This is a genomic window from Bacteroides sp. HMSC067B03 (assembly GCF_001811315.1).
GTDB lineage: Bacteria > Bacteroidota > Bacteroidia > Bacteroidales > Bacteroidaceae > Bacteroides > Bacteroides faecis.
This window is the reverse complement of record NZ_KV804283.1, coordinates 1-83,862: the sequence shown is the minus strand read 5'-3', so window position 1 is coordinate 83,862 and position 83,862 is coordinate 1. Positions and strand designations below refer to the sequence as shown.

The following is an 83,862-nucleotide window of genomic DNA, read 5'->3' as shown; positions in this document are numbered from 1 at the left end:
CCTGTTTCAAAATCATTAACTGATAATTAAAATTACGCAGTGCCAGCTGATATTCTTTATAGGCTGCTTCTGTCCCTTCTCCACTGGTAATCAGTGAAAAAAGATAAGGAGAAGCCGGATCGGTGTTCATATACCGCTTTATCAGCTTCATGGCTTCCGGCACCAGAGTTACGGTCAATAATCTACCGGTCTTTCTACGACGGTAAGTGATTGTGTTTCCATCCATATCGTGCTTTTTCAGATAGGCAAGGTCCACAAACGGAATTCCACGAAGTAAAAACATCAAAAAGAATAGCGCACGCGTACGCTGCAACTCTTTATTTTCCTGACACAATCGTTTCGGAAGTTCTTTCATCAAACGTTCCATATCTTCCTTATCGAGTGCACGTTTCCTGTCCGCGCGCGTTCCTGTATAAACATACCGGAAGTGATGGGGCACATAAGGCGCAATATGGCGGTCGACCGCCCGGTTATACACTGCCCGCAATGTACGCATGTAGGTAGAAACGGTATTCCAACTACAATTTCTTCCCCGCAAATACGATTCGAAACTTTTAAGAAACTCCTGAGTAACTTTCCTGAAAGGAAGTTTATCACTTCCATGGAATGAAATGACAGCACTCATGCTACTTCTGTAAATGTGGGCAGTCCCATAATTCCCACTTTCCCGCAGCCCATTGGCTACTTCTTTCATAAATGAAATTAAATTCCCCATTTTTCTACTAGTTAAGATAATACTAAAGACCATTTTTGAAGAAGTTAATTCCCTTTCCCGCAACTTCTCCAACGGTACCTTTACTTTCTATTCTCCAAATATTAATAAGACAAAGATAGAGATAAATTTGTTCGGTATCAGATCAGCTACATCAAAAGGTGCATTTACTAGCAAAGTACTGACACTTCGCATTCAGCCCTTTCAGCTTCATTCGCAAATGCCTTCATAGAAGGGGATAGCGGCTGAATGCAGAAAATAGCTGTATAATAGCACGGAGTAAAAGTAGTACATCTTTCATGCAAATGTTGTACATCTCCGACTCAAACGTAGTACTAGCACCAGGCAACTTAAGTACTTCTCACAAGTAAGTCTTGTACTTATCCGGAAGTACTCTTATAGGAGTTTCCAAGTTGTAATTCACCTGTTCATCAAACATTGGGTATTTCTGCAAAAAAAGAGACGAATAAAGAATGAAATACGGAGTATCTCAAACTAAAAACGCTGATTTTCTTTTTAAATCCGTACTTTTGCAGACAGGTTTGTTTCCTGCAAACTTACTGAAACGCATCTTTTAGAATCTGATTAATTAAATGAAGGTAGTATTATGGCAGAGCAGAATCACATTATCCTGATTAAAAACATGGTTTGCAACCGTTGTGTACTGGTTGTAACGGAAATGCTCAAAGGACTGCACCTCACTCCTCTCAATGTGGAACTGGGCAAGGCTGTCGTACAAGAGGAGCTAAAACCCGATGATTGGAAAAACATCAAAGAAGCGCTCGAAAAATACGGATTCGAATGGATTGACGATAAACGTATGCGCATCATCGAACAGATTCGGACTGCAATCATCGAATTGGTACATTACGAAGATAATGCCTCCAAACTTAAATTGTCCGAATACTTAAAAGAGAAATGCCACTACGACTATAGTTTTCTGAGCAAATTGTTTTCCGAAGTCAACGGAGTCAGCATAGAGAAGTACTATATTGCCCAGAAAGTGGAACGAATCAAAGAGTTGCTTATCTACGATGAACTCTCCATCAGTGAAATAGCCGACCTGCTGCAATACTCAAGCGTTGCACATCTAAGTACCCAATTTCGTAATATGACCGGTATGACACCCAGCCAGTTCAAGCAGCTCAAGGAACATAAACGGGAACCGTTGGATGAAATATAAGATATAAATCATATCCATAATTCTGTAACAACCCTCCGCATCTTACGCCTTACCTTTGCAAAGAATAAAAAAAGGGAAAGCGTATGAAAACTAAAAAAACATATCAGATCACAGGAATGAGCTGCGCGTCATGTGCAGCCAGAATAGATAAGGTACTAAATGCCCAGCCGGGCGTATGCGAAGCAACTATCAATTATGCAACAGCCAGCGCACAGGTGGTTTATGATTCTGACGAATGTTCGGATCAGTCATTGAAAACAGCGGTACAGAATGCCGGATACGATTTGCTGACAGATACAGGCAATGACACCAACGAAGAGGCGGAACAAGCACATGCGAAAAGGTACCAGTCACTGAAAACCCAAACAATCGGAGCGGTAGCATTGGCAGTGCCTGTTATGGTAATCAGCATGTGGTTTTCCGAGCTCACACTGATGAAATATATAGTGTGGATTCTATCTACAATCGTGGTTCTGGGCTTCGGACGCAGTTTCTACGTCCATGCGTGGAAACAATTAAAACATGGATCTTCAAACATGGATACACTGGTAGCCATCAGCACCGGAATAGCTTATCTGTTCAGTGTATTCAACCTGCTTTTTCCCGATTTCTGGTTATCGCGAGGCGTATCTCCGCATCTTTACTTTGAGGCGGCAAGTATGATTATCGCCTTCATCCTGCTAGGCAGATTACTGGAAGAACGGGCTAAACAAAACACATCGACCGCCATCAAAAAGCTGATAGGGCTACAGCCTAAAACCGTCACTATCATCACCGAATCGGGCGAACGGACTGTTCCGATTGAGAAAGCCCGTATCGGCGATATCATTGCCGTCAAACCGGGAGAACGCATAGCAGTAGACGGAACAGTGACAATCGGCGAATCGTACGTAGATGAAAGTATGCTGAGCGGTGAACCGGTAGCGGTACACAAGCAGACCGGCGAAAAGGTATATGCAGGTACTATCAATCAGAAAGGAGCTTTTCGTTTCAGGACGGATAAGACAGGATCGGACACGATGCTGGCACAGATTATCCGCATGGTACAGGATGCGCAGGGAAGTAAAGCGCCGGTCCAGAAGCTGGTAGATAAAATCGCAGGAATCTTTGTACCTGTCATTATAGGAATAGCGGTTCTGTCGTTTATCATCTGGATATTGTTTGCACCTACGGAAGGCTTCACACACGGACTGCTGGCAATGGTTACCGTACTCATAATTGCCTGTCCCTGCGCATTGGGACTGGCCACTCCGACGGCACTGATTGTAGGAATAGGCAAGGGAGCGGAACAGGGAATCCTGATAAAAGACGCCACCAGCCTGGAAGTCGCACGGAAGATAGATGCAGTGGTGCTCGATAAAACCGGGACCATCACCGAAGGTCATCCCATTGTTGTAAACAGCTTATGGAGCAAAGGAACGGAAGAGACCGGAAATATATTATATAGTCTGGAACGTTTGTCCGAACATCCGCTTGCGGAAGCTGTTGTAAATGAATGGAAGAATGAGACAGCCATCCCCGTCACAGGTTTTGAGAATATCCCGGGAAAAGGTATAAAAGGAACGGTCGATAATGAAACCTATTATGTGGGAAACTCTGATTTACTGATTGCCAACGGAGTTTATCCGGATGAAGAATTACAGCAACAGGCAGACATCTGGCATAAAGAGGCAAAAACGGTTATCTGGTTTGGTCATTCTACGAAAGCAATAGCGGTGATCGCTATAACAGATCAGATGAAATCGACTTCAAAAGAAGCCATCCGCAGATTACGGAAAATGGGAATTACAGTCTACATGCTGACAGGAGACAATGAAGACACCGCCAGAGAAATAGCGCAGAAGGCAGCTATCGGACATTATAAGTCAAGTGTACTTCCACAGGACAAGGCTCTCTTTATAAAGCAATTGCAACAGGAGGGCAAGAAGGTGGCGATGGTAGGCGATGGTATTAATGACAGCGCAGCTCTGGCACAGGCAGACCTGAGTATCGCCATGGGAAAAGGAAGTGACATAGCAATGGATACCGCAATGATTACTATCCTGTCGTCCGATCTGATGAAAATCCCGGAAACGATTCGCTTATCCCAGCTCACGGTGAGAACCATTCATCAGAACCTATTCTGGGCATTTATATATAATCTGATTGGAGTGCCCATTGCGGCAGGTATCCTCTACCCGCTTAACGGATTCCTTCTGAATCCGATGATTGGAGGTGCTGCCATGGCATTCAGCAGCGTAAGTGTGGTGGCCAACAGCCTGCGTCTGAAAGGGAAGAAAATCCAGAGAAAGACAGAGGTGCCACCAGCAGAAAAAGAAGTGGTACCCATCAATGAAGTTGAACCAATAAATAAAGAAAACATGAAGAAGAATTTTAAAGTAGAAGGAATGATGTGCAACAACTGTCGCACACATGTCGAAAAAGCACTTAACAGCATCGATGGAGTAAAAGCCGTCGTAACACTGAACCCTCCGGTAGCTACTGTTGAGTTCGATAAAGACGAAATGCCGCTTGAAGAGTTGCAACAAGTCGTATCAGATAAAGCCGGAGATTATCAGTTACATGAATAACCGGATGATCATAAAAAGGCGTGCGCTGTTAATAACAGGCACGCCTTTTCTCTAATACACAAACATTGAATTTATCAGTATTCAGGTGCCCGTCAATATAACGAATACCATCCACTTAAAAAAGTCCTCGTAAAAGCGCATACATGCCTCTTTACATTCTACCGCCGCCCAAAGCCTGATACAAAGTAATCACACCCTGGATTTCGGTGAAGCGATTCGCTACTTTAGAAAGTTTTGCATTCAACAGCGTCTGTTGGGCTGTCAACACTTCCAGATAAGTGGTGTCTCCATGTTTCATCAGAAGGCTGGTACTCTTGGCTGCCGTCTGCAAAGAAGTAACCTGCTTGTCGTAGAAAGCGGCCTTGTCCCGCGCTGTCTGATATTGCACCAGTGCTTCGTTGACTTCCACTCCCGCATTCAGCAGTGTCTGTTCGAAGCTGAGGCGGGCTTCTTCCTGTTGTGCTTTCGCTATTTTCAGCTGGGCAATGTTAGCCCCTTTATTAAATAAAGGTTGTGTCAGAGAAGCCACGGCAGAAGCGAGAAACTTACCCGGATTGATAATCATGCTTCCGGCGCTGTTAGTCCATCCGGCACTGCCACTCAACGTGATAGAAGGATAGAAAGCGGCACGGGCAGCATTCGTTGTATAGAAAGCCTGTGCTAGTGAGAACTCCGCACTACGCACATCCGGACGATTGGAAAGCATCTGCAGAGGAATACCTACGGAGAAGTCTTCCGGCAACTGCTGGTTTTCCAGTTTTCCACGCTGTATGCCGTGAGGTGTTTCCGCCAACAGCAAAGCCATTGAGTTTTCCGCCTGGTTGATTTGTTCTTTCAAATCGAGCACCGTCGTACAGATATTATAATAGGTAGCCTCTGTCTGTGCCAGTCCTGCCTCGTTCATCATACCGGCATTCTTCATGGCACGGGCCACTCTCACGCTCTCTTTCCAGGCCGATTCGGTAGCAGCTGCAATCTCGTATTGAGAATCAAGCATCAGCAAAGTATAATAAGTATTTGCCACGGAAGATACCAGTTGTGTCTTCACTGCCTGTTCATACTCCTTGCTCTGTTCGTAAGCGGCTTTTGCACGGCGTTTGGCTGTAGTCACTTTTCCAAAGATATCCAGTTCCCACGAAGCAGTCACCGGCAACGAATAAGTCTGCGTAGCCTTTCCACGGTCGAAGCTGCTCACAGCCCCTTCCGGAGCCAGAAACAACGAAGGCAGATAAGATAACTTGGATGTCATCAGCGATGCCTCCGCTTCCTTCACACGCAGATGAGCAGTCTGCATATCGGTGTTGCGTACCAAAGCCGAATCAATGAGATTCTGTAAATATGGATCGGTAAACACCTCTTTCCACGAGAGGTTTCCGAAGTTTGTCGTATCGGTGGCAGCGACTGTCTCGCTGCCGTAGAGTCCCTCGGGAACTTCCGATACCGGTTTGTATTTATTGTATATACCGCAACTGCTTAGTACCAGCGTTGCTGCGGATAAGATGATTATTTTCTTCATTGTCAATTATTCCTTTCCTGCTTTAGACTTCTCTTCTTCACTTACTTTGATTTCTGTCTCAATCTGCCAGTCTTCCGTAGGGGCACTCTGCATAGGGCGCAAACGTTCCTGCAACCACTGGAAGGCGATAAACAAGGTAGGCACGATGAATAGCAATGCCAATGTACCGATAGTCATACCACCGACTACACCTGTACCCAACGAACGGTTACCGTTTGCTCCTACCCCACTGGACATCATCAGAGGGAACAGACCGAAAATCATCGTCAACGCTGTCATCAGAATCGGACGGAGACGGGCTTTAGCCGCACTGACAGCAGAAGCAATCAGTCCCATACCTGCCTTACGGCGTTCCGCCGCATATTCCGTCAGCAGGATAGCTGTCTTAGCCAGCAGACCGATCAGCATAATCAAACCTGTCTGCAAGTAAATGTTATTCTCCAGTCCGAACATCCATGCGAAGAGAAAGCTTCCCATCAATCCGCAAGGTACGCTCAGAAGAACAGCGAACGGAATAATAAAGCTCTCATACAACGCACTCAGGATGAGGTAGATCATCAGGAAGCAAATTCCGAAGATGATCACCGTCGTACCACTCTGCTGGTTCTCTTCACGGGTGATGCCTCCATAATCATAGCCATACCCCTTCGGAAGAGCCTGTACCGCCGTTTCCTGTACGGCTTTGATAGCATCACCGGTACTGTATCCGTCTGCCGGCATCGCATTCACCGCAATAGAGTTGTACATATTGAAGCGGCTCAGCGACTCTGCACCGTAACTGCGTGTCAACGTTACAAACTGGCTCAGCGGTGCCATCTCACCATTCGACATACGTACAAAAGCATTATCCAGTGAAGATTCATCCAGACGGAATTGAGGGTCAGCCTGAATCATCACTCTATATACTTTAGAAAAACGATTGAAGTTGGACACATACTGACCACCATAATAGCCCGACAATGTGCTCAGCACAGCATCCGGTGTAATACCTGCCCGTTTACACTTGGCAGCATCCACCTCTACCGTCCATTGCGGATAGCGTACGTCGAACGTAGAATATGCCATCGCAATCTCCGGACGCTGGTTCAATGCACCCAGATATTGCTGGGTAGTGGTAAAGAACTCGTTGATATCACCGCCCATCTTATCCTGCATGTGAAGTTCCAGCGCATTACCCATACCATAACCCGGAATCATACCCGGAGAAATAGCGAAGACACTGGCATCCTTGATATCCGCCGTACGACCATATACCTGGCCGATGACTGCCTGCACGTTATCCTCATCATTCGGACGCTCGTCCCACGGTTTCAGTTTCAGAATCAACATACCAAACGAGCTTCCCTGCCCTGCCAACAATCCGTAACCGGCCACTTTCTGCACGTGTGCTATCTGCGGAATATCCATCAGGCGCTTTTCGATGCGTTCCATCACCTCATCGGTCGTGGTCAGCGAGCTACCTGCCGCTGTACTTACATTGACGAATACCACACCCTGGTCTTCGTCCGGCACCAGACTCGTCTTTGTCGTATTCATCAGGAATACAAGCAACACTACGGAGCAAGCCAGCAACGACCATGCCAACCATCTGCGTTTGATAAAGATCAACACGACATTCTTATATTTCTCTACCATGATATCGAAAGCCGAGTTGAAAGCCTTACGGAAACGTGCCGCAAAATTATTCTTCTGCGTACCGTCTTCGTTAATATAAGGCCTCAGCAGCAATGCGCACAATGCCGGACTCAGCGTCAACGCATTGACAGCGGAAATACCAACGGCAACCGCCATCGTCAGACCAAACTGGGTATAGAACGTACCGGAAGTACCTCCCATAAAAGATACCGGAATAAATACCGCCATAAACACCAGTGAAGAGGTGATAACAGCATTACTGATACCTTTCATGGCATCGATACTTGCCATGTAGGACGACCTGTACCCTACGTCGAACCGTGCCTGCACCGCCTCGACGACAATAATCGCATCATCCACCACCGTACCGATCACCAGCACAAGCGCGAACAGCGTAAGCAGATTGATACTGAAACCTACCATAGCCATGAAAGCAAACGTACCAATCAGCGAAACAATCACTCCCACCAGAGGAATCAAGGTAGAACGGAAGTCCTGCAAGAAGACATATACCACAAGAATAACTAGAATGATAGCCTCGATCAAGGTCTTCACCACCTCATGAATAGAAGCGAAAAGGAAGTCATTCGAACTCATGATCTGTGTCAGTTCCACTCCCTTCGGAAGGTCTTTGCGGGCTTCTTCGAGCAGTTTGTCAATATTCTGATTGACTTCGGTCGCATTGGAACCTGCCGTCTGGAATATCATACACGAAACACCCGGATGACCGTCGAGACCACCATGATAGGCATAACTATCCTGTCCCAGTTGTATATCGGCAATGTCTTTCAGCTTCAATACTTCGCCGTTGTCCGTAGAACGGATGACAATATCTCCAAACTCTTCCGGAGTGATCAGACGTCCTTTATATTTCATCGTATATTGATAGGTTTCGTTTGAGTTCTCACCAAACGAACCGGTAGCCGATTCGATATTCTGTTCGGCAAGTACGGTGGTGATATCAGACGGAATCAGTTTATACTGTGCCATCACGTCCGGTTTCATCCACACACGCATACTGTACTCACCTCCCATCACCATCAGGTCGCCTACACCCGAGACACGAAGAATCTCCGGTTTCAGGTTGATACTGATATAGTTGGAAAGGAAGTTTTCATCGTAACTGTCGTCCGGGCTGAACAGAGAGAACATCTGCAAGATACTCGTCTGACGCTTGGAAGTCGTTACACCGACCTGCGTCACTTCCGCCGGAAGCTGTCCTGTGGCTCTCGATACACGGTTCTGCACGTTGACAGCCGCCATATCCGGGTCTGTCCCCTGCTTAAAGTAAACGGTAATACTTACCGTACCGGAATTCGTTGCTGTAGAAGTCATATAGGTCATGTCTTCCACCCCATTGATGGCTTCTTCCAAAGGTGCAATAACACTCTTCTGTAACGTTTCCGCACTTGCACCATAATAGGTGGTACTCACCATAATGGTAGGCGGAGCTATATCGGGATATTGTTCAACGGGCAGACTGAACAACCCGATGATGCCCACAACGACAATCGTTATAGAAATGACTGCCGATAATACCGGACGTTCAATAAAGGTTCTTAAATTCATGGATAATTCCTCCTTTGTTTAATTTTCAGTAGTTGTCGTAGCGGCCTGAGCTGTCTTTGCCTTGATTGGCGTACCCTCGCGAAGCAATCCTACACCTTCCGTTACAATCACATCTCCCGAAACCAGTCCTTCATCTACAATAAATTCCCGACCGCCATTGACGCGGGTCACCTGCACCTGATTGGATTGTGCCTTGCCATCTACTACTTTGTATACATATCTCTTGTCCTGGATTTCGAACGTAGCTCCTTGCGGTATCACGATAGCTCCGGTTTTCTGCACGGGAAATATGACATTACCGGCACCACCGCTATGCAGCAATCCCTCTTTATTGGGGAATACGGCACGCAGGCTGACAGTACCCGTCGAACGGTCGATGACGCCACTGATAGACTCGATCTGGCCCTGCTGCGGATAATCGGACTTATCATTCAGCTGCAAACTGATAGTCGGCATATTCTTCAATGCTTCTTCTTTAGAACCATACTGGCGGATCAATCCCAGCAGTTGGTTTTCCGTCATCGAGAAGTAAACGTACATATCCGAATTGTCGGAAACGGTGGTCAAAGGTTCGGCGATATTGGAACTAACCAATGCGCCTACCCGATAAGGCAATGTACCTATCACACCGTCCGCCGGACTTTTCACTACCGTATAAGACAGATTATTACGGGCACTCACTTCTTGTGCTTTCGCCTGCGCCAGTTGCGCTTTGGCAGCCAGCAGAGAGTTTTTTGCCGTACTCAGATCGAATGAGGAAACTACATTCTCCTTATACAGTTCCTCTTTGCTTTCATAAGTCAGTTGTGCCGTAGCCAGAGAAGCCTTAGCGGACTCTACGTTTGCCACTGCCGTCTGCAATGCAGCTTCATACGGCACCTGGTCAATTATAAACAACGTTTGTCCGTTTTTTACGCGCTGACCTTCCGTCACGCACACTTTCGTCAGCGTACCTCCTACCTGCGGATAAATATCAATATCCTGACGTCCACGGATAGCCGCCGAATAAGCGCTCGAAATCATCCGGTCTGCCGGAGCAACAGTCATCACTTCATATTCTGTTTCCATTTGTGTGGGTGATGCCTGCTTACAACCTGTAGCGGCAACCAGACAGCAGAGCAACAATAGCCCTTGCTTGACATTACATACCTTTTTACTCATTTTATTATTACCTATTAAGATTTTTGATCGCGGCAAAGGTAGACTGTTTCCACCATAGAAAACTGGTCTTAGTGTTTCCAGTTTTGTTCATTTTCAGAACAACATGAGCGATATTTAGTGAAAAAGTCCTATTTTTACCGACAAAAAGAGAAGAAGATATGAAACAGAGAGACTCTATCCTTGCTATCATGCGCGAACCGTTCGCTGCCGGACTTGATGAAAATTTATCTCCAATCATGCACCATCTATGGAAGCTGGAAGGAGGAGCCATTTATTTTTGCCATAACGGCTGGGCTCATGTCACGATTGATCTGAAAGATTATGAAATAGTACCCAATACCCAGCTGGTACTCCTGCCCGGAACCATTATCCGTATCAATGGCAGTAGCAGTGACTTCACCGCTTCTTTCTTCGGATTTCCTAAAGAAATGTTCCGGGAAGCCTGCCTCCGCTTCGAGCCTATCTTCTTCCGGTTTATAAAAGAGCATCCCTGCTACGTGCTCCCCGAAGAAAATACCGGAGCTATCCGTGGATTGATACGCGCAACGACTGCTATCTACAACGACCGCGAAAATCGTTTCAGAAACCAAATCGCGAAAAATCATCTTCAATCTTTCATGCTCGATATTTACGACAAATATTATCGCTACTTCGATAAACACGAAATAGAAGGAGGAAGCCGCCAAGATGAAATATTCAAGAACTTCGTCGCATTAGTGCACGAAAACTGTATTTCGCAACGGGAAGTTACGTTCTATGCCAATAAACTCTGTATCTCCACCAAGTATCTGACAGGCATCTGCCGTAGCGTGACGGGAGATTCGGCGAAGAAGATCATTGATGATTTTGCTATTCTGGAGATAAAGGTATTGCTCCAGTCAACCGATCTGACCATGCAGGATATAGCCGACCAGCTCGGTTTTCCGGACCAGTCGTATCTGGGAAGATACTTCAAGCGGCATGAGGGAATATCACCCAGAGAATATCAAAATAAATATGCCATGTAGGATGGATTAAGTACGGCATACCGCAACCTTCAACGCTGTTCGTTTCACTGCCCACAATGCACACAGCAGTGAACAAACAGCACAAACCACAAAAGTTACTCCGGTAGACAGGAGGATATCTCCCAGTCCGACCAATGGAGAAACGATGCCTCCGGATGCGAAACAGAGTGCACCCAGCAAAGCGGAAGCAGCTCCTGCATATCTGCGTTCGCAATCCATCGCCAGAGTGGTAGAGGCTGTGAAAGTCAGTCCCATCATAAAGAGCAATGCAAACATAAGCAGTTCGTACGTCCAAAAGCCACAGCCGCTATAGAGTGCCGCCATCTGAAGGATCGCAAACACCAGCATACCAATGCATCCGGTCAGTGTTCCATTCTCGGTCCGGCGGAATTTCACTGATATGGCGGCAGCCACTCCGATAGCCACAGCATTCACGGCAAAGCAGATGCTGAAGGCAAAAGGAGAAAACCCGTAATGTTGCTGGATGATAAAAGGAGAAGAGGCGATATAGGCAAACAGGATGCCCTGCGCAAAAGCCAGCTGAAGTACATAGAGCATATAACGACGGTTATGAACAATGATGCCGAAACTCCGGAAAGTAGCAAAGACACCCGTCTTGGAACGTTTCTCAGTGGGCAAGGACTCCTTAAAGCGGATACATCCGATACCCAGCAAAATCCCGATGAACAGCAGAATCATAAAAATACCCTGCCAGCCTACGCTTCCTGTCAACAATCCTCCGATGACCGGAGCAGCCACAGGAGCCACTCCATTGATCGCTCCGATCACAGCCAGCATTTTAGCCAGTTCCTTTCCCGAAAACTTATCGGTGGCTACCGAACGGGAAATCACAATTCCCCCCGCCCCTGCTACACCTTGTATCAGCCGTAAAGTGACAAACGAATAAATATCCGGTGCAAAAAGACAAAGCAGCGTGGACACAATAAACAGCACCATCGAAACTAATAATAACGGGCGCCTGCCATATTTATCACTCAGCGGACCAAAAAAGATTTGTCCCAGTGCCAGCCCGATCATACTGGTTGTCAGTCCCATCTGAACCATCGGCAAACTGGCAGAAAAATAGTCTGCCATGGCCGGCAGACTAGGTAAATACATATCCGTCACAAAAGGACCGAATGCCGATAACATGCCCAACAGTGTCAGCAAAAACACTTTTGAGTTCTCTTTATTTATTGCAGTCATAATCTATTGTTTTTTATTCCGGGGGCAAAGGTAGATGATTCCCGGTATCTTTCTACAAACATAATGCGAACAAAACCGGACCTTTTCAGAACACTTTTATGTTTTTCGTCCGTCTCTTCCCCCAATCATATCTTTCCGCACAATCGTTAAAAAACATTATATTTACATATATACAGCGTTACAACTTACCTGATATTTTTCATAATTTTGCAAAACGAAAAACAGAAAACAGGTATCAAGATGAAACTAAGATATTATCAAATAGCCATTCGTTATAAGAATAAAATGCATGATTTCCACGGTTGGGGTGTATCTGCACAGATTTGATAATTCTCATAAAACTACTCGCCACGACGCGAAACGATAATTCCTTCTCAGGGAGTCACGTGATATAGGAGCGTATATTTACCATTATCAACTAAATTTCTTTTTCACTTTATGAGCAAAAAAAGATGGCTCATAGTGCCGCTATGCGCAGCACTGTGCAGCCAGGGAGTGTTTGCCCAAACGTCTGGCAGGAAAGTTTTGGGCACTAATGAAATGTTCCGTCTGGCAGACGAGAACAGTCAGAGTATTCAAACGTATAAAACGGGAAAAGAAACGGCGGATGAAGCATTGAAAGCCGCCAAGTCCCAACGACTGCCGGACATCGGAGCTTCGCTCTCGTTCAGCTATCTGGGCGACGGATATCTGTGGGACCGTGACTTTAAAAACGGACAGAACATTCCCATGCCTCACTTCGGCAACAACTTTGCCTTGGAAGCCCAACAGGTCATTTACGCGGGCGGAGCTATCAACAGCAGCATCACTCTGGCGGAACTCGGACAACAGATGGCTACATTGGACTGGCAGAAAAATCGTCAGGAGATACGTTTTCTTCTGACCGGTTACTATCTGGATTTATACAAGCTGAACAATCAGATTCAAGTATTACAGAAAAACCTTGATCTGACGGAGCAAGTGATTCACAACATGGAAGCCAGACGTACGCAAGGAACGGCTCTAAAAAATGATATCACCCGCTATGAACTCCAGAAAGAAACGCTGAAGCTACAACTCGCCAAAGTGCAGGATGCCTGCAAGATTATAAACCACCAATTGGTGACTACCCTCCACCTGCCAGCCGGCACAGAAATAGTCCCCGACTCTACATTGCTGGACGAAGAAGTCAAGGCACTGGCGGAAAATGACTGGCAACTGCTGGCTACCCAAAGCAATGTAGGTTTGCAACAGGCACAACTGGCCATTCAGATGAACAAGCAGAAAGTGAAGCTGGAACGCTCGGAGCTTCTTCCTAAAATAGCGCTCGTAGCCGGAGAACATCTGGACGGACCCATTACTATCGAAGTTCCCGTACTGGACAATAACTTCAACTACTGGTATGTGGGAGTCGGGATAAAATACAACCTTTCTTCGTTGTTCAAAAACAATAAAAAGGTGCGTCAGGCAAAACTGAATATGCGAAAAGCACAGGAAGAGTATTCATTGGCACAAGAGCAGATAGAAAACAGCGTGCAGGCTAATTACGTCAATTTCCTGACCTCATTCACCGACCTCCGCACTCAGGAAAAAAGTGTGGAACTGGCCAATCAGAACTACAACGTGACCAGCAACCGCTACAAAAATGACCTGGCCCTGCTCACCGATATGCTCGATGCAAGCAACATGAAGTTGAGTGCCGACCTGGGACTGGTCAACGCGCGTATCAACGTAGTCTACAGTTACTACAAGATGAAATACATTACTCATACACTTTAAAGAAACATCTCGTCAGAGAATAATTCAGTCAAATTCAACCCCTTAAAAACAGACTCATCATGATTGCAAGAAAAGCTCAAAAGCTGATATACAATATTCTTATTCTTTGCTTCCTCACCGGAGGTATCATTTATGTTTGTTCCCGATTCATCCATCTGGGAAATATCGAATATACCGACAATGCACAGGTGAAACAACACATCACCCCGATCAACACCCGTGTACCGGGATTCATCAAGAAGATATGTTTCGCAGAGTATCAGCAGGTACGCAAAGGCGATACGCTCGTCATCATCGAAGATACCGAATTCCGCCTCCGGGTGGCTCAGGCGGAAGCAGACCTTGCCAATGCAACCGCAGGACGGCAAGCCACCACCATAGGAATCGCCACCACCCAGAACAATCTGAGTGTGAACGACGCAAGTATCGAAGAGGTACGCGTACAAATGGAGAACGCCAGACGAGAACTGAACCGTTTCGAGAAGTTGCTACAAGAAGATGCAGTGACCAAACAACAATATGACAACGTACACACCGCTTACGAAGCCGCCAAAGCACGCTACGAGCAAGTATCCCGTGCCAAGCAGTCAACGTCTCTGGTCAAGAGCGAGCAGACTCATCGACTGGGACAGAATGAAGCAGGTGTCCGTGTGGCGGAAGCGGCATTAGAACTTGCCCGCCTGAATCTTTCGTATACCGTAATCACCGCTCCATGTGACGGTACCACCGGAAAGAAAGCGATTCTGGAAGGACAACTGGTTCAGCCCGGACAAACAATGGTCGACATTGTAGACAGCCGCGACCTGTGGGTGATAGCCAACTACCGCGAAACACAACTCTCCAACATCAGAGAAGGTGCCGAAGTGGAGATGACGGCAGATGCAGTGCCCGACGTCACTTTTCGGGGGAGTGTAGAATCTATTTCCGACGCGACAGGGGCAGCCTTCTCTATGATACCGCAAGACAATGCTACCGGCAACTTTGTCAAAGTGGAACAGCGTATTCCGGTCCGTATCAGTCTGAAAGGAAACAAACCGGAAGACTTGAAACGCTTGCGTGCCGGTTTTAACATAGAATGTGAGGTAAAATATTAACGTATGGGAGCACCTGTTTTAAATGGTCCTTTCGTGATGCCGATGTTCCGCAGCTTTGTGCCGCGGAAGATGCAACCGTGGATCTATCTCTTCATCGCCGTCACCTTCCAGCTTTCGGGAGGAGTATATTTGGGGGCATTGAACCATATGATCGGCGGCATGGCAGTGATGCGCGAGGATATCCTGATGTGTATGTACGCCAATCTGGCAGGAATGGCAATCTACTTCCCTCTGTTGTTCCGTATGAAGTTCCGTTTTACCAACAAGACACTGCTTACGTCCGCTGCACTGGGAGTGCTACTCTGCAACCTGATAGCGCCGCACATCACTTTCCTTCCGCTGTTGTGGCTGATATGCTTCATCGAAGGAATGTGCAAGATTCAGGGAACTTTCGAATGTATGTCCAACATTCAGTTATGGATGACGCCCAAGCGTGATTTCACAGTTTTCTTTCCGTGGCTTCATATCGTCATTCTCGGCAGTATCCAGTTGTCCGACCTGATCACGACCTATCTAATGTTTCATTATCACTGGACTTACATGAACCTGTTCATCGCAGGACTGATGCTGATCGTTCTACTGATACAAACCACTTGTATCAAGCATTTCCGGTTCATGCGCAAGTTTCCGCTGTTCGGCATCGACTGGCTGGGCGGAGCACTTTGGGCCGCCTTACTTGCCGAAATCGCTTTTCTCTTTAATTACGGCGACTGGTACGACTGGTGGAACAGTCCGGTGATCCGTCAACTGACGATAGCTATCCTGATCACTCTGGGATTCTGCATCTGGCGGATGATGACCATCCGCCATCCCTTTCTCGAACCTAAAATGTGGACTTATCGCCATTACTGGCCTTTGCTGGGACTGGTCACGCTGGTGGAAGCGTTTCTGGCAACCGAGCATGTGCTGGAAGAGGTCTTCTACGAAGAAGTAATGAAGTATGAAGAACTGGTAAGCGTACAGCTAAATTGGTTCGCCATCATCGGGATCGTAGCCGGTTGCGTATTCTCCTATTGGTGGATGCATATCAAACGGTATAACTATGTACGTCTCGTCATCGTCGGATTCATCGGACTGACCGGTTATCTGGTAGGATTTTATCTGACGCTTTCCACCGACATACATATTTCACAACTCTACCTGCCGACCATCTGCCGTGGCTTCGCTTATGCCGTATTGAGCGCCACCTTTATGGTGTGCCTGGAAGAGATCATGACTTTCCAGCATTTCTTTCAGGGGTTAGGTGTGTTCAACATGCTCCACATGGTAATCGGAGGCGTACTGGGCGGCGCAGTCTATGCACAAGGACTGGCTTACTACGTCCCGGATAATCTGGCACGTTACGGATCGGCAATCGATCACGTGTCGTTCAGCAGCAATCCGTTCAATCTCGGTCATTACATGGAAGAATTTATCAGTCAGATGATGGAAGTCAGTATCAAACAGATTTATGGATGGGTGGCTTATGCCTGCATCTTCCTGTTTCTGCTGTTGCTACTTTATGATTTCCCGGTCCGCCGTTCGCTGAAGAGCATGCCGAGCTGGAAAGACGTGGCGCGTGAAGTGAAAAACACATTCTGGCGCACCACACATACACCGCCCGGAAAAAAGGAATAACTATTATTACCTTCTCAAAATAACGATCATATATATAAGGAGTACAGATGGGCGGATAGCATCTTGTACTCCTTTATATTATAGCAGAAAATAACCTGCGGCTTATAGCACTTCCCTCCCGCCATCCGCCGGAAAACAAACTATTTCCGTAACGTTTGTTTGTGCAGAATCAGTCATTTTGCTATAAAATTAATAGAATTTATCATCTAAAGACTACAATGTATAACTTTTATTCCTACATTTGCAGCCAAATGATAACTTATTAATAAAAATACCAATACCATGGCTAAAATAACCAAAGAAGCCGCTTTGCTCTACCATTCACAGGGCAAACCCGGTAAGATCGAGGTAGTTCCTACCAAACCTTACAGTACACAAACCGATTTATCACTTGCATACTCTCCCGGTGTGGCAGAGCCTTGCCTCGAAATAGAGAAAAACCCGCAAGACGCTTATAAATACACGGCAAAAGGCAATCTGGTAGCTGTCATTTCGAACGGTACAGCCGTACTCGGACTGGGTGATATAGGCGCACTGAGCGGCAAACCGGTGATGGAAGGCAAAGGACTGCTTTTCAAAATCTACGCAGGTATCGACGTATTCGACATCGAAGTGGACGAAAAAGACCCTGAGAAATTCATCGCTGCCGTAAAAGCAATCGCCCCTACTTTCGGTGGAATCAATCTGGAAGACATCAAGGCTCCCGAATGTTTTGAAATCGAACGCCGGCTGAAAGAAGAACTCGACATCCCTGTGATGCACGATGACCAGCACGGAACCGCTATCATCTCCAGTGCCGGACTGGTAAATGCCCTGCAAGTAGCCGGAAAGAAAATCGAAGATGTAAAAATCGTTGTTAACGGTGCCGGAGCATCTGCCGTATCTTGTACTAAATTATATGTATCGCTGGGGGCACGTCTCGAAAACATCGTCATGCTGGACAGCAAAGGCGTTATCAGCAAGACACGTACCGACCTCAACGAACAGAAGAGATATTTTGCCACAGACCGCACGGATATCCACACGCTGGAAGAAGCAATCAAAGGCGCAGACGTATTCCTCGGCCTGTCCAAAGGCAACGTACTGAGCCAGGATATGGTGCGCAGCATGGCTCCGATGCCGATCGTCTTCGCACTGGCAAACCCCGATCCGGAAATTACTTACGAAAAAGCAATGAACGCCCGCCCCGACGTACTGATGGCCACCGGACGTTCCGACTATCCCAACCAGATCAACAACGTGATCGGATTCCCGTACATCTTCCGTGGCGCACTCGACACGCACGCGAAAGCAATCAACGAAGAAATGAAAATCGCAGCAGTACACGCCATCGCCAACCTGGCCAAACAGCCTGTACCCGATGTAGTAAACGCAGCATATCATGTGAATAACCTCTCTTTCGGTCCGGAATACTTCATCCCGAAACCGGTAGACCCGCGCCTCATCACCGAAGTTTCCTGTGCCGTAGCGAGAGCAGCCATGGAAAGCGGAGTGGCACGCACGGAAATCAAAGACTGGGACGCTTACTGCGTACACTTGCGCGAACTGATGGGATACGAATCCAAACTGACCCGCCAGCTTTATGACACTGCCCGCCGCAGCCCGCAACGTGTCGTATTTGCCGAAGGTATCCACCCCAACATGCTGAAAGCTGCCGTCGAAGCGAAAGCCGAAGGCATCTGCCACCCTATCTTGTTAGGAAACGACGAAGCAATCGGTAAACTTGCCGAAGAACTCGACCTGAGTCTGGAAGGCATCGAAATCGTCAACCTCCGTCATCCGGACGAATCGGAACGCCGCGAACGCTACTCACGTATCCTTGCGGAAAAACGTGCCCGCGAAGGCTTTACTTACGAAGAAGCCAACGACAAGATGTTCGAACGCAACTACTTCGGTATGATGATGGTAGAAACCGGAGACGCAGACGCATTTATCACCGGACTTTATACAAGATACAGCAATACCATCAAAGTGGCCAAAGAAGTAATCGGCATCCAGCCCGGATTCAACCACTTCGGAACGATGCACATTCTTAACTCCAAGAAAGGTACTTACTTCTTGGCAGATACCTTAATCAATCGTCACCCGGATACGGAAACCCTGATCGACATCGCCAAGCTGGCTGACAAGACGGTACGTTTCTTCAACCATACACCGGTCATCTCGATGCTGTCGTACTCCAACTTCGGCGCCGATACTTCCGGCAGTCCTGTCAAAGTGCACGGAGCAGTAAGCTACATGCAGAAGGAATATCCCGAACTGGCCATCGACGGTGAAATGCAGGTGAACTTTGCCATGAACCGCGAACTCCGCGACGCCAAGTATCCGTTCACCCGCCTGAAAGGTAAAGACGTGAATACGCTGATCTTCCCGAACCTGAGCTCCGCCAATGCCGGATACAAACTGCTACAGGCCATGGACCCCGATACAGAATTTATCGGCCCTATCCAGATGGGACTGAACAAGCCTATTCATTTCACTGACTTTGAAAGCTCAGTCCGCGACATCGTGAACATCACAGCCGTAGCCGTGATTGACGCTATCGTTGACAAGAAGAAAAAGGAAAGCAAATGAGAAGACCGCTATCAAAATCACAAATAGTTTGCGTCAGCCTGCTTTGGCTGGCGCTTTGCTATTTAGTTCTGACAAAAGCCGAACGTATTGACGGTATGACGATAGTAATGCTTGTCATTTCGGCAGCATTAGTCTTTATTCCCGTCTATAAGTCGATAAAAAAGAATAAATAAATATCTTTTTTCCGAGTTTTAATGCAATAAAATATCAAATTTGATGTTTTATTGCATTTTTCTTTATAAAATGTTTGCTAGTTCAATTTTTATCTTTACTTTTGCAACCGCATAAAAGAAATAGATAATCGAAATTTAATCAACCAATAAAAGAAAAAAAGATTATGAATGCAGCAAAGGTATTAGACGATCTGAAAAGAAGGTTCCCCAATGAACCAGAGTATCATCAGGCAGTAGAGGAAGTACTTTCTACTATTGAAGAAGAATACAACAAACACCCGGAATTTGATAAAGTAAACTTAATCGAACGCCTGTGTATCCCTGATAGAGTATTTCAGTTCCGTGTAACTTGGATGGACGACAAAGGTAATATTCAGACCAACATGGGCTACCGTGTTCAGCACAACAACGCTATCGGCCCGTACAAAGGCGGTATCCGTTTCCACGCATCTGTAAACCTTTCAATCCTGAAATTCCTTGCCTTTGAGCAGACATTCAAAAACTCACTGACTACACTGCCGATGGGTGGTGGTAAAGGTGGTTCCGACTTCTCTCCACGTGGTAAGTCAAACGCTGAAGTAATGCGCTTCGTACAGGCATTCATGCTGGAACTGTGGCGTCACATCGGTCCCGAAACTGACGTACCTGCCGGTGACATCGGTGTTGGTGGCCGCGAAGTAGGATTCATGTTCGGTATGTACAAGAAGCTGGCTCACGAATTTACCGGAACATTCACTGGTAAAGGCCGTGAATTCGGTGGTTCACTGATTCGTCCGGAAGCTACCGGCTACGGTAACATCTACTTCCTGATGGAAATGCTGAAAACCAAAGGTACTGACCTGAAAGGTAAAGTATGTCTCGTTTCCGGTTCGGGTAACGTAGCTCAATATACCATCGAAAAAGTGATCGAACTGGGCGGTAAAGTAGTAACTTGCTCCGACTCTGACGGTTACATCTACGATCCGGACGGTATCGACCGCGAAAAACTGGATTACATCATGGAACTGAAGAATCTGTACCGTGGACGTATCCGTGAATACGCAGAGAAATACGGCTGCAAATATGTAGAAGGAGCTAAACCTTGGGGTGAAAAATGCGATATCGCACTGCCTTCTGCCACTCAGAACGAATTGAACGGCGACCACGCCCGTCAGTTGGTAGCAAACGGCTGTATGGCTGTATCTGAAGGTGCAAACATGCCTTCTACTCCGGAAGCTATCAAAGTATTCCAGGACGCTAAGATTCTGTACGCTCCGGGTAAAGCTGCTAACGCTGGTGGTGTATCTGTATCAGGTCTTGAAATGACTCAGAACTCTATCAAACTGAGCTGGAGCGCTGAAGAAGTAGACGAAAAGCTGAAGAGCATCATGAAGAATATCCACGAAGCCTGCGTTCAGTATGGTACTGAAGCCGACGGATATGTAAACTATGTGAAAGGTGCTAACGTAGCCGGATTCATGAAGGTGGCGAAAGCTATGATGGCTCAAGGTATCGTATAATCAGCAAAATATAAGAAAGCTATAGTCATTTTTTAAGATAAAGGCTCCCGCCTTCCGAAAGGAAGAGCGGGAGTTTTTTCATACCCCAATGCAGACAGTGGAAAAACAAGTAGAAGAGTGCAGGAAAGCATGTAGAAGAGTGCGGGAAAGCATATAGAAGAGCAGACGGCAGGAAGTACTTCATCTCTATGGATGATGTAGAAGAAAGAAGTGAATGAAGTACTCGGTCCGGGTGAAAGATGTACTTGAAAAAAAATATCGGAGACTTTAAAGATTATTCATAGTTATTTTCTATCTTTATATAGAAAATATCAGTTTGACAAGCAAGCAAAATCGATCTATCTTTGTTACATATTATAAACCCGGATAAAAGAATAAAGAGACTTCGGTTTATTTAAACTTTTCCTCCGACTAACATCTATTTTATGGAAGAAAAAAAACTAACTGCCGCGAATGGTCGTCCCATTGCCGACAATCAGAATTCGCAAACCGCAGGTCAACGCGGACCTGTCATGTTACAAGATCCATGGCTTATCGAAAAGCTTGCTCATTTTGATCGTGAAGTAATTCCGGAAAGACGTATGCATGCCAAAGGCTCGGGAGCTTTCGGAACATTTACCGTTACGCATGACATCACGAAGTACACCCGTGCAGCTATCTTTAGCGAAGTCGGAAAGCAAACAGAATGTTTCGTCCGTTTTTCTACCGTAGCCGGAGAGCGCGGAGCAGCAGATGCCGAACGCGATATCCGTGGTTTTGCAATGAAATTCTACACCGAAGAAGGTAACTGGGATTTAGTCGGTAACAATACCCCCGTGTTTTTCTTACGTGACCCCCTCAAATTCCCCGATTTGAATCATGCCATCAAACGCGACCCTAAAACAAACATGCGCAGTCCCAACAGCAACTGGGATTTCTGGACGCTTCTACCCGAAGCCTTACATCAGGTAACTATCACCATGAGTCCTCGCGGTATCCCTTATTCTTACCGCCACATGCACGGATTCGGAAGTCATACATACAGCTTTATCAATGCGGACAACCAACGTATCTGGGTAAAATTCCACCTGCGTACAATGCAGGGAATCAAAAATCTGACCGATCAGGAAGCGGAAGCTATCATTGCCAAAGACCGTGAATCTCATCAACGCGACCTTTTTGAAAGCATCGAAAAGGGAGACTATCCGAAATGGCTGTTCCAGATTCAGCTGATGACGGAAGAGGAAGCGGACAATTACCGCATCAATCCGTTCGACCTGACCAAAGTATGGCCACACAAAGACTTCCCGCTACAAGACGTGGGTATTCTGGAACTGAACCGTAATCCGGAAAACTATTTCGCAGATGTAGAGCAAGCCGCTTTCAACCCTATCAATACCGTAGATGGCATCGGATTCTCACCAGACAAGATGTTACAGGGACGTCTGTTCTCTTACGGTGACGCGCAGCGTTACCGCCTCGGAGTAAATTCGGAACAGATCCCGGTGAATAAACCCCGCTGTCCTTTCCACGCTTACCACCGCGACGGAGCGATGCGTGTAGACGGCAACTACGGCGCAGCCAAAGGCTACGAACCCAACAGCTACGGAGAATGGAAAGACTCTCCTCATATGAAAGAACCGCCTCTCAAAGTAACAGGCGAGATTTACAATTACAATGAACGCGAATATGATGATGACTATTATAGCCAGCCGGGTGACCTGTTCCGACTGATGCCGGCAGACGAACAGCAACTGTTGTTTGAAAACACAGCCCGTGCCATGGGTGATTCGGAACTATTCATCAAACAACGCCACACACGCAACTGCTACAAGGCAGATCCGGCATACGGTGCCGGAGTTGCCAAAGCATTAGGCATTAATCTGCAAGAAGCCTTGAAAGAATAAAAGAACAGTATATCGTTTGTAAAAGAAAGAGCATGTTTCCATGAGGATTCATGCTCTTTTTTTCGGAAAGACAGTAACCAGTTGAATATCAACAGAATAATTTCCATTTTTATTTCTTTTAAAGAATCAGTCAATCCCCGGCATCAGAACAACGCCGAGCTTCTTCTTACCATCCATCTTGACTACCATCGGCTTTTCAAAACGGACGTGACGCAGGAATTTCGTTTCTTCTACGGCAGGCTGTGCATTGAGGAAGTCCTGATTGTAAACTCCGTCATTCATAAAGGCATTGATTGTGAAATACCCCACCCCGAACGAAGTAAGATTCTGGAAGAAGTGAGTTCCCTGACTCGGGTCTACCCGATAATTGGTCAAACCGGCTTCCACTATCACGCGGGCTGCAGAGATATGCGGCCACTTCACCGGAATGCCCAGCCATGTGTCGCTACTGCCCCAGCGTCCCGGACCTACAAGCACGTAGTTCCTTCCTGCATTGAGAAATTGCAGGTTCATCTTCTCTATTTCCCAAGCGATAGCCTGGTTATTCGAAGCACTGTATCCGTCCGTCTTGACGTAGACAATATCGTAAATATCGTTCATGACACCATGCCCCAATGAATTGTTGGAGCGAAGAATCGTATCTTCATCCGGTATCAGCGTCAAATCTTCGTCCAGCATTTCTTTGCTGTCTACAATCGGACGAATCTGTAACAGGTAGAACGTTCCCGTCTTATCCTGTTCGCGGCTCAGAGTAGCGGCAAACTCAATCTCTACCGGACGCCTCATTTCCTGTTCACCGTACTTCAAAACCAGTTGCAGGATACGTGCCAACGGGAAGACATCGTGTTGCAGGATATTGGCAAACGTTATCACCTTGCGTCCACCGGGATACAAACCATCACGAATAACCTGGTCATACGGGTCGTAGGTAGAAGCGATGTAACGTAACGAGCCGTCATTTTCCGCTTCCTTCACGTGAAGTTTCAACAGATTAAAGCCGTCGTCGATAGAGAAATCATGCCCTGCATTTTTCAAGTCCAAAGCGTAGAAACGGGTCTGCGTTTCCTTCAGAGCGATTTCCATTTCACTGGTCTGCAGCACCTGATTCGGGTGATAAGGAGAGAAACGAAGTGTCATCCCCCCGTCTACAATATATTTTCCTAGTCCAAGAGCCAGATTCACTGTACCTTCTTCCGCTTTTTCATCTCCTAACGGATAATAATTGAGCGAACGTGCCACGCCCGACATCGATGGATAGTAACGGTCTCCATATTGATTCCCCACGACCTCCTGCAAGATGACTGCCATCTTTTCCTGGTCTATCACATTCGACGTAGCCTGCATATAGGCTTTACTGTCTCTGAAATAAACCGACGCATAAACCCCTTTGATCGCATCGGAAAGCATACGGAGCATTTCATACCGATCGTCCAGATAAGGAATCATATACGTATTGTAAATTCCGGCAAACGGTTGATAATGCGAATCTTCCAGCAAAGAAGAAGAACGAATGGCAATCGGTGATTTCACCACATCGAAGAAGGTGAAGAAGTCCTCTACCAGCCGGTCAGGCAATTTCGCTTTCAGGAAATATCTTAGGATCGTATCATCGTCGGCATCCGAAAGAGCAATCTGATAGAGATTGTTAGTCTCCATAAACTCGTCAAAAACGTCGGTACACAGTACCACCGTCTTAGGAATGGCTACTCTCGCATTTTCAAACTCCTCAAATTCGGGATACCGCTTCACCATGTTATCAATGAAAGCAAGACCACGCCCTTTTCCTCCCAGCGAACCATCACCGATACGGGCAAAGTTGGAGTAACGGTCGAAACGGTCACGTTTGAAGACGGCAACCACTCCTTGATTTTTCATCTTCCGGTATTTCACAATGGCCTCAAAGATAATCCGGCGGTGTGCATCTACATCTTGAAGACTGGTCCATGTGATCGGCTTCAGAAACTCGGCTACCGGGAACATAGCACGCGAATAGAGCCAGCGCGACACGTGATTCCGGCTGATATGATACAAGAAGGACTCGGCAGGCACGGCAAACAGGATATTCTGCAGCTCTTTCAGATTCCGCACCCGGGCGATCTCCTCTCCTGTCTCCGGATTGCGGAACACAAAGTCACCGAAACCGAAGTTATCGGAAACGATACGCCGCAGGTCAACGTCCATCTTTTTAGAGTTCTTGTCGATAAAGCTGGCACCGTATTTAGCGGCATACGAGGAGTTCTCCGATTCGGAAGACTGGATAATCAACGGCACGAACGGATCGTTCTTACGAATGGCGGCGCAAAGCTTGATACCTGCCAGACCGTCTTTCTCGCCCCGTTCCACTTTCGGGAAACGGACGTCGGTAATGACTCCTAATATATTATTCTGATATTTGCCATAGATTTCCATCGCCTCCTGATACGTACGGGCGAGAACGATTTTAGGACGTCCCCGCATACGAAGCGTGCGCTGATGCGCATTCAGGGCTTCGGTAGAAAACTCCTGACTCTGCTTCAACACGAATTTATAAAGGTTCGGAAGAATGGAAGAATAGAACCGGATGCCGTCTTCCACTAAAAGAATCATCTGCACACCCACTTCCTGCACATCGTGTTCGAGGTTCATCTTATCCTCCATCAGTTTGATAATAGAAACCAGCAGGTCCGTATTGCCCAGCCAGCAGAACACGTATTCAAATGCACTCAGATCTTCGTTGATAATCCGCTTTGTGATACCATGACTGAAAGGGGTCAGGATAACGATAGGAATATGTTCATATTTCTCTTTGATATGCCGCCCGATATCAAAACTGTCATTATCTCCCGTACTCGGCATACAGATCACCAGATCGAAAGACATATTTTCCAGTTGCGCCAATGCCTCCTCCTCCGTTGATACCTGCGAGAAACGGGGCGGATAACGAAGTGATAAAGAAGTATATTCATTGAATATCTTTTCGTCAATGCGTCCGTCATCTTCCAGCATGAAAGCATCATACGGGTTAGCAATCAGAAGAACATTGAAAATTCGCCGTGTCATCAGATTAGCGAATTGCGTATCTTTGAAGTAAAGCTGGTTTAATTTATATTTGCTGAGCATAGTTACTTTCCTTTTTTATTCCATCATGAAATTATTCACAGTACTATCTACTTGATATTTACTTTGCAAAGTTAATTTTTTAAATCTCATTTTCTACCATCTTCTTTATAAAGTTTATTGGTTTATCGCTTATTATTTTGTAGATTTGTAAGTCTCCATTTTACTTTAAAGCGACTTTATTCACGTGAATAAGTAACTTTAAAGTGGATAAGACAGATATGTTGTTCGACAGAAAAACTATCATTTTATCATTATTTAATCAAAATATAGACAAGAAATCATTCACATTTGAAAAGTTTTCCTATATTTGCAATGCAACAAGCTTACATTTTATCAGAATAACCTTTTAAACTATAATATCATGAACATCCAGAAAATCATGTCCTCTTTGGAGGCAAAGCACCCCGGTGAATTAGAGTATCTTCAGGCAGTGAAAGAAGTTCTTCTTTCAATCGAAGATATATACAATCAGCATCCCGAATTTGAAAAAGCCAAGATCATCGAAAGACTGGTAGAGCCTGATCGTATCTTCACTTTCCGTGTCACTTGGGTAGACGACAGAGGGGAAGTTCAGACCAATCTCGGTTATCGTGTACAATTCAACAACGCTATCGGTCCGTACAAAGGCGGTATCCGTTTCCATGCTTCCGTCAACCTTTCTATTTTGAAATTCCTCGGCTTCGAGCAGACATTCAAGAATGCACTGACTACGCTTCCTATGGGTGGCGGTAAAGGCGGTTCGGACTTCTCCCCCCGTGGCAAAAGCAATGCGGAAATCATGCGTTTCTGCCAGGCATTTATGTTGGAATTGTGGCGCCACTTGGGTCCGGATATGGATGTACCTGCCGGTGATATCGGTGTAGGCGGTCGCGAAGTAGGTTATATGTTCGGTATGTACAAGAAGCTGACCCGTGAGTTTACGGGAACATTCACCGGAAAAGGACTTGAATTCGGCGGTTCGCTGATTCGTCCGGAAGCCACCGGTTTCGGCGGTTTGTACTTCGTTCACCAAATGTTGCAGGCAAAAAATATCGATATTAAAGGCAAGACAGTGGCGATCTCCGGTTTCGGTAACGTAGCTTGGGGTGCTGCTACCAAAGCAACCGAATTGGGTGCCAAAGTAATCACCATCTCCGGACCGGACGGATACATTTACGACCCGGACGGCATCAGCGGAGAAAAGATAGATTACATGCTCGAACTTCGCGCTTCGGGCAATGACATTGTTGCTCCTTACGCTGAAAAGTATCCGGGTGCGACCTTCGTAGAAGGCAAACGTCCATGGGAAGTAAAGGCAGATATAGCACTTCCTTGCGCTACTCAGAACGAATTAAATGGAGAAGATGCACAAAATCTCATAAAAAATAACGTTCTTTGCATTGGAGAAATTTCCAACATGGGATGTACGCCGGAAGCGATCGACTTGTTTATCGAAAAGAAAGTAATGTATGCTCCGGGTAAAGCAGTCAACGCCGGTGGTGTTGCTACTTCCGGTCTGGAAATGTCTCAGAATGCCATGCACCTGAGTTGGAGTGCTGCCGAAGTGGACGAAAAACTTCACGCTATCATGCACGGTATCCATGCACAATGCGTGAAATACGGCACAGAATCCGATGGATATATCAATTATGTGAAGGGAGCTAACATTGCCGGCTTCATGAAAGTAGCTCACGCAATGATGGGACAAGGCGTTATTTAAAAGAGACTTTGTTTAGTTGTATTTGTATTTGTGGTTTGCGCTGCTCGCCTCCTGTGACAGGACGCGGGTAGCGCTATTTTTTTGAGATTAACATTATTTTCAATGGAATTAATTATCTTTGTAGCATCATACAGTAAATAATTACTCGTGAGTTTGTTCTTGAAAATAAATAACTCGTAATGAATGAGTTATCATTCATGATTTTGTAATTAATAATTCGTAAACAATAAAAAATGCTACAACCCGAATTAAAACTCCGCCGTGACAAGATTCGCAGTCTGATGGTGTCACAAGGCATTGATGCCGCCCTCATTACTTGTAATGCAAATTTAATTTACACGTATGGCTGTGTAGTCAGCGGCTATCTTTATCTCCCTCTTCATTCACCGGCACTGCTGTTTTTCAAGCGGCCTAACAATATCACCGGAGAACACTCGTTCTCCATCCGCAAACCGGAACAGATTGTCGATATTCTGAAAGAAAAAGGTTTGCCTTTGCCCACTAAACTGATGCTGGAAGGTGACGAACTTCCTTACACGGAATATGTCCGGCTGGCAGGTTTGTTTCCCGAAGCCGAAGTCGTGAACGGGACACCGCTGATCCGTCAGGCACGCAGCGTAAAGACAGCTATTGAAATTGAAATGTTCCGTCGTTCGGGAATGGCGCATGCAAAGGCATATGAGCTGATTCCGAGCGTTTATCGTCCCGGAATGACAGACATTGAGTTCTCGATAGAAATTGAGCGCCTGATGCGTCTTCAAGGCTGTCTTGGCATCTTCCGTGTGTTTGGCCGCAGCATGGAAATCTTTATGGGAAGTGTACTGACCGGGGATAATGCCGGCTATCCGTCTCCTTACGATTTCGCTTTAGGTGGCCGGGGACTCGATCCCGCCCTGCCCGGAGGTGCTGACAAGACTCCGCTAAAAGAAGGACAAAGCGTTATGGTCGATCTGGGAGGTAACTTTAACGGATATATGGGCGATATGAGCCGTGTATTCTCTATCGGCAAACTGTCGGAAGAGGCCTACACCGCTCATCAGGTGTGCCTTGACATTCAAGAAAAGATTGCTTCAATCGCCAGACCGGGTGTTCCTTGCGAAACGCTTTATAACACAGCTATCGAAATGGCTGCTCAGGCAGGATTTGCCGATAGATTCATGGGAACGGGACAACAGGCCAAGTTCATCGGTCACGGCATCGGACTGGAAATCAATGAAGCGCCTGTACTTGCTCCACGCATCAAGCAGGAACTGGAACCGGGCATGGTCTTTGCCCTCGAACCAAAGATTGTTCTTCCGGGCATAGGTCCCGTAGGTATCGAAAACTCTTGGGTAGTGACCAACGATGGGATAGAGAAACTGACCAACTGTAACGAAGAAATCGTAGAACTGTCATAAAGTTAAGGAGTTGTCTCAAAGCCAGAAACGGCATATCATGATACTGTCAATGATAAAATAGTCTGCTGACTTTATTAAGTTGTTTCATTTATCTTAAGTGATGCTGACTACCAATGATAAGCCTATCAACATTTTGAGATAGTTTCTGCATGATTTTGAGGCAGTATCCAAACATACAGATATTCAAGATTATAATAGGCACGGATTCCACAGATTTCACGGTTCTTTTATTAACTAAAACCGTGAAATCCGTGGAATCCGTGCCTAAATCTTAATTTACAATTATATTGAAGCTGATCTTTACGCTAAGAAAGAACTCATTTCACAGGTTTCAATCCCATCTTTGCCGCCCTTTCCAGCATAAAAGCGTGAGCTGCTTCATACTCGTTAGGGATAACTCCGTCCAGAATTGCATCCTTTATCGCACTCTTCAGAGAGCCGACTTCCCGGCAAGGCTGCAAGCCGAAAGTTTCCATTATCTCTTCCCCGCTCACCGGAGGCTGGAAATTACGGACCCGATCCTTTTCTTCGAGATCTTTCAACTTCTGGCGAACCAGTTGGAAGTTATTCAGAAAACGCTGTTTGCGCTCCATATTTTTGGAAGTGATATCCGCTTCGCAAAGAGTCATCAGGTCGTCGATATCATCGCCCGCCTCAAAGAGCAGACGACGAACGGCGGAATCCGTTACCACATCATCCGCTATCACAATGGGGCGCATGTGCAAACTGACCATTTTCTGCACATACTTCATCTTCTCATTCATCGGCAGTTTCATCTTCCGGAAGATATTCGGAACCATCTTCTCACCGATAAAATTATGATTATGGAACGTCCATCCCGCTCTAGGCTCCCAGCGCTTCGTTGCAGGCTTGGCTATATCGTGCAATAACGCTGCCCAGCGCAACCAGAGATTATCCGTCTTTTTGCTGATATTGTCCAGCACTTCCAGTGTGTGATAAAAGTTGTCTTTGTGCGATCTGCCGTTCCGTGTTTCTACACCTTGCAGGGCAGCCAGTTCCGGAAAAATCAACGGCAACAGTCCGCTTCGTTCCAGTTCTACAAAACCTTTTGAAGGGATGGGCGAAAGAATTATCTTGTTCAGTTCATCCGCAATGCGTTCACGGGAGATTATTTCAATCCGTTCTTTATTACGGCAGAGCGATTCGAAAGTGTCGTCGTCGATATAGAATCCCAGTTGCGTGGCAAAACGGATGCAGCGCATCATACGCAGCGGGTCATCGCTGAACGTGATATCCGGGTCGAGCGGTGTGCGGATGGTCTTTTCCTTCATGTCCTCCATGCCGCCAAACGGGTCTACCAACTCACCGAAGCGCGCTTTATTCAGGCAGACAGCCATCGCGTTAATCGTAAAATCACGGCGGTTCTGGTCGTCTTCCAGCGTTCCGTCCTCTACAATAGGTTTCCGTGAGTCCCGTTGATAAGACTCTTTGCGGGCGCCTACAAATTCCACTTCCGTGCCTTTATATTTCACTTGTGCCGTACCGAAATTCTTGAAAACAGAGACATGCGCACCACGTCCCAATCGCTTTCCAAGTGCTTCCGCCATCGCAATTCCACTGCCTACTACTACTACATCTATATCTTTAGAGGGACGTTGCAGAAAAATATCACGAACGTAACCGCCTACTACATAGCACTCCAATTCGAGTGCATCGGCTGTTTCGGCTATCTGTCCGAAAATCGGTTCGCTAAAATGCTGCTTCAATTCCTCTTGAGTCAACTCTATCATCTTTTTTTAGTGCTTAACGATCAGTGATAAACAATCGATGCGCAACGGCAAAGCCGGTTAGCAACCGCCAATGACCGGGCACTTATCACTAATACAAGTTTTGAGGGGGCAAAATTACAAAAATAAGGGATATAATTTGTATTTTTGCCGCTATAAAGTAAACGATGGGCGATGAACTGACAAGTAACAACAAACGTCGAATCGTAAATTGTGCAAGGTAAGCGATCAAACGATGAATGCTATTCAATCGCCGGTCATCTAATAGTAAAATGTAAACGGTATGATGAAAAAACTGATTATCTTCTTTTGCGGCACGCTGGCACTGACAGCCTGCGGAAACGGCATCGAAAAGAAAGCCAATGAAAAACTGACAGTTGCCCGCGCTGCCTACGAACGTGGCGACTACGAAGAAGCAAAGACACAAATCGACAGTATCAAGATTTTGTATCCCAAAGCATTCGAAGCCCGCAAAGCCGGTCAGGAATTGATGCTGGACGTGGAACTCAAGGCACAACAAAAGATTCTTGCTTATCTGGACAGTGCCCTTCAGTCTAAACAAGAAGCGTTCGACGCCATCAAAGACAAGTACACGCTGGAAAAAGATGCCGAATATCAACAAGTGGGCAACTATATCTGGCCTACTCAAGCCATCGAAAAGAACCTACACCGCTCCTTCCTCCGCTTTCAAGTGAACGAACAGGGCATTATGAGCATGACTTCCATCTATTGCGGAGCCAGCAATATCCACCACGTAGGCGTCAAAGTAACGACTCCCGACGGCAGTTTTGCTGAAACTCCGACTTCGAAGGACAGCTACGAGACAACGGACATGAACGAGAAAATAGAGAAAGCCGATTACAAACTGGGAGAAGACGGTAGTGTGATCGAATTTCTGAACCTCAACAAAGACAAGAATATCCGTGTGGAATTTGTCGGCGACCGTAAATACACCACGACTATGACCCCGGCTGACCGTCAGGCAGTAGCAGGCGTTTACGAACTGACACAAATTCTTTCCGCTATGCAGCAAATCAAGAAAGAACAGGAGGACGCCAACCTGAAAATCGGATTTATCAATAAGAAGAAAGAGCGGAAAGCACTGGAAGAAGCAACCGAGAAATAATTGCTTTTTCTGAGTCACAGCTTTCCGAAAGAATAAAAAGGTCCGGAGAATGACAAATAGCCGACCGATTTGAAAAGAAAGATATAAAGTCGGGAAGAAATAAGTAAAGTCGGGAAAAGAACCAATAAAACCCGGAAAAATAAATTAAAACGGTAAGCGATGAATGACTGTGTTCATTAGAGGTAACACATTCGTCTTTCCATCGCTTACCGTTTTTTATTTCAATACGAGATACGGTTTTCAATCTTGCTATAACAAGCAATCTGTAACCATATTTCCTTCTGTTTTTAAAGGAGCATACCCACATTCCCTTGTTCGTATCCTCTTGCTTCAGAGAAACGGAATAGCCTGGTATCTGGAAAAGGCACAACCTAGCTACATAAAACGACGCAGCCTGACAGGTAGAAAGGGCGTAGCCTCCCAAGCCTTATTTCACCCTCCTATTCAACTGATTATTAGCCTTTTCTACCTTAGACTTACCGATTCGCTTCCCCGACACCTTCTTCTTTCCGGCAGCAGGCTTTGCCTTTCCGGCAAACGGGTTGTTACTTTTTTTGATTGGCATAACTCAATAGACGATCATTCTCCTTCGTAATACTCGCCCAAAAACCAGCGAGCCACAAAGTCCCAGTTATCGTGCAGCAGTTCTTTTCCGTTCTCAAAAGGGAATTGCGCTTCGGGCAGCAGTTCGTGTTCCATGCCGTACTTCAGCAAGTCGAACGGGCACAGTCCTTCCTCACAGAAGAGTTCGTATGCTTCTTCCTCAGCCACTTCCGCATTGTACAGCGGGTTCCGTTTATCGGCAAAATAAGGAGCCACATCCGGACCTATCAGCAATCCCTTCGGATTGGCATACATCACAAAATCCGAAAACTCCTTCAAGTCAGGCAACAGAGAATCTTCCTCATCCTCCCATTGCAGTGCCTGCACAAAGAACAGTTTCAAAGCCTCATAAGAATCGAAGAACATCAACGGCTCGCCACCACTCGCTTTCAGGAAGCGCTCCACATTCACAGGCAACTGATCACCCGGAGCAGCAACAGGCAAAGCAGTCCGCTTCTTCTCCATCAGTTCCGATTCCATCAACCAGTCGCCGGCAAGCCCGTCGCTGATAGGCGCTGTCTCGAAAACCGCTTCCAGCTGCGCATAAATCACATCCGCAAACTCCAGCAAGTCCGTATCCAGCGGATTCTCCACCCCGTCGAAATCATCGCCCACAGGCGAGTTGATTCCCCATAGCAAGAAAGCGATGTCCTCCTTATTGATCTCATCAGCCAGATAATCTTCCGACAATTCGTAAAAAGGCAGGTAACGTCCGTAATTTCGTTTATGCCAGCGGATAAACTGCCGCCAGTTGCCTCCGTCCGTCACACAATCTTCCAGATAAAGAGTCAGCATCAAAGTCACCTGATTCTGGCTCTCCTGTGTCTCCGATTTATATAAATAAGATTCGCTGACGACAGGTAATAAAAGATTAGCAAATTCGAGATACCAGTGATCCGTCGCCAACACCTTCGCACGACCATGAAGATCCAGCCATGCTTTCATGTAAATTTTCCCTTGTTTCATTATTTTTCTGTTGCTTGTTTAGTTTTTCCCGCACTATTACAGTCTTTTCAAAGCCAATTTAATAACTTTCTCTACCGGAGCATCCGGTTCTTCCTTCAATATAGCCAGTACCACTTTCTGCGAAGGCGCGGCGGCAAAGCCGAGCATCGTCAGGGCAGCTACCGCTTCCTCCTGCACTTCCACGCTGGCAGTCTGCAGTAACATTCCGGCAGAAGCACTTCCGCCGGCAACAGTCGCTCCCATCGTCTTAATCTTGTCTTTCAGATCGACAATCACACGCTGCGCTGTCTTCAGTCCGATTCCCTTCACCGTTTTCAGCAAGTTCGCATTTTCGGTGCTGATCACGTTCACCAGTTCTGCAGGCGAGAGGGCGGAAAGAATCATACGCGCCGTATTGCCTCCGATGCCCGACACGGAAATGAGCAGCAAGAAAATCTCCCTCTCCTGCTTGTCGGCAAATCCGTAGAGCACATAAGCATCCTCGCGAATAGCCTCATAGATATATAACTTACAGTTTTTCTTCCCCTGAATAGCCGAATAAGTATTCAGGGATATATTGGCGGCATAGCCTACCCCGTTACAGTCGATCACTGCGGTTGCCGGACTAAGTTCGGCAAGTTCGCCTCTTACATATTCTATCATAGTGTGAGCAAAGATAAGATAAATTCACCACAGATGAAAAGACTTTCGTAACATTTCCTCCTTGCAGGCAGAGGTGAAAAAATTAAAAATAATGCAGGCGGTAAACAAAACTTCCTAGTAATTTGTTTACTTTTGTGGCAGAATTAAAGAAAAATGTTCATATAAAACCAATAAAAGAATGAAAAAAGTAAGAGCAGCTATTGTCGGTTACGGCAATATCGGACACTATGTACTTGAAGCGCTGCAGGCAGCGCCTGATTTCGAAATCGCCGGAGTCGTTCGTCGTGCAGGAGCAGAGAACAAACCGGAAGAGTTGGCAAACTATGCAGTAGTGAAAGATATCAAGGAACTGGAAGGAGTAGAAGTAGCCATCCTCTGCACGCCGACCCGCAGCGTTGAGAAATACGCCAAAGAATACCTGGCAATGGGAATTAATACGGTAGACAGCTTCGATATCCACACAGGCATCGTCGACCTGCGCCGCACGCTGGATGCAGCCGCCAAGGAGCACAAAGCCGTATCTATCATCTCCGCAGGATGGGACCCGGGAAGCGACTCTATCGTACGCACCATGCTCGAAGCAATCGCTCCGAAAGGAATCACTTACACCAACTTCGGCCCAGGCATGAGCATGGGACACACAGTTGCCGTTAAAGCAATCGACGGAGTGAAAGCCGCCCTCTCCATGACCATTCCTACCGGAACGGGAATCCACCGCCGCATGGTGTACATCGAGCTGAAAGACGGATACAAATTTGAAGAAGTAGCCGCAGCCATCAAAGCAGACCCTTACTTCGTGAACGACGAGACACATGTAAAACTTGTGCCGAGCGTAGACGCGCTGCTCGATATGGGGCACGGTGTAAATCTGACTCGCAAGGGAGTTTCCGGTAAAACACAGAACCAGTTGTTCGAGTTCAACATGCGCATCAACAATCCTGCGCTCACCGCACAGGTACTTGTATGCGTGGCACGCGCTTCCATGAAGCAGCAACCGGGATGCTACACGATGGTGGAAGTTCCGGTGATCGACCTCCTTCCGGGCGACCGTGAAGAGTGGATCGGACACTTGGTATAATATTTTATCCGCCTATTGAAATAAAAATGGAGAAAGGGAGTACACCTTTCTCTATTTTTTTTATCTTTGTCGGAGATGAAAAACACACTCCATATGAAAAGACTATTCATATTCTCCACATTTCTGTTATTATTGCTATCGACTACCTTCCCACAGCAGTCCGGTAACACCATCAAACCGAATCTGAAGTACGGAAAACCTTCAAAGGAAGAGCTCTCTCTGAACAGCTATGCCCCCGATACCACCGCCACCGCCATCTACCTGTTTCGCATGGGCGAAAGCAAATTCGTATATAAAGACGGCTTCCAGTTAGTGACCGAGCATTGGGTGCGCATCAAAGTACTGAAGCCCCAGGGCGTATCCTACGCCGATGTGACTATCCCCTACTACTCCCCTTCCGACAAAGACAGAGGGCAGGAAAGAGCCAGCGAAATAAACGGCTGTTCCTACCATCTGGAGAACGGACAGTGCATCGAAACACCGCTGAAACGGGACCATATCTCCGACGAACGGGTAAACCAGCACATCCGCCTGCTGAAATTCTCGATCCCCTCCGTCAAAGTCGGCAGCGTCATTGAATACCATTACAAACTCTATTCCGACTACTTCGCCCACATCGACAACTGGATGATGCAGGACGAACTTCCGATGATATACAACCAGTATAAAATCACCATCCCCCACGCCTACATCTACAACATCGAACTGCGCGGCAAAGACTGGATAACCAGCAAAGCAAAAGAGACCTCCATACACGGAACGACCACCCAACAAAGCGGCATAGCAAAGATAGCGGAAGACTTCTCCATCCCGTCGCGCGAAATGACCTTCACCTCGCAGAACCTCCCCGCCATCCGGCAGGACGAGTCATACTGCTGGTGTCCCGAAGATTATAAAATACAGGTCAGCTTCGACCTGCAAGGCACCCATTTCCCCGGCAGAGAATACGAACCCTTCAGCGAGGAGTGGAAAGACGTGGACAAGCAACTGACCAAGCCCGAAGACGAGCTTTTCGGCAAGCACTTGTCTTTCAACAATCCTTTTAAAGAAGAAGCCATAGCCGCCTTTACCAGCGAAATGACATTCGAGCAGAAAGTCATCACCGCCTTCCGGGTATTGAAGCAAAAGCTCTCCTGGAACGGCAGATACGAGCTTTACAGCAGAGACCTCAACAAAGTGATCAAAGCAGGAAACGGCAGCAATGCCGATCTGAACTTTATCCTCATGGGGATTCTCAAAGACTACGGCATCCGCTCCTATCCTGTCGTGCTGAGCCGCCGCTCGACGGGAGTGCTGCCTTTCAACTTCCCTTCGCTCCAAAAGCTGAACACCTTCCTTGTCGCCGCCTACAACAATGACACCCAAGGCTACGTTTACCTCGACAGTTCCATGGAGCTGCCGGCTCTCAATGTGCTACCGCTCGATTTGTGTGTCAACAAAGCACGCATCCTCTCTCCCGACGAACCGGAAGAGAAGAAATGGGTAGACCTGATCAACCTCAGCAGCAATGTAGCTTTCATGCAAATCAATGCCACCGTACAGGACGGACAGATCAGAGGACACCGCATGACGCAACTGCAGGGACAGGAAGCGGTAGAATACCAGAAGAAACAGCTCCGCCAGAAGAAAGACTCACTGATTTTCACTCCGTTAGATGCCGGTAAGGAAAAGTTCGCTTTCAAGAACTTAAAGCAGGAGAACGATGCCTATGACCCCACGCAGATCAAAGAAGAGTTCGACTTCCTGATGGATACCGAAACCACAGGCGGACGGCTTTACGTCAATCCGATGGTCTTCCCGCAACTGGAGCGGAATCCGTTTATCCAGACGGAGCGCATACTCCCTGTCGAATTTCAGTACCCGTACAAATACAACCTGATATGCACGCTTATGCTTCCCGACGGATACGAGGTAGAGGAGATACCCGAGTCGTATTCCGTCAGAACCGATGACGGAAAGTTGCAATGCAGGTACATGATTCAGAGGACTGACAACAAAGTCGTCCTCAACTATGTATTCCAGTTGCGGACACACATTCTCCTTCCCGACCAGTACAGCCAGCTACAGGATATATGGACCAAAGTAATCGAGAAGAATCAGGCACTGATCGTTCTCAAAAAGATATAGATTTTCTTCACCACAAACAACTGAATGACGATGAAAACAGCACTGATTTGGATTCTTTTACTGCTAGGGTGCCAAGGGTTCGCCCAGCAGACAGCGACAGACAGTTTCAAGCCCAGCATGAAATACGGCAAACCTTCGGAAGAAGAACTCGCCATGACCACCTACGCGCCGGACACCTCCGCGACAGCGGTCGTGCTCTATTCGAAGTGCGAAGTCCGCTATGACCTGTTAGCCAACAATTTCCGCATCCTCTACAACTATGAGGTCAAAATCAAAGTACTTAAATCCGAAGGAGCGTCCTATGCCGACATCCGGATTCCCTACTACTCCAACGAAAGCAATGCCGTCATCACACTGAAAGAAAGCATCAGCCAACTTGACGCTTCGGCCTACAATATGGAAGGCGGAGAGATGGTACGCACCAAGATGAAGCGCGACCTGGTCTTCACGGAACGCATCAACAAACAATACATGCAGCTCAAATTCTCGATACCTGCCGTCAGGGAAGGAACCGTATTCGAATACAAATACCAGCTGAGTTCCGACCTCTACTACAGCATCAACCTGTGGGAGGCGCAAAGAGACATCCCGGTGATCTTCACCCAATATGACATCACCATACCGGAATATTTCAAGTTCAACCTCGACATGCGGGGCCCTCACCCGATGGCGTCCAAAGACGAAACCTCTTCTCTTACGTTTCTCCTCAGCCTCCCGGGCGGACAGACAGAAATGCTCAGCTGCAACGGCCGCCACATGATATTCACCGGAGAACACCTCCCCGCCCTGCGTCCGGACAACTATGTGTGGTGTGCCAACGACTATATGAGCAGCGTATATTTCGAACTCCGGGGAGTGGACTTTCCGGGATCGTTCTACCGGTCTTTCACCCACACCTGGGAGGAGATCGACCAAATGCTGCTACAGGACGAAGACTTCGGCGCCATGCTCAAGATGCGCAACCCTTACCGGGACGAGATGGCTTCGCTGTCACTGGACCAACTGCCCGACCGTCAGAACCGGATCGCTGCCATCTACACCTTCCTCAAACAGAAAATATCGTGGAACGGCCAATACGGGCTATACGGCAACGAAGTGAAAAAAGCGGTCAAGAACGGGACAGGCAGCAACGCAGACATCAATTTCATCCTGATGAGCATGCTGCGTGACGCGCAGATTCCCTGCTATCCGGCAGTGATGAGCCGCAAAGACAGGGGCATCCTCCCTTACAGCTATCCTTCGATACAAAAGCTGAACACCTTCATTGTCGGCATCGCCGATACGGACAGCACACTGGTATTCCTCGACGGCTCGGTGATCAACGGCTACATGAATACCCTGCCGCCCGTACTGATGGTAAACCGCGCACGCCTCATCAGCGAAACAGCCGGAGGCAGATGGATGAACCTAAGCAAACTCGGCAAAAACCAGATACGCGCCACCGTCAGAGCGCAGATTCATCCGGACGGACAGATCACGGGCGACCGCAACGCAGTGTATATGGGGCAGTATGCAGCCAACCTCCGCAGACGTTATTACGCAGCAAAAGACAGCACGGAATATATCAATCAGCTGGAAACGGAAGAAAACATCAAAGTCAAAAAGTTCGAGACCAGAGAACTGAACGTCTTCTCGCCCAGAATAACGGAATTCCTCGATTTTGAAAAACAGGCGACGGTGAATGACGACCTTATCTATGTCAATCCCATGATTTTCCTGCACGTCAGCAAGTGTCCGTTCATTCAGACAGAGAGGCAGTTGCCGCTCGAAATGCCATATACCGAACATATCCTGCAGGCAACGATGCTGACCATCCCGGAAGGCTATGCGGTAGAAGAACTTCCCAAACCGCTCAATCTCAAAACGGAAGACGGACAAGACATCGTCCGGTACAACATCAGCCAGTCGGGGAACACAATCAACGTGACATATACATTCATTGCCAACAAGTTACTCCATCTCGCTACCGAATACCCAACGGTCAAAATGTTCTGGGAAAACGTCGCCGAGAAGAATAACGAATTGATAGTGCTTAAGAAACAATGATAATAACATGAAGCTGATGACCCATTATTCGCGAACCAAACTATACGGACTGCTCTGCACTTGGCTCTGCTTTTGCCTCCTGCCTGTCCGTGCCCAGGACATAGCCTCCAATTCCAACTCCCTCATCGTAGACGCGCGGACGGAAGTGATCTGCAAGTCGATGACCCAGTCCGTCGAGAGAGAAACCCGCACCGTCACCATCCTTAATAAGAAGGGACTCGATGCGGCACATTTCTTCTGCAGCTGCGATATGTTCCGTTCGTTGCAGAAGTTCTCCGGAGAGCTTATCAACGCTTCGGGAGAAAGCGTGCGGAAGATCAAAAAATCGGAACTGGTGAAAAGCGAATACAGTTCCTCGCTCACCACGGACGATTATCTTTACTATTACGAATGCAACTATCCCTCCTTCCCTTTCACCGTGAAATATGTGTGGGAAGTGAAATGCAATAACGGACTGATAGGTTATTCTACCTTCATGCCGCAAATGGATTTCAGCCAGGGAGTAGAGAAGGCTTCCTACCGCATCGAACTGCCTGCCGGACAGCAATGCAGATACCGGACACTGAACACTGACGGGAAAAATATCCAAGTGAAGGAATCCACCGGTCCCGAAGGACAGCAGATTCTGGAAGTGTCCGCCGCCCAGTTGCCGCCTATCGTGAGCGAACCGTTCGGACCCAGCTTTGCCGAACTATTCCCGCGCGTATATTTCGCCCCTTCCGCTTTCAGTTTCGACAAGAAGCAGGGCGACATGAGCACATGGCAAAAGTACGGAGAGTGGCAGTACAGCCTTCTCAAAGACCGCGACCTGCTCACCGAACCGTTCAAAAGCAAGCTGCACGAACTGACAGCAAACTGCACAACCGACCGCGAAAAAGTGAAAGCCGTCTACGATTATCTGGCAAAGACCACCCGCTACGTCAGCATCCAACTGGGTATCGGAGGATTGCAGCCCATTACCGCCACCGACGTCTGCCGCACCGGATTCGGCGACTGCAAGGGACTTTCCAACTACGCCCGTGCCATGCTGAACGAGCTGGGCATCCCGTCCACCTATACGGTAATCAGCACCACCAACGAACGGCTGCTGCCCGACTTCTCCAGTGCCAACCAGATGAACCACGTCATTCTGCAAGTGCCTCTCCCGCAAGATACACTTTGGCTGGAATGCACGAATCCGCAGCTTCCTTTCGGCTATGTCCATCAGGACATTGCCGGACACGACGCCCTGCTCATCCAGCCCACCGGGGGCAGCATATACCGCTTGCCCGCCTATCCCGACTCGCTGAATACGCAACAGATCACCGCACGGATTTCACTCTCGCCCACCGCAGAAGCGAAGATCGAAGTTCAAGAAGTATCCCGGCTATTCCAATACGAAAACGAAGCGGGGATAGTCTACCTGGAACCCAACAAGCAGAAAGACCGTATCCGCTCGGACATCAACCTTTCGCAGGCCGATATCCTGCGCCTGCACATCAGCGAATGCAAAGAGGCAAATCCGTCTATCACATTCGACTATACGGCAAGCAGCAACCAGTACGGAAACAAGACGGGAAACCGCCTGTTTATCCCCGCCAATGTATTTCGCAAAGGGTTCAGCGTACCGCATATCACAAAGCGCACCCACCCCATCCACGTCAATTTCGGTTACTCGGATGCCGACAGCATCCGCATTCAGCTTCCCGAAGGATATACCATTGAAGGGCTTCCGCGACCGGCTGACCTGAAAAGCAAATTCGGCAATTTCCATTCTTCGGTTCGAGTGAATGATAACGAGATATGGATTGTCCACAACCTGTTTATGCGCAAAGGGATTTATGCTCCCGAAGAATATGCGGCCTTCCTCGACTTCCGGAAACAAGTAGCAGAGCAATATAACGGGAAAATCATACTAAAGAAAAAACCAAATTAAAGGAAAAATGAAAATACACAAAAAAACAGACCTCCCTGCACGGGACGGTAAAGAAGAATTTTCTCTCACGGTACTAACCTGCGATAAACGCGGAATAACCAATCTTGGTTACTATAACTTTGACACTGAAGACTGGGGCTTTTTTATGGATGATTATCCTGAGTACAAAGATACTGATTTTGTATGGATCTATCCACCGGAAGAACAGATGAGAAAGTTTTTGATAGAATCATCCAATGCCGAAGATAAACCGGCTGTTCCTTCAGCAAAGGAAAGTTGGTATAAAAAGAAAATACAACCTATTAAAAAGAAAATCAGTCTGGCTTTCAAGAAAAAATAAAAGTGTACCTTTGCGGCTCTAACATAACAAAAGTCGAAAGAAGACATTGGAAAATAAAAGATATAATAACGTCGAAGAATGGGCAAACACGCTCAGTCACGGGGCAGGTATTCTGCTTGGAGTCATAGCCGGGTATTTCTTGCTCTCGAAAGCGGCGGCCAGCACCGAACCGGACTGGGCGGTGGCTTGTGTATCCGTTTATCTGTTTGGCATGCTTTCTTCTTATGTCAGTTCCACATGGTATCACGGCAATCACCCGGGCAGATTGAAAGAGCTGCTTCGCAAATTCGATCACGGGGCGATCTACCTGCACATTGCGGGAACGTATACGCCGTTCACACTGCTTGTCATGAGGCATGCCGGAGGTTGGGGCTGGGGCATTTTCTCTTTTGTCTGGCTGTCGGCTATCGTCGGCTTCATACTGAGTTTCAAGAAACTGAAAGAACACAGTAATCTGGAAACGGTTTGCTACGTAGCCATGGGAGCCAGCATTCTGGTGGCCATGAAACCTCTGATGGATAACTTAACAGAGATGGGAGCCGCCCCGGCCTTCTGGTGGCTGATAGGCGGGGGAGCTTCGTATATCATCGGGGCGGTGTTTTATTCGCTGCGCAAACCGTACATGCATGCCACCTTCCATCTGTTCTGTCTGGGAGGAAGCATCGGACATATGATAGCGATCTGGTTGATATTGTAAGTTACAGCAGGTCGTCATTCAACACGAAAATCTCCTCCACCGGAACTCCGAAATAACGTGCTATCTTCAGCGCAAGAACCGTAGAGGGGATGAACTTTCCTGTCTCTACCGTATTTATTGTCTTACGGGTCACTCCAATAGCTACAGCCAGCTCTTCCTGACTGATGTTCTTCATCGCCCTGTACACCTTTATTTTATTCAGTAGTTCTTTATTTTCCATCTTAAACTTATGGTTTATAAAGAATCAATTTTCTTATTTGCGAAGATAATCCGGCTATGAAAATGATAATCAGAGAAGCAATATGTACCGAAAGATTCAAACAATCTCCAAAAGTAAAGACTATGACTCCAGCTATCAAAGCTGCATAAAATCCCGTAGCCAAAGATTTGTAATTATACACCGAATAGATTTCACCATCCAATGCCTCTGCCAGCCTCTTATCATTCTTGATCTTTTCAAGTGTAGCGGATGTCTTCCATGCGACAGCCGCATATATCAACAATACAAAAGCATTAAAATAACTCATGCCCCACGTACTTTCATTGTTATCTATACAATAAATCCACCATGCTATCCATCCCAAAAGCAACGTCGATGCAATAGTCCGCACCAATAGAGCATTAAACCTTTTAATCTCCATCTTTTCAATCGTAAAATTTTCCATAACCATAGAATTTAGTCCATACTCTTATCTTCAAGTTTCACCCATAGGTTCCAAAAAGAAACCCTTAGGTTACAAAAATAGTTATTAAAAACTATATTCCAAGCAATCATCCATCTATTTTTTTATTCTCCCGTTTTCATTGAACCAAACCTACCCTTCCAGTCGTTATATATATAAGGAGACTCTAAAAATGCAAGAACAATGAAATGGGAAAACCAACTGATAAAAGACCTGCAATGGTCGAATGAAATTACCAACAGAGAAGCCAAACAACGTGTGGCACGCGAGATTGCCGCCACAGCCAAAGCTGGCGACATAATAGGAGCCGGCTCCGGCTCCACCGTCTACCTCACTTTGTTCGAACTGGCCAAGCGGATTCACGAAGAGCACCTGCCTCTGGAAGTGGTCCCCGCCTCCCAGGAAATCTCCATGACTTGCATCCAACTGGGCATCCCTCAAACCACCCTCTGGAACAAACGTCCCGACTGGACATTTGACGGGGCAGACGAAGTGGACCCCGACCACAATCTGATAAAAGGGCGTGGCGGAGCCATGTTCAAAGAAAAGCTGCTGATCAGGAGCAGCGGCAAAACCTTTATCATCGTCGATCCCAGCAAACTTGTCAACCTGCTGGGCAGCAAATTCCCCATACCGGTGGAAGTGTTTCCGAATGCACTGCCATACGTCGAAAAAGAACTGTACCGTCTGGGAGCCTCCAAAATTTCATTACGACCGGCCCATGGTAAAGACGGACCTATTTTGACAGAAAACGGAAACTTCATCCTCGACACCTATTTCCGTTATATTGACGCTTCACTGGAAGAACAGCTGAAAACAATCACGGGCGTTATTGAAAGCGGACTTTTCATCAATTACGACATAGAAGTAGTTGTAGCCGGATAATATAAAAGAAAGAGCGCGAAAGAAACGCTATTTTTAACACTTTAAGCTTCTTTACAACCGGTCTATCTTTGCAGCCGACTTAAAGAACCGACTATTCTGCATTCTGTAAATAGTGAAAGCACTATCCTCCCTTCTTTATCTCATACTATCGATTTATCAATAAAAACAAAAAAAGTAGTATGGAAAGACAAAACTCACTGCAAAGCAAAAATTTACAATTTCATTTTTCTTTTTTTAGAAACACCTGGAGCAAAGAATCAACCATCGTCACCCTACACAACCTTTACCTGCAAACCATCAGCTCACTCTGGAAGGCACAAACCGAATGCTACCGGAAACTGCAAGACCGTCCCGACCGCAGCAATGAAGCCAAAATGGTAAAAGGCGCCATGCCTGTCGTCATCATCGAGGGCATCTGCCGCCCGCATTGCAGTCATGCCGCAGCCAATCTGGAAAAAATGAGCGGACTAGCCATGTACGACCTCGACCACCTGAACGAACGGACATCTGCCGTCAAAGCCCTTTTCCGTGCTCTCCCCTACGTGCCTTACACACAGACCAGCATCTCCGGCAGAGGGCTCAAAGTCATCGTATTTCTCGACGCCCGTACCCCGGAAGAGTATCCCCTCGCCTACGCTATCTGCCGGCAGACACTGGAACAAATCGCCGGACACCCGTGCGACGGACAATGCGCCCGCATCACCCAGCCCTGCTCTTGTGTGTGGGATACCGACGCTTACTACAACCCTGCCCCCGAACCCTACCCGTGGCGTGAAGAACTTGCCGCCAATCCTTCGCTGGCCCATCTGCTCCAAACTAAAAACAATTACGGCAGCGGCAACCATGGCAACAACAAGGATAATAACAACGGAAAAGCCTCTCCTATCCCTCCCCCTACCGAAGCCTGCGGATACATCGAAGCTTTCGTCCGCCACTTCGCCCAGTACCATCCTTGGCAAAAAGGCAATCGCCACGAATCCATGCTGGCAATGGGAAGAAGCGCACGACGTAAGGGATTTTCGAAAGAGGAGGTTGAAAAATTAACATCTGTTATGTCAGTAGAAATCGTGGGAAACGGCTATACGCTGCAAGAGCTGCAAAAAGACTTATCAGCTGGATATCAATACGTTGACCTGTCTTACATTCCCCAAGAGACTCCCCGTTCACTGACAGTACTGACAACTGACACCTTTATGCCTGTTTCTGTGGAAAACGACCAGGGAAAAGAAGAAGAATTGTCCATAAAAAATGAAGAATTACGAGGTTCCACCCCCTGCATTCCGGACGAAGTATACGCCAACCTCCCCGATTTTCTGAAAGCAGCCTTGATACCGGCACGAACACAACGCGAACGTGATATGCTGCTTCTAGGATTGATTGCCAACTTAAGCGGCTGCCTCCCTCTTGTCCGCATCAATTTCGACCAGCGCTTTTACAGCCCTCATCTCTACATCCTGATCATCGCTCCTTCCGCCACCGGCAAAGGGCTTCTCACATTGGCAGGTATGCTTCCGCGAGAGATTGAAAACTATCTGAAAGGAGAAAACAAACGGAAAAAGGATACCTACGAACGGGAGCTCATGGAATGGGAACGAAGCAATCAATGCTTCAAGAAGGGGACGCAGACCGCAGGAGCATCCACTCCCGGCCCGAAGCCCGAAGCACCGGAATATTACCACTTATGCGGTGCTCCCAGCACCTCCAAAAACCAAATCATCCGACGGCTGAAAAATAATGGTGACCTCGGACTCATTATCAACGCTACCGAACTGGACATGATCTCCGGTGCCATCAAACAGGATTACGGCAAGCACGATGACGTATTCCGTGCCGCATACCATCATGAATCGGCAGCCACAGACTACAAGGTAGACGGTGAGCTCATCTTTGTTGAAGTGCCGCGCCTGGCACTCTGCCTGTCCGGCACGCCCAACCAACTACCCAACTTCATGCACTCTATGGAGAACGGACTTTTCCCCCGTTTCACCATCTACACCTGTGGGGCACGATGGAAATATCGTTCGGCAGCCCCCATCAAGGGGAAAAAAGACTATGTCACTCTCTACAAAGAATTTAGTCTGCAAGTACTGGAGATGTACTACTTCTTTCAGCAGTCGCCTACGGAAGTCACGCTGACCGACAGCCAATGGGAGGAACATACCACCTACTTCGACCGCCTGCTCAACGAAGTAGCCAGTGAGCAGGCAGATGCACCGGGCTCTATCGTCCTCCGTGGTGCACTGATGGTGGCACGCATAGCCTCTATCTTCACTGCCCTGCGCAAATATGAAGGTGCCATGCGCATGAAGGAGTACATCTGCACGGACGAAGATTTCCATGCAGCTATGCAGATCGTGCAAACCACCCTCAATCACAGCCTGCTCGTCTCCTCTTCACTGCCGGGAGATGAGGTGAAATCAAAACCTTTGAAATCTTACTTCCGAATCCGGACGGTCGTAGAAAGTCTTCCAACGACTTTTACTTACAAAGAGATCAAAGAGAAAGCACTGACAAAAGGTATTAGTGAAAGAAGCACTTGTAGGTATCTAAAGAGTCTCTTAGAATTAAAATACATTGATAAACAAGAAGATAGATATATCAGAATAAAAGAATTCACAGACAAATAGGCGTTAAGTGTCAGTTGTCAGTGGCAGTAGCCTCAAAGAGCTGATAAATTGGTATAAAATAGATACATCACAAGAGAAGAGGTCCGCAGAAACGGAACAGAAACCGGTACAAGAGAGAAGGGAAACAAGTACCAGAATGGAGAGGAACAAGTACTGGAATGAGGGAAAAGAAGTACTGAAACGGAGCCTGTGATGTACAAGAAATGGACCGGACAAGTACAAGAAGAGAGAAAGAGAAGTACAACAACCTGCTGAATGATATACTGAAAACTGGAAAAAAACGTATGTACGGCAGTAGGGGAAGGTACTTCGTTCCCTCTTTTCAAGGTTCTCCCAAGTGACGGACAATCTGCTCCACTTCCCGACGCAGGAAGCGGTGCCGCCGGCAGTTATATCCGATAGCGTCCAACGCTTCCATCAACGGCTCACATTGCCTGATCCATCTCATCATTGTTTTAAGTGCCGTTTCTTCCGAACGGCCCGGACAATAGAGCAGAGCCAGCTCTGCCTTGTCATAAGCTCTCATTTCAAACTTTTTCTCTTCAAGTAATTCTTCCATAATCTTGTTCTATTAGCATTATTCAATGGTATAAAGGTACTAATAAAAGTTCAATTTGTAAAATAATAAGCGTGTTTTATTGGGGTAAATACAGACATTTCCGGATAAAAAAAGATATCTGCGGACATCTGCGGACAAATACAGACAAGCAAAGAAAATAATTCGAACAGGGGGAGCGATTAACCAATAATAAGCAGTATCTTTAGCGGAACAGACGAAATCAAAATGGAAAATCAAAACGATGCATTCAACTATGCATATCTACTCAGACAAGTAAAAGCAAGAGTACTACTTGCACAAAAAAGGCAATTTACACAGCCAATGAAGAAATGCTTTCAATGTATTGGGATATTGGCAAATTACTAACCGAGAGTCAAAAACAAATAGGTTGGGGAAACAATGTAGCACTTATGCAAAAAGTGAAAGATATAAAAGCCCGCTACTGGTACATGATCCAATGTCTGAAAAACGGTTGGAGCCGGGATTTCCTTATCGAGGCAATCAAGCAGGACTATTATCATTCTCACGGAGCATTGACCAGTAACTTCGCCGCCACTCTTCCCGAAATACAAGCCAAGCAAGTAAAAGAGACATTAAAAGATCCCTATATTTTTGATATGCTGACGTTCACCGAAGAGTACGACGAAAGAGATATTGAACTGGGCCTTATCAAACATATCGAAGTATCAGAATAAGATATAGCATAACATAGTCCTGAACCCCAATCAGGAACGAATCGTTCCAATTCCCTGATGTGAACTGAACAGTATTATTCAGCTCGCATCAGGGACTTTCTTTTTAATCCCGTCCTCAAACCACTACAAGAACAGACATCCACGGACATTTCCGGATAAAAAAAGACATCTGCGGACATCAACGGACAAATACAGACATCGCCCATCCCCACTACCGTACTTTTGTCATGTCACAAGCAAGGAACCACTTGTGACCCCAACATTTTATTTTTCAATGATTCAAAAAACTTAAAACAAGAAAAAGATTATGGCAAAAGTATTTTCATTCACCAGCGTGCTCCGCAAGAACATGATGGAAAAAGACAAACCGGACCTGTATTACGCTCTCGCCAAGTCGAGCGGTGAGATTGATATAGACGAAATGGCGGAACGCATCCAGCGTTCGAGTACCGTGAACTGGGCAGACGTAGTGTGTGTGCTGCGTGCACTGCACACGGAGATGATCGACAGTTTCAAGAAAGGAGAGATCGTCCGACTGGGGAACATCGGTTCATTTTATGTCACCTTGCGCAGCAACGGTGTACTCGTCCAGAAGGATGTGAAAGAAGGGTTGATCAAAGGCGCCCGTGTCCGCTTCCGCCCCGGAAAGGAGATTAAAGACGCACTGAAAACGCTGGACTTCAGCAAGTACAAACCGGAAAGCAGCGAAGGAGACAAGACCGATCCGGAAAACCCCAAGCCCAAGCCGGACCCGGACGACGGCGACGAAGAAGCTCCGGACCCGACGGTATAAGGCAACCGTCAATCAGGTATTTACAAATTCCACCAAATCATGAGAAAGATCGATTTAATCGTGATCCACTGCTCTGCAACGCGGGTGGACCGGACACTGACGGCCTTTGACCTGGAGACGCTGCACCGGCGACGGGGATTCAACGGAACAGGATACCACTACTATATCCGCAAAGACGGCACGACACTTCTTACCCGTCCCATCGAACGCATCGGGGCACACGTGAAGGGATTCAATGCGTCGAGTATCGGAATCTGCTATGAAGGCGGTCTGGACTGCCGGGGACGCCCGGCAGACACACGGACACCGGAACAACGCGCCTCCCTCCGCCTGCTGGTGAACCAACTGAAGCAACGCTTCCCCGCCTGCCGGGTGTGCGGACACCGGGATCTCAGTCCGGACCTGAACGGAGACGGGGAGATTGAACCGGAAGAGTGGATCAAGGCATGCCCTTGCTTTGAAGTAAAAAGAGAGTTTTCGGGAAGTAACTAACCATTTAAAAGCATTCGGAAAGGAGGTGTATAAAATTATGGCAATGAAAAAATCTCTTTGGGATATGATTCTCAAAGTAGTCATCGCAGTAGCTTCGGCTGTAGCGGGCGTATTGGGCGCTAATGCGATGAATCTGTAAAATAGTAGCCTTGTGAAAGGGAAGACTTTCTTCCCTTTTCACAAGGTATTAATAGTATCAATCTTTAAAATAATAACATATGAATTATTTATTAAAATATAAACTTATTACTTTATGTATGTCCTGTTGTCTCGTACTTACGGCTCAGGCACAAACAATATTCTCAGTAGAGGAAACGATCCAGACTCCGCAAACTCAAAGTTTTGTTCGGTACGGAAATAATCCGGTCGATTTATATACGGGTACAACGGGAGTTTCTATTCCTGTCTATACTTATAAAGATAACGACTTTGAAATCCCCATAAGTTTAGAATATGCATCCAATGGCTTGGTTGCCAATCATCAAACCGGCATTTTAGGGCAAGGATGGTATCTGAATACGGGTGGAGTTATCACTCGTACAGTAGTAGGAATTCCGGATGAGAACCATGATATCGCGATGGCCGGCTATTATGATTACCATCGTTCTGTTCCTGTTAATGAAAGCATAACGAATCCTCTTTTACTCGGAAAGCAATTTCATAACATAAGTACTATTGATGAGCCTTTTGTTTATCTGTATGATCCTTCAAAGCCATCATCGGCTATGTACGAGAGTACTCCGGACATTTTTCACTTCAATTTTATGGGGTATCAGGGTAGTTTTCAGTTTGATGTAAACAAGAAAATATGTATTTACAATACAAACACTGCAAGAGACAACTTTAAGATCAAAGTATTCAATTTTCAAAACAGTCCAATTTCTTCTTTTGAAATCACCACCAATGATGGATACAAATATATATTCGGAGGAGATCAGTCCGGATTATATGATCGGGAATGTAGTATCTCAGAAAAAAGTGTGGAACGAACTGTCATATCCTGGCAGTTAACAAAAATCATAGCACCTAATGGACGAAAAGTATCTTTGATATACCGATCAGGAGACTATACAAGTCGGGGAATCATTAAAAACATGATGCCCTCACCTAATTACAAGATAGTATCGACTCAATCCGGAGGATCGGCTTCATACTATGAATCTAGTACTGTGTCTCAATTTCCTACTTATCTGGAAAGTATCTTAGTGGGGGATGTATGCCGTATTCAACTAGACTATACCTCAAAACAGTCAGAAAAATATGGAGCAGATCGCAATCCACATGATTTGCCTGCACTGCTAAAGTTGTCATCCGTGACGGTCAACTCCCTGTCTCCGACTACAGAACAAATACTACATTGCGATTTAAGCTATCAGTATTCTGCGGATAAAAATAAAGTCTTATTCTTAAAGGAGGTTGATTTCGGAGAAGGGAAGATTTATAAAATGAATTATATAGGAGTAGATGAGTTTCCATCAATATTGGTATTTCCTTTCAATGGCACATGTGCCGTAGATCATTGGGGATATTATAATGGACAGTTATTAATCGGCATCAACAACTTCATTCCTTCTACAACAACAGATAAGGATAAAAAAGAAGTGATAACAAGCAGTCAACGCGAAGCGAATGCTCTATATTCCCAGCTTGGCATGCTCAAACAGATTTCATATCCTACTGGTGGGTATACCACGTATGAATATGAAGGTAATACTTATTCCAAACGTGCAATGGATCAGTACGTCATTCGATCAGTACCAGTCGACAAGCAGGCAGGAGGGGTACGAGTAAAAACGATCAGCGATTATACGGAAACCGGTGAGTGCAACCGCCGGGAGTTTACATATCAGAATTTAGACGGAAGCAGTTCAGGCATTTTACTAAAGATGCCTAGATATCGTTTAGATTATACCACAGTGATATCCAATCAGCTCTATTATATAAACAGAGGAAATGTTCAGGATATGGCAACTTATTCCTTGGAGGGTCCTCATATAGAATATGCCAGAGTAGTAGAGAAAAAATCAGATGGTAGTATGACGGAATATAAATATAAAAATTCTTTCGACCCTTTCATTGGTGATTACTCGCAGATAGATGCACTAAGCCTCCACTTCATTCCTGGTCAGCGAATAAATTCTTCCAATTCCGGTATGGCAAGATTTATTCTCTCCCGCCTTCATTCGAATGCCCACAAAAGAGGTCTTCTCGAATCACTCTATACAACATTTAATGGAGATACTATTTATTCAGAAGAATTTACTTATCTGAACCCAGGAGGAAAATGGCATCCTATATTCGGTTATCAAACTGAAAATATCAAAAATGTAAAAACAGCAGGCGACGTATTCTATATTGATGCCATAGAAGTGGTAGATAAAGCACAGATCGGTAGTAAAACGACAAAAGAATATACAAACGGGAAAGTTTTTACAACCCAAAGGGAATACGAATTCAAGTCCTCCCTCGGTCGGCTGAATTGTATATTGACCACTTTGAGCAATGGTGATATATTAAGAGAGCGAATAGAATATCCGGAAGATATGACTACTCCTTCGGATATAGAAAAAATGATGGTGGACTCTTTTCTCACCAGTATGCCAGTAAGAAAAGCACTCACTATTCAAAAAGAATCAGATAGTTTTGAAACAGTAATAAGCGGAGAATATAACAAATATAAAAAATACGACAAGCTGATAAAACTGGAAGAAATAAGAAAAACCGCCTATGACCAACTTCCTCAATGGAAAGACTTTAATCTGGATTTTGTTGATTCCGACTTCCACAATGACGCATACGATTCATGGGGAAACTTAACACGGCAAACAGCTAAAGACAGAAGTGTCACTTCTTACGTTTGGGGATATAATAACCGCTATCCGGTTACCATAGAAAAAGATGGATTGAAAACCCGATATGAGTATAAGCCTTTAATAGGAATGACTTCTGTGACCGATATCAGAGGGATTAAGACTTATTACGAATATGACAAAGCAGGACGGCTCCAGTGTGTGAAGGACAATGACAAGAATGTTATCTCTCGGTATGATTACCATTACGGTTCAGAAAATAATAATTAAATAAAGCTTATGAATTATGAAGAATATATTTGCTTTAATGCTTTTATTGCCGATTTGCTCGGCTTTATCGGGAAATGAGAATCTTCCCTTTACAACAACTAACGCAGACTCGCTGAATATCAACAGGAGCTTTGTCCATACACAAACGATGCTTTCTCCCAATGCCGATTCCATGCTTCAGGAGTTTCAGTATTTTGATGGATTAGGTAAGCCTATTCAAACTGTATCTCAAGGAATTTCTCCCACAAAAGGAGATTTGGTATCTACTTCTGCGTATGATTCTATGGGCCGGATATCCAAAAAATGGTTACCGCTTCATGCTCAAGGAAACAACGGAGCTTTTCTTTCCGATCCTTTCAACAGTACTGTAAAACAGTATGCAGACAATGCTCCTTATCAATATACCGAGTACGACCACTTTCCCGAAAGCAGAATTATACTTCAGCAAGATGTGGGAGAAGCATGGAAAAGAAATCCTGTTCATACACAATATTTAGCAAACGATACGACTTCAGCCTTAAACTGCATCCGTTATCAAATTAATGATGAAGGGACTTTATCTGAAGAAAGTGTATATGATCCGAGAGAACTGCGAGTAATACAGACTACGGATGAAGACGGAAAGTCATTATACACATTCATAGACAAAGAAGACAGGACTATTCTGAATCGGGAAATGGATGGATCAAAACAGTATGATACGTATTATGTGTATGACATTAAAGGGAATCTATGTTATGTATTGCCTCCCATGTATCAGGAATCTCATGATTTGAGTTTGTATGCCTATCAATATAGTTATGACAACCGCAATCACTGTATCATGAAGAAAAAAACCGGAGACACCAACCGCTATGCTTATGACAAAGCTGACCGATTAATATTTCTCCAAAATCGACTTCAACAACGGCAATTTGAATGGATATTCTCCGTCCCCGACCAAAAGGGACGCGAGGTGATAAAGGGAATTGGCATTAGTTCGTCACTCAACGCCCCGGCAATCTCAAATGTATTAGTATATGCCGAACGACACCAAGGAGGAGGTGCCATGGACACCGGCTATATTATTCATGATCTGTTAGGAATGGTTTCTACTAACCCTAAAGAGGTGAACTATTATGATGATTATAGTTTTCTTGCAGACTTCGAAAGTCAGCCTACACGGTTATCCCTAGAATATAGCTTTAAGGATTTCCCATCATGGTTGAAGAATAAAGAAAAAGAGTTTTCTGTTCCTACTTTAAATCCTGTCGGATTACAGTCAGGGAAACGTTCCTATCTAGATAACAATAACTATCTATTAACAGCCCTCTATTATGATAAAAAAGGACGTATAATCCAGCAACGAGGAACAAACCATCTGGGAGGATATGATATCGATTTTTATTCTTATACTTTCTCGGGATCAACAAAAGGACACGTTCATCTACATCTCGATTCTGACAAAAACACTGTAATAACAGAGTATTACGACTATGTATATGACAATGGAGAACGGTTGAAACAAGTGATATATCGTCTGAATGGCGAACAAGACACCATATTATCAGAAAATGAATATGACAATCTGTGCCGGCTTAAAAGCGTGAAGCTGAATAATGGAACAACAGCTTTAACCTACGATTACAACATTCGTAATTGGATGATAAGTATTGACAGTCCGTTCTTCAAACAAAAGTTGCACTATACAGACGGGGCAGGAACCCCCTGTTATAATGGAAATGTCAGTAGTATGACTTGGCAGACTGCTTCGTCAGGAATATCCGGGTATAAATTTAGTTATGATGGTTTAAACCGAATGAAAGATGCAATATACGGAGAAGGGAATAATCTCAGCATGAATTTAAACCGTTTCAACGAACAAATAACCGGTTATGATAAAAATAGAAATATTCTGGGCTTGAAACGTTTCGGTCAAACATCACAGAATGATTATGGTTTAATAGATGATCTCTCACTGAGTTATAATGGCAACCGTTTGCTCTCTGTTAAAGACAATGCTGCAAATTCGGCATACGCAGGTAGCTTCGAATTTTCAAACGGTGCTGACAAATCTGTAGAATATTCCTATGACATCAGTGGCAATCTAAAAAGAGATTTAAACAAAAAAATTACTGATATCCAATATAATTACTTAAATTTGCCAAGCCTCATAAAGTTTGAGAACGGAAGTAACATTTCTTATCTCTATAGTCCGGAAGGAGCCAAACTTCGTACTACACATGTGACAGATAAGGATACACTTATTACAGACTATTGCGGCAACGTGATCTATGAAAATGGAATTCCTGTCAAACTGCTGACAGAGGTAGGATATGTAACCCTTGCGGATGCTGTTCATCACTATTTCTTGCAAGACCATCAAGGAAATAATCGGGTGGTTATAGACGAGAATAATAATGTAGATGAGGTTAATCATTATTATCCGTTCGGAGGAGTATTCGCTTCGACTTCATCTGTCCAACCTTTTAAGTATAATAGCAAAGAATTGGACAGAAAGAATGGATTGGATTGGTATGATTATGGGGCAAGAATGTATGATGCAGCGTTGGGAAGATGGCATGTAGCAGATCCGTCAAGTGAAAAGAATTATTCAAATACTCCTTATGGGTATTGCTTTAATAATCCAGTTACACATATAGATCCGGACGGCAAACAAGGAGTAGCGATCCCGACACCCTATGGTCCTCTCCCGTTCTATTACCCTTTGACGAGAACTCAAAGCTATAACTTGCCTTCAGATCAACAAATAATGAGGCATACATCAGACAAGTTCGCGGAGTTAGGGCAAATGATTACAGATGCGCCTAAGATGTCTTATACCTTTGGCTCTCTCTTGTATTATCAGGTAAAGAGCGCTGTCAGTCCTGAATACAATCATCAGAGGAAAAGAGACAGAAAAGCTAAAGAAAATTTAGACAAGAATCAGGCAAACGTAGCAAACAGTATAGATACCAACGTGTCAGGAATGATGCCTAATGGCGATCCGGCTCCTAAAAGGGATCCTAATGATAAAAGTAAAATAGGAAAAGCAGGAAAAAAAGTTTTAATAGGTTCGGGTATAGCCAGAACAGCTTTAGAATTAACAACTCCCGATCCTACTCAAGATGCATATGATGCTCATACTAATCAAGTTGTCGGAAAGGAAGAATATTCTACAAACTATATAAGAGATATTTTTGAATGGATAATAGAACAACTTAAAGATTAACACATTAAACAATATATGGGAAATATTTTTATAGAAATATTCAAGAAGATAACCATACTCAACAGCATTTTAATGATTATCTATTGTTTTTTTCATCCTGACTTAGGAGAATTTGAGTTTATGTTTATTATCATGATATTATTATTAATTTCATGGATAATATGGTTGATAGGTAAGATATTAAATTACTTTGAGAGGAATAAACATCCAAAGGGAAAGGAAGTAGAAACTAATGATATTATTCAAACAGCTTGTTTCAAGTTTCATCAAAACATTGATATGTTATATTATTACTGTGCAGCAGCATATATTATTTTCTTCGCTCGAAAATCCATATATATTGATTATTTAATGCTACTTTTACTAGGATTATTTCTTGGAAATCGAATAGCAATAAAAGCCAACTTATATATTTTAAATCGAGTTAGTAAAAAGAAAATAAATAAATAACTCTTATGCACTAGGATTTACCAGTCTCCTACCTTGATATGGGCAATTAGAACATAATTAACCCATATCAAGGTATATAAAATCACAAAAGAATGATGGAAATAATTTGTTTTAACGATTAATTTATAGTTATATGAGACATCTTTTTATAGCAATATATGAGAAACTTACTTCATGGTTTTGCGTCATAATAATTCCTTGCTTCATGTTTTCCTCTTTTTTTTATAAATATTACTACCTAAAGCATACTATTGTAATAGTAGTCATGCTTTGGGGAGCAATTATTGCAATAGGTGGAATGATGAGTTATCTGTTTCCATATATAAAGACACCTAAACAGCCTCTGAAAGAAAAAGGAATGATCCGGACATTATATTTGAACTCCGAAATAATAATACCGCAAATTTATTGCTGGTATTTTGTAATATATATAACCTTCAGTTTAGAGTTTAAGTCTATATTATACAATTATCTGATGTTACTTTTAACAGGATTATTCCTTGGATATAAAACAACAATGAAAGTAAACAAATATACATTAGAAGAAGCCTATCGGAAAAAGCAGGAACATAAAAAACAGAAAAGGAATAAATAGAAGATAAACAAAGAAGAGCAGACTCAACAAACGCAAGGGACTCACAATACATACGCATTTGCCGGTCTACTCTTCCTGTTACCTCCCGGACGTTCTCAATGAAACATCCGGAAGACTAGAACTCCCTTTTCAGATTCCGGAGCAGTTCTTCCTTCTTCGCTTTATATTTCTTGGAAAGAGGATTGTACGAATAAAGGTTAGTATGTTTCAAACGTATCTCGTCTGTCTGCTCCTTCCGGCGTTCTTCCCGCTCTTCCACATCATCCGGATCTTCGGACTTACGTCTTGCACCTCTCCTGCTAAACAACTGAAACTTGGATGTACCCCGAAGCTGACGAATCAGCATCTTGATAATCCGGACAATAATCTCTTGTTCCTGTTCGGAATAAGGCCTATTTACTGTCTCAGTATAAGAGAGATAATAAACTTTCAGTTCTTCTTCCAACTCTTGCAAAAAATGCATCCGCTCAACTCTGGAAAACTTCTTTCTACCAGTATGCAAATCTTTTAAAATCTTCATTTCGTCTATCTTTTTTAAGTCCGATAAAAGCGTGAGTCCTCTAATAAGTACAATTATGAGCCATGTGATACTTATACGAGAGTCCGATTATTTCAATATAGCAGAGAAGAAAAACTAATATCTTTAGCAAGAATCATTCCTTAAAAGTTATCCAAAACGGAAAACTTTCTGTATCAGCAAGAAAGAAAAGTTTCCCAAAAATTTAATGTTAAAAGCTACCCAAGCTATTGGATAATCTTCTATCTTTGTATCCGGTTTCGGAACTAAAAAGAGGTTTAGTCAATGAGGGAACGCTGTGCAAATCGGCGACAGTACCCGCTGCTGTAATTCTCGATGAATCCGCACACGATGCCACTGCATCAGCTAATGTGGGAAGGCGCTGCGAGGGAGAGATAAGTCAGAAGACCTGCCGGAATCAAATAAACATATTATTAATCACTTTCGGGAGTTAAAGTTATGAACTACGCGGAAATTTGTATCATCAAACGTGATGGTAAAAGAGAAGATTTCTCTATCAGTAAGATCAAGAATGCAATCAGCAAAGCATTCAGTGCAACAGGCATTCAGGACGAACAGCAATTGATTGCTGACGTCACGATGAGTGTGATCAGTCAGTTCAGCAACCCCACAATCACCGTGGAGGAAATACAGGACTTAGTAGAAAAGGCATTGATGAAGGTTCGCCCCGAAGTGGCGAAGAAATACATCATCTACCGCGAATGGAGAAACACGGAAAGAGACAAGAAAACCCAGATGAAGCATGTGATGGACGGCATCGTCGCTATCGACAAGAACGATGTGAACCTGAGCAACGCCAATATGAGCAGCCACACGCCCGCCGGACAAATGATGACATTCGCCTCGGAAGTTACCAAAGATTATACCTATAAGTATCTGTTGCCGAAGCGTTTTGCCGAAGCACACCAGTTAGGCGACATCCATATCCACGACCTTGATTATTATCCGACAAAGACGACGACCTGCATCCAGTACGACATGGACGACCTCTTTGAACGCGGCTTCCGCACCAAAAACGGCAGTATCCGCACACCGCAGAGCATCCAAAGCTACGCTACGCTTGCAACAATCATCTTCCAGACCAACCAGAACGAGCAGCACGGCGGACAGGCAATCCCCGCCTTCGACTTCTTCATGGCAAAAGGAGTAGCTAAATCATTCCGCAAACATCTGGCTTCGTTCATCAACTTCTATGTGGCAATGGAGAACGGAACTCAGGCGGACGAAAAAGCGATCCGTACCTTGATAAAAGAACATCTGTCGTCTATCAAGTCAACAGAAGCAGAACGCGAAGCACTGCGCATCGCCTTGATAGCCCTGCAAATCATTATAGATAAGGAACACCTGACACGCATCGCAGAAAAGGCTTATCAGCAAACAAGAAAAGATACGCATCAGGCCATGGAAGGCTTTATCCACAACCTGAACACCATGCACTCACGCGGCGGCAACCAGGTAGTGTTCAGCTCCATCAACTACGGAACGGATACTTCTGCCGAAGGACGCCTCGTGATCGAAGAGCTGCTGAAAGCTACCATCGAAGGACTCGGAACACGTGGCGAAGTGCCCGTATTCCCCATTCAGATATTCAAGGTGAAGGATGGAGTTTCCTACTCGGAAAAGGACTTCGAGAAAGCGATGAAAATGGAAAAGATCGAAGACGCCATGAAGTCCACTTACGAGGCTCCGAACTTCGACCTGCTGCTACAGGCCTGCCAGACAACGGCAAAAGCTCTTTTCCCGAATTTCATGTTCCTCGACACTCCTTTCAACAAAAACGAGAAATGGAAAGCCAATGACCCGAAACGTTACATCTACGAACTGGCAACCATGGGATGCCGTACCCGCGTATTTGAAAATGTGGCAGGAGAAAAGTCTTCTTTGGGCCGCGGAAACCTTTCATTCACTACGCTGAATATGCCGCGTCTTGCCATCGAAGCCCGCATCAAAGCGGAAAATCTGATAGAGGACGAACGCAACAAGGATGCTATCGAGCAGAAAGCGAAAGAGATCTTCATGGAATCTGTGCACAATATGGCCACTCTTGTAGCCGACCAGCTTTACGAACGGTATCAGTATCAGCGTACTGCTCTGGCCCGCCAGTTCCCGTTCATGATGGGCAACGACGTATGGAAAGGCGGAGCCGCACTGAATCCGAACGAACAGGTAGGCGACGTACTGCGCAGCGGTACGCTGGGAATCGGTTTTATCGGTGGACACAATGCGATGGTCGCCCTCTACGGCGAAGGTCACGGACACAGCCAGAAGGCTTGGGACACGCTGTACGAAGCTGTAACGGAAATGAACAAAGTAGTGGCCGAATATAAAGCGAAATACAACCTGAATTATTCTGTGCTAGCCACCCCTGCTGAAGGACTTTCCGGACGTTTCACCAAAATGGACCGCAGAAAATACGGTAAAATTCCGGGAGTTACGGACCGTGATTACTACGTTAACTCATTCCATGTTGACGTGAAGGAACCAATTAGCATCGTGGAGAAAATCAGACGTGAAGCCCCGTTCCACGCTATCACCGGCGGCGGCCACATCACTTATGTGGAACTGGACGGAGAAGCCCAGAAGAATGTACGCGCCATCGCCAAAATTGTAAAGGTGATGCACGATGAGAACATAGGCTACGGCTCCATCAACCCCCCGGTAGATCCCTGCCACAACTGCGGATACAAAGGGGTTATCTTCGACAAGTGTCCGGTATGCCAAAGCGAAAATATTTTGCGTATGCGCCGCATCACCGGTTATCTGACAGGAGACCTCAGCTCCTGGAACTCTGCCAAACGGGCGGAAGAGAAGGACCGCGTAAAACACGGAGGAAACTAATGAGGAGAATTAAATAAGGAACAAAAAAACGGAGAAATGAAGAATGAAGAATTACTTTGCAGGGTAATGGTATTAAACTGTTTATCAAGGGGTATTCTTCATTCTTAATTTCTTAATTAATTTGTTCTCTTCATTCTTCGTTCCTAATTCTTCATTTCTTTGTGCGCTTCATTCTTAATTTTTCATTTTTAATTCTTCATTTTTTGAGGCTATGAATTTATTAGGGACTTATCCCGAAACAATCGTTGACGGTGAAGGCATTCGGTATTCTATTTACCTTGCCGGATGTTCCCATCACTGTTCCGGCTGCCACAACCCGGAAAGTTGGAATCCGGAGGCCGGGAAACCGCTGACGGAGGAACGGATTCAATCGATCATCCGGGAAATCAAAGCTAACCCGCTGCTGGACGGGGTGACTTTCTCCGGGGGAGATCCTTTTTATCATCCGGAAGCGTTCCTGCTTTTCGTCAAACGGGTGAAGGAGGAAACGGGAATGAATATCTGGTGCTATACGGGATATACCTATGAAGAGATCCAAGCCAATCCACGTTTGAATGCCAGTCTGCCATATATAGATGTACTGGTGGACGGGCGTTTCGAACAGGCGCTCTTCTCCCCTTATCTGGAGTTTCGGGGAAGCAGCAATCAGCGGATACTGAAACTGAACAAAGCCAGATAATTGAACAGCTACAACCGGACCTTCCGCGCTAAAAAAACTTATATTTCAAAGAAACTTGAAACACGTAGTTCGTTGTTTTGTTTACATTTACAGACAAAATCAAGTTCTACAAGAATAAGTTTTTTATGATACAAACAAATAATACCACTCCTATAGATGAAACCGATGGACTGCCAATGCCGAGACGTATCTGGGCAGTGGTCTCCATCGGCTTCGCTCTTTGTATGTCGGTGCTCGATGTCAATATTATTAATATTGTACTCCCCACGCTTTCGCACGATTTCGGGACCTCACCTGCCGTAACTACTTGGATTATCAATGGTTATCAGTTGGCCATCGTTGTTTCTTTGCTGTCTTTTTCTTCTTTGGGAGAGATTATCGGTTATCGGAAAGTGTTTCTGTCAGGCATCGGTCTGTTTTGTATCACTTCACTGATTTGTGCCTTGTCCGATTCATTCTGGACGCTGACAATCGCACGTATCTTCCAGGGATTCAGCGCATCGGCTATCACAAGTGTGAATACGGCGCAGCTACGTTACGTCTACCCCAAAAGCCAGATCGGACGGGGAATGGGAATCAATGCGATGGTAGTGGCGATCTCAGCGGCAGCAGGTCCGTCGGTGGCAAGCGGTATTCTTTCGATAGCCAGCTGGCACTGGCTGTTCGCCATTAACGTACCGCTGGGAATTACAGCATTACTGCTGGGCATCAAGCATTTGCCGAGACAGGAAGAGCGCACGAAGCGGAAGTTTGACTTCGTAAGTGCCATAGCCAATGCCATCACTTTCGGATTACTGATTTATACACTGGACGGATTCGCGCATCACGAAGAGATGGATTTTCTTGTCTTGCAGCTGATTATATTGGCCATCGTCGGAACGTTTTACGTACGGCGGCAGCTCACTCAAACCACTCCGTTACTGCCGCTGGACCTGTTGCGGATACCGATTTTCCGGTTGTCCATTCTGACATCCATCTGTTCGTTTATCGCTCAGATGGCAGCGATGGTGTCTCTTCCGTTCTTCCTTCAGAATACGCTGGGACATAGCGAAGTCATGACGGGATTGCTGCTGACTCCGTGGCCGCTGGCAACTCTTGTGACGGCTCCGCTGGCAGGTTATCTGGTAGAGCGCATCCATCCGGGGATATTGGGAAGCATCGGCATGGTATTATTTGCCGTCGGACTCTTCTCGCTCTCGGGGCTTACCGCCGAGTCGTCCGATATCAGTATTATTCTTCGTCTGATGCTTTGCGGAGCGGGCTTCGGACTGTTTCAGACTCCCAATAACAGCACGATCATCTCTTCCGCTCCGACACAGCGCTCGGGCGGTGCCAGCGGAATGCTGGGGATGGCACGATTGCTGGGGCAAACGTTCGGTACTACATTGGTAGCATTGCTTTTCAGTTTTGTCGTGCACGACCGGAGTACGGCTGTCTGCCTGATGGTTGGAAGCGGGTTTGCCGCTGTGGCGGCTGTTGTCAGTAGCCTGCGGCTGTCGCAACCATCTACGCTGAAGAGGGAAACGAATCGGCCATGACAAAAAAGATGTCATCCGTAGCGCAGCAAAGAATCTCCTCTCCCATACACACAGAGAGCAGACTCTTCACTACGTACTGAATGACAACTAATCTCTTATCGGATACGGATTAATATTCCGTATCACGAATCACTTCTACCAAGCGGCGGAAATCCTCCGGATGTACGTCGCCGATATTACCGATACGGAACGTATCTGCCTTCGATATCTTTCCCGGATAGATGACAAAGCCCTTGCTCTTCAATGCCAGATAGAATGCCTTGAAGTCAAAACCGTCGTGCGGATAGAGGAAAGAGGTAATAATGGGCGATTGCAGGCTGTCGTCAAGCAGCGTGACAAAGCCGAGAGAGCACATGCCTTCCACCAGAATACGGTGATTCTCGCAGTAACGCCGGTAACGGGCCTCTACCCCACCCTCTTCGATCAGCTCCGTCAGAGCCTGCTTGAAAGCACGAACGACGTGGGTCGGCGAGGTAAAGCGCCATTTGCCGTGTCCTTTCTCCATCGCCTCCCATTGGTCGTAGATATCCAGAGAAAGCGAGCGGGCAACACCTTTACAACGCATCAGTTCCGAACGACGGGCGATGATGAATCCGAAACCCGGCACACCCTGAATGCATTTATTGGAGCTGCTGATCAGAAAATCAATACCTAATTCGTTTACATCCAACGGGATACCGCCAAAGCTGCTCATACAGTCGACTATGAGTTTCTTGCCGTGCATCTTGACGATGTGTGACAGTTCTTTGATCGGATTCAGAATGCCGGTAGTCGTTTCACAATGTACGAAGGCAACGTGAGTCACATCTGAATTATTGCTCAGGTAATCGTCGACATACTCCACAGATACCTGCTCCGTCTCTTCAAAAGCCAACATGTCGTAGTCGAGATGATAGTACTCCGCAATGTTTCCCATGCGGTCGCCGTAAGCTCCGTTGCTGCAAATCAGCAGTTTATCTTTGGGAGTGATGGTTGCGCCCAGCACAGCTTCCACGCAGTAGGTACCGCTGCCTTGCAGAAGAACCGAGGTATAGTCTTCCGTCTTTTGAGTGGCGAGGGATACGAGTTCTTTGCGCAGTTCCTCCACAATGCCGAGATTGTAGTCTTCATCCCATGTACACCAGTCGGTCATCATAGCTTCTTTAACGGTGGTTGAGGTAGTAAGAGGTCCGGGAGTCAGTAATAAATATGGTTTCATAATGTGATGTTCTTTTTAAAATGAATAATGTTCTTTTCCTTATCTTCCGGCATTGATCTTGTCGATCAAAGCGGGCAGTTCCTCTATCGTGCGAATGACGTAAGAAGCACCTGCGGCAAGCATGCGCTCTTTCACTTCCGCTATGCGGGCCTCCAGTTCGCCGGCAGGCATCGACCGGGTTTCTTCTTCGGTAAGTGCCATCTCGTTACTGCCGAGAATCACGCCTACGCTCCACACTTTCGCGTTCACCCCTTCTTTGATATCGGCAATCGTATCTCCTACTTTCACTACGGCATCCAGACTGGGGACAGCCAGCTTCGTCAGATTCTCAAAAATCATGTAAGGAGCCGGACGACCGGAAGGAAGGAGGTTCGGAGTAGCGCAATAATCCACGCGATACCCTTTTGCCTGTGCAGCCGGAAGAACGACATCCATCATTTCACGGGTGTATCCGGTAGTGGAGCCGATTTTAAGACCTTCGGCACGCAGCTTTTCCAATGTCGGAATAACGCCCGGGATAGGGTCGGTATAGTTTTCGAGCGAGGCAAACAGGTGCTTTTCGAAAAGACGGTTCAGTTCCACCACGTCTTCTTCGGTCCATGCACGCTGATAGCGGGCCACAAATTGTCCGTTCACTTCGGGCATTGAAAGCAGCTCGCGGATATGCTGAATTTTCGGCAATCCCATAGGCTTACGGGTCTGTACGACGTCAATCACCAGCCCTTTTTCCGCAAAGGCTTCCATAAAGGCGGCAACAGGAGCAAAACATCCGTAATCGACAGCCGTACCCGCCCAATCCATAATAATACATTCAATTTTTTTCATTCTTGCTTTATATAATTTATTGATTCAATTTTCTTTCTGTTCTACTCGTCTCCTTCTTCGGGCCGGTAAATGCAGGTCCGGCAAGAGACTTTTCACTGTGCCCTGAGCGGCTGTATGGCAGGTTCGGCAACGGGAATCAAGCCCGGAGCCAGTTCTTTATCCATCACCTCTCCACGTTTTTCTTTCCGATAGCGTTGTATCAGATACAGCAGAGAAAGCGTAAATGCCGTACAGCAGACAACACCGACCGTGCCCGCCATCGTATTATAAAACTCCAGCCAGTTTAAATCCGGGTTAAAGCATTCTTTGAAAAGTAATACCAACACCGTGCCTGTATATCCGATAGAATCGATCATGGCTATAAAGAAGCCTACATTTCCCCTGATACGGAAACAGGCAATAAACCGGTCGAAGAAGATCGTCTGAAAACTCAGATACGAGAAATAAAGGCAGAGACTCTGAATAAACAGCCACACCAGCGGAGAAAGCTGCAATGCATCATAATTGAACGCGACGAAGCTAAGAGTAAACGCCCCGGCAATGACCAGCGCCAACAGGATGGACAATACTTTCATATGACTCTTTATCAGTGCCAGCGAAGCAAAGACCGCCAGAATAATCAGCGTGACCACTCCGTCCACCTTGGCAAATATCCATGAGGAGAAACCTGCGGCATTCACATCGACAATCTTCACCAGAAAATCTTCCTTTACATCCTGAAGCACTGTCAGGAAAAGATTGGCAAAGAAAAGCATCGTCAGCACGGGGGCAAAGCTGCGAAAGAGGTTCCAGCGCTGTTGTTTGTCGAGCGTCACACGTTCCACGCGCAAAGCCTTGTCTTCGGCTGTCGGTCGGGGGAGCCGGTCGAGGAGATAGCCCAACGCGGCCAGCAGGGGCAATGCGACCGCACCAATCAACGCAGGCATCCAGAACTCACTCACGTTCAGCGTATTTACTACAAAGAGTCCGATTGACTTCGCCGTTCCGCTGCTCACTGCAATGCTCAGTCCGAAAAGGGAGGCGAGCAAGTCGGTCACCCGTCTTCCTTCGAGGAAACTGAAGATGACTCCCCACATGCATCCCAAAGACAGACCGTTGAAGAACAATGCCAGTACATTGAACGGACGGGGCAGGCATCCGAAAAGAACCAAAGAGAGCTCGGCAACCAAAATGGAGACAAGAATGAATTTCAGGCGGCCTTCTCTCTTCAGTTCTGAAATAAGTTTGATCCCGATAAACTTGGACACCATATATCCGAATATCTGGATGATGCTGGTCGCTATCTTATAGTCCATACCAAACAGTTCCATGCCGTCGAATGTGGCGGCAGTGAACGGCTTGCGGAGCGCATAGACCAATGAATAAGACAGCAGTGCCGCTCCTCCCGCATAGAGAATGAAAAGTAGATCGGAAAGTTTCTTTTGAGTCGAAGGCGACAGTTTTTCTTTGAAATTCATGATTCGTTATTTTTTGTTTCCGGTGCAAAAGTAGGACGTCCCGACGAGTGAAAAAATGAATTTCAATGAATCATATCGTATATATTCGCTTTCCGGCAGGGTGTAATATTAATGTAATATTCATGCAACATATTCATAATACATTAGTCATTCCTTTGCAACGAAATCAATTTTACAATCCACAAATCATGAACGAACTGACAGAAATATACAAGCGAATCGAATACTTGCGCAACAACGGAGTGAAGATGAAAGAAATAGCGGACCGGGTGGACATGGCGCCCAGCGTATTGTCTGCTTTGTACTCCAGCGTACTTCCCGCCTACATCGACCTGCTGAAAACCCGCACACCGGACGACGCACTGGACGAAGCGCTGGCACTGGTCAACAATGTCTCCAAAAAACGCTTATTAAATAATGTAGGCGCGATGAAACTGCTGCTGCTCGAAATGGAACCCGAACAGCAAAGCGAAGCGGAAAGCGGTAACCCGCTGGTAAAACTGCTGGGAAAGGAAATGAAGGACTCGGTACAGGATGTTTTCAACTACAGCGGACTGTATCTCAGTTACAGCCTCTCTTCTTCTACCGACAGCCTGAAAATAGAACCATATCTGATCAGCGCTTCCGAAAACAGCGAATATGTAAAGGTAGGAATGATAAATGCCTATAAATCGGTGCATTGGGGAGGCGGAATCATCAGCAACCATCAGAACTCTTATCTGATGTTCAACGAAAGGGATTTGCCGCAATTCGCCCTCGTCACCATTTACCTGCAACTTCCACATTATGAATATCCCGCGATGCTGAAAGGGCTGTATCTCTGTCTGGATTACAATCACAACCCGATAGCCCGGCGAATTGTGTTGGTGAAGCAGTCGGACAGTACGGATGTCAATGAGTTCCTGACGATGGAAGGCAGGCTGGTGCCGAAAGCGGAGTTGACACCGGAACTGGAAGTGTACTACAACTACACCTGTCAGGAAGGAGATTATATTAAAACCTGCACAGTGCCCTCCCCAAAACTGGATGCTACGGACTTGGAACGGGAAAAGAAAATGTTAATGATTTAACCTTTCTCTCCGCGCATACAGGATGTCAATTGGAGAAACGGCGCTTTCTCACCAGCAGGCTAAGGCACTTATCGCATATAGAAACGGCGCTTTAACGTTGTGTTAAAGCGCCGTTTCTATATAGGATAAATAGCACACTCTATTTTACTGTTTTTCAACAATATACATCACTTCACCGTTACTACTTCCCTGCTATCGGCAAGCGGTCCGGTTTGGGTGGAGTTGCTGTTTCGGCAACTTCGAAAAGCCGGGTTTTCGGACTGATCCCTTCTAAAGCCCGCCGGCATCTCCGCCAACGTCAGCCTCATCCTGCCGGTTGTCCCGGACGACACAGATCTCCTCCGCTTGCCTTCCCGCTTTAGAAGAAGAACCTCAATATGTCATTGAAGTTTGCCCAGATCAGCAAGCCGAACAAAAGAACCATACCGGTCATTTGAGCGTACTCCATAAACTTGTCGCTCGGTTTACGACGGGCAATCATCTCATAGAAGAGGAAGAGCACGTGTCCGCCATCCAATGCAGGGATCGGAAGGATGTTCATGAAAGCAAGGATAATGGAGAGGAAGGCAGTCATGTACCAGAATTGATGCCAGTCCCACGTTGCGGGGAAGATGCTTCCGATAGTACCGAAACCGCCCAACTGCTTCGCTCCTTCTTTCGAGAAGAGGTATTTCATGTTGCCGACGTATCCTTTCAATGTCTTCACACCCAGAGAAACACCTGCGGGGAAGGATTCAAAAAATGCGTACTCCTTCTTCACCATAGGCAGCAGGCGATCTGTTGTCACACAAGCAGTGACACCCATCAGGTAAGCAGAGTCCACACGCAGGGAGGTCGTATCCGTCACGCCGCCACGTACATACGTCAGGGTGATCAGACGGGGGTCGATGCTGTCTTTCAGCAGGGTTTCCGCGTTTTTCTTGCGTTCCGCCATCGTCTGCTTGAAATCAGAGAAAGAAATGGGGGCTCCGTTCAATGCGATGATACTGTCACCCGGCTGAATGCCCGCCTGTGCAGCAGGAGAATTAACCATCACGCTGTCAATCACATACGGGAAACGGAAAGAAGCAAAACGAACGCTGTCCGCCATCAGTCGCTGCATCATATCTTCGGGAATGTAGACAGAAGCCTTTTTACCTTCACGAAGCACACTTACTTCACGGGCATCGACAATCTGGCTCAACATATCGCCGTCATAGCGCACAAAAGGCACATTATCGGCAGACAAAAGGATGTCGCCATCCTGAAAACCGACTGCTTTCGCCGTCTCATTGAAGTCCATACCGAGAGGAGCTTCCTGTACCTTTATATATTGGTCGCCCCAAGCAAAAAGAATCATTGAGTAGATGAAAAGCGCCAGCAGGAAGTTGAACAGCACACCGCCCACCATGATCAAAAGGCGCTGCCAAGCCGGTTTGGAACGAAACTCCCACGGCTGTTCGGGCTGTTTCATCTGTTCGGTATCCATCGACTCGTCTATCATGCCGGCAATCTTGACGTAACCGCCCAGCGGCAGCCATCCTACGGCATATTCCGTATCACTTCTCTTGGGTTTGAACTTGAACAATGTAAACCAGGGGTCAAAGAACAAGCAGAATTTTTCTACACGCACCTTGAACAACCGGGCAAAAAGGAAATGCCCGCCTTCATGAATGATGACAAGCAGCGAAAGGCTCATGATCAGTTGCAGGGCACGAATCAAAAATGTTTCCATACAGTTTATTTACAATTTAAAGCCTCATCCAAACCCTCTGCTCATCAGAGGAAACCGAGGCACTTTCTAATTTATATTACTTATTTATATTCATGAAATCAACTCCGCAGCTATTCTCCGCGCTTCGGCATCAGTAGCTACATAGTCGTCGTAAGCAGGAGCCGCCACAAACGCGACACGTTCCATCGTCTTCTCAATCACATCGCTCATGCCTAGGAAGCTGATGCCGTCTTTGAGGAAAGAGGCTACCACCACTTCGTTGGCGGCATTGACGATGCAAGGCATATTTCCGCCCCGGTACATCGCTTCGTAAGCCAAGGCAAGGTTGCGGAAACGTTTCGTGTCGGGTTGCTCGAATGTCAGGTTCGTACATTTCGTGAAGTCGAGCCTGTCGAACGAAGAGCAGATGCGGTCGGGATACGAGAAAGCATACTGGATGGGCAAGCGCATATCCGGCATGCCCAGTTGTGCTTTGACGGCACCGTCCTCAAACTGCACCATCGAGTGAATGACCGACTGCGGATGTACCACCACCTCGATCTGGCTCGGCTGCACACCAAACAGCCATTTGGCTTCGATCACCTCGAAGCCTTTATTCATCATGGATGCGGAATCAATGGTTATCTTGGCTCCCATCTCCCAGTTGGGATGTTTCAAAGCCTGTGCCTTGGTCACAGTTTTCAGTTGCTCCAGCGTGCAGGTACGAAACGGGCCGCCCGAAGCTGTCAGTATCACCTTCTCTATCGGATTGCCAACTTCTCCCGCTAAACACTGGAAGACTGCCGAGTGTTCGGAATCCACCGGCAAAATAGGGGTGCGGTATTGCTGTGCCAGCTGGTTGATCAGTTCTCCCGCCACCACGAGCGTCTCCTTATTGGCAAGCGCAATGGCTTTCTTCGCACGGATGGCATTGATGGTCGGCTTCAGTCCGGCATAACCTACCATTGCCGTAAGAACCATGTCCACCGGTCCGGCTTCCACGATCTGACAGACCGCATCGATTCCGGCATATACTTTGATCGGAAGGTCGCTCAGTGCTTCTTTCAGTTCGGCATACTTTTCTTCATTGGCTATCACTACCACTTCCGGCTGGAACTTGCGTGCCTGTGCAATCAGCAGTTCGACCCGGTTGTTGGCTGTCAGGGCATAAGCCTCGTACAGGTCGGGATGTTCTTCGATGACCTGCAGCGCCTGCGTCCCGATAGAGCCCGTAGAGCCTAAAATAGCTATTTGTTTTTTCTTCTTATTTTCTGAATCCATTATTTATCTAATTCCTCTGTCACTTATAATCGTATATCCCACTTCACATGATTACTTTTTTTAGAACACGATGTACTTCTCCGGATTGACTGGATGCCCTTTGTACCACAGTTCGAAGTGGAGGTGCGGTCCTGTACTGAGCGTTCCGCTGTTGCCAACCAAGGCGATGGCCTCGCCTCCCTTCACGCGGTCGCCTTCTTTCTTGAGCAGCGAGCCACAGTGCTTGTAGATCGAAACGAAATCCTGATTGTGCTGCACGCCTATCAAATAACCGGTTTCGGCTGTGTATGTGCTCAGAAAGACGGTGCCGTCCATCGTAGCCAGCACGCTTTCATTGGGATTGGCTGCAATATCTGTTCCAAAGTGTTTTTTATCGGCATTGAAATGGTCGGAGACCATTCCACGAGTCGGACGATACAAAATCAATCCGTTGACATCTGGCTGCGAGACAATCGTAGTCAGATTATATTTTTCATTTTCTTCGTATTGACGGCGAAACTCTTCTTCCCGTCTGGTACGCTCCATCAAGGTGTCTTCGCGAGCGACAGTCAGCGAGTCCAGTGTCTGCACGCTGTCTATCGGCACTTTTCCGCTGAAGATGTCCTGTATGTTCATGATGTAAAGGTTCTGCCGGTCGAGCAGTTCCTGCAGGGAATCCACACGGAGGGCGTTGTCCACAATCTGACTGCGGACTTCACTGTTCATATAGCCGGGAAGGTAGTTGCGCAAAGGGGTGAAGGCAATGATACAGGCAGCAATCAGAAAAAGCACCGCCAGCACGGACAACAGTACCGAAAGACCGTTCAGCTTGGATACACGAAGCCCTACGATTTCTTCAAGTGTATTCTCATTGATGATAGTGAGTTTATACTTGAACTTGAAATTGTTCCAGAAAGCTTTACTCCGTTTTCTTGCCATTATTCTGTTTATTAATTACTAAGTTACTATATCCAATTAAGTATCTTTTAGGCACGGATTACACGGATTTCACGGTTTTAGCTGCGCAATTTCTTAAAACCGTGAAATCCGTGTAATCCGTGCCTAAAGTATATTTTATCAATAAATTGTGATCCCATAAACGCTTACCAATCTGTTCATTCTTCCTCCAAATCTTCCAAATTCAACAATCCTTCGGGAAGCTCGACTGTGATGAGCTTCTTTTCCTGATTTATTTCCACGATAAATTCTTCCTGTGCAGGGACGAGCAGTTCTTCTCCGTCCGCCTGTTCGACAACAAAAAGCGTATTCACCGTAGCAGTATCCACTTCCACGACTTCTCCCAGATCACCGTGGCGGATATCCTTCATCCGGAAACCGACAAAGAAGTTCCACGACAACTCGCCGTCTTCCGCTTCCTCGGCATGTTTCACCGGAAAGTAGACTTCGACATTGGTGAACATACGTGCACGTTCCGCCGTATCAATTCCTTCGAGCTTCACCAAAGCGGTGGAGTCGGAACGGAAACGGTACTCTTCGATGAAAAACGGTACAAAAATGCCGTCGAGCAGGCATATCAGGTAATCGCAGTCCACACGGTCGAAAATATCGTCCGTAAAAGTAAACTGCAACTCACCGTGAATGCCGTGCGGCTTATTGAATAGTCCGATCTTATATACTTCTTCTTTTTTTATCATATACGAGTGATTCTGGCGCCGATGGCGTTAAGTCGTCCTTCTATATTCTGGTAACCACGATCTATCTGTTCGATGTTGCTGATGGTGCTGGTTCCTTCGGCGCTCATGGCAGCAATCAGAAGGGCGATACCGGCACGGATATCCGGCGAAGTCAGTCGGGCACCGCGCAGCTTGAAGCCGTGATTGTGTCCGATTACTACGGCACGGTGAGGGTCGCAAAGGATGATCTGCGCACCCATGTCGATCAGTTTGTCCACAAAGAACAGGCGGCTCTCAAACATCTTCTGATGGATCAGTACGCTTCCTTTGGCTTGGGTGGCTACCACGAGCATCACACTCAGCAAGTCGGGTGTCAGTCCCGGCCAGGGAGCGTCGGCAATGGTCATGATGGAGCCGTCGATAAACGATTCTATTTCGTATGTTTCCTGTGCGGGAACGTAGATGTCGTCTCCCCTCTGTTCGAGTTTGATGCCCAGACGACGGAAACTTTCGGGAATGATGCCGAGGTTCTCGTAAGAAACATTTTTGATGGTTATTTCGCTTTTGGTCATGGCAGCCATACCGATGAAGCTTCCGACTTCAATCATGTCGGGCAATACGGTGTGTTGCGTACCGTGCAGTTCCTCCACCCCTTCAATGGTGAGCAGGTTGGAAGCGATGCCGCTTATTTTTGCTCCCATCCGGTTGAGCATGCGGCAGAGTTGCTGCAAGTAGGGTTCGCAAGCGGCATTGTAGATAGTGGTGGTCCCCTTTGCCAGCACGGCAGCCATCAGAATATTGGCGGTTCCTGTCACGGACGCTTCATCGAGCAGCATATAGTTACCTTGAAGCCTGTCGGCAGTAATCTCATAAATTCCCCGCGCCTCGTCGTAGCGGAAATCGGCTCCCAGATTTTGAATCCCCACAAAGTGGGTATCAAGACGACGGCGACCGATTTTATCTCCACCCGGCTTCGAGATCAACGCTTTCCCGAAACGCGCCACCATCGGACCGATCAGCATCACCGACCCCCGAAGACTGGAACACTTTTTCAGGAACTCATCGCTCTCCAGATAGGCTAGATCGACATTCTCTGCCTTAAAACTATAAGTATCAATGCCTTCCTTTGCAACTGTTACCCCCATCTCCCGCATGAGCTGAATCAGGTTATTGACATCCAGAATGTCAGGTATATTGTTCACAGTCACTTCTTCAGCAGTCAGCAACGTGGCACAGATAATCTGCAAAACTTCGTTTTTGGCTCCCTGCGGATGAATGTCCCCGCCCAGCCGATGTCCTCCTTCAATTACAAATGAAGCCATTTTTTTTAAGTATTAAGTAATAGGTAATAGGTATTAGGTATTAAGTATTAGACCGCAAGTGCAAAACCTCATGCAGCGAACAACATCACCGCGCTAATACTTAATACCTAATACTTCAATATCTTCTCCGCGGATTACAGTTCCGGTTATTGTTGTAGTTCACTTTCGGGCGATAATTCTGGTTCAGACGTTCTGCCATCAGGCGGATGATGTCGTCTGTCAGCTGGAGTTTGCCGTCGGAAAGTTCATAGAGGTCTTCCGCTATTTTACGGTCGTCTACCGTATCTTTGTTCCATGCCATGTAGTCCTTCTTCATGTGGTTGCAGATCATGGCTACCAGATTCCTCTTTTCGTTTCCTTCGGGAAATTCGCAGGCTTTTCTGATCAACACTTCCAGCGTGTGGCCGTAGTGGCGGTAGCGCATACGGGTAGTGGAATATGGGATCGGTTCCGGCTTGGTCACCAGGTTGTCTTCACGGATGATTTCGTAGGGGTAATCAATATCCAACTCAAAACCGGACATGATTGCCAGGTGGTCCCAGAGTTTATGCTTAAAATCAGGAACATCACGCAAATGGGGAAACATATTCCCCATGATGTTGATAATCGTGTTAGCACAACGCTGACGTTCGGCACGGTCCTGAATGGTCAACGCATAATCTACCATGTTCTGTATGCTGCGACCGTATTCGGGGAGCGGCATTCTTTTCTGTTGGGTATTGTATTGCATTTTTTAAATTAAAAGTTTTGAAATTAAAAATTAAAAGTCGGAGGACGACGGTCACTCATAAGTCACAGCTTCTTGCTAAAAAGGATCACTCACAAAAAAGGATCACTCACTCAAGGGATCATCCACTCAAGGGATCATCCAAGAAGTGACTTCTTAGGCAACGAGGCTACAAATTCCTTCAGGTAGAAAGGTTCGAAGTAGGCCACGTCTTTATAATCTTCCCCGGCAACTGCTTTTTCTGCCAGCGGATACATCATCTTTGCCAGCGGATGGATATCATCGATAAAATGCGCGTTCGGATGGATGATCTTCTCACGGCATTTGGCAGCTCCATTTCCGTAGAAATAGACAGGGGCTTCATTCAGAAACTCCAGATAGGAATTTTCATCGACAATATCGGCGGCGATCGCGCGTTTCACGTTCAATGCACGGTCGTAGACGGCAGCATATACTTCCATACGGCGGGCATCGAGCATCGGACAGAGCAACGCATCTTCCGGCAAATCGTGATACAGCAATACGGGCACACTCAGCACTTCGAGCGTAGGAAGACCGATCAAGGGCACATTCCGTCCGTAACAAATGCCTTTCGCCATCGAAACACCGATCCGGAGTCCGGTGTAAGAACCCGGTCCGCAACTCACCGCAACTGCATCCAAAGGTATGGCATGACTATCAATGAACGATAACGCTTCATCTACAAACACTCCCAAAGACACAGCGTGTGAAGGGCCTTTCAAGTCTTCTTTCACAAAAATCGTCTGTCCGTCTTGACTGGCCGCTACCGAGCAAACAGTGGTAGAGGTTTCAATATTCAGTATACACGACATAAAAATCAGCTTATTAAATTGTCGCAAATTTACATGATTATTTCCAATTCTTAAAATATTCATGTACTTTTGCACAAAACTTTAAGTTTATGATACAGTCGATGACAGGATACGGCAAAGCTACGGCCGAACTTCCAGATAAAAAGATAAACGTAGAAATCAAGTCGCTCAACAGCAAAGCAATGGATCTTTCCATTCGCATCGCTCCGGCTTATCGTGAAAAAGAGATAGAAATCCGCAACGAGATCTCCAAAGTACTGGAGCGCGGAAAGGTGGATTTCAGCCTCTGGATCGAAAAAAAAGAGAGTGCGGAGAGCGCAACTCCGATCAACCAGGTGTTGGTGGAAGGCTATTACAAGCAAATTCAGGCTATCTCGGAAAACCTCGGTATCCCCGTACCGACCGACTGGTTTCAGACGCTGCTCCGCATGCCGGATGTCATGTCTAAAACTGAAATTCAGGAGCTTTCGGAAGAAGAATGGCAAATGGTACGCGCCACCGTTCTCGAAGCAATCGGACATCTGGTGGACTTCCGCAAACAGGAAGGCGCTGCACTGGAAAAGAAATTCCGTGAGAAAATCGCCAACATCTCCCAACTGCTCGAAAAGATAACTCCTTACGAAAAAGAACGGGTGGAGAAAGTCAAAGAACGTATCACGGATGCGCTCGAAAAGACTTTGAACATGGATTACGATAAAAACAGGCTGGAACAGGAACTGATCTACTACATCGAAAAGCTGGATGTCAACGAGGAAAAACAACGTCTTACCAATCACCTGAAATACTTTATCAGCACATTGGAAAGCGGTAACGGACAGGGCAAAAAGCTCGGATTCATCGCTCAGGAAATGGGACGTGAAATCAATACGCTTGGCAGCAAGTCCAACCACGCCGAAATGCAAAAAATCGTCGTGCAGATGAAAGATGAGCTGGAACAGATCAAGGAACAAGTGCTGAACGTGATGTAAAAAAAATCTTCATTCTTCATTCAACATGACTGGTAAGTTAATTATTTTTTCTGCCCCTTCTGGTTCGGGCAAATCTACCATTATCAACTATCTGTTGACGCAGGATTTAAATCTCGTATTCTCTATTTCTGCAACCAGCCGTCCTCCACGCGGAACGGAAAAACACGGAGTTGAATATTTCTTCCTCACTCCCGAAGAGTTTCGTTGCCGTATTGAGAACAACGAGTTTCTGGAATACGAAGAAGTGTACAAGGACCGTTATTACGGAACACTGAAAGAGCAAGTGGAAAAGCAACTGGAGAAGGGCCAGAATGTGGTATTCGACTTGGATGTAGTGGGCGGATGTAACATCAAAAAGTATTACGGCGAACGTGCCTTGTCTATTTTTGTACAACCGCCTTCCATAGAAGAACTTCGCTGCCGGCTGACAGGCCGGGGCACGGATGATCCCGAAGTAATCGAATGCCGTATCGCAAAAGCGGAATATGAAATGACTTTTGCTCCCCAGTTTGACCGGGTGATTGTCAATGATGATCTGGAGACAGCAAAGGCTGAAACGCTGAAAGTGATCCGGGAATTTCTGGAGAAGGAATGAAAGAGCCTCTGAAAAAGCGAATAGAAAGCATAGAAAAGCAAGAAGGTGCGACTGAAAAGTTTATGTATCTGTGCGGTATTATCGGCATTGTCGATATAGTATTCGGTATTCTTTCGCTTTATCTGCATTTTTGGATAGCCGCCGGCATCTTTTTCTTAATTGCTGTCAGACAAGCAATCGTTTTCCCAAAATGGAGAAAGAAGCTAAAGATGGAAAAGGAAGCCAAAAGATTGAAGCAAGAAGTCAAGGCTGAATAACCTGAAGCAAAGAAGGAAGAGTAAAAAGGAGATAAAACGAGCATCAGAAAGAAGGAAAGGCAAGAATGGCAGAAAGCAGCAAACTAAAAACCGGAATATTCAGCGGATCGTTCAATCCGATTCATATCGGACATCTGGCTCTGGCCAACTACCTCTGTGAGTATGAAGGTCTGGATGAAATCTGGTTTATGACCAGCCCGCAAAATCCACTGAAAGCAGGAACGGAGCTATGGCCGGATGAGCTGCGTCTCCGGTTGGTGGAGCTTGCAACAGAAGGATACCCCCATTTCCATGCCTCGGACTTTGAGTTTCATCTGCCACGCCCTTCATACAGCGTACATACGTTGGAAAAGCTACACGAAGCCTATCCGGAACGAGAATTTTATTTAATTATCGGCTCGGATAATTGGACACGTTTCGACCGCTGGTATCAATCAGAACGCATTGTCAAAGAAAACCGGATTCTTGTCTATCCCCGCTCCGGATTTCCGGTAAATGAAAACGGACTGCCTGAGACAGTCCGCTTAGTTCATTCGCCTACCTTTGAGATAAGTTCTACCTTTATTCGTCAGGCACTCGACGAGAAGAAAGATATAAGATATTTTTTACATCCGAAAGTTTGGGAGTACATCACAGAATATATCCGGCAAAAAGGAATAAACGAAAGTTCATCTACTCCTTCAGGCGATGAAGGGTAATCATTATTATTTCTGCCGGAGCACCGATACGGACAGGCATTTGAGAAGTACCGATTCCGTTTGTGACAATCAATGGCATTTTTGTTGAATTATACGCCAGCCCGGTCAGAAAGCGAGTGCCGTAATGAGAGTTTTGTATCGGGGCGTAACCGAATACACGGACTTGTCCGCCATGAGTATGCCCTGCCAGAGCAATGTCCGTGTTAGCTACTGAAACATCTTCCACATAGTCCGGAGTATGAACCAATAAGATGACAAAATCGTTGGGTGAAAGCGCCAGCGTAGGCGACACGCCATTTTGTTTCAGATCGAAAGGGTTGCATACACCGGCAACAATAATCTGCTGGCCGTCTTTGCGCAACGTATCGACCTCGTGCTCCAACGGGCGCATTCCGTAATGCTTCATCGTACGGATGATTTCATCATGACAGCGTTCATAATCGTTATTTCCCATCACTCCGAAAGTCCCCATCGGTGTTTTCACACGGGCCAATGCGGCAAACAACGGTTCCACATATTCACAGCCTTCCTGATAATCCCCTCCCATCAGCAAAACATCCGGCTTCTGATCGTTCAAAAGACGGACAAGGTTATTTAAGCCTTTCTCTTTCAGCAGGCTTTTGTAATGCAAGTCGGAAATAAAAGCGATACGGAAACCTTCGAAGGCTTCGGGAACATCACGGTGCGTGAAATCATATTCTACCACACGGTCGATGCCGCTATAAGCGGAAGAAACACTCACGGTGGAGGACGTGATCTTCGTTCCGCGAAGAACTAAGTTACGTTCTTCCTGTTCGGAGACGGTTTCTTTCTTTACTGTTTTCTTCTGCTGTTTCGTCGAAACTTTCAGATCAGCAAGCTGCGAATGATCCGGAGTAAACAGACCGTCAATAATGGCAGAGCTGTCAGGACGGATAGAATCGACATTGAGAACAGGACGAGGCAAAGTCGATACGACATTCTTCTTCGATTTACAAGAAACGAACAGGAACAATACGAATACTATGAACAGGATATTTGTTTTCTTCATTTTCTTTTATTTTTCACTTCTTCTTTCGTTAGTTTATTGGCTGCATTCCGAATGCCAGACCGGCTCATACATTATAAACTGATATTACAAACTGATAGCGAACGAATACCAATAACACATTCCCCCACTATTTGAGGCGCAAAGATAGGAAAAATCATGTATCTTTGTCCGCCAAAACTTATTATTATATATTAAATCATGGAAGAAGCAAAACGTAACTCACTGTATGCGTGGATATTAGCAGCACGTCCTAAAACTCTGACAGGAGCTATCACGCCAGTCATGATCGGTAGTGCACTTGCCTATATGGATGGACATTTTCAATGGTTGCCGGCTCTGATCTGTTGCCTGTTCGCCAGCCTGATGCAAATAGCCGCCAATTTTATCAACGACCTCTTCGACTACCTCAAAGGAACCGACCGCGAAGACCGGCTGGGACCGGAACGAGCTTGTGCACAAGGCTGGATTTCACCGAAAGCCATGCGAAACGGAATCATCATCACCGTACTATTTGCCTGTCTGATCGGCTCTTCGCTGTTGTTCTATGCCGGATGGGAGCTAATCATAGTAGGACTTCTCTGCGTGCTATTCGCTTTCCTTTATACCACAGGGCCTTATCCATTGTCCTACAACGGTTGGGGAGATATTCTGGTCATCGTCTTTTTCGGATTCGTCCCCGTAGGCGGAACGTACTACGTACAAGCCTTGACATGGACGACAGACACCACAATCGCTTCTTTAATATGTGGGCTGCTGATTGATACCTTACTGGTAGTCAACAATTACCGTGACCGGGAAGCGGACGCGCGAAGCGGAAAGCGAACGGTCATCGTCCGTTTTGGCGAGAAGTTCGGAAGTTATCTTTATTTGATGCTGGGGATGACAGCAAGCCTTCTGTGCTTTTGGTTTCTCTTCGAAGGACACTTATACGCCGCCCTCCTTCCATTACTCTATCTGATTCCTCACTTCCTCACATGGAAACGAATGGTCCGGATACACAGTGGCAAAAAACTAAACAGCATATTAGGCGAAACTTCACGTAATATGCTGTTAATGGGTATTTTGCTATCGATAGGATTCTTTTTAAATTAAGAATGAGGAATGAACTAAATGAAGAATGAAGAATTGGCTGCGCTATTATACTGCATAATAATTCTTAATTCTTCATTCTTAATTCTTCATTTAAATCATTTTCCGTACATCTTTTCGTAATATCCTTGGTAGTCTCCGCTGGTCACTTCTTCTACCCAGTCTTGATTTTCCAGATACCACACGATTGTTTTCACGATGCCATCTTCAAATTTTGTTTCGGGGTACCAGCCCAAAGCGTTGGTGATCTTTGTAGGATCAATCGCATAGCGTTGGTCGTGTCCCAGACGGTCTTTGACAAAAGTAATCAGGTCGTTGTTGATCCAGTCGATAGATATTTCTCCGTCTTCGCCTTTCACTTTCTTCTTGAGGATCTGACGATATTCCGGTTTCTCGGTCATTAGTTTACGGATGGTGGCAATGGTCAGTTTCACAATCTCAAGATTGGTTTCTTCGTTGTGGCCGCCTACGTTGTACACTTCGCCTTCTTTGCCTTCACGCACTACCAGGTCGATAGCTTTGCAGTGGTCTTCTACATAAAGCCAGTCGCGTACATTGCTTCCATCACCGTAGACAGGCAGATGTTTGCCTTCGAGTATATTCTTGATAATCAACGGAATCAGTTTTTCCGGAAAATGATAGGGACCGTAGTTATTGGAACAACGGGTGATCGTTACCGGCATTTTGTAGGTGTCGTGATAAGCCATGACAACCATGTCCGCACTTGTCTTGGAAGCACTGTACGGGCTGTGCGGACAAAGCGGAGTTTCTTCCGTAAAGTAGCCCTCGGCTCCGAGTGAGCCGTACACTTCGTCGGTAGATACCTGATGGTAGCGAACTCCTTTTCTCCAAGTAGGATATCCTTGTTCGTCCTTGCCCATTACCCAGGCACGACGGGCACAATCCAACAAGTTCTGCGTTCCAAGAATGTTTGTAATCAGAAACAGTTGCGGGTTCTCGATGCTGCGGTCTACATGGCTTTCGGCAGCGAAATTCACCACATAGTCGAAACGGTATTCGGCAAAGAGGCTGTCTACCACATCGCGGCTGCAAATGTCTCCTTTGATAAAGAAACAACGTTCGTTATCAATATCTTTGGCAATAGTTCCCAGATTACCTGCATACGTCAGGGCGTCAAGAACTACCACTTTTACGTCGCTGTGCTTGGCCAAGATATACTTAATATAATTGGCGCCAATAAATCCTGCGGCACCGGTCACCAGATAAGTTTTCATATATGATTATTTATGTTTATTTCAAGGGTTGTTTTGAGAGTTCTATCAGGTATTTACCGTATTCGGTCTTTTCGAGTTTCTGTCCGAGCAGCAGCAATTGTCCGGACGAAATCCATCCTTGCCGCCAGGCTATTTCTTCGATACAGCTGACGTAGAAGCCTTGCCGGTTCTGAATGGTGGCCACGAAGTTGGAAGCCTCGAGCAGACTGTCGCAATTGCCGGTATCCAGCCAAGCGAATCCGCGTCCGAACAGTTCCACGTTCAGCGTGCCTTCTTCGAGATACAGGCGGTTCAAGTCCGTTATTTCATATTCTCCACGAGCCGAAGGCTGGAGAGAAGCGGCTTTTTCCGTTACGGTAGCGTCGTAGAAGTAAAGTCCGGGAACGGCATAATTACTCTTTGGCACCAATGGCTTTTCTTCCAGAGAAACGACTTTTCCCTGCCCGTTAAATTCTACTACGCCGTAAGCCCGCGGGTCTTTCACGTAATAGCCGAAAATGCAGGCCCCCTTTTCCACGCTGGCAGCGCGCTGGAGCATGGCGGAAAACCCCTGTCCATAAAACATATTGTCCCCAAGAATCAGACAACCTGCCTCACCATTCAGGAAATCAGCTCCCAGCACGAAGGCTTGCGCCAGTCCGTTAGGTTGTTCCTGTATTTTGTAAGAGAAAGACATTCCGAGCTCCTCACCTGAGCCCAATAAGTCCTGAAACATCGGCAAATCACGCGGAGTAGAGATGACCAGCACCTCCCGTATTCCTGCCAGCATAAGCGTTGACAGCGGATAATAAATCATCGGCTTGTCGTATACGGGCATGATTTGTTTGGAAATCGCTTTGGAAAGCGGATAAAGACGAGTGGCGCTTCCACCGGCTAGAATAATTCCTTTCATTGTCGTCTGAGTTATTCATTTACTGCGTGCAAAGGTCGGAAAGAAATCTGACGTGACAAAATGAATTGTAAGAAATCTACCCTGCCAGTTCAATTACTTCCAAGTCCTTAAACGTTCCGTTGTCGATGACAAAGCGCACCATTGTCCGCACTTTATGGAATCCGGACATGCCGGCGGCACCGGGATTGATGTGCAACATGTCCAACGTTTTATCGTATTTCACCTTTAATATATGAGAGTGTCCGCTGATAAAAAGTTTCGGCGGACGAGCCATGAGGCTGCCGATGACGGAAGGATCGTACTTGCCCGGATAACCGCCGATATGCTTGATCAAGACCTCGGCTCCATCTACCGTGAAACGGTTTACCTGCGGAAACATCTTCCGTATTTCCTGCCCGTCTATGTTTCCGTAAACCGCCCGGAGCGGACGGAAAGCCGCCAACTTCTCGGCCACTTCTACCGAACCGATATCTCCGGCATGCCAGATTTCGTCGCATGACTCAAAATATTCGAGATACTTTTCGTCCCAATAAGCGTGGGTATCGGACAATAATCCAATTCTTGTCATAATTTTCTTTGTTTAGTCCTGCAAAGATACTATATTTGGGAAAATCTTAAAGCACATGGAAAGCAAATATAATTATTTTAAACGTGATATCAGCTGGCTCTCATTCAATTATCGGGTGTTGCTCGAAGCATTGGACGAGCGTCTGCCGCTATACGAGCGCATCAACTTCATCTCCATCTATTCTTCCAACCTGGAAGAGTTTTACAAAATTCGGGTGGCAGACCACAAGGCCGTTGCATCCGGTGCCACCGAAAGCGATGAAGAAACCGTACAATCGGCCCGTGAACTCGTAGAGGAAATCAATCAGGAAGTAAACCGCCAGCTGGACGACCGTGTACGCATTTATGAAGAAAAGATACTACCCGCCCTGCGCAAAAACCATATCATTTTCTACCAGGACAGACATGTAGAACCTTTCCATCAGCAGTTTATCAAGGACTTTTTCCGGGAAGAAATCTTCCCTTACCTGCAACCCGTGCCCGTATCGAAGGACAAAATTGTCTCTTTCCTCCGGGATAACCGGCTCTACCTCGCTATCCGTCTTTATCTGAAAGATGAAAAGAACGCCACCAACCGGAAGCCATCTTATTTCGTCATGAAACAGCCGTACGCCAAAGTGCCCCGTTTCATCGAACTTCCGTCCCATGACAACCACTTTTATATCATGTTCACCGAAGACATCATCAAAGCGAACCTCAACCTCATTTTTCCCGGCTACGACGTCGACTCCAGCTACTGCATCAAAATCTCCCGCGATGCCGATATCCTGATAGACGACACCGCCAGCAGCGCCGACCTCGTGGCACAACTGAAAAAGAAAGTAAAAAAGCGCAAAATAGGCGACGTCTGCCGCTTCGTCTACGACCGAGCCATGCCGGAGGACTTCCTCGACTTTCTGATCGACGCCTTCCGCATCCACCGTGACGAACTTGTCCCCGGTGACAAACATCTAAATCTGGAGGACCTGCGTCATCTGCCCAACCCGAACAAGTCTCTCCACCGCATCGAAAAGCCGCAACCGATGAAGCTGACCATCCTCGACGAAAAGGAATCCATCTTCAACTACGTCGCGAAAAAAGACCTGCTGTTATATTATCCGTACCACTCCTTCGAGCACTTCACGCACTTCCTCTACGAAGCAGTGCACAACCCGGAAACACGTGAAATAATGGTCACCCAATACCGGGTAGCCGAAAACTCCGCTGTTATCAACACCTTGATAGCCGCTGCCCAAAACGGCAAGAAGGTCACTGTATTTGTCGAACTCAAAGCCCGTTTCGACGAAGAGAACAACCTCGCCACTGCCGAAATGATGCAAGCTGCCGGCATCAAAATCATTTATAGCATCCCCGGCCTGAAAGTACACGCCAAAGTAGCCCTCGTTCGTCGTCGTGGGCTGAACGGCGAGAAAATCCCCAGCTACGCCTACATCAGCACGGGCAACTTCAACGAGAAGACCGCCACCCTCTATGCCGACTGCGGACTTTTCACCTGCCGCAAGAAAATAGTGAACGACCTCTACAACCTCTTCCGCACCCTGCAAGGCAAGGAAGATCCGAAATTCACCACCCTCCTTGTCGCCCGCTTCAACCTCATACCGGAACTGAACCGCCTCATCGACCGGGAAATTTCCCTTGCCGACCAAGACAAAGGCGGACGTATCATCCTCAAGATGAACGCCCTCCAAGACCCAACAATGATCAACCGACTCTACGAGGCTTCCGAGCACGGCGTACAAATCGACCTCATCGTCCGCGGTATCTGCTGCCTCATCCCGGGACAGTCATACAGCCGTAACATCCGTGTTACCCGCATTGTCGACAGTTTTCTGGAACACGCCCGCATCTGGTACTTCGGCAACGAAGGCCGCCCCAAAGTGTATATGGGCTCACCCGACTGGATGCGCCGCAACCTCTACCGCCGCATCGAAGCCGTCACTCCCATCCTCGATCCCGACCTGCGCACCAGCCTGATCGAAATGCTGAATATCCAGCTCGCCGACAATCAAAAAGCCTGCCTGGTAGACGAAAACCTGCAAAACGTATTCAAGAAAAAAACACCCGGCACACCCAACGTCCGTGCCCAATACGATTTCTACAAATGGCTGTTTGGAAATGAAGAATGAAGAATTGCTTTGCAGCGTGATAGCACAGCCAATTCTTCATTCAAAACGAATCGGAAAAGAATATATTTAGGCACGGATTA

Annotated in this window: 65 protein-coding genes, 1 pseudogene and 1 riboswitch; of the genes and pseudogenes, 38 read left to right on the top strand and 28 right to left on the bottom strand. The window is 46.3% G+C overall.

Annotated features, from left to right (window positions below):
* Positions 1 to 715: tyrosine-type recombinase/integrase (locus tag HMPREF2794_RS03510; protein ID WP_070750924.1), on the bottom strand; the 715-nt coding region annotated here is incomplete at its 3' end.
* 604 nt (positions 716 to 1,319) lie between these two features.
* Here HMPREF2794_RS03510 and HMPREF2794_RS03505 point away from each other — a divergent pair.
* On the top strand, positions 1,320 to 1,895 hold the full coding sequence (locus HMPREF2794_RS03505) for a helix-turn-helix domain-containing protein (RefSeq protein WP_171033394.1): 576 nt from the start codon (positions 1,320 to 1,322) through the stop codon (positions 1,893 to 1,895).
* An 83-nt stretch (positions 1,896 to 1,978) separates the two neighbouring features.
* Entirely contained in the window at positions 1,979 to 4,465 is a 2,487-nt protein-coding gene (locus tag HMPREF2794_RS03500; RefSeq protein WP_070750918.1) for a heavy metal translocating P-type ATPase, read from the top strand.
* A gap of 151 nt (positions 4,466 to 4,616) precedes the next feature.
* On the opposite strand, the gene HMPREF2794_RS03495 is transcribed toward HMPREF2794_RS03500, so the two are convergent.
* From HMPREF2794_RS03495 to HMPREF2794_RS03485, 3 genes are read right to left on the bottom strand one after another with little or no spacing between them, the layout of a single operon-like run.
* Positions 4,617 to 5,981 (bottom strand): TolC family protein, encoded by a 1,365-nt coding sequence (locus HMPREF2794_RS03495; RefSeq protein WP_070750916.1) that lies wholly within the window; start codon positions 5,979 to 5,981, stop codon positions 4,617 to 4,619.
* Between the two features lie 6 nt (positions 5,982 to 5,987).
* On the bottom strand, positions 5,988 to 9,185 hold the full coding sequence (locus HMPREF2794_RS03490; RefSeq protein WP_010539139.1) for an efflux RND transporter permease subunit: 3,198 nt from the start codon (positions 9,183 to 9,185) through the stop codon (positions 5,988 to 5,990).
* Between the two features lie 18 nt (positions 9,186 to 9,203).
* Positions 9,204 to 10,346, bottom strand: coding sequence for an efflux RND transporter periplasmic adaptor subunit (locus HMPREF2794_RS03485; protein WP_029425683.1), 1,143 nt, complete (start codon positions 10,344 to 10,346; stop codon positions 9,204 to 9,206).
* A gap of 158 nt (positions 10,347 to 10,504) precedes the next feature.
* On the opposite strand from HMPREF2794_RS03485, the gene HMPREF2794_RS03480 reads away from it, so the two are divergent.
* A complete protein-coding gene (locus HMPREF2794_RS03480; RefSeq protein WP_010539141.1) occupies positions 10,505 to 11,353 on the top strand; it encodes a helix-turn-helix domain-containing protein in 849 nt (282 codons plus the stop codon).
* Positions 11,354 to 11,359: 6 nt separating this feature from the next.
* Here HMPREF2794_RS03480 and HMPREF2794_RS03475 read toward each other — a convergent pair whose 3' ends face one another.
* On the bottom strand, positions 11,360 to 12,559 hold the full coding sequence (locus HMPREF2794_RS03475) for a multidrug effflux MFS transporter (protein WP_010539142.1): 1,200 nt from the start codon (positions 12,557 to 12,559) through the stop codon (positions 11,360 to 11,362).
* Between the two features lie 438 nt (positions 12,560 to 12,997).
* On the opposite strand from HMPREF2794_RS03475, the gene HMPREF2794_RS03470 reads away from it, so the two are divergent.
* The 7 genes from HMPREF2794_RS03470 to HMPREF2794_RS03445 all read left to right on the top strand — a co-directional run bounded on the left by HMPREF2794_RS03470 (position 12,998) and on the right by HMPREF2794_RS03445 (position 23,160).
* Positions 12,998 to 14,317 (top strand): TolC family protein, encoded by a 1,320-nt coding sequence (locus tag HMPREF2794_RS03470; RefSeq protein ID WP_070750914.1) that lies wholly within the window; start codon positions 12,998 to 13,000, stop codon positions 14,315 to 14,317.
* A 59-nt stretch (positions 14,318 to 14,376) separates the two neighbouring features.
* Positions 14,377 to 15,411 (top strand): HlyD family secretion protein, encoded by a 1,035-nt coding sequence (locus HMPREF2794_RS03465; RefSeq protein WP_010539144.1) that lies wholly within the window; start codon positions 14,377 to 14,379, stop codon positions 15,409 to 15,411.
* Positions 15,412 to 15,414: 3 nt separating this feature from the next.
* Complete coding sequence (locus HMPREF2794_RS03460; RefSeq protein WP_070750912.1) at positions 15,415 to 17,028, top strand: hypothetical protein; 1,614 nt, start codon at positions 15,415 to 15,417, stop codon at positions 17,026 to 17,028.
* 282 nt (positions 17,029 to 17,310) lie between these two features.
* Complete coding sequence (locus HMPREF2794_RS03455) at positions 17,311 to 19,602, top strand: NADP-dependent malic enzyme (RefSeq protein ID WP_010539146.1); 2,292 nt, start codon at positions 17,311 to 17,313, stop codon at positions 19,600 to 19,602.
* The gene (locus tag HMPREF2794_RS28395; RefSeq protein WP_010539147.1) at positions 19,599 to 19,775 is read left to right on the top strand and encodes a hypothetical protein; all 177 of its coding nucleotides are present in this window, start codon (positions 19,599 to 19,601) and stop codon (positions 19,773 to 19,775) included. The genes HMPREF2794_RS03455 and HMPREF2794_RS28395 overlap by 4 nt, the downstream gene beginning before the upstream one ends.
* Positions 19,776 to 19,939: 164 nt before the next feature.
* Positions 19,940 to 21,274, top strand: coding sequence for an NADP-specific glutamate dehydrogenase (locus HMPREF2794_RS03450; RefSeq protein WP_010539148.1), 1,335 nt, complete (start codon positions 19,940 to 19,942; stop codon positions 21,272 to 21,274).
* Between the two features lie 425 nt (positions 21,275 to 21,699).
* Positions 21,700 to 23,160, top strand: a complete 1,461-nt coding sequence (locus tag HMPREF2794_RS03445) for a catalase (protein WP_010539149.1) — start codon at positions 21,700 to 21,702, stop codon at positions 23,158 to 23,160.
* 126 nt (positions 23,161 to 23,286) lie between these two features.
* On the opposite strand, the gene HMPREF2794_RS03440 is transcribed toward HMPREF2794_RS03445, so the two are convergent.
* The gene (locus HMPREF2794_RS03440; RefSeq protein WP_022302462.1) at positions 23,287 to 26,259 is read right to left on the bottom strand and encodes a PEP/pyruvate-binding domain-containing protein; all 2,973 of its coding nucleotides are present in this window, start codon (positions 26,257 to 26,259) and stop codon (positions 23,287 to 23,289) included.
* Between the two features lie 361 nt (positions 26,260 to 26,620).
* Here HMPREF2794_RS03440 and gdhA point away from each other — a divergent pair, with 361 nt between their 5' ends.
* The gene (gene gdhA / locus HMPREF2794_RS03435) at positions 26,621 to 27,958 is read left to right on the top strand and encodes an NADP-specific glutamate dehydrogenase (protein ID WP_010539151.1); all 1,338 of its coding nucleotides are present in this window, start codon (positions 26,621 to 26,623) and stop codon (positions 27,956 to 27,958) included.
* A gap of 233 nt (positions 27,959 to 28,191) precedes the next feature.
* Positions 28,192 to 29,355, top strand: a complete 1,164-nt coding sequence (locus HMPREF2794_RS03430) for a M24 family metallopeptidase (RefSeq protein WP_010539152.1) — start codon at positions 28,192 to 28,194, stop codon at positions 29,353 to 29,355.
* A gap of 317 nt (positions 29,356 to 29,672) precedes the next feature.
* Here the strand turns inward: HMPREF2794_RS03430 and HMPREF2794_RS03425 are convergent, their stop codons facing one another.
* Complete coding sequence (locus HMPREF2794_RS03425; protein WP_010539153.1) at positions 29,673 to 31,106, bottom strand: CCA tRNA nucleotidyltransferase; 1,434 nt, start codon at positions 31,104 to 31,106, stop codon at positions 29,673 to 29,675.
* A gap of 283 nt (positions 31,107 to 31,389) precedes the next feature.
* Between HMPREF2794_RS03425 and HMPREF2794_RS28800 the strand changes: the two genes are divergently transcribed.
* The gene (locus HMPREF2794_RS28800; RefSeq protein ID WP_029425685.1) at positions 31,390 to 32,229 is read left to right on the top strand and encodes an outer membrane protein assembly factor BamD; all 840 of its coding nucleotides are present in this window, start codon (positions 31,390 to 31,392) and stop codon (positions 32,227 to 32,229) included.
* Between the two features lie 427 nt (positions 32,230 to 32,656).
* Here the strand turns inward: HMPREF2794_RS28800 and HMPREF2794_RS28795 are convergent, their stop codons facing one another.
* Genes HMPREF2794_RS28795 through ruvA form a run of 3 tightly spaced genes read right to left on the bottom strand, consistent with a single transcriptional unit; the run spans position 32,657 to position 34,440 of the window.
* The gene (locus HMPREF2794_RS28795) at positions 32,657 to 32,794 is read right to left on the bottom strand and encodes a hypothetical protein (protein WP_087935389.1); all 138 of its coding nucleotides are present in this window, start codon (positions 32,792 to 32,794) and stop codon (positions 32,657 to 32,659) included.
* A gap of 14 nt (positions 32,795 to 32,808) precedes the next feature.
* Positions 32,809 to 33,798: a DUF3843 family protein gene (locus HMPREF2794_RS03415; RefSeq protein WP_022302464.1), complete on the bottom strand. Its 990-nt coding sequence runs from the start codon at positions 33,796 to 33,798 to the stop codon at positions 32,809 to 32,811.
* Between the two features lie 36 nt (positions 33,799 to 33,834).
* Positions 33,835 to 34,440 carry a Holliday junction branch migration protein RuvA gene (gene ruvA, locus HMPREF2794_RS03410; protein ID WP_022302465.1) on the bottom strand — a complete coding sequence of 202 codons (606 nt, stop codon included), beginning with the start codon at positions 34,438 to 34,440 and terminating at the stop codon, positions 33,835 to 33,837.
* Positions 34,441 to 34,618: 178 nt separating this feature from the next.
* Between ruvA and HMPREF2794_RS03405 the strand changes: the two genes are divergently transcribed.
* The 6 genes from HMPREF2794_RS03405 to HMPREF2794_RS03380 all read left to right on the top strand — a co-directional run bounded on the left by HMPREF2794_RS03405 (position 34,619) and on the right by HMPREF2794_RS03380 (position 42,643).
* Positions 34,619 to 35,518, top strand: coding sequence for a diaminopimelate dehydrogenase (locus HMPREF2794_RS03405; RefSeq protein WP_022302466.1), 900 nt, complete (start codon positions 34,619 to 34,621; stop codon positions 35,516 to 35,518).
* A gap of 93 nt (positions 35,519 to 35,611) precedes the next feature.
* Positions 35,612 to 37,645, top strand: a complete 2,034-nt coding sequence (locus HMPREF2794_RS03400) for a DUF3857 domain-containing protein (protein ID WP_022302467.1) — start codon at positions 35,612 to 35,614, stop codon at positions 37,643 to 37,645.
* 30 nt (positions 37,646 to 37,675) lie between these two features.
* Positions 37,676 to 39,691 (top strand): DUF3857 domain-containing protein, encoded by a 2,016-nt coding sequence (locus HMPREF2794_RS03395; protein ID WP_055269875.1) that lies wholly within the window; start codon positions 37,676 to 37,678, stop codon positions 39,689 to 39,691.
* 7 nt (positions 39,692 to 39,698) lie between these two features.
* Positions 39,699 to 41,606, top strand: a complete 1,908-nt coding sequence (locus HMPREF2794_RS03390; RefSeq protein WP_010539160.1) for a transglutaminase domain-containing protein — start codon at positions 39,699 to 39,701, stop codon at positions 41,604 to 41,606.
* 7 nt (positions 41,607 to 41,613) lie between these two features.
* Positions 41,614 to 41,946, top strand: coding sequence for a hypothetical protein (locus tag HMPREF2794_RS03385; protein WP_010539161.1), 333 nt, complete (start codon positions 41,614 to 41,616; stop codon positions 41,944 to 41,946).
* A 46-nt stretch (positions 41,947 to 41,992) separates the two neighbouring features.
* On the top strand, positions 41,993 to 42,643 hold the full coding sequence (locus HMPREF2794_RS03380; RefSeq protein ID WP_010539162.1) for a PAQR family membrane homeostasis protein TrhA: 651 nt from the start codon (positions 41,993 to 41,995) through the stop codon (positions 42,641 to 42,643).
* A gap of 1 nt (position 42,644) precedes the next feature.
* On the opposite strand, the gene HMPREF2794_RS03375 is transcribed toward HMPREF2794_RS03380, so the two are convergent.
* Together HMPREF2794_RS03375 and HMPREF2794_RS03370 are read right to left on the bottom strand one after the other, a co-directional pair.
* On the bottom strand, positions 42,645 to 42,863 hold the full coding sequence (locus HMPREF2794_RS03375) for a helix-turn-helix transcriptional regulator (protein ID WP_010539163.1): 219 nt from the start codon (positions 42,861 to 42,863) through the stop codon (positions 42,645 to 42,647).
* A 7-nt stretch (positions 42,864 to 42,870) separates the two neighbouring features.
* A complete protein-coding gene (locus HMPREF2794_RS03370) occupies positions 42,871 to 43,308 on the bottom strand; it encodes a hypothetical protein (protein WP_029425687.1) in 438 nt (145 codons plus the stop codon).
* A 201-nt stretch (positions 43,309 to 43,509) separates the two neighbouring features.
* Here HMPREF2794_RS03370 and rpiA point away from each other — a divergent pair, with 201 nt between their 5' ends.
* Together rpiA and HMPREF2794_RS03360 are read left to right on the top strand one after the other, a co-directional pair.
* The gene (gene rpiA / locus HMPREF2794_RS03365) at positions 43,510 to 44,211 is read left to right on the top strand and encodes a ribose 5-phosphate isomerase A (RefSeq protein WP_010539165.1); all 702 of its coding nucleotides are present in this window, start codon (positions 43,510 to 43,512) and stop codon (positions 44,209 to 44,211) included.
* A 179-nt stretch (positions 44,212 to 44,390) separates the two neighbouring features.
* The gene (locus HMPREF2794_RS03360; RefSeq protein ID WP_010539166.1) at positions 44,391 to 46,838 is read left to right on the top strand and encodes a DUF3987 domain-containing protein; all 2,448 of its coding nucleotides are present in this window, start codon (positions 44,391 to 44,393) and stop codon (positions 46,836 to 46,838) included.
* A gap of 322 nt (positions 46,839 to 47,160) precedes the next feature.
* On the opposite strand, the gene HMPREF2794_RS03350 is transcribed toward HMPREF2794_RS03360, so the two are convergent.
* Positions 47,161 to 47,397: a DUF4248 domain-containing protein gene (locus tag HMPREF2794_RS03350; protein WP_010539168.1), complete on the bottom strand. Its 237-nt coding sequence runs from the start codon at positions 47,395 to 47,397 to the stop codon at positions 47,161 to 47,163.
* Positions 47,398 to 47,622: 225 nt separating this feature from the next.
* On the opposite strand from HMPREF2794_RS03350, the pseudogene HMPREF2794_RS03345 reads away from it, so the two are divergent.
* From HMPREF2794_RS03345 to HMPREF2794_RS03320, 7 genes and pseudogenes are all read left to right on the top strand, one after another.
* Positions 47,623 to 48,080, top strand: a pseudogene (locus HMPREF2794_RS03345) (DUF1016 N-terminal domain-containing protein); the annotation flags it as partial.
* 319 nt (positions 48,081 to 48,399) lie between these two features.
* Complete coding sequence (locus HMPREF2794_RS03340) at positions 48,400 to 48,885, top strand: HU family DNA-binding protein (RefSeq protein WP_010539170.1); 486 nt, start codon at positions 48,400 to 48,402, stop codon at positions 48,883 to 48,885.
* Between the two features lie 39 nt (positions 48,886 to 48,924).
* On the top strand, positions 48,925 to 49,377 hold the full coding sequence (locus tag HMPREF2794_RS03335; protein WP_022302477.1) for an N-acetylmuramoyl-L-alanine amidase: 453 nt from the start codon (positions 48,925 to 48,927) through the stop codon (positions 49,375 to 49,377).
* Positions 49,378 to 49,420: 43 nt separating this feature from the next.
* Positions 49,421 to 49,516 carry a smalltalk protein gene (locus tag HMPREF2794_RS28790; RefSeq protein WP_022302478.1) on the top strand — a complete coding sequence of 32 codons (96 nt, stop codon included), beginning with the start codon at positions 49,421 to 49,423 and terminating at the stop codon, positions 49,514 to 49,516.
* Between the two features lie 79 nt (positions 49,517 to 49,595).
* Positions 49,596 to 52,457: a hypothetical protein gene (locus HMPREF2794_RS03330; protein WP_240052946.1), complete on the top strand. Its 2,862-nt coding sequence runs from the start codon at positions 49,596 to 49,598 to the stop codon at positions 52,455 to 52,457.
* 16 nt (positions 52,458 to 52,473) lie between these two features.
* On the top strand, positions 52,474 to 55,668 hold the full coding sequence (locus tag HMPREF2794_RS03325) for a DUF6443 domain-containing protein (RefSeq protein WP_070750910.1): 3,195 nt from the start codon (positions 52,474 to 52,476) through the stop codon (positions 55,666 to 55,668).
* A 15-nt stretch (positions 55,669 to 55,683) separates the two neighbouring features.
* The gene (locus HMPREF2794_RS03320; RefSeq protein ID WP_010539175.1) at positions 55,684 to 56,118 is read left to right on the top strand and encodes a hypothetical protein; all 435 of its coding nucleotides are present in this window, start codon (positions 55,684 to 55,686) and stop codon (positions 56,116 to 56,118) included.
* A gap of 710 nt (positions 56,119 to 56,828) precedes the next feature.
* Here the strand turns inward: HMPREF2794_RS03320 and HMPREF2794_RS03310 are convergent.
* The gene (locus tag HMPREF2794_RS03310) at positions 56,829 to 57,233 is read right to left on the bottom strand and encodes a hypothetical protein (protein ID WP_070750908.1); all 405 of its coding nucleotides are present in this window, start codon (positions 57,231 to 57,233) and stop codon (positions 56,829 to 56,831) included.
* A gap of 241 nt (positions 57,234 to 57,474) precedes the next feature.
* Positions 57,475 to 57,662: riboswitch (cobalamin riboswitch) on the top strand.
* A 27-nt stretch (positions 57,663 to 57,689) separates the two neighbouring features.
* Between HMPREF2794_RS03310 and HMPREF2794_RS03305 the strand changes: the two genes are divergently transcribed.
* From HMPREF2794_RS03305 to HMPREF2794_RS03295, 3 genes are all read left to right on the top strand, one after another.
* On the top strand, positions 57,690 to 60,089 hold the full coding sequence (locus HMPREF2794_RS03305) for an anaerobic ribonucleoside triphosphate reductase (RefSeq protein ID WP_070750906.1): 2,400 nt from the start codon (positions 57,690 to 57,692) through the stop codon (positions 60,087 to 60,089).
* 211 nt (positions 60,090 to 60,300) lie between these two features.
* Positions 60,301 to 60,768, top strand: a complete 468-nt coding sequence (gene nrdG / locus HMPREF2794_RS03300; RefSeq protein ID WP_010539179.1) for an anaerobic ribonucleoside-triphosphate reductase activating protein — start codon at positions 60,301 to 60,303, stop codon at positions 60,766 to 60,768.
* 125 nt (positions 60,769 to 60,893) lie between these two features.
* Positions 60,894 to 62,306, top strand: a complete 1,413-nt coding sequence (locus HMPREF2794_RS03295; RefSeq protein ID WP_022301360.1) for an MFS transporter — start codon at positions 60,894 to 60,896, stop codon at positions 62,304 to 62,306.
* Positions 62,307 to 62,415: 109 nt separating this feature from the next.
* Here HMPREF2794_RS03295 and HMPREF2794_RS03290 read toward each other — a convergent pair whose 3' ends face one another.
* From HMPREF2794_RS03290 to HMPREF2794_RS03280, 3 genes are all read right to left on the bottom strand, one after another.
* Positions 62,416 to 63,504 carry a 2-aminoethylphosphonate--pyruvate transaminase gene (locus tag HMPREF2794_RS03290; protein WP_010539181.1) on the bottom strand — a complete coding sequence of 363 codons (1,089 nt, stop codon included), beginning with the start codon at positions 63,502 to 63,504 and terminating at the stop codon, positions 62,416 to 62,418.
* Between the two features lie 39 nt (positions 63,505 to 63,543).
* A complete protein-coding gene (phnX, locus tag HMPREF2794_RS03285) occupies positions 63,544 to 64,329 on the bottom strand; it encodes a phosphonoacetaldehyde hydrolase (RefSeq protein ID WP_010539182.1) in 786 nt (261 codons plus the stop codon).
* Positions 64,330 to 64,421: 92 nt separating this feature from the next.
* Positions 64,422 to 65,786 carry a DUF5690 family protein gene (locus HMPREF2794_RS03280; protein WP_010539183.1) on the bottom strand — a complete coding sequence of 455 codons (1,365 nt, stop codon included), beginning with the start codon at positions 65,784 to 65,786 and terminating at the stop codon, positions 64,422 to 64,424.
* Positions 65,787 to 65,974: 188 nt separating this feature from the next.
* Here HMPREF2794_RS03280 and HMPREF2794_RS03275 point away from each other — a divergent pair, with 188 nt between their 5' ends.
* The gene (locus HMPREF2794_RS03275) at positions 65,975 to 66,856 is read left to right on the top strand and encodes a hypothetical protein (RefSeq protein ID WP_029425689.1); all 882 of its coding nucleotides are present in this window, start codon (positions 65,975 to 65,977) and stop codon (positions 66,854 to 66,856) included.
* 358 nt (positions 66,857 to 67,214) lie between these two features.
* On the opposite strand, the gene rseP is transcribed toward HMPREF2794_RS03275, so the two are convergent.
* The 7 genes from rseP to tsaB form a co-directional block, all read right to left on the bottom strand.
* Complete coding sequence (gene rseP / locus HMPREF2794_RS03270) at positions 67,215 to 68,570, bottom strand: RIP metalloprotease RseP (protein ID WP_070750904.1); 1,356 nt, start codon at positions 68,568 to 68,570, stop codon at positions 67,215 to 67,217.
* 90 nt (positions 68,571 to 68,660) lie between these two features.
* A complete protein-coding gene (locus tag HMPREF2794_RS03265; RefSeq protein WP_010539186.1) occupies positions 68,661 to 69,830 on the bottom strand; it encodes a 1-deoxy-D-xylulose-5-phosphate reductoisomerase in 1,170 nt (389 codons plus the stop codon).
* 60 nt (positions 69,831 to 69,890) lie between these two features.
* Positions 69,891 to 70,751 carry a M23 family metallopeptidase gene (locus HMPREF2794_RS03260; protein ID WP_162097096.1) on the bottom strand — a complete coding sequence of 287 codons (861 nt, stop codon included), beginning with the start codon at positions 70,749 to 70,751 and terminating at the stop codon, positions 69,891 to 69,893.
* Positions 70,752 to 70,924: 173 nt separating this feature from the next.
* Complete coding sequence (gene rimM / locus HMPREF2794_RS03255; protein WP_010539188.1) at positions 70,925 to 71,464, bottom strand: ribosome maturation factor RimM; 540 nt, start codon at positions 71,462 to 71,464, stop codon at positions 70,925 to 70,927.
* Positions 71,461 to 72,765 (bottom strand): UDP-N-acetylglucosamine 1-carboxyvinyltransferase, encoded by a 1,305-nt coding sequence (gene murA / locus HMPREF2794_RS03250; RefSeq protein WP_055269777.1) that lies wholly within the window; start codon positions 72,763 to 72,765, stop codon positions 71,461 to 71,463. Before murA ends, rimM begins: the two co-directional genes overlap by 4 nt.
* Before the next feature lie 115 nt (positions 72,766 to 72,880).
* Positions 72,881 to 73,495: a DUF4290 domain-containing protein gene (locus tag HMPREF2794_RS03245; protein ID WP_070750902.1), complete on the bottom strand. Its 615-nt coding sequence runs from the start codon at positions 73,493 to 73,495 to the stop codon at positions 72,881 to 72,883.
* A gap of 134 nt (positions 73,496 to 73,629) precedes the next feature.
* A complete protein-coding gene (gene tsaB / locus HMPREF2794_RS03240; RefSeq protein WP_010539191.1) occupies positions 73,630 to 74,325 on the bottom strand; it encodes a tRNA (adenosine(37)-N6)-threonylcarbamoyltransferase complex dimerization subunit type 1 TsaB in 696 nt (231 codons plus the stop codon).
* An 89-nt stretch (positions 74,326 to 74,414) separates the two neighbouring features.
* Here tsaB and HMPREF2794_RS03235 point away from each other — a divergent pair, with 89 nt between their 5' ends.
* From HMPREF2794_RS03235 to nadD, 4 genes are all read left to right on the top strand, one after another.
* Entirely contained in the window at positions 74,415 to 75,293 is an 879-nt protein-coding gene (locus HMPREF2794_RS03235; RefSeq protein ID WP_070750900.1) for a YicC/YloC family endoribonuclease, read from the top strand.
* 25 nt (positions 75,294 to 75,318) lie between these two features.
* On the top strand, positions 75,319 to 75,888 hold the full coding sequence (gmk, locus tag HMPREF2794_RS03230; RefSeq protein WP_010539255.1) for a guanylate kinase: 570 nt from the start codon (positions 75,319 to 75,321) through the stop codon (positions 75,886 to 75,888).
* Complete coding sequence (locus HMPREF2794_RS03225) at positions 75,885 to 76,145, top strand: hypothetical protein (protein ID WP_055271408.1); 261 nt, start codon at positions 75,885 to 75,887, stop codon at positions 76,143 to 76,145. The genes gmk and HMPREF2794_RS03225 overlap by 4 nt, the downstream gene beginning before the upstream one ends.
* A 65-nt stretch (positions 76,146 to 76,210) precedes the next feature.
* Positions 76,211 to 76,843 carry a nicotinate (nicotinamide) nucleotide adenylyltransferase gene (gene nadD / locus HMPREF2794_RS03220; protein ID WP_055271410.1) on the top strand — a complete coding sequence of 211 codons (633 nt, stop codon included), beginning with the start codon at positions 76,211 to 76,213 and terminating at the stop codon, positions 76,841 to 76,843.
* Here nadD and HMPREF2794_RS03215 read toward each other — a convergent pair.
* Positions 76,818 to 77,873 carry a metallophosphoesterase gene (locus tag HMPREF2794_RS03215; protein WP_055271412.1) on the bottom strand — a complete coding sequence of 352 codons (1,056 nt, stop codon included), beginning with the start codon at positions 77,871 to 77,873 and terminating at the stop codon, positions 76,818 to 76,820. The genes nadD and HMPREF2794_RS03215 overlap by 26 nt on opposite strands.
* Positions 77,874 to 78,071: 198 nt before the next feature.
* Here HMPREF2794_RS03215 and HMPREF2794_RS03210 point away from each other — a divergent pair, with 198 nt between their 5' ends.
* Positions 78,072 to 78,965: a 1,4-dihydroxy-2-naphthoate polyprenyltransferase gene (locus tag HMPREF2794_RS03210; protein ID WP_055271415.1), complete on the top strand. Its 894-nt coding sequence runs from the start codon at positions 78,072 to 78,074 to the stop codon at positions 78,963 to 78,965.
* Between the two features lie 95 nt (positions 78,966 to 79,060).
* Here the strand turns inward: HMPREF2794_RS03210 and rfbB are convergent, their stop codons facing one another.
* From rfbB to HMPREF2794_RS03195, 3 genes are all read right to left on the bottom strand, one after another.
* Entirely contained in the window at positions 79,061 to 80,197 is a 1,137-nt protein-coding gene (gene rfbB, locus HMPREF2794_RS03205; RefSeq protein WP_010539260.1) for a dTDP-glucose 4,6-dehydratase, read from the bottom strand.
* 16 nt (positions 80,198 to 80,213) lie between these two features.
* Positions 80,214 to 81,089 carry a glucose-1-phosphate thymidylyltransferase RfbA gene (gene rfbA, locus HMPREF2794_RS03200; RefSeq protein ID WP_055271417.1) on the bottom strand — a complete coding sequence of 292 codons (876 nt, stop codon included), beginning with the start codon at positions 81,087 to 81,089 and terminating at the stop codon, positions 80,214 to 80,216.
* A gap of 76 nt (positions 81,090 to 81,165) precedes the next feature.
* A complete protein-coding gene (locus HMPREF2794_RS03195) occupies positions 81,166 to 81,657 on the bottom strand; it encodes a metallophosphoesterase family protein (RefSeq protein ID WP_008766431.1) in 492 nt (163 codons plus the stop codon).
* Between the two features lie 55 nt (positions 81,658 to 81,712).
* Here HMPREF2794_RS03195 and HMPREF2794_RS03190 point away from each other — a divergent pair, with 55 nt between their 5' ends.
* Positions 81,713 to 83,782 (top strand): RNA degradosome polyphosphate kinase, encoded by a 2,070-nt coding sequence (locus tag HMPREF2794_RS03190; RefSeq protein ID WP_070750899.1) that lies wholly within the window; start codon positions 81,713 to 81,715, stop codon positions 83,780 to 83,782.
* Positions 83,783 to 83,862 lie beyond the last annotated feature (80 nt).

What these genes read in the sequence shown, in the direction of transcription:
- HMPREF2794_RS03195 (WP_008766431.1), bottom strand. Translation starts at nt 81,657, where the DNA reads ATGACAAGAATTGGATTATTGTCCGATACCCACGCTTATTGGGACGAA.
- rpiA (WP_010539165.1), top strand. Translation starts at nt 43,510, where the DNA reads ATGAAATGGGAAAACCAACTGATAAAAGACCTGCAATGGTCGAATGAA.
- HMPREF2794_RS03460 (WP_070750912.1), top strand. Translation starts at nt 15,415, where the DNA reads ATGGGAGCACCTGTTTTAAATGGTCCTTTCGTGATGCCGATGTTCCGC.
- HMPREF2794_RS03325 (WP_070750910.1), top strand. Translation starts at nt 52,474, where the DNA reads ATGAAGAATATATTTGCTTTAATGCTTTTATTGCCGATTTGCTCGGCT.
- HMPREF2794_RS03470 (WP_070750914.1), top strand. Translation starts at nt 12,998, where the DNA reads ATGAGCAAAAAAAGATGGCTCATAGTGCCGCTATGCGCAGCACTGTGC.
- HMPREF2794_RS03225 (WP_055271408.1), top strand. Translation starts at nt 75,885, where the DNA reads ATGAAAGAGCCTCTGAAAAAGCGAATAGAAAGCATAGAAAAGCAAGAA.
- rfbA (WP_055271417.1), bottom strand. Translation starts at nt 81,089, where the DNA reads ATGAAAGGAATTATTCTAGCCGGTGGAAGCGCCACTCGTCTTTATCCG.
- HMPREF2794_RS03500 (WP_070750918.1), top strand. Translation starts at nt 1,979, where the DNA reads ATGAAAACTAAAAAAACATATCAGATCACAGGAATGAGCTGCGCGTCA.
- HMPREF2794_RS03245 (WP_070750902.1), bottom strand. Translation starts at nt 73,495, where the DNA reads ATGCAATACAATACCCAACAGAAAAGAATGCCGCTCCCCGAATACGGT.
- murA (WP_055269777.1), bottom strand. Translation starts at nt 72,765, where the DNA reads ATGGCTTCATTTGTAATTGAAGGAGGACATCGGCTGGGCGGGGACATT.
- gmk (WP_010539255.1), top strand. Translation starts at nt 75,319, where the DNA reads ATGACTGGTAAGTTAATTATTTTTTCTGCCCCTTCTGGTTCGGGCAAA.
- HMPREF2794_RS03275 (WP_029425689.1), top strand. Translation starts at nt 65,975, where the DNA reads ATGAACGAACTGACAGAAATATACAAGCGAATCGAATACTTGCGCAAC.
- HMPREF2794_RS03265 (WP_010539186.1), bottom strand. Translation starts at nt 69,830, where the DNA reads ATGGATTCAGAAAATAAGAAGAAAAAACAAATAGCTATTTTAGGCTCT.
- HMPREF2794_RS03330 (WP_240052946.1), top strand. Translation starts at nt 49,596, where the DNA reads ATGAATTATTTATTAAAATATAAACTTATTACTTTATGTATGTCCTGT.
- HMPREF2794_RS03305 (WP_070750906.1), top strand. Translation starts at nt 57,690, where the DNA reads ATGAACTACGCGGAAATTTGTATCATCAAACGTGATGGTAAAAGAGAA.
- HMPREF2794_RS03405 (WP_022302466.1), top strand. Translation starts at nt 34,619, where the DNA reads ATGAAAAAAGTAAGAGCAGCTATTGTCGGTTACGGCAATATCGGACAC.
- HMPREF2794_RS03455 (WP_010539146.1), top strand. Translation starts at nt 17,311, where the DNA reads ATGGCTAAAATAACCAAAGAAGCCGCTTTGCTCTACCATTCACAGGGC.
- HMPREF2794_RS28395 (WP_010539147.1), top strand. Translation starts at nt 19,599, where the DNA reads ATGAGAAGACCGCTATCAAAATCACAAATAGTTTGCGTCAGCCTGCTT.
- rseP (WP_070750904.1), bottom strand. Translation starts at nt 68,570, where the DNA reads ATGGAAACATTTTTGATTCGTGCCCTGCAACTGATCATGAGCCTTTCG.
- HMPREF2794_RS03425 (WP_010539153.1), bottom strand. Translation starts at nt 31,106, where the DNA reads ATGATAGAGTTGACTCAAGAGGAATTGAAGCAGCATTTTAGCGAACCG.
- HMPREF2794_RS03290 (WP_010539181.1), bottom strand. Translation starts at nt 63,504, where the DNA reads ATGAAACCATATTTATTACTGACTCCCGGACCTCTTACTACCTCAACC.
- HMPREF2794_RS03450 (WP_010539148.1), top strand. Translation starts at nt 19,940, where the DNA reads ATGAATGCAGCAAAGGTATTAGACGATCTGAAAAGAAGGTTCCCCAAT.
- rfbB (WP_010539260.1), bottom strand. Translation starts at nt 80,197, where the DNA reads ATGAAAACTTATCTGGTGACCGGTGCCGCAGGATTTATTGGCGCCAAT.
- HMPREF2794_RS03445 (WP_010539149.1), top strand. Translation starts at nt 21,700, where the DNA reads ATGGAAGAAAAAAAACTAACTGCCGCGAATGGTCGTCCCATTGCCGAC.
- HMPREF2794_RS03395 (WP_055269875.1), top strand. Translation starts at nt 37,676, where the DNA reads ATGAAAACAGCACTGATTTGGATTCTTTTACTGCTAGGGTGCCAAGGG.
- HMPREF2794_RS03360 (WP_010539166.1), top strand. Translation starts at nt 44,391, where the DNA reads ATGGAAAGACAAAACTCACTGCAAAGCAAAAATTTACAATTTCATTTT.
- HMPREF2794_RS03295 (WP_022301360.1), top strand. Translation starts at nt 60,894, where the DNA reads ATGATACAAACAAATAATACCACTCCTATAGATGAAACCGATGGACTG.
- HMPREF2794_RS03415 (WP_022302464.1), bottom strand. Translation starts at nt 33,798, where the DNA reads ATGAAACAAGGGAAAATTTACATGAAAGCATGGCTGGATCTTCATGGT.
- HMPREF2794_RS28790 (WP_022302478.1), top strand. Translation starts at nt 49,421, where the DNA reads ATGAAAAAATCTCTTTGGGATATGATTCTCAAAGTAGTCATCGCAGTA.
- HMPREF2794_RS03480 (WP_010539141.1), top strand. Translation starts at nt 10,505, where the DNA reads ATGAAACAGAGAGACTCTATCCTTGCTATCATGCGCGAACCGTTCGCT.
- HMPREF2794_RS03430 (WP_010539152.1), top strand. Translation starts at nt 28,192, where the DNA reads ATGCTACAACCCGAATTAAAACTCCGCCGTGACAAGATTCGCAGTCTG.
- tsaB (WP_010539191.1), bottom strand. Translation starts at nt 74,325, where the DNA reads ATGTCGTGTATACTGAATATTGAAACCTCTACCACTGTTTGCTCGGTA.
- HMPREF2794_RS03485 (WP_029425683.1), bottom strand. Translation starts at nt 10,346, where the DNA reads ATGAGTAAAAAGGTATGTAATGTCAAGCAAGGGCTATTGTTGCTCTGC.
- HMPREF2794_RS03310 (WP_070750908.1), bottom strand. Translation starts at nt 57,233, where the DNA reads ATGAAGATTTTAAAAGATTTGCATACTGGTAGAAAGAAGTTTTCCAGA.
- HMPREF2794_RS03465 (WP_010539144.1), top strand. Translation starts at nt 14,377, where the DNA reads ATGATTGCAAGAAAAGCTCAAAAGCTGATATACAATATTCTTATTCTT.
- HMPREF2794_RS03505 (WP_171033394.1), top strand. Translation starts at nt 1,320, where the DNA reads ATGGCAGAGCAGAATCACATTATCCTGATTAAAAACATGGTTTGCAAC.
- HMPREF2794_RS03280 (WP_010539183.1), bottom strand. Translation starts at nt 65,786, where the DNA reads ATGAATTTCAAAGAAAAACTGTCGCCTTCGACTCAAAAGAAACTTTCC.
- HMPREF2794_RS03400 (WP_022302467.1), top strand. Translation starts at nt 35,612, where the DNA reads ATGAAAAGACTATTCATATTCTCCACATTTCTGTTATTATTGCTATCG.
- HMPREF2794_RS28800 (WP_029425685.1), top strand. Translation starts at nt 31,390, where the DNA reads ATGAAAAAACTGATTATCTTCTTTTGCGGCACGCTGGCACTGACAGCC.
- HMPREF2794_RS28795 (WP_087935389.1), bottom strand. Translation starts at nt 32,794, where the DNA reads ATGCCAATCAAAAAAAGTAACAACCCGTTTGCCGGAAAGGCAAAGCCT.
- HMPREF2794_RS03440 (WP_022302462.1), bottom strand. Translation starts at nt 26,259, where the DNA reads ATGCTCAGCAAATATAAATTAAACCAGCTTTACTTCAAAGATACGCAA.
- HMPREF2794_RS03235 (WP_070750900.1), top strand. Translation starts at nt 74,415, where the DNA reads ATGATACAGTCGATGACAGGATACGGCAAAGCTACGGCCGAACTTCCA.
- HMPREF2794_RS03335 (WP_022302477.1), top strand. Translation starts at nt 48,925, where the DNA reads ATGAGAAAGATCGATTTAATCGTGATCCACTGCTCTGCAACGCGGGTG.
- HMPREF2794_RS03385 (WP_010539161.1), top strand. Translation starts at nt 41,614, where the DNA reads ATGAAAATACACAAAAAAACAGACCTCCCTGCACGGGACGGTAAAGAA.
- HMPREF2794_RS03475 (WP_010539142.1), bottom strand. Translation starts at nt 12,559, where the DNA reads ATGACTGCAATAAATAAAGAGAACTCAAAAGTGTTTTTGCTGACACTG.
- HMPREF2794_RS03340 (WP_010539170.1), top strand. Translation starts at nt 48,400, where the DNA reads ATGGCAAAAGTATTTTCATTCACCAGCGTGCTCCGCAAGAACATGATG.
- nrdG (WP_010539179.1), top strand. Translation starts at nt 60,301, where the DNA reads ATGAATTTATTAGGGACTTATCCCGAAACAATCGTTGACGGTGAAGGC.
- HMPREF2794_RS03210 (WP_055271415.1), top strand. Translation starts at nt 78,072, where the DNA reads ATGGAAGAAGCAAAACGTAACTCACTGTATGCGTGGATATTAGCAGCA.
- HMPREF2794_RS03375 (WP_010539163.1), bottom strand. Translation starts at nt 42,863, where the DNA reads ATGGAAAATAAAGAACTACTGAATAAAATAAAGGTGTACAGGGCGATG.
- gdhA (WP_010539151.1), top strand. Translation starts at nt 26,621, where the DNA reads ATGAACATCCAGAAAATCATGTCCTCTTTGGAGGCAAAGCACCCCGGT.
- HMPREF2794_RS03495 (WP_070750916.1), bottom strand. Translation starts at nt 5,981, where the DNA reads ATGAAGAAAATAATCATCTTATCCGCAGCAACGCTGGTACTAAGCAGT.
- HMPREF2794_RS03190 (WP_070750899.1), top strand. Translation starts at nt 81,713, where the DNA reads ATGGAAAGCAAATATAATTATTTTAAACGTGATATCAGCTGGCTCTCA.
- HMPREF2794_RS03320 (WP_010539175.1), top strand. Translation starts at nt 55,684, where the DNA reads ATGGGAAATATTTTTATAGAAATATTCAAGAAGATAACCATACTCAAC.
- HMPREF2794_RS03370 (WP_029425687.1), bottom strand. Translation starts at nt 43,308, where the DNA reads ATGGAAAATTTTACGATTGAAAAGATGGAGATTAAAAGGTTTAATGCT.
- rimM (WP_010539188.1), bottom strand. Translation starts at nt 71,464, where the DNA reads ATGATAAAAAAAGAAGAAGTATATAAGATCGGACTATTCAATAAGCCG.
- HMPREF2794_RS03350 (WP_010539168.1), bottom strand. Translation starts at nt 47,397, where the DNA reads ATGGAAGAATTACTTGAAGAGAAAAAGTTTGAAATGAGAGCTTATGAC.
- ruvA (WP_022302465.1), bottom strand. Translation starts at nt 34,440, where the DNA reads ATGATAGAATATGTAAGAGGCGAACTTGCCGAACTTAGTCCGGCAACC.
- HMPREF2794_RS03490 (WP_010539139.1), bottom strand. Translation starts at nt 9,185, where the DNA reads ATGAATTTAAGAACCTTTATTGAACGTCCGGTATTATCGGCAGTCATT.
- nadD (WP_055271410.1), top strand. Translation starts at nt 76,211, where the DNA reads ATGGCAGAAAGCAGCAAACTAAAAACCGGAATATTCAGCGGATCGTTC.
- phnX (WP_010539182.1), bottom strand. Translation starts at nt 64,329, where the DNA reads ATGAAAAAAATTGAATGTATTATTATGGATTGGGCGGGTACGGCTGTC.
- HMPREF2794_RS03215 (WP_055271412.1), bottom strand. Translation starts at nt 77,873, where the DNA reads ATGAAGAAAACAAATATCCTGTTCATAGTATTCGTATTGTTCCTGTTC.
- HMPREF2794_RS03390 (WP_010539160.1), top strand. Translation starts at nt 39,699, where the DNA reads ATGAAGCTGATGACCCATTATTCGCGAACCAAACTATACGGACTGCTC.